We start from the raw sequence: 112,166 nt of genomic DNA on the forward strand, positions 1-112,166 counted from the left end.
GGGCGCTGAGAGCCTTGGCGAGTTTGTCCTGCTGTTGCTGGTCCAGGGCGAAGGCACTGGTGACCTCGACCTCGACCAATTTTTCCTGCTCGGCCTTGAGTTGCTCGAACATCACGAAGATGGTCGGCAGCAGGTCGAGCCGCTTGTTTTCAGCCACAGTCCGGACGAAGTTCTGGGCCGGAGCATTGAGCTTGTCGCCACACACGTCGATCAGCGCGTCAGCCTTGGCGGCTGCGGTCAGCTGAGGCTCTTTGAGCAGCTGGCGCACGGTGTCGTCCTGCGACACTGCAGCCAGCACACCCAGAGCAGCAGACCAGTCGGCCAATTGCTGATGAGCCTGGGCGTACTCGAAAGCCGCCTTCGCGTAAGGACGAGCCAATGTGGTCAGTTCTGCCATATCGCCCTCTGCTTAGATCTCGGCGGCCAGTTGATCAACCAGCTGCTTTTGCGCGTTGGCATCGATCGAAGCACCCAGGATCTTCTCGGCGCCGGAGACAGCCAGGGCACCCACTTGGGCACGCAGGGCGTCTTTGACGCTGTTGAGCTCCTGTTCGATCTGGGCTTTGGCCTGGGCGATCATGCGATCACCTTCGGCACGGGCCTGATCACGGGCTTCGTCAACGATCTGGTTAGCGCTCTTCTTCGCCTGCTCGATGATTTCGGCTGCCTGAGCCTTGGCTTCGCGCAGTTGCTGACCCGCTTTCTCGTGAGCCAGTTCCAGGTCACGAGCCGCGCGGTTGGCAGCGTCCAGGCCGTCGGCGATCTTCTTCTGACGCTCGTGCAGAGCCGCGATGACCGGAGGCCATACGAACTTCATGCAGAACAGGACGAAGATGGCGAACGCGATGGCCTGGCCGATCAGAGTTGCATTAATGTTCACGCCAATACCTCGCTCGTTCGTTGTTCAGTCACAGATTTCCGCTGTTCGGAAATTAGTGGGCAACCTGAGCAATGAACGGGTTAGCGAAGGTGAAGAACAGAGCGATACCAACGCCGATCATGGTCACGGCGTCGAGCAGGCCGGCGACGATGAACATTTTGACCTGCAGCATCGGAACCATTTCCGGCTGGCGAGCAGCGCCTTCCAGGAACTTGCCGCCCAGCAGGCCGAAGCCGATGGCGGTACCCAGAGCGCCCAGACCGATCAGCAGTGCAACGGCGATAGCAGTGAGTCCAACTACAGTTTCCATTTTTCCTCCCGACTTTTTTGTCGTGTTGGTTAAAGGTTGAAGCAAGTTAAGGTGGTGAAGCTCTTCTTACGCCCACTCCCGCAGGGGAGAGGGCGCATAGAATCTTTGGATCAGTGGCTGTCTTCGTGGGCCATCGACAGGTAGACGATGGTCAGCATCATGAAGATGAAGGCCTGCAGGGTGATGATCAGGATGTGGAACACTGCCCACGCCCAGTTCAGCACGACGCCCATGCCGCCCAGCCAGAGGATGCCGGAACCGAACATCACGGCGATCAGGATGAAGATCAGCTCGCCGGCGTACATGTTGCCGAACAGACGCAGTGCCAGGGATACCGGCTTGGCGATCAGGGTCACGAACTCCAGCAGGAAGTTCACGGGGATCAGGATGATCTGAACCACCATGTTGCTGCTGTGGAACGGGTGCAGGGTCAGTTCGCCGAGGAAGCCGCCGATGCCCTTGACCTTGATGCTGTAGAAGATGATCAGCGCGAACACTGCGATCGACATGCCGAAGGTGGCATTCGGGTCGGTAGTGGCCACGGCGCGGAAGAACAGGTGCTCGTTGCCGGTGACCGCCTGGGCCGCGAGCGGCAGGAAGTCCACGGGCACCAGGTCGATCAGGTTCATCAGGAAGATCCAGACGAACACGGTCAGCGCCAGCGGTGCGATGAGCGGGTTACGGCCGTGGAAGGTGTCCTTCACGCTGCCGTCGACGAACTCCACGAGAACTTCGACGAAGTTCTGCAGGCCGCCAGGTTGACCGCTGGTGGCCTTCTTGGCTGCCATGCGGAAGATAAGGATGAACACCAGGCCGAGGAATACGGACCAGCCCAGGGTATCAACGTGGAATGCCCAGAAGCCCATTTCCTTGGCTTGTTCGGCGGTGTGGGCGAACCCCCAGGAACCATCCGGCAGACGACCCAAGGTCAGGTTCTGCAAGTGGTGCTGGATGTAACCCGAAGCGCTTTCTGCTGCCATGTTTGCCTCAATCGCTCTAAGGTCTTGTAAATGTGTTTCGCATCAGCAGGGGTGCAAACCAGCTGACCGCGAGGGTCAGCAGGTAGAGGCCGAACAGCGCCAGCGGCGCCAGGGGCTTCACACCTGCGAACGTCAGCGCGAAGAGCACTGCCGTCAGTATCAGTTTTCCCGCCTCACCGGCATAAAAGGACCGGACTATCAGCTGGGCAGAACGCGCGCCACTGTAGCGGAACGCCTTGCGAGCAAAGTACAGATTCGGCAACCACGCAATCAGACCACCGAGCAATCCGGAATAGCCTGCGACCGATCCCTGGGCAAACCACAGGGTTGCTGCACCGATAAGCAGCACCACCAGCTGGACGAGCAACAGGCGAAAAGCCGGTTGGCGATGGAAGGGCAAACGAGTGGGCTTGCGGGGTTCCATCTTTAGCTCACAGTCCTCTGGTGTCGGCTTCACAAATCAACAACTTGGCATACTTTGTGCCGACAAAATTGCGCGCAGAGTATAGGGGGCGCCGCATACCCGTTCAACCGTCAGGTAGTGATTTCCGACGACCCCCTACATAGCCTTTCGTATCAGCGTATGTGGGCGAGCACACCCTGCAGCTCGTCGAGGGAGTTGTAGCGGATCACCAACTGGCCCTTGCCCTTCTGGCCATGGCGAATCTGCACCGGAGCGCCCAGGCGCTCGGCCAGGCGCTGTTCGAGGCGGCTGATGTCGGGATCGCTCTTGACCGCTTTGACAGGTTCCTCGGGAGCGTTGAGCCACTGGCGTACCAGTGCTTCCGTCTGACGCACAGTGAAGCCGCGTGCGACAACATGTCGCGCACCTTCAACCTGACGATTCTCGGGCAGTCCGAGCAGGGCGCGGGCATGACCCATTTCCAGATCGCCGTGGGATAGCAGCGTCTTGATCTCTTCCGGCAAGGCAATCAGGCGCAGCAGGTTGGCCACCGTCACGCGGGATTTGCCCACGGCATCGGCAACCTGTTGCTGAGTCAGCTGGAACTCCTGCTGCAGGCGCTGCAGCGCAGCAGCTTCCTCGATCGGATTGAGGTCTTCGCGCTGGATATTCTCGATCAGCGCCATGGCGATGGCAGCTTCGTCCGGCACTTCACGGACCATCGCCGGGATCTTGTCCAGGCCCGCCTGCTGGGTGGCGCGCCAGCGGCGCTCGCCGGCAATGATTTCGTAGCGGCCATTGCCGATCGGGCGCACCACGATGGGTTGCATCACGCCCTGGGCCTTGATCGACTGGGCGAGTTCCTCGAGGGCCTGCGGGTCCATGTCACGGCGAGGCTGGTACTTGCCGCGCTGGATCAGGTCCAGCGGCAGGTGTTGCAGCTCCCTGCTGTCCACCTGAACGGCTTCTTCCTGCAGCGTAGCGGCGCTGGAGCCACTGAGCAGGGCGTCCAGCCCGCGTCCGAGACCTCGTTTCTTGGCGGCCATGCGGGTTCCTTAATCTCTTAGGCGGGGGCGGTGGTGCGGGCGGCGCGCTGACGGCGCACCAGCTCGCCGGCCAGCGCCAGGTAGGCGAGGGCACCGCGGGATTGCTTGTCGTAGACCAGCGCCGGCATGCCGAAGCTGGGCGCCTCGGCCAATCGCACGTTGCGCGGAATCACGGTGGTGTAGAGCTTGTCGCCGAAGTGTTCCTGCAGTTGTGCGCTGACGTCGTTGGTCAGGCTGATGCGCGGGTCGTACATGGTGCGCAGCAGGCCTTCGATCTTCAGCGCCGGATTCAACCGCTCGGCGATGCGCTGGATGCTGTTCATCAGGTCGGTCAGCCCTTCCAGCGCGTAGTACTCGCACTGCATGGGGATGATCACGCCGTCCGCAGCGGACAGGGCGTTGACCGTCAGCATCGACAGCGACGGCGGACAGTCGATGAGGATGAAGTCGTAGTTCTCGCGGATCGGCGCCAGCGCATGGCGCAGGCGATGTTCCTTCACGTCCATTTCCAGCAGTACCACTTCCGCAGCCGTGAGGTCGCGGTTGGCGGGCAGCAGCTGGTAGCCGCCGTGCTCGGAGAACTGCATGGCCTGGGCCAGGTCGCATTCGCCGGTGAGCACATCGTAGATCGAGTGATCCAGCGCCAACTTATCCACACCGCTGCCGGTGGTGGCGTTGCCCTGTGGATCGAGGTCGATCAGCAGCACGCGTCGCTTGGTAGCGACCAGCGATGCTGCAAGGTTGATACAGGTCGTGGTCTTGCCGACGCCGCCCTTCTGGTTGGCGATCGCGAATACCTTAGCCATGGTTTTCCCCACTCCCCGTCATGCAGTGCGGCGCAGTATCAGCAGATGGCGCTGGCCTTGGCAACCCGGCACCGCCAGAGCGCGTTCGGCTTCGACCTGGAAATCTTCCGGGAGTGCCGCGAGCTCGTCGCTGGGGTGTACGCCTTTCATGGCCAGCCAGTTGGTCTGGGTGTCGCCCAGGTGACGTGTCCAGTTTGTGAAGTCTTCCAGGCTGCTGAACGCCCGGGAAACAATGCCGTTGAACGGCAGCTCGGGTTGGAAGGCTTCCACCCGACTGTGGATAACCTGCAGGTTGTCGAGCTTGAGCTCCAGCTTCACCTGGGTGAGGAAGCGGGTTTTCTTGCCGTTGCTGTCGAGCAGGGTCAGCGATTTGCCGGGGAACAGGATAGCCAGCGGAATGCCGGGCATGCCGCCGCCACTGCCGACGTCCAGCCAGCGCTCACCGCCGGCGGCGTCGAACTGCGGGACGATGCTCAGGCTGTCGAGCAGGTGGCGCGAGACCATTTCATCCACATCGCGGACGGCGGTGAGGTTGTAGGCCTTGTTCCACTTCGCCAGCAGGGCCAGGTAATCCAGCAAGCGTTGTTGGGTGGCAGCGTCGATATCCAGGCCGAGCGTCTGGATGCCGCGCGCGAGTTCTTCAGCGTGGCGGGCAGTGACCATGGACATCAGGCGCTCTGCTCCAGCTGACGGCCGGAGGAACGTTTCTTCAGATGGATCAGTAACAGCGAGATTGCTGCCGGCGTCACGCCTGGAATACGCCCGGCCTGACCGAGGGTTTCCGGTCGCGCGTTGCCCAGTTTGAGCTGGATCTCCTTGGACAGCCCGGAAATCGACTGGTAATCGATATCCACAGGCAGGCGGGTATCTTCGCTGGCCCGTAGGCGAGCGATCTCTTCCTGTTGGCGATCGATGTAGCCGGCGTACTTGGTGCGGATCTCCACCTGTTCGGCGACCTGCGGGTCTTCCGCGCCGGCGCCAGTCACCTCCGCCAGGCTGACGTAGTCGATTTCCGGACGTGCCAGCAGGTTCAGCAGGTTGTATTCGTGAGTCAGCGGAGTCCCGAAGCGCTCGGCGATGGCATCGCCCTGCGGAGTGTTCGGGCGAACCCAGGTGCTCTTCAGTCGCTGCTCTTCACGTTCGATGCCTTCGCGCTTGGCTTCAAACACCGCCCAGCGTTCGTCGTCTATCAGGCCCAGTTCGCGGCCTTTCTCGGTCAGGCGCAGGTCCGCGTTGTCCTCGCGCAGTATCAGCCGGTACTCGGCGCGCGACGTGAACATGCGGTACGGCTCCTGGGTACCCAGGGTAATCAGGTCGTCGACCAGTACGCCGATGTAGGCCTCGTCACGGCGGGGGCACCAGCTTTCGCGGCCCTGTGAACGCAACGCGGCGTTGGTTCCGGCGAGCAGGCCCTGGGCGCCGGCCTCTTCGTAGCCGGTGGTGCCGTTGATCTGGCCGGCAAAGAACAGACCGCCAATGACCTTGGTCTCCAGGCTGTACTTCAGGTCGCGCGGATCAAAGTAGTCGTACTCGATGGCGTAACCCGGGCGAATGATGTGCGCGTTTTCCATGCCGCGGATCGAGCGGACGATGTCCAGCTGCACATCGAAGGGCAGCGATGTGGAAATGCCGTTCGGGTACAGCTCATGGGTGGTGAGGCCTTCCGGCTCGAGGAACACCTGATGGCTGTCCTTGTCGGCGAAGCGATGGATCTTGTCTTCGATAGACGGGCAATAGCGCGGGCCGACACCTTCGATCACGCCGGAATACATGGGCGAGCGATCGAGGTTGGAGGCAATGATCTCGTGGGTCCGCGAGTTGGTGTGGGTGATCCAGCAACTCACCTGGCGCGGATGCATTTCCTTCGAGCCGAGGAAGGACATTACCGGGATCGGCGTATCGCCGGGCTGCTTGGTCATCACACTGAAATCGACACTGCGACCGTCGATACGCGGCGGGGTGCCGGTCTTCAGACGGCCGACTCGCAGCGGCAGTTCACGCAGGCGTCGGGCCAGGGCAATCGAAGGCGGATCACCGGCACGGCCACCGGAATAGTTCTCCAGGCCGATGTGGATAAGTCCACCGAGGAAAGTACCGGCGGTGAGCACGACGTTGTCCGCGTGGAATTTCAGGCCCATCTGGGTCACTACGCCGCGCACCTGATCGTGTTCGACGATCAGGTCATCACAGGCCTGCTGGAATATCCACAGGTTCGGCTGGTTTTCCAGGATCTCGCGGACGGCAGCCTTGTACAGAACACGGTCTGCCTGGGCGCGGGTGGCACGGACTGCCGGGCCTTTGCGGCTGTTCAGCACACGGAACTGAATGCCGCCTTTATCGGTGGCCAGTGCCATGGCGCCGCCCAGCGCATCGATTTCCTTTACCAGATGGCTTTTGCCGATCCCACCGATGGCAGGGTTACAGCTCATCTGGCCAAGAGTTTCCACATTGTGGGTGAGCAGCAGCGTCTTCACGCCCATGCGTGCGGCCGCTAGAGCGGCCTCTGTGCCGGCATGGCCGCCGCCGATCACGATCACGTCAAAACGGGAAGGGAAATCCACCACGCACCTCGTGCCTGTTGATCAAGGAGAAAGAAGAGAGCCGGACAGTATAGGGCTTAAGGGCTTTCGATTGAAGGCGCTGAACAAAAAATAGCCAATGGGTACTGTTCGCCGTTATAGAAAATAAAAGAGAGGAACTTTTTTAAATCTTTTTAGAGCTTGTGTTTATGTATGGTGAAGCGGTTTTCTGTGGATAAGATGATGCAGGCCAGGAATCATAACTGTTTCAGCCGATAACAACCCTGTGTCGATGCTGTCAGGTTGCAGGGGATCTCCCGTGTTCAGCCTGTGGATGAGTTGCCATGTTATCAACAGGCTGATTTATCAACAGGATGGCGCAGGGGTTGTCTACTTAGCTGTACGGTACTTTTCCACAAGGTTCACGAACGCCTGTGGAATTCACCTTTTATTCCCTGAAAGCCACGTACCACTAGGCATAAGCTGAATTCGTGGCTGTGGATAGTTGTTCCAGAGGGAAAACGGAGGCGGCAGGACGCGCGGCGACGGAATGGCTCTGTCACCGGTAGGGAAAGGCTGGGTTGTGGATTACTTGCCGATGCAGAAGCGGCATTTATCCCGCATGTCGTTGATTTTCAAGGAATTCATGGCGGTTACGAAACGCGCTTGGACCTATTCTTGGACCCAAATACCAAGCGTGTCCCTTGGTGGCGGCGGATGGCTCTCCTTGTACGCTCCCCGCGCTCTCGTCGCCGGTGCAGCGCGCCAGTAAGCGGTCTGATCAAGGACGGCGAACATGGCCATCGGCGTTCAGCAACGTCCAATGACCGTAGCGAAGGCTCATTTTCCCACCTCCTGATCCGGAACACCAAGGATGTTGCGCTCTGCTTCAACTCGAAAAAACGGGAGGAGCGCAGTTCGGATTGATGGCTGCGGCAGCGGTGATGCCGGGGTGAGATGACGGCTCCTTTGGCCAGTTGGCCGATACCGATAGGAGCCTCACCATGTCACACCAAACCTCGGACATCATCACCCCGAAAGCCCTGTTGCTCGATGAGCGGCTGACACCACTGGAGCGCAACGCCTGGCTGACTTTCCGTGCGCTGGCCGGCAGCGACAGCACCGTGGTTCTCAGTTACGACGCGCTGCGCGGGTACCTGCCGAGCGCGCCGGGCAGCAAGCGGGCTGCCCTTGAAACCGTCTCCAGGGCCGTGCTGTGCCTGCGGCTGTCCACGTGGATTGCGCTGGTCGAGTACCGCCGCAACCCGATGACCGGCTTCTCGATGGCCAGCCGCTACGCGGTGCGGAATCAGCCCCTCGCGTTCGACGACGCCTGCATGGAGGACGAGGACTACCTGCCCTTGCTGGAACGGGCGCTCGGCCATGCCAGTGCGACGATTCGCCAACTGGCACAGTCCATTCTCGACGAGGCTATGCGCCATCCAGACAGGTTGGGAAAGCTGCCCGCAACAATGCAAGTGCGGATCAGGCGCTTGCAACACCGGGGCGATGACCATGATCCGGGCAGTCCTGGTGGTCCTACTTCGCCTGATGCTCGCGTGCCCGAAGCCAGCAGCGACATTCCGAAACCCGTACCGGCGTCTGCGACAGCAGTACGTACTGTAAAAGAAGTATTAAAAGAAGTACGTACGTACCGCTCACCAACCGAAGAGCAGGTATCCAGGTCAGATGTGCCAGCCCGCTTCCGGCAACTGCCGCAGGATCAGCAACGGGTTCTCACCGCGCGTCTCAGGGGCTTGCCTCCGGAGCAACGCCTGGCAGTGCTGGCCGAGTGGAACGTGCGCTGCGAATCAGGTAGCGTGCACAACGCCATCGCCTACCTCTACGGGTTGATCAAGAAGGCCGTGGAAGGCGTGTTCAAGCTCTGGGCGGCGCGCAAATCCACTCCACAGCAGACACCCATGCAGGCCATCAGCAACAGCCAGCATGGCTCGCCGCCGGCCCCTTCTCCAGCGTCCAGCAACCAAGCCGCAAAACCTGCGTCGCGCGAAGTGGCGCAACGGCATCTGGAGCAGATCCGGCGCATGCTGAAGACGCCATCGCTGCCCATCGGGCAGATCATCGGATGCATGGCTGACAGCGGAACGCTGCCAACAGGCCCAGGGAACACGCATGCTGCTGCAAGGCTCGATCCGCTGGGTGCGACGTAAGGCCGATAGGGCCGTCACTGCACGCCGCAGTGACGGCCCGGCAAACTGCAGCAGCAATGCGGGTTGGCGCAGCATCGCATTGATGGCTGCGCACATGACGATGCCCCGACACACTGGCCCAGCAACGACCTGCCGGTGGGTATGAACACCGGAACCCTGGCGCAGGTTCCTGCAAGCGCCGACCCGGTTCGCCGGACGGAACCAACCAGGCACACCCAGGCTCGCTCTGTGTGCCGCCCTACCCATGGGCAGAGCTTTTCTCATTCTCGGCGTGGTTCGTCCCGCCATCGTCGCAACACACATCCCCGTTCTAGGCGCTCATCGCTGGTCGCCCGACCTTGCGCAGCCAGCCGGCACCTTTTCCACACTGCACCACAGGAGGTACCCATCCCAGCACATCGTGTTGTCGTCTCTCGCAATTCCTCCGCTCGGCCTTCCCACAGGAAGCAAGGCGGACGTCTCATTCGAGGCCACAGGTGAACTGAGCACCTGGCCCTTGCCCTTCGGGGATCTCGCCTTGGCGAGTTGGCAAAAACACTGACCCTTGTATCTCAGCCCCAAAGCCGATGGAGGTCCACACCAATGGACGACCTGACCTATACCCTGCGCCAGCTCTGCCTACGCAACCGCGACGGCAGCCACGCCACCCAGGCGGATCGGCAACGGTCGCTGACCCTGGCCGCCCGTCAACTGCGCGAAGCAGGCTTCCGCCAGATGCAAGCCACCTCGCTCAAGGGCAAGCATGTCGAAGCCTTGTTGCAGCGCTGGCAAGCCGAAGGTCTGTCGGCCGGCACGCTGAAGAATCGTATGGCGCACCTGCGCTGGTGGGCCGAAAAGGTCGGCAAGGCAGGCATCCTGCCAGCGGACAACACCAAGCTGGGTATCCCTGAACGACGCTATGTGACCGGCGAAAGCAAGGCCAAGGAACTCGATGACAGGCTGGACCGGATCACCGATCCGCACGTCCGCATGAGCCTGCGCCTGCAAGCGGCCTTCGGCCTGCGCCGCGAAGAGTCCATCAAGTTCCAACCCCGCTATGCCGACCGTAGCGACCACATCGCCATCAAGGGGTCATGGGCCAAGGGTGGACGCGACCGGACGGTGCCGATCACGACACCGGAGCAGCGTGCCGTGCTGGATGAGGCCCATCGCTTGGCAGGCCTGGGATCATTGATTCCATCACACAAGACCTACATCCAACAGCGCCATGCCTACGACGGTCAGTGCAAGGCAGCAGGGCTGAGCAACATGCACGGGCTGCGGCATCGGTATGCGCAGATGCGGTATGAGGTGCTGACGGGATGGAAGGCGCCGGCGGCGGGTGGCCCTGATAAAGCTCAGCTCAGTAGCAGTCAGAGAATGAGTGACCAACACGCCCGACAGCAGATCAGCCATGAACTCGGGCATGAAAGGCTGAAAGTGACGTCTATCTATCTGGGAACCTGAGGCTTATCCGCCATCTCTGGTGTTTGACTCACCGGCCGTCAGTTTTTTCACTGCTTTGTCGAAATCGCTTTCAAACAGGCGATCCTGCACAATTCTGTACTTCTCAAATTCGCTTTCCGCATGTGTCTGGGCAAGTTTCGCAGAAATCTTGCCGCTGCTCTGTAGCACTTCCCGTTCATCAAATTCTAGGAAGGCGTCCAGCCGCTTGGACCAGTCTTCCATACTCATGGGAATCTTGCGGCGAGCACGATCCTCGGCCAACTCCAGATAGGCGTTGACGATACGACCCAATGAATCCAACTCGTCCTTGGTCAAGTAGTTCTTGGCCACGGCTACGTCGGTTTTCAGGATCTTGCCTTCGGGCGCGCTCGCCCAGGAAGTCAGCCCCATATGTGGCTTGCTGCTATCGGCCCGTTTGCGGATCAACTCTGCCGCGGTATGGCCGTGGATGGCGTAATGCAATTTGTTCTGTACTTTGGCGAAGAATGCCTTGGTAGTTGGTGCGTCCTTGTTGTAATCCACGCTGGTGGCGTAGATGTCGGTGATCTTCTGGTAGAAGCGTCGCTCGCTGAGGCGGATCTCGCGGATTTCCGCCAGCAGCCGCTCGAAGTAGTCCTCGCCCAGGAAGCTGCCGTTTTCCATGCGCTGACGATCCAGCACATACCCCTTGATGGCGAACTCACGCAGGACGCCGGTCGCCCACTGGCGGAACTGCGTTGCGCGTAGGGAGTTGACCCGATAGCCGACGGAAATGATGGCATCGAGGTTGTAGAAGTCCACCGCGCGGGACACCTCCCGCTGGCCCTCCTGCTGAACTATCCGGAATTTCCGGATAGTTGCCTCAGGCGCGAGCTCATGACTGGCAAAGATGTTCTTCAGGTGCTCGCTGACGGTGCGCACGTCCACCCCGAACAACTCGGCCATCAGCTTCTGCGACAGCCACAGGGTTTCGTCCTCGTAGCGGGCCTCGATGCTCTGTTCGCCGGCCTGGCCAGTGAAGATCAGAAACTCGGCTGTGCTGTTGCGGATCAATTTTTTGCCATTCATACCAAGTATCTCAACGTGGTCTGTACGTCGACCAGGCACGCTTTAACGCCAGTGCGATAACTCTGGCCGGTTACACCTGCCCACCTACCCCTTTGAATTTTTCGACGAACGCGGCGATCTTCTGGAAGACGCTTTGCTTTTTTGTCAGGTACTCCGGATTGAGCGGGCTCATCTTGGGCAGCAGGGCATTGAGTTCGGTGCCGTTCTCGCTGGCGAACTCGCGTCTCAGTGAGGTGCTGATGTACCGTCTGGCCGCCTCTGCATTCAGCGTCTCGTCGTTGATCAACTCCTGAGCCTCGCGCTGCTGCTCGGCCTGGGCAAAGCTAAAGAATGCCTCGATCACGCTGGCCTTGTCGCCCAGCCCATCCAGGTCGGTCTGGTTGATGAAGTCCACCACCAGGCTTTCCTTGGCGCGATTACCCAGGCTGGCGCGGATCACCCGACGCACGTCCTCGATCAGAGCCACCTTGTCCTTGGTCTTCTTGTTCTTCTCGAAGATCAATTCCAGGATGTAGTCCAGGTTGATTTCCTGCGACTTGAGCAGATCTACCTCGAACACCACATCATCCCAGTCGATGCTGGATTTTTCTTTTTCCGCCGAGGCTTTCTCCCGGCGCAGCCAGTCGCGGATGTCGTTGTAGGTGGAGCGGTAATCCTGGATTTTCCGATCGGCGGGCATGTGTATCGCCTGCAATACGGCCAAATCTTCGTCGCTTAGGTAGTGTTTCGTCTTGAAGTCCTCCACCGCCTGCGGGTCGCTCGTCTCAATGTCCTGCAAGGCTTTCAGGCTGGCGAATTCATCGTAGTTCTGCAGCACGTTTTCCACGCGCAGGTATTCGCCGAACAGTTTGGCAAAGGCTTTCTTGTCGGATTCCTTGACGATGTTGGTGGGGTCGGGAAAGCGCTGCTCCAACTCACCCACCACATCCTTGAAGCCACGTCGCGCCTCGCCCGTGACGACATCGGTGAAGCCCTCCATGTACTCGGCGTAGCTTTTCTCCAGCACCACGTTCCGGGTGTTCTTGTCACCAAACAAGGTGATGGCAGCAACGGTCGCCTGTTCCAGATCGCGGAAGGTGACGACGTTACCGAAGGTCTTGGTGGCGTCAAAAATACGGTTGGTGCGCGAATAGGCCTGGATCAGGCCGTGGTAGCGCAGGTTCTTGTCCACGAACAAGGTGTTCAGCGTGGGCGCATCGAAGCCGGTCAGAAACATCCCGACCACGATCAGCAAATCGACATCCTGCTCTTTGACTCTCTTGGCCAAGTCGCGGTAGTAATTCTGGAAGCCCTTGCTGTCCACGCTGAAGCTGGTCTTGAACAGTGCGTTGTAATCGGCAACGGCCGCTTCCAGGAACTCCTTGGCACTGCTGTCCATGGCCGAAACTTCAAAGCCTTCGTCCGCGATGTCGCCTACTGCGTCCTGTTCCTCGTTGGCGGCGTAGGAGAAAATGGTGGCGACCCTCAAAGGCTTGTCGCTGTCCTTCTGCAGGGTCTTGAAGGCTTGGTAGTAGAGCTTGGCCGCATCCACGCTGCTCACGGCAAACATGGCATTGAAGCCCTTGGCACCCGCTTGCAGGCGGTGGGTCTTCTGCCGGAAGTTGTTCAGGATGTACTGGGTGATTTCGCGGATGCGATCCGGGTGCAGCAAGGCCTGCCGGTTTTCCGCCGCGCTGAGCTTCTTCTCGTCCTGCTCGCTTTCGATGGCCTTGAACTGCGGGCGAACGTCGTTGTAGTCCACTTTGAACTTGAGCACCTTTTCGTCGCGGATGGCATCGGTGATGACGTAGGAGTGCAGTTCCCGGCCGAACACGCTGGCGGTGGTGTCCGCGCCCAGCGCGTTTTGCGGGAAGATCGGCGTACCGGTAAAACCGAACTGGTAGAACCTCTTGAACTTCTTCTTCAGGTTCTTCTGTGCCTCTCCAAATTGGCTGCGGTGGCACTCGTCGAAGATGAAGACCACCTGCTTACCGTAGATCGGCAAGTCGTTTTCGCTCTTCATCAGGTTATTGAGCTTCTGGATAGTGGTGACAATGATCTTGTTGTCGTCTTTGTCCAGATTACGCTTTAAGCCCGCAGTGCTGTCCGAGCCGTTCACGCTGTCTGGCGAAAAGCGCTGATATTCCTTCATGGTCTGGTAGTCCAGATCCTTGCGGTCTACCACGAAGAATACTTTGTCTATGAACTCCAGTTCCGTCGCTAGGCGCGCAGCCTTGAAGCTGGTCAGGGTCTTGCCCGAACCCGTCGTGTGCCAGACATAGCCGCCGCCTTCGGTGCTGTTCCAGTGCTTGGCCTGATAGGCGCTCTTGATCTTCCACAAGATGCGCTCGGTCGCAGCAATCTGGTAGGGCCGCATCACCAACAGAGTATTGCCGACGTCGAACACCGAATAGGTCAGCAGCACATTGAGCAAGGTATGCCTCTGAAAGAAGGTCGCGGTGAAGTCCTTCAAGTCCTTGATCGGGCTGTTGTCGGCCTGCGCCCAATTCATGGTGAAGTCGAAGCTGTTCTTGTTGCGCTGCGTGGTGTTGGCGAAGTAGCGCGTGTCGGTGCCGTTGGAGATGACGAACAGCTGCAAATACCTGAACAGGGAATGCTCGCTGTTGAAGCTCTCCTTGCTGTAGCGATGCACCTGGTTGAAGGCTTCACGGATAGCCACACCGCGCTTTTTCAGCTCTACCTGCACCAGCGGCAGGCCGTTGACCAGCAAGGTCACGTCATAGCGGTTGGCATGGCTGCCGGTTTGCTCGAACTGCTTGATCACCTGCACCTTGTTGCGGGCAATGTTCTTCTTGTCGAGCAGGTAGATGTTCTGGATACGGCCATCGTCGAACACGAAGTCATGGATGTAATCGTCATGAATCTTGCGGGTTCTTTCGACGATGCCATCGCTTAGCTTGTCCAGCCAGGTTTCCACGAAGCGCGCCCATTCACCGTCCGAGAATCGGACGCCGTTCAGGGTTTGCAATTGTTCACGGACGTTGGCCAGCAAGCCTTGCTGTGTTTTCAGGTCGGGCAGATATTCATAACCCTGATTTACCAGATCTTGGATGAACTCGCGTTCCAGGTCGCCTTCGCTTTGGTAGCTTTCGGCAACCTTCCAATCCTTGACGTACCTGTCGAGCACGATGAAGTTGTTCGACTCGGCGATGGGCTTGATGTACTCAACCATTCTGCATTTCCTGTTGCTGCCAATAGCCATAGTTGTTGATCAGATTGTCCAGCAGGAATTTGACCGTTTGCTTTTCTTGCGGCGTTGGCTCGGCTACCGCTTCATTGGACAGGGTGCTATGGCTGGTGAATTGGATGATGCGATTCAAATAGGCCTGCTTGTCGTCGGGCAGGAGTTCCGACCATTGCGGGTAGCCCAGAAAGCTGGCGGTTTTCTCGTAGAGGTTGCGCAGCAGTGTGAAGTGATAACGCTCGACCTGATTGGCGGCAATCGCTTGCTCAAGGGTTTTTCTTAGATGCAGGTGATAGGAAAAACTCTTGTTGGAATCTCCCTTCTTTTCCAAGAGGGCGAAGGTGCCATCCTCGAGCCGCTCCAGTAAATAGCAGGTCTTGGCGTTGAGTTCGTTGTAGAGCACGTTGTAGAACAACGGGCTGTGGGTGGTGATGACGAATTTCAGGCCGGGCGGACTGGTCTTGATCAACCCCGCCAGATTGACGGCCAACTCGATCAGGTGGTTTTCATCCAGTGAGCTCACCGGGTCGTCGATGAATACATATTCTAGTTGGTCGAATTGCCGGGTTTCGCGATTTTCCGGTTCGGCGACATTGAGCGTGCTGATGGCTTGGTCCAGCAGTGTGTAGAAAACACTCCAAATGAAGTTGCTCTCTTCGCCTTTCGAGATTTTGAGGCTGCCGGAGCTTTCATCGTCGCCACGCTCCAGCGAGAAGGTGACTTCGGAGAAGTCTTCGCTGAAATGGGGGGTCAATTTGTCGTTGGCATAGTGCTGGAAGTATCTGACGATATTTCCATCCTGCCCCAGATCCCTGAGCAGCGTGAGCAACCAGTCCGTGAATGAATTAGGTTGAATTCGCAACTTGTACTCAACATCTTGAGTCAGATCGTTATCCCAATAAAACAGGTCCTCGGTGAAGGCGCTGTAATACAGGATTTTATTGCGCGGCGACTCGGATTGATCAGCAGCCAATCCTTCAGTGTCTCCATTCTTAGGGGCGACTAGCTGCTTGAACTCACGGGAAAGACGCGTCTTGCCCGAACCGTTGAAGGCGTAGATCAGCAGCACCTTTTTTTCGGTCTCTCCGAGTTGTTTGGCGACTTCCCCGAGCGTCTTGCCCATGTTATGCGGCTTCCTCCAACTCCACGAAATTCAATAGCTTGTCGCGGTAATGCGTGTACTGCTTGCGTCGCAGTTCGATTTCATGCGGCAAGCCTTCGCTGATGGAGTTCGTCAAGGTATTGAATTTATCGAGGATGGCGACGATGCGGTCCTGCTCTTCCCGTGGCGGCACTGGAATACGGATTTTTGAGAAACCATCAAGCAACAGTCTTTTGACCTTGGTGCGTGCCACATACTTCGCTTTTTCCGAAATGAAGGAAGTTGTCTGCATGCAGTAGGAAACGAACTTCGGATTCATATCATGGCGAAAGGCATAACAGTCGTCGTGGATGGCTACTTCTTTATCGCCAATCCATGCCGTCGCCTTTCCGACATCGTCGACGGTTTCTCCGATACCGGTAATGACGACATCGCCAGGTTGGGCATAGCGCAGGGTGCTTGCCATGTCCGACCTGACTCGCGAAATAGCCTTGTCCGTCCATACACCGTACTGCGTATAGATTTCGCCGTAGTGGATGACATTGATGCCATTTTCCACATAGTCAGCTTTGGTAAATCGACGGCCGCGGATGAATTTTCCTATTTCATTCAGCATCATCCACCTTATAATTGCTTGCTTGCTTGCTTGCTTGCTTGCTTGCTTGCTTGCTTGCTTGCTTGCTTGCTTGCTTGCTTGCGCTATCTGTGCGTTCATTGAACGCGAGAAGCGCGTCGCGGTAATACTTATATTGCCGCCGACGCGCTTCCAGCTCCGCTTCCAGCTCCGCTTCCAGCTCCGCTTCCAGCTCCGTGAAAGTGTCAAGAATTTTCACGATTTCGTACTGTACTTCGAGCGGTGGAACAGGAATGCGAATCTTCGCAAGGCTCTTCGCTGATACATCAATAACCTTCGTTCCAGTCGCGTACTTTCTCTTCTGATCGAAAAACTCCGGGGTGCAGAAGTAATATGACAGGTACTTTGGGTCTTGTTGATGTTTGATAACAGTCGCGTGACCACCCGTCACGATTTGCGAATCACCAAGCCATGCGACCGCTTTGCACACGTCCTCAATATTTTCGCTCGTGTTGGTTATTATTATGTCGCCAGTGTCAACCTTGGCGAGCGGCATGGCTGTTTCCGGAGCGACGAAGGAAATGGTTTTTGTCGCCCAAATTCCGTAGTACGTGTAAATTTGACCGTAGTGGATGCAGCCAATACCAGATTCCGCAAATACGGATTTGGGCAGGCCATTGCCTCGCACGAGTTCGGAGATATCCCCAAGTGCTTTGAACTCCACCCCATCTGGGCAGAGTTCCGAAATTAATTGTGCAATTCGACTCATGCTTTAACTTCCCCATCTTCAATCTCGGCCACGATCGCATCAATCTCCGCCCGCAGCTTGTCGATCCGGGCTACAGTGGTTTTCAGAGCGGCATTGACCTGAGCAATGTCCACCACCTCGCGGTTGTCCTTGGCTTCAACATAGCTGCTCACCGACAGGTTGTAGTCGTTGGCAGCGATCGCGTCGTAATCCACCGCTTTGGCAAAGTGCTCAATGTCGGCCTTGCTGTCGAATACCTGCATGATCTGTTCGATGTGTTTATCGGACAGTTCGTTGTTGTTGGTTTTCTTGTCGAACAGGCCACTGGCATTGATGAACTGGATTTTGGTGTCGGTCTTGTGTTTCGACAGCACTAGGATGTTTACCGCAATAGTGGTGCCGAAGAACAGGTTGGGCGCAAGCGAAATCACCGTTTCCACATAGTTGTTGTCCACCAGGTATTGGCGGATTTTTTGCTCCGCTCCGCCACGGTAGAAGATACCGGGGAAGCAGACGATGGCGGCGCGACCTTTGGCCGAAAGGTAGTGCAGCGCGTGCAGCACGAAGGCGAAGTCGGCTTTGGACTTGGGTGCCAGCACGCCGGCTGGGGCAAAGCGATCGTCGTTGATGAGGGTTGGGTCGTCGCCGCCGATCCACTTCACCGAGTACGGCGGGTTGGATACGATGGCATCAAAGGGTTTCTCGTCGCCGAAATGCGGGTTCCGCAGCGTGTCGCCCAACTGGATGTTGAATTTGTCGTAGTTGATGTTGTGCAGGAACATGTTCATCCGCGCCAGGTTGTACGTGGTGTGGTTGAGTTCCTGGCCGTAGAACCCGTCTTCGATGATATGGGCATCGAAGTGCTTTTTGGCCTGCAGCAGCAGTGAGCCGGAACCGCAGGCAGGGTCGTAGATCTTGTTGACGCTGGCCTGCTTGTGCATGGCCAGCTGCGCAATCAGCTTGGAGACGTTCTGAGGGGTGAAGAACTCGCCGCCGGACTTGCCGGCGTTGGCCGCATAGTTGGAGATAAGGAACTCGTAGGCGTCGCCGAACAGGTCTATGTGGCTGGCGTCGAAGCCGCCGAAGTCGAGTTCGGCCACACGCCTGAGCACGGCGGCAAGACGGGCGTTCTTTTCCTTGACGGTGTTGCCGAGGCGGTTGCTGGTGGTGTCGAAATCAGCGAACAGACCCTTGATGTCGAGCTCGGACGGGTAGCCGCTGGCCGAGCTTTCGATGGCGGCGAAGATGCGAGCTAGATCGGTATTCAGAGTTTCGTTGGCGTTGGCACCGGCGGCTACGTTGGCGAACAGCTGGCTGGGATAGATGAAGTAGCCTTTGGTCTTGATGGCATCATCTTTGATGTCCGCAGTGATGACGCCGTCAGGCAGTCGGGCATAGTCAATGCTGTCATCACCGCCCTCAATGTAGCTGGCGAAGTTCTCGCTAATGAAGCGGTAGAACAAGGTGCCGAGCACGTATTGCTTGAAATCCCAGCCGTCGACCGCGCCGCGTACGTCATTGGCTATCTGCCAAATCTGTCGTTGCAAGGCGGCGCGTTGTTGGGTGCTGGTCATAGGGTTGTTCCTGTTTCAATTTATCTGGTTTGGCGCAAGCACGAAGCGTGTGCCGAAAATGGGGCAGTTTCTTGTCGAGCAGTTGTTCTGCCTGGTTTATCAGCAAGCTATCCTCATGTCCGCTCCCATTAATCCAGCACCACCAGGAACTCAGTCGCCAGTGCGGTCGGCTGAACATCCCGAACATTGCGCTGCAGCGATACCAGGCCGTAATCGGCCATCATTCTCAGAGTGCGTGACAGGTTCGGTACCTTGCGGCCGCTGAGCTCGGCCAGCTCAGTCAGAGACTTGGGTTGTTGGTCATGGATCAGGCGCAGCAGGCGGCGGTTGTCGTCCGACAGCACTGCGGCCAGTGATGCCAGAGACGGAAACCAAATACTGGGCGTTTCGCTTCCCTTCGGTGGCGGACCTTCTGGCTGTCGGATACCCACAATGCAGCGCTTCATGATCGCGAATCCAATGACACGTTGATTCAAAATTGTATCAGTATCTGATAATCATCGTCGATCACAAATGCTTGCCAAAAAGGAAAAGGCAGAGGCAAGGGAATGGCAACCCAGGGGTAACGGCCCTACCCAAAAAAGGGAAAAGGCCACCAACGCCTCGGCCGGACTCACACCACCAAATTGGCCGACGGTGCCAGCCCGTCGATATAGTCCGCCCATGCCTGCAACATCTCCCGCCGCTGCTCGGCATACTCCGCCCGGTTGTAGACGCCACGCACGCCGCCGATGGTGTGGTTCAGCGCTTTTTCCACCACATCCGAAACCCAGCCCTGTTCGTGCAGCAGCGTCGATGCGGTACGTCGCAGGTCATGGATCGTGAAGGCGGGGATCTCCTGCCCCTGCAATGACACCTTCAGCGCCTGGTTCAGCGCATTGTTGGCGAAGGGCTTGGCCAGGGTGCCACGTCCCGGCAATACCCAGTCACTACTGCTGGCCAGCGGCTTGAGTTCCTTGAACAGTGTCTGCGCCTGGGTGGACAGGTAGACGATGTGCGGCTTGCCGGTCTTGGAGTTCTCAACCGGAATGTGCCATTCGCCTTCGTCCAGATGCACGTCCTTCCACTGCGCCAGCATCAGTTCGGACTTGCGCACCAGGGTCATCAGGATCAACTGGAAGGCGATCTTGAACTGGCGACGGATGTTGGAAGCCTGCATGGCGCGCAGGAACTGCCGGATTTCGTCCGGCGTCAGCGCCCGTTCGCGGGCGGCGGCGCGGTAGACGTGCCGCATCGGCAGGGCCATGACCGGGTTGGCCTGGATCAGGCCGCAGGTCAGCGCGTAATCGAACATGCGCTTGAGCAGGCCGCGCACCTGGCCGGCGGCGGCATCGAAGCCTTGTTCCTTCTTGCGCCAGATGGCGCTGCGCACATCCTCGGCGGTAATGTCCCGGACCGGCTTGCTGCCGATGTGCGGCAGGATGTCCTTCTCCAGGTAGCGGCGAGGCATGGTCACATCCTTGCGGTCGCGCGACTGGATGTCCTTGAAGAAGCGTTCGGCGAAGTCGGCCACGGTGGCATCTTCTGCGCCGGCCACTTTCTCCTGTTGCTTTTTCTGTGCTGGAGACTGGCCCAGCGCCACCAGATGTGCCGCCTCATCCCGCTTCAGGCGGGCGTTCTTCAGGGTAAGGGCGGGGTACTTGCCGAGTGTGAGCTTTTCCCGTTTGCCATCCAGCCGATAGCGGTAACGCCAGACGATGCTGCCACTCGGCAGCACTTCTACGTACAGCCCGCGATCGTCACTGACGATGTACGAGGCATCCTTCGGCTTGAGCGCCTTGAGTGCGGTGTCTGTGAGAGACATGGACCCTCCTTTGGGTCCATGAAAGTCAATAGTCAGGCTATTCGGTGAGCTTGGACCCATATATGGACCCGAATAGCGATGGCTTTGACTGTATCACCGAATCACTCAATAGACAAAAATCCCTTTATTTATGCGGCTCACAGGCACATCAGCAGACTTCGGTGGACCTCCATGGACCCCACATCACTTCCCGATGCAGAAGCTGGAGAAGATCCGGCCCAGCAGGTCGTCCGGCGTAAAGGCCCCGGTAATCTCCCCCAACGCTTGCTGCGCTTGACGCAGATCCTCGGCCAGCAGTTCGCCCGCGCCGCTCAGGGTGAGCTGTGCGCGGCCGTGCTCGAGGCTGTCTCCAGCCAGGCGCAGGGCTTCCAGATGGCGGCGGCGGGCGCTGAAGCTGCTCTCGGCAGTCTGTTCGAAGCCCATGCAGGCCTTGAGATGTTCGCGCAGCAGGTCCAGGCCACTGCCCGAGCGGGCGGACAAGGTGATGGTGACGTGGCCGTCGGCGCTCTCTTCGAGAGAGATGTTCTCTGTGGATAAATCCGCCTTGTTGCGGATCAGGGTCACGTGCGCCGGGTTTGGGCGGCGGTCGAGGAATTCAGGCCACAGGGCGAAGGGATCGCTGGCTTCCGGCGCTGTGGAGTCCACGACCAGGAGCACTCGATCTGCTTCGTTGATAGCCTTGAGCGCGCGTTCCACGCCGATCTTTTCCACATGGTCATCGGTACTGCGCAGGCCCGCGGTATCGATGATGTGCAGTGGCATGCCGTCGATGTGGATATGTTCGCGCAGAACGTCGCGGGTGGTGCCGGCGATATCGGTGACGATGGCCGCCTCGCGGCCCGCCAGGGCGTTCAGCAGGCTGGATTTGCCGGCATTGGGACGTCCGGCGATCACCACGGTCATGCCGTCGCGCAACAGCGCACCTTGGCCCGCTTCACGCAGCACTGAAGCAAGCTCGGCGCGCACCGCATCCAGTTGTGAGAGTACGTGCCCATCGGCGAGGAAGTCGATTTCCTCTTCGGGAAAGTCGATGGCGGCCTCGACGTACATGCGCAGCCTGATCAGTTGGTCGGTGAGGCTATGCACACGGCGGGAAAACTCGCCCTGCAGCGAGCGCACGGCATTGCGTGCGGCCTGGGCAGAGCTGGCCTCGATGAGGTCGGCAATAGCTTCGGCCTGGGCCAGGTCCAACTTGTCGTTGAGGAAGGCACGCTCGCTGAACTCGCCGGGGCGTGCCTGGCGTGCGCCCAGCTCCAGACAGCGCTGCAGCAGCATGTCCATCACCACCGGACCGCCGTGCCCCTGCAACTCGAGTACATCCTCGCCGGTGAAGGAATTCGGGCCGGGGAAGTACAGCAGCAGGCCTTCGTCGATGACCTCGCCGTCATCGGCGTGGAACGGCCCATAGTGGGCGTAGCGCGGCTGGGGCTCGCGGCCGCTGAGGGTGATTGCCATGGCGCGCGCGCGTGGACCGGAGACGCGGACGATGCCCACTCCGCCACGGCCCTGGGCGGTGGCAACGGCGGCGATGGTTTCACGGGCTGCATTCATCTTGGCGGTCTCGCGGTGGTTGTCATGGCTTGCCGGCAAGCAAGTTATCCACATAGCAAAACGCCCCACGAGGGGGCGTCTTGTTGATCGGCATCAGACTGCGATATCAGGCAGAAGCCTTCTTCGTTGCCGCTTCGATCCGACGGGTAATGTACCACTGCTGTGCGATGGACAGGCAGTTGTTCACAACCCAGTACAGGACCAGACCGGCCGGGAACCACAGGAAGAAGAAGGTGAAGATGATCGGCATCAGCTTCATCACCTTGGCCTGCATGGGGTCCGGCGGCGTCGGGTTGAGCATCTGCTGAACCAGCATGGTGGCGCCCATGATGATTGGCAGGATGAAGAACGGATCCTTCACCGAGAGGTCGACGATCCAGCCCAGCCACGGAGCCTGGCGCATCTCGACGCTTTCCAGAAGCACCCAGTACAGCGAGAGGAAGACTGGCATCTGCACCAGGATCGGCAGGCAGCCGCCCAGCGGATTGATCTTCTCTTTCTTGTACAGCTCCATCATCGCCTGGGACATCTTCTGGCGATCATCGCCGTGCTGTTCCTTCAGGGCAGCCAGTTTCGGCGACACGGCGCGCATGCGGGCCATGGAGCGGTAGCTGGCGGCGGACAGCGGGAAGAAGGCCAGTTTGATGACGATGGTCAGGAAGATGATCGACCAGCCCCAGTTACCCACCAGGTTGTGGATATGTTGCAGCAGCCAGAAGATCGGCTGGGCAATGAACCACAGCGGGCCGTAGTCAACGGTCAGTTCCAGGCCCGGGGAGAGTTCCTTCAGGTAAGCCTGCAGTTTCGGGCCGGCATACAGAGTCAGACTGGTTTCGCCCTTGGCACCCGGCGCAACGCTCAGGTTCGGACCGGTGTAGCCGACGATGTAGTTGCCCTGGGCATCCTTGCGGGTCATCACGCTGTGGGTATCGCCCTTGGCGGGCACCCAGGCGGTAACGAAGTAGTGCTGCAGCCAGGCTACCCAGCCACCCTGGACGGTTTCCTTGAACTGCTCCTTGTCCATGTCCTTCATGGACACTTTCACGTAGGGCTTTTCAGGGGTCCAGACAGCGGCGCCGAGGTAGGTCGATACGCCGGTCGCAGTGGTGGAGGACGGATCGACGCTGGCGTCACGCTTGAGCTGGGCGAACAGCGAGGCGTTCCACGGCTTGTCGCTCTGGTTGTCGATCAGGTAGGTCACGCCCACCTGATAGGCATTGGGGTTGATGCACTCGAGCTTCTTCTGGGCCTTTTCCTTCTCGGTGCAGTCGTTTTTCAGGCCGCGGTGGAAGGTGAAGCGCTTGATGTAGTTGACGCCATCCTGTGCATAAGTCAGGTCGACGACCATCTGGTCCTGGCCATCGGCCAGTTCATACACCGGCTTGGCCGAAGCGTAGAGCGGGCGACCGCTGGCGGCGGCATCCGGGCCATTGGCACCGGTCAGGCCGCTCTGGGCCAGGTAGGTGCGCTGGTTGTCACGCTCGAACAGCGGGAACGGCACGTCCGGGCGATCCTGGCGCAGCGGGTACTGGGTCAGGCCGAGCTTGATCACGTCGCCGCCGCGCGGGTCGATGGTCAGGTCAAGGACATCGGTCTTCACGCGGATCAGCTGTTCGCTGGCTGCCGCAGGTTTCTGCTCGTTGGGCAGGGCAGCCTGGGCGTTCTGCGTGCTGGGTACGTCGGCATTGGCCGCGTTGCCGGCTGGCACGGAAGTGTCCGGCAGGCCTTCAGTCTGGTTGAAGGTCGCGGTCTGTGCCGGCAGTTCGGGCTGGCCGTAGTCCTTGTTCCACTGGAGTACCAGCGCATAGGACACGATTGCCAGGGCGACGAATAGGATTGAACGTTTGATGTCCATGGTTACTCGGCCGTCGAGGAAGGGGCGGGCTTGGAAGGATCTGGCGGTACCGGATCGTAGCCACCGGGATGCCACGGATGGCAGCGGCCGAGGCGACGAGCGGCCAGCCAGCCACCACGCAGGAAGCCATGGGTTTCAATGGCTTCCTGCGCGTAGCAGGAACAGCTGGGGTAGAAACGACAGTGCCTGCCCATCATGGGACTGATGGCGTAGCGGTAAAACTGGATCAGTAACAGCGCCAGTCTACGCATGGGAACTGTCGGCCACTCCCGGAGATTCTGTCGAAGGTTCCGGGCTGGGTCGGTTGCGCAACAGGCGCTTCCAGAGCTTGCCGAACTGCTGGTGCAGTTCTTCATTCTCCAGATCACCAAGTCCCTTGCGCGCGATCACCACGATATCCAGGCCAGCCAGCTTCTGCTGGTTATGGCGGAAGGATTCACGGAGAAGGCGTTTGAGGCGGTTGCGCTCGACAGCGAGCTTGACGTTCTTCTTGCCGATCACCAGGCCCAGACGGGGGTGATCGAGACCGTTTTCGCGCGCCAGCAGCAGGATGTGCTTGCCGGGAACCTTGGAGGTGGGGGAGTCGAAGACTGCTGTGAATTGCCGGGCTGTCAGAAGACGTTTATCCCGACTGAAATCTCGACTCACCACCTGTGTCAGGCAAATCAGACGGTCAGACGCTTGCGGCCCTTGGCGCGACGACGCGACAGAACCTGACGACCGTTCTTGGTGGCCATGCGAGCGCGGAAGCCGTGCACGCGAGCGCGCTTGAGGGTGCTGGGTTGGAAAGTACGTTTCATGATTCGGTACCTGGGTTTGACGACATGAGGTCGCAGTGACCCCGTTTAAAGAGACCGGCGATTCTAGTGAAATCAGGCGGTCAGGTCAATTTCCAACCAGGCCCGGATACAAAATCTATAGAAAGGAAGGAAATCTCTTTTTCTAAAGATTGAAGCGATGATTATGTTTAGGCAGGCGAATGCCTGTGTATAACTAGGCTCGGCCCTTTGTATCAGCGCTCGCTGGCGAATGATAACTCTGTCTGGAAGAGGTGGGCGGCCTGTGCGGGGCCGGTTGGAAAGCTGGGTATGGAATGGCGTTTTTTCCACAGGGATTTTTTCCACAGATCGATCACCAGGCTCATCCCCTGCCTCATCAAGCTGTTATCCACAAGGTTCAAGGCGCTATTAACCGACCACCGGTAAAATCATTAACACGTTGATTTTGCTTGCATCCCAGCGCGCTTAACTGTGGATAAGTTGCCCTGGCGCAGATACAATGGCGGTCTGTTTCGCTTTGCGACTTCTTTTGGGGGATATCCGTGTCCGTGGAACTTTGGCAGCAGTGCGTGGAGCTTCTGCGCGACGAGCTGCCGTCCCAGCAATTCAACACCTGGATCCGACCTTTGCAGGTCGAGGCCGAGGGTGGTGAGCTGCGCGTCTACGCACCCAACCGCTTCGTGCTCGACTGGGTCAATGAGAAGTACATGGGGCGTCTGCTCGAATTGCTGAGCGAGCGTGGCAATGGCCAGATCCCGGCGATTTCGCTGCTGATTGGCAGCCGCCGCAGCCGTACTCCTCGCCCTGCCCTGGTACCGACGCCTCAGGTGACCGTACAGGCAGCCCCTGTTGCCGTTGCACCGGTACCCGTGGCTGCGTCGGCGCCGGTGGCGGCTCCTGTCATGGCGGAACCGCAGCCGGCCCAGGTCGCTCCAGTGCAGACCATCGCTGATCTCGACGAGTCCAGCCCGGGCATCGATCCCCTGGCAGTTGCCATGCCGGCCGCGACGGTGCGTACCGAGCGCAATGTGCAGGTAGAAGGTGCGCTCAAGCACACCAGCTATCTCAACCGCACCTTTACCTTCGAGAACTTCGTCGAAGGCAAATCCAACCAGTTGGCCCGTGCGGCGGCCTGGCAGGTAGCGGACAATCTCAAGCACGGCTACAACCCACTGTTCCTTTATGGTGGTGTCGGCCTGGGCAAGACCCACCTGATGCATGCTGTGGGTAACCATCTGCTGAAGAAGAACCCGAATGCCAAGGTGGTGTACCTGCATTCGGAGCGTTTCGTCGCGGACATGGTGAAAGCGCTGCAGCTCAATGCCATCAACGAATTCAAGCGTTTCTACCGTTCGGTGGACGCGCTGCTGATCGACGATATCCAGTTCTTCGCCCGCAAGGAGCGCTCCCAGGAAGAGTTCTTCCACACCTTCAACGCCCTTCTCGAAGGCGGCCAACAGGTCATCCTGACCAGCGACCGTTACCCGAAGGAAATCGAGGGCCTGGAAGAGCGCCTGAAGTCCCGCTTCGGCTGGGGGCTGACGGTGGCCGTCGAGCCGCCGGAGCTGGAAACCCGCGTGGCGATCCTGATGAAGAAGGCCGAGCAGGCCAAGGTCGATCTGCCCCACGACGCTGCATTCTTCATTGCCCAACGCATTCGCTCCAACGTGCGAGAGCTTGAAGGGGCGCTCAAGCGCGTGATTGCACACTCCCACTTCATGGGACGGCCGATCACCATCGAACTGATCCGCGAGTCGCTGAAGGACCTGCTGGCCCTGCAGGACAAGCTGGTCAGCATCGACAACATCCAGCGCACCGTCGCCGAGTACTACAAGATCAAGATCGCCGATCTGCTGTCCAAGCGCCGCTCGCGCTCGGTGGCACGTCCGCGTCAGGTTGCCATGGCACTTTCCAAGGAACTGACCAACCACAGCCTGCCCGAGATCGGCGTGGCCTTCGGCGGTCGGGATCACACCACGGTGTTGCACGCCTGTCGTAAGATCGCTCAACTCAAGGAATCCGACGCGGATATCCGCGAGGACTACAAGAACCTGCTGCGTACTCTGACCACCTGACGCAGCCTCACGAGGCAAGGGACTAGACCATGCATTTCACTATTCAACGCGAAGCTCTGTTGAAACCCCTGCAGCTGGTCGCTGGCGTTGTCGAGCGCCGCCAGACGCTGCCGGTTCTTTCCAACGTCCTGCTGGTAGTTGAAGGCCAGCAACTGTCGCTGACCGGCACCGACCTCGAAGTCGAGCTGGTGGGTCGCGTCACGCTGGAAGACGCCGCCGAGCCCGGTGAGATCACCGTGCCTGCGCGCAAGCTGATGGATATCTGCAAGAGCCTGCCCAGCGATGCCGTGATCGACATCCGCGTCGACGAGCAGAAGCTCCTGGTGAAGGCCGGCCGCAGCCGCTTCACGCTCTCGACCCTGCCGGCCAACGATTTCCCCACTGTAGAAGAAGGCCCGGGTTCGCTGACTTTCAGTCTGGTGCAGAGCAAGCTGCGTCGCCTGATCGATCGCACCAGCTTCGCCATGGCGCAGCAGGACGTCCGTTACTACCTGAACGGCATGCTGCTGGAAGTTGGCGGCGGTACGCTGCGCGCTGTTGCTACCGACGGTCACCGTCTGGCCATGTGCTCGCTGAGCAACGGCGTGCCGGAAGCGCAGGATCGCCACCAGGTCATCGTGCCGCGCAAAGGCATCCTTGAACTTGCCCGCCTGCTGACCGAGCAGGATGGTGAAGTTTCCATCGTTCTTGGCCAGCACCACATCCGTGCCACCACCGGCGAGTTCACCTTCACCTCCAAACTGGTCGACGGCAAATTCCCCGACTACGAGCGCGTGTTGCCCAAGGGCGGCGACAAGTTGGTGATCGGCGATCGGCAGGTGTTGCGTGAAGCCTTCAGCCGTACGGCGATTCTTTCCAACGAGAAATACCGTGGTATTCGCCTGCAACTCTCCAACGGCCTCCTGAAAATCCAGGCGAACAACCCGGAGCAGGAAGAGGCGGAAGAGGAAGTACAAGTCGACTACAACGGTGGCAGCCTGGAAATCGGTTTCAACGTCAGCTATCTGCTGGACGTCCTGGGTGTCATGGGTACCGAACAGATGCGCATGATCCTCTCTGACTCCAACAGCAGTGCGCTGCTGCAGGAAGCGGACAACGACGATTCTGCCTACGTCGTCATGCCGATGCGCCTCTGACGCGTATCGATGTCCCTTAGCCGCCTTTCGGTCACCGCGGTGCGTAACCTGCACCCGGTGACCTTCTCCCCTTCCCCCCGCATCAACATCCTCTACGGCGAAAACGGCAGCGGCAAAACCAGCGTCCTGGAAGCCATCCATCTGCTCGGCCTCGCCCGCTCCTTCCGCAGCATGCGTCTGCAACCCGTCATCCAGTACGAAGAATCGGCTTGCACGGTGTTCGGACAGGTACGTCTGGGCAATGGCTTTGACAGCAGCCTGGGAGTGTCACGTGATCGCCAGGGCGAATTCCAGATTCGCATCGACGGACAGAATGCGCGCAGTGCTGCGCAACTCGCCGAAACGTTGCCATTGCAGTTGATCAACCCGGATAGCTTCCGTCTCCTGGAAGGCGCGCCGAAGATTCGTCGGCAGTTCCTTGATTGGGGAGTGTTCCACGTGGAACAACGCTTCATGGTTGCCTGGCAAAGACTGCAGAAGGCCCTGCGGCAGCGGAACTCGTGGCTCCGACATGGTAGACTGGACGGTGCTTCACAGGCCGCATGGGACCGCGAATTATGCGCCGCGAGCGACGAAATCGACGGGTATCGGCGGTCCTACATCCAGGCTCTCAAGCCCCAGTTCGAGCGAACCTTGGCAGAGCTCATCCAGATCGATGACCTGACGCTCAGCTATTACCGGGGGTGGGACAAGGAGCGTGACCTGAGTGAAGTGCTGTCTTCCAGCCTGTTGCGTGATCAGCAGATGGGACATACCCAGGCAGGGCCGCAACGGGCGGACCTGAGGATCCGCCTGGGGGGACACAACGCCGCGGAGATTCTTTCCCGCGGCCAACAGAAATTGGTGGTCTGCGCGTTGCGGATCGCCCAGGGGCACCTCATCAATCAGGCGAAGCGCGGACAATGCGTTTACCTGGTCGACGACCTCCCCTCCGAATTGGATGAGAAGCATCGGTTGTCTTTATGCCGGCTTCTCGAAGATCTGGGTTGCCAGGTATTCATCACCTGCGTCGATCCGCACTTATTGAAAGACGGCTGGCGAACGGAAACGCCGGTGTCGATGTTCCACGTGGAACATGGGCGCGTCTCTCAGGACACTACCATCGGGAGTGAAGAATGAGCGAGAACACCTACGACTCTTCCAGTATCAAGGTACTGAAGGGGCTGGATGCCGTACGTAAGCGTCCGGGCATGTACATCGGTGATACCGACGACGGCACTGGCCTGCACCACATGGTCTTCGAGGTCGTGGATAACTCGATCGACGAAGCGCTGGCAGGCTACTGCAGCGAGATCAGCATCACCATTCACACCGATGAATCCATCACCGTGCGCGACAACGGTCGCGGCATTCCGGTGGATATCCACAAGGAAGAAGGGGTTTCCGCGGCTGAGGTCATCATGACCGTCCTGCACGCCGGCGGTAAGTTCGACGACAACAGCTACAAGGTCTCCGGCGGTCTGCACGGTGTAGGTGTGTCGGTGGTGAACGCCCTCTCCCACGAGCTGCGCCTGACCATCCGCCGTGAAGGCAAGGTCTGGGAACAGGTTTATCACCACGGCGTACCGCAGTTCCCGCTGCGTCCGGTGGGTGATACCGATGGTTCGGGTACCGAGGTGCACTTCAAACCCTCGCCGGAAACCTTCCACAACATCCACTTCAGCTGGGACATCCTGGCCAAGCGGATTCGTGAGCTGTCCTTCCTCAACTCTGGCGTCGGCATCGTCCTGCGCGATGAGCGCGCCGGCAAGGAAGAGCTGTTCAAGTACGAGGGCGGCCTGCGAGCCTTCGTCGAGTACCTGAACACCAACAAGACCGCCGTGAACCAGGTCTTCCACTTCAATTGCCAGCGTGAGGAAGACGGCGTCGGCGTGGAAGTGGCCCTGCAGTGGAACGACAGCTTCAACGAGAACATTCTCTGCTTCACCAACAACATTCCCCAGCGTGACGGTGGTACCCACCTGGCGGGCTTCCGCTCCGCCCTCACCCGCCACCTGAACAACTATATCGAGCAGGAAGGCCTGGCGAAGAAGTTCAAGATCGCCACCACCGGCGACGACGCCCGTGAAGGTCTGACCGCGATCATTTCGGTAAAGGTGCCGGATCCGAAGTTCAGCTCGCAGACCAAGGACAAGCTGGTTTCCTCGGAGGTGAAGACCGCCGTGGAACAGGAAATGGGCAAGTACTTCGCTGACTTCCTGCTGGAGAATCCGAACGAAGCCAAGGCCGTGGTCGGCAAGATGATTGACGCCGCCCGCGCCCGCGAAGCCGCGCGCAAGGCCCGTGAGATGACCCGCCGCAAGGGTGCGCTGGACATCGCCGGGCTGCCGGGCAAACTCGCCGACTGCCAGGAGAAGGACCCCGCCCTCTCCGAACTGTACATCGTGGAGGGTGACTCCGCGGGCGGTTCTGCCAAGCAGGGCCGTAACCGCAAGACCCAGGCGATCCTGCCGCTCAAGGGCAAGATCCTCAACGTCGAGAAGGCTCGCTTCGACAAGATGCTGTCCTCCCAGGAGGTCGGCACGCTGATCACCGCACTGGGCTGCGGTATCGGTCGCGAGGAGTACAACATCGACAAGCTGCGTTACCACAACATCATCATCATGACCGATGCTGACGTTGACGGTTCGCACATCCGCACCCTGCTGCTGACCTTCTTCTTCCGTCAGTTGCCGGAGCTGGTCGAGCGCGGCTACATCTACATCGCCCAGCCGCCGCTGTACAAGGTGAAGCGCGGCAAGCAGGAGCAGTACATCAAGGACGACGTGGCCATGGAAGAGTACATGACCCAGTCGGCCCTCGAAGAGGCCAGCGTGCACGTCAACGAAAGCGCCCCGGGCCTGTCCGGCGAAGCGCTGGAGAAGCTGGTCAACGAGTACCGCACCGTCATGCGTACGCTGTCCCGCCTGTCCCGTCTCTACCCGCAGGACCTGACCGAGCACTTCGTCTACCTGCCGCGAATCGAGGTGGAGCAGCTGGGTGACCAGGCTGCCATGCAGGGCTGGCTGGACCAGTACCAGGCTCGCCTGAAGGCCACCGAGAAATCCGGCCTGGTCTACAAGGTCAGCCTGCGTGAAGACCGTGAGCGTCACCTGTGGCTGCCGGAAGTCGAGATGGTTGCCCACGGCCTGTCGAGCTACGTCACCTTCAACCGCGACTTCTTCGCCAGCAATGACTACCGCTCGGTGACCGAGCTGGGCGCCAAGCTGAACAGTCTGTTGGAAGAAGGCGCCTATGTGCAGAAGGGCGAGCGCAAGAAGGTCGTCAGCAGCTTCAAGGAAGCCCTGGAGTGGCTGATGACCGAAGGCACCAAGCGTCACAGCATCCAGCGATACAAAGGCCTGGGTGAAATGAACCCGGACCAGCTGTGGGAAACCACCATGGACCCGAACGTTCGCCGCATGCTGAAGGTAACCATCGAGGACGCCATCGCTGCCGACCAGCTGTTCAACACCCTGATGGGCGATGCCGTGGAGCCGCGCCGCGACTTCATCGAGAGCAACGCCCTGGCGGTGTCCAACCTGGACGTCTGATCCGGGAAAGCTACAGGCAAAAAGAAAGGGCCCTTCGGGGCCCTTTTCTTTTGTCGGCGGGAAGCGTCAGGAAGCTTCGGCAACTGCCTGCGGCGTGGCATCGGCGGGCAGCTCGCCCATCTCACGCAGCGTCTGCGCAACCCAGTTCTCGGCGCGCTGGTTGAGCTCGGTAATGGCGCGTGCGCCCTCGCCTTCTGCATACATGGCGGGGCCGATCACCACCTGGATGGTGCCGGGGAACTTCGCCCAGCCGTTCTTCGGCCAGCAGTGCCCGGCGTTGTGCGCGATCGGCAGGACCGGCAGGTTGGCGTTGACTGCCAGTGCCGCGCCGCCGCGCGAGAACTTGCCGATCTGGCCAGTGGGAACGCGAGTGCCTTCCGGGAAGATCAGCACCCAGGCGCCCTGCTTGAGGCGCTCGTCGCCTTGCTTGGCAATCTGCTTGAGGGCCAGCTTCGGCTGGTCGCGGTTGATGGCGATGGGCTTGAGCAGTGCCATGGCCCAGCCGAAGAAGGGAACGAACAGCAGCTCGCGCTTGAGCACCTGGCTGAGTGGCTCGAAGTAGCCGGTGAGGAAGAAGGTCTCCCAGGTGCTCTGGTGCTTGGCGAGGATCACGCAGGGCTGGTCCGGGATGTTCTCCGCACCCTTGAGTTCGTAGCGCACGCCGACCATCACGCCGGCGAGCCAGACGGCGAACTTGCACCAGGCCTGGGCGACGAAGCGGTAGCGTGCGCGGAACGGCAGGAAGGGCGCGATGATCAGGCTGAGGGTTCCCCAGACGAAGGCGCTGGACGACAGCAGCAGGTAGAAGAGAACGGTTCTGATGGCCTGCACAGTCGACATGGGAGATGGGTCCTCAGGAAAGTAGATGGTCGGCAACCGCCGACAGATCGTCGAAGACCAGCGTGCCTTCGGGCAGCGGCTTGGCCAAGGTGCGTTCGCCTTTGCCGGTCTTCACCAACACTGGCTGACAATCGACGGCCAGCGCGGCGTCCAGGTCACCCCGGCTGTCACCTACGAACCAGATGCCGTGCAGCGCTACACCATAGTGTTGGGCGATCTGTTGCAGCATACCGGGTTTCGGCTTGCGGCAGTCGCAACCCTCGTCGGGACCATGGGGGCAGTAGACGATGACGCCCAGTTGACCGCCCTGCTCTGCCACCAGTTCGCGCAGGCGCGCGTGCATGCTTTCCAGCGTGGCCAGGTCGTAATAGCCCCGGGCGATGCCGGACTGGTTGGTGGCCACGGCTACGGTCCAGCCGGCTTTGCTGAGGCGCGCGATGGCGGCGATGGCGCTGGGGATCGGAATCCACTCGGCGAGGGATTTGATGTAGTCGTCGGAGTCCTGGTTGATGACGCCGTCGCGGTCGAGGATCAGTAGTTTCATGAGATGGCTTCTGACGGCAAGCCACAGGCGGCAGGCGGGGTGCATGCCTGCAGCCCACCGCCTGAAGCCTGTAGCCGTTGGGCGTTAGCCCAACAGGGAGATGTCGGCGACGCCGAGGAACAGCCCGCGCAGCTTGGCCAGCAGGGCGTAGCGGTTGGCCTTCACGGCGCTGTCGTCCGCGTTGACCAGTACTTCCTCGAAGAAGGCATCGACCGGCGCGCGCAACGCCGCCAGTTGGGCCAGGGCTGCACGATAATCGCGAGCCGCGGCCAGCGGGGCTACTTCCGCTTCGGCGCTTGCCACGGCGCTGCCAAGGGCCTTCTCGGCGGTCTCGACGAACAGGCTGGCGTTGACGGTGGCAGGAACCTCGCCTTCCGCCTTGGCCAGGATGTTCGACACGCGCTTGTTGGCGGCAGCCAGGGCTGCGGCTTCTGGCAGCTGGCGGAAGGCCTGAACGGCCTGCACGCGCTGGTCGAAGTCCAGCGGAGCGGTCGGCTTGAGGGCGCGCACGGCCTGGTACACGGCAACGTCCACGCCCTCGTCTTCGTAACGAGCACGCAGGCGGTCGAAGACGAAGTCCTGCACCTGTTCGGACAGACCCTCGGCTTTCACTTTATCGCCGTACTGGGCCACGGCGACACCGATGGCATCGACCAGATCCAGGTCCAGCTGCTTCTCGATGAGAATGCGCAGCACGCCCAGGGCGGCACGGCGCAGGGCGTACGGGTCCTTGCTGCCGGTGGGCAGCATGCCGATGCCGAAAATGCCGACCAGGGTGTCGAGTTTGTCGGCCACGGCCACCGCGGCACCGGTCAGGGTGCCCGGCAGTTCCGCGCCAGCGCCGCGCGGCATGTACTGCTCGTTCAGCGCCAGGGCGACATCCTTGGCTTCGCCACCGGCAGTGGCGTAGTAGTAACCGGCGATACCTTGCATCTCCGGGAACTCGCCGACCATCTCGGTGGCCAGGTCGCACTTGGAGAGGATGCCGGCACGGGCGGCGTTGGTCGCGTCACCACCGATGCGCTCGGCGATGTAGGCGGCCAGCTTGGACACGCGCTCGGCCTTCTCGTACACGGTGCCGAGCTGGGCCTGGAATACCACGTTCTTCAAACGGGCATTGAAGGCTTCCAGCGGCTGCTTCTGGTCCTGCTTGAAGAAGAACTCGGCGTCGGTCAGGCGCGGGCGCACCACCTTCTCGTTGCCGGAAACGATGTTCTCCGGCGCCTTGCTCTCGACGTTGGCCACGGTGATGAAGCGCGGCAGCAGCTTGCCGTTGGCGTCCAGCAGGCAGAAGTACTTCTGGTTGTCCTGCATGGTGGTGATCAGGGCTTCCTGCGGTACGGCGAGGAAGCGCTCCTCGAAGGAGCACACCAGCGGTACCGGCCACTCGACCAGCGCGGTCACTTCGTCCAGCAGGTCGGCCGGGACGATGGCGCTGCCCTTCTGCTCGGCGGCCAGTTCGGCGACGCGCTTGGCGATGATCTCGCGGCGCTCGGCGAAGTCGGCCAGCACGTGGGCGCTGCGCAGGTCTTCCAGGTAGTTGGCCGGTGCGGAGATGCGCACGTTGGCCGGATTGTGGAAGCGATGGCCGCGGGATTCGCGACCGGCTTTCTTGGTGAGGATCTCGCAGTCGACGACGTCATCGCCGAACAGCATCACCAGCCACTGGGTCGGACGCACGAACTCTTCGCGGCGAGCGGCCCAGCGCATGCGCTTGGGAATCGGCAGGTCGTTCAGCGAGGTTTCGACGATGGCCGGCAGCAGGCCTACGGCGGGTTGGCCGGCGATGGTCTGGCTGAACTTCAGCTTCGGGCCGCTCTTGTCGATCAGCTCCAGGTCCACGCCGCACTTCTTGGCGAAGCCCAGGGCGGCCTGGGTCGGGTTGCCGCTGGCGTCGAAGGCAGCCTGCAGCGGCGGGCCGTCGAGGTTCACGGTACGGTCGGGCTGCTGCACGGCAAGCTGGTCGATCTGCACGGCCAGGCGGCGCGGCGCGGCGTAGCAGCGTGCGGCGGAGTAGGTCAGGCCGGCGGCCTTCAGGCCCTTCTCGATGCCGGCCAGGAAGGCTTCACCGAGGCTCTTCAGCGCCTTGGGTGGCAGCTCTTCGGTGCCCAGTTCGACGAGGAAATCCTTCGCGCTCATTATTCGGCCTCCTTCAGCTTGGCCAGTACTTCGTCACGCAATTCGGGGGTGGCCATCGGGAAGCCGAGGCGGGCGCGGGCCTGCAGGTAGCTCTGCGCCACGGCGCGGGCCAGGGTGCGCACGCGCAGGATGTAGCGCTGACGCTCGGTCACCGAGATGGCGCGGCGAGCGTCCAGCAGGTTGAAGGTGTGCGAGGCCTTGAGGACCATTTCGTAGGTCGGCAGCGGCAGCTGCAGCTCGATCAGACGGTTGGCTTCGCTTTCGTAGAAGTCGAACAGCTCGAAGAGTTTCTCGACGTTGGCGTGCTCGAAGTTGTAGGTCGACTGCTCCACTTCGTTCTGGTGGAACACGTCGCCATAGGTGACCTTGCCGAATGGGCCATCAGCCCACACCAGGTCATACACCGAGTCGACACCCTGGATGTACATGGCCAGGCGTTCCAGGCCATAGGTGATCTCACCGGTGACCGGGTAGCACTCGATGCCGCCCACTTGCTGGAAGTAGGTGAACTGGGTGACTTCCATGCCGTTCAGCCAGATTTCCCAGCCCAGGCCCCAGGCGCCGAGGGTCGGCGATTCCCAGTTATCCTCGACGAAGCGGATGTCGTGCACCAGCGGGTCGATGCCGATGGCCTGCAGCGAGCCCAGGTAGAGCTCCTGGAAGTTTTCCGGGTTGGGCTTGAGGACCACCTGGAACTGGTAGTAGTGCTGCAGGCGGTTGGGGTTTTCACCGTAGCGGCCGTCGGTAGGGCGGCGACTGGGTTGCACGTACGCCGCGTTCCAGGTTTCCGGGCCCACGGCGCGGAGGAAGGTGGCGGTGTGGAAGGTGCCGGCGCCTACTTCCATGTCGTAGGGCTGCAGCACCACACAGCCCTGATCGGCCCAGTATTTTTGCAGGGCGAGGATCAGGTCCTGGAAGGTGGGCACGGCGGGCGTAGTCTGGCTCACGAATTTCACCTGTGCTGGATATGCGACTAAAACCCGGCAGTATACCGCAAGACGCTTGCAGCTTGGGCTTCTCAGCGATTTCCGGGCGCCCGGCGGGAGTTCACGAATCGACCGAAAAATTTGCCGAATGACTGTATTTTCATACAGTGAATTGTCTATAGTCGGGCTTTCCCTGTCAGGACGACCGCCATGCCCCGTTGCTTCTGGTGTAACGACGACCCGCTGTACATCGCCTACCACGATGCAGAATGGGGAGTGCCCCAGCGCGATCCGCGGGCGTTGTTCGAGATGCTGATCCTCGAAGGCGCCCAGGCGGGACTCTCGTGGATCACTGTGCTGAAGAAGCGCGAGCGCTACCGCGAGGTGCTGTTCGGCTTCGATCCCGAGCGCCTGGCGCGCATGAGTGACGAGGAGATCGAGGAGCGCATGCAGGACCCGGGCATCATCCGCAACTTCGCCAAGCTCAAGGCGGCGCGGCAGAACGCCCGCGCCTGGCTGGAGCTGGAAGACCCGGTGACGTTCCTCTGGTCCTTCGTCGGCGGCAAGCCGAAGGTCAATCACTTCAGCGAACGCGGCCAGGTGCCGGCGGTGACGCCCGAGGCCGAGGCCATGAGCAAGGCGCTGCGCAAGGCCGGTTTCAATTTCGTTGGCCCGACCATCTGCTACGCCTTCATGCAAGCCACCGGCATGGTGATGGACCACACCACCGACTGCGACCGCTACACCCAGCTGACCCGCGCCTAAGGCAGTGGGCTGGCGAGGGTGACCGCCAGCCACGGTCCCGTCGAACGCCCGGAGAGTGCCGACCAGTACCAGGCCGACGTATCGGAGAAGGATTGGCCGGCAGCGTCCTGGATGTAGTCGCAGACCTGCAACTTCACGCCGTCGCGCGTGACGACGAAGCAGCGCTGCAAACCTTCCGCTCCCACGCGCTTGCGCAGTTGCGTCTGCTCGACGCGGTAGCCGATGGCACGGAAGCAGTCTTCCGCCGGGTGCAGCTTGCGCGTCGGCCGCAGCACCTGGCGCAGCACGATGCTGCGTTGGCCATCGCTGAAGCGACCGAGCTGCCCGGGAAAGTCCTCGGCAAAGCGCTGCTCCACCGGGGACAGTGCCAGCGGCTGCAGCAGTCGACCTTCGAACTGGATGGGCCATTCGTGAGGCGCGCTCACTTTGTCGGAGGCGGAGCCCGGCGCCAACAGCGGCCAGATCATCGCCAGCAGCAATGCGCCCAGGAAGGCTGCCTGGACGCTTGTCGGTGGCGCGGAGCATGCCGACACGCCTAGCGCTGGGGTGTCGAATGAACGCCGCCCGATCACCCGCAGGATCATCCCGTACACCGCCGCGAACACCAGCAGGCCGACGCCTTCGTGCGCCCAGCCGGGGAACTCGCTCGCCCCGCTTTCGCCCCACACCAGTAGCGTGTTGCGCAGGATATTGCCGCCCAGCACGAGCATGCCCACCAGCGGTAACCGGCGCAGCAACAGTCGATCCGGCAGGCGCAGCCAGGCTGCCAGCGTGCAGGCGCTGAAGTAGCCGACCCAGGCCATCTGGATGCCCGAGCAGGGTGCGTCGACCATCACCCACTGACCATCGACCAACAGCGCACTGCCCTGCCGCTCCACCGACCAGGGGCCGAGGCGCAACAGCCAGGCGCTGACCTCGGCGGTGATCACCCGCAGCGGGTAGCCGACGAAGAATTGCAGCGACGACAGCAGCGGCAGCGACAGGAAACCCAGGCCGAGCCAGGCCAGCCAGGGTTGCCCTGGCGCGCGCAGGCTGAGGACCACCAGCAGCAGCGCCAACACCGAGATCAATCCGCGCAACAGTGGCGGCAGCAACGACTGGCTGAATGCCGCCACCAGCAGCAAACCCGCCGCAAGCGCCAGCCACACCGGGCGAGGCTGCGTCCGCAGGCCGGAGCGGTCGCGCCAGAGCAACAGCCCCAGCGCCGCCAGGGCGATGATTCCCAACGGATCATCCGAACCATCACCCAGCCGGCGCACCGCCCACAGCCAACTGGGCCAGGCGGCCAGTGCAGCGAGTGCCAACCAGCTCCAGCCGGGCAGGCGGCGCGTCATGCCGCCCTCCTCCGCCACCACCATGCGCCAAGGCCGGCGAGCAGCAGCATGGCCCACACACCGGGTTCGGGGGTTCCCGGTACCGTGCTGCCGATGGCGCTGTTGTTCACGCCCTGGGGCAGCGGCAGCGGTTGATCGACGGACTGGCTCGCCTGCGGATCGGCGTTGCGGACCTGCTGGTCGACGGCGATGAACGAGGTATAGGGCGTGAGCAGCTGATACTTCAGGCCGAGGTCGAGAATCTGCGAGCTGAACTCGAAGCCGCCATCGAGGGCTTCCTGGTCCATCAGGCTGGCCAACCGTTTACGCGCCCAGAGGTGGGCGAGCGCGTCGCCGTTTTCACCAAGACTGGTTGCGCTGATCGGCAGGTGTGCCTGGAACGGGCCATCCGACGCGTGGGCATCGATGCGCAGTTCACCGCGGGGCTCGCCCTTCCATTTGCCGAACAGCACCAGTGGGCGATCGGCGAAGAGGTCGGGCATTTGCTGGGGTTCGACGTCGTAGACCTCCAGCCCTTCGAAGCTCGCGTGAATACCTTGCAGCAGCGGACTATCGATCATCCGCCGCAAGCGCTCGGCCTGCTCGCCGGCCGAGCGCTGGTCGGTGACGATGAACGGCTCGCCCTGCCCCGCCCGCGCCAGGCCTTCGATCAGGCTGCGGTTCACCGAGCTGCCGATGCCGAAGGCGAACAGGTTGGCCTTGCTCAGGTTTTCGCGCACCAGCTGGTAGGCGCTGCTTTCCACGCTGACGAAGCCGTCGGTGATCACCACGAAGCTGCGCGAACGCTCCGGGTCGGTGGGCATCGCCAGCGCTTCGCGCAGGGCCGGCATCAGCTCGGTACCGCCGGCGCCCTCTTCGCCATCGAGCATGTCGGTGGCACGGCGGATGTTGGCCGGCGTGGCCGCCAGGGAGGTATCGGCGAGCTTGCGGTTGTCGCCGGAAAACAGCAGCAGGTTGAAGGTGTCGCTGGGCCGCAGGCGGCCGATCAGATCGCGCAGCAGGGCCTTGGTGGTGTCCAGTGGGAAGCCGTTCATGGAACCGGACACGTCGACGATGAACACGTAGTCGCGCGGCACGATGAGCCTGGCATTCGGCGCGCGCGGCGGCGTGACCATGGCGAGGAAGAAGTTCTCCTGGGCGCCGTGCGACAGCAGCAGGCCGCTTTGCACCTGATCGCCGCCCAGGCGGTAGTCGAGGATGAAGTCGCGGTTATTCCCGGCAGTCTCGTCGGCGGCCAGGTGGATGGCGGCGTGCGGACCGTCACGCTGGATGTCGATATGGTACGAGGGCGAAGCGATCTCGTCGATCTGCACCGGTGCGAGCAATTCCATCTGCAGGGCGAATTGCGTGGCCGAGGGTTGGCCCTGTTGCAGGTAGGGCGTCGACATCCACGGCTGGTTGCCGCTGCCGGAAGTGCCTTTGCCGTTGTAGCGCGGGCCGACCACGGTGGGGAACACGAACTGGTAGCGCCCGTCAGTGGGCACCAGCAGCTCGCTGTAGCGCAGCTCTACCTGCACCACGTCGCCGGGCAGGATGTTGGCGACCTGCATCTGGAACACATTCTCGCGTTCCTGCTCCAGCAGCGCGGCCGTCTTGCCCGCGCTCTTGGCCTGCTGGTACTCGGCCTGGGCCTTCTGCTTTTCGCGGATCTGCGCCTGGATCACCCGCTCGCCCAGGCGCACGGTCATGCCGTGGACGGCCGCGCGGGTCGAGGCGGGGAAGATGTAGCGCGCTTCCAGCGGTGTGGCGCCCTGGTTGCGGTATTCCTGGGTCACCGTCACTTCGGCGATGTTGCCCAGCACACGGGCATTCACGCGGGTGGCCTTGAGCGGCAGGGCATCGACCGACGCGTCGGCGCTCTCGACGAAGAAGTAGGGGCTGGCATTGCTTTCATTCAAGACGCTGCCGTCGTCGGCCAGCGCCGCCAGGCTGGTGCTCATCGCCAGCAGCAGGCAGCACAGCCGTGCAAGTAAGGTTCGGGTACGCATCGCGGGCCTCCGGGCCTGTGGATCGGATGGCCGCAGGTTGCGTGCGCGGTGTGGGCGCCGCGTGTTCGCTCTGTGCTGATTGTGTGGAGGCAAGGTGGAGGTGGCCGGCGATGCCCGAAATGCCGACGCGAGCGGCTACAATGGCCGCCATCTGCTTGAAGGAGTTTTCCGTGGAGAAATTCAAGGGCGCACTGGTGGTGGGCTTCCTGCGGTTGTTCGCCATGCTGCCGTGGCGCGCGGTGGGCGCATTGGGCGCGGGCATCGGCTGGCTGATGTGGAAGCTGCCCAACCGCTCCCGCGAGATCGTGCGGATCAACCTCTCGCACTGCTTCCCCGAGCTGTCCGCAGCCGAGCTGGAAAAGCTCGTCGGCCGGAGCCTGATGGACATCGGCCGCACGCTGACCGAGAGCGCCTGCGCCTGGATGTGGTCGCCGCAGAAGTCGCTGCAGTACATCCGCGAAGTGGAAGGCATGGAAGTGCTGGAAGAAGCGCTGGCCTCCGGTGACGGCCTGGTCGGCATCACCAGCCACCTGGGCAACTGGGAAGTGCTCAACCACTTCTACTGCTCCTACGCCAAGCCGATCATCTTCTACCGCCCGCCGAAGCTCAAAGCGGTGGACGATCTGCTGAAGAAGCAGCGCGTGCAGCTGGGCAACCGCGTGGCGCCTTCGACGCCCGAAGGCATCAAGAGCGTGATCAAGGAAGTGAAGAATGGCGGCTGCGTCGGCATTCCCTGCGACCCGGAACCGGACCTCGGCTCGGGGCTGTTCGTGCCCTACCTGGGCACCACCGCGCTGACCAGCAAGTTCGTGCCGTCGCTGCTTTCGCGCGGCAAGGCCCGTGGCGTGTTCTTCCATGCCGTGCGCCTGCCCGATGGCAGCGGCTACAAGGTGATCCTCGAGGCCGCGCCGGCGGACATGTACGACAAGGACATGGAAGTGTCCGTGGCAGCCCTCAGCCGCGAGCTGGCCAAGTACGTGCGCGCGTATCCGAGCCAGTACATGTGGACCATGAAGCGTTTCAAGAAGCGCCCAGAAGGCGAGGCGAAGTGGTACTGAGCCGGGATTGCCGGGACTGTGGCTGGGCGGTTCGCGAGCAAGCTCGCTCCTACGAAGAGCGTGCCGCCGTGGACCTGTAGGAGCGAGCATGCTCGCGAACCCACGCCGGTCGGCCGACCGGCGTGAAAGCTCCGCAGTGAGATACCTCCTCTCTTCAGGGAGAGGGCAACGCGCCCGCCCATAAGCCAGGAAGAACCAACATGCTCGGCCTGCCGACCACCGCTACCGCGCCGTTCTGTCCCTCGGAAGTCAAAGGCAGCATCCAGGTCGCGGCCAGCGCGCCGTTGTGGAAGCGCATCCTGCAGTTCGCCGGCCCCGGCCTGCTGGTCTCCATCGGCTACATGGACCCGGGCAACTGGGCCACCGCCATCGAAGCCGGCTCCGGCTTTGGCTACCAGTTGCTGTTCGTGGTGCTGCTCTCCAGTCTCGCCGGCATGGTCCTGCAATGCCTGGCCATGCGCCTGGGCATCGTCACCGGGCAGGACCTGGCGCAGCTGTCGCGCAGCCGCTACAGCCTGGGCGGCGCTCGCTTGCAATGGCTGCTGGCGGAGCTGTCGATCGTCGCCACGGACCTCGCCGAAGTGCTCGGCTGTGCCCTCGCCTTCCACCTGTTGCTGGGCGTCGACCTGGTCACCGGCGTCATCCTCACCGCTTTCGACACGCTGATCGTGCTCGGCCTCAAGGGCCAGCGCTTCCGCCACCTGGAAGCGATCATGCTGGGGCTGATCATCACCATCAGCGGTTGCTACCTGGTCGAGCTGCTTCTCATCAAGCCGCACTGGCCGGACGTTGCCGCCGGCTTCCTGCCCAGTTGGGACGCCATCAGCCAGCGTGAGCCGCTGTACCTGGCCATCGGCATCCTTGGCGCCACGGTGATGCCGCACAACCTCTACCTGCACTCCTCCATCGTGCAGACGCGCCAGGTCAGCGGTAGCGACGGCAAGGCCGCGGCGATCCGCCTGACGCGTATCGACACGGTGGTCTCGCTGAGCCTCGCGCTGCTGATCAACGCCGCCATCCTGATCCTCGCTGCCGCCGCCTTCCACGAGACCGGCCACACCGGCGTCACCGAAATCCAGGACGCCTACCGCCTGCTCGAACCGCTGGTGGGCACCGGGCTGGCGGCGATCCTCTTCGGCGTCGCGCTGCTCGCCTCGGGGCAGAGCTCCACCTTCACCGGCACCATTGCCGGGCAGGTGATCATGGAAGGCTTCCTGCAGATGAAGATTCCCTGCTGGCAGCGCCGCCTGATCACTCGCGCGCTGGCACTGATCCCGGCATTGATCGGCGTGCTGATGCTCGGCGACAAGGCGGTCGGCAAGCTGCTGGTGCTCAGCCAGGTGGTGCTCAGCCTGCAACTGCCCTTCGCGCTCTGGCCGCTGATCCGCTTCACCAGCGATCGCGCGCTGATGGGCGAGTTCGTCAACAGCCTGCTGACTCGCGTGCTGGCCTGGGGCTTGTTCTGCGTCATCAGCGCCGCCAATCTCTGGCTGCTCGTGCAACTGCTGGCTTGACCTGACCCATGGGTTTGAGGCCCATTAATGCGCTGACATTCAGGACGGATGCCATCCATGGCCAACCAAAGGCAGTACCCGCGGACCCCGATGAAGTGCCGGATCAAGATCAGCCACCCCGACTTCGGCGACGTGTTCGGCCATACCCGTGATTTGTCGGACGGCGGCGTCTACGTTCGCCATGAAGTGCTCGCGGCGTTGCCCGCCGGTACGCGCGTCACCGGCCAGGTGCAGGACATGCCCTTCGATGCGCCGATCCTGGAGATGGAAGTGATGCGCACCGATGCCGAGGGCGCGGGCTTCCGCTTCGTCGGTAACGCCTGATTGGCTGCATAGCGGTTATGTAAGAGCGGACTTCGTCCGCGATCGGTTGGCCCAGCTTCCTGATCGACCGGAGCGACGGTGAGTCGATCGCGGACAGAGTCCGCTCCTACGTGAAAGTTCTGCGCTCGGGTCGGCCTTCACCCTAACCCTCTCCCAGGGGGAGAGGGTTAGGGTGAAGGGGATGCATTGGTACGGACTCCCCAGGAAAAGGCAGTTGCTCCTACGAAAAATCACAGGTCGGTATTGAGCAAAAAATGCTCAGAAAAACCTGACTTTCAGGTCCGGATCGTATACAATGCGCGCCGCTCGGCATGGTGCCGGGCATGGGTTCCCTCACCCCATCGACGAAAAAGGCCCAAAGCATGTCGGCATCCCTTCCGGCGGCAAGGCGCGGCGCACTCGCCGGTCTGGTCGCGTTCCACATCCTGATCATCATCGCCAGCAACTACCTGGTGCAGCTGCCAATGACCCTCTTTGGCTGGCACACCACCTGGGGCGCGTTCAGTTTCCCGTTCATCTTCCTGGCCACCGACCTTACCGTCCGCCTGCTCGGCAAGCGCCCGGCGCGGCTGGTCATCGCACGGGTGATGATCCCGGCGCTGCTGGCTTCCTACGTGATCTCAGTGGTCTTCCAGGAGGGCGCCTTCAGGGGCTTCGCCTCCCTGGGCGAGTTCAACACCTTCGTGGCGCGGATTTCCCTGGCCAGCTTCCTGGCCTACGTGTTCGGCCAGATTCTCGATATCCAGGTCTTCGACCGTCTGCGACGGATGCGCCAGTGGTGGATCGCCCCGGTGGTCTCGACCCTGTTCGGCAACCTGCTGGACACCTTCACCTTCTTCTCCATCGCCTTCTGGCACAGCGACAACCCGTTCATGGCCGAGCACTGGGTGGAGATAGCCTGGGTCGACTACGGCGTGAAGCTCGCGGTCATGCTGATGCTCTTCGTGCCCCTCTACGGCATGCTGCTCAGCGCCATCACCCGCAACCTGCGCCGGCACCCCTCGGTGGCCTGAGGCCGCAGGAAGATGAACGAATGAGCATGAAAAAGGGCGCCTAGGCGCCCTTTGTCTTGTCCAGCTTGCGCAGGAACACACTCATCTCCTTCTCCGCCTGCTTGTCGCCATGGGCCTGCGCGGCGGCGAGGCCGTCGGTCCAGGCCGTGCGCGCGCCGTCCAGGTCACCCTCGGCCTGCAGTGCCTTGCCCAGCAGCTTCCAGGCGGCGGAGTACTTAGGGTCTTGCTCCACGCAGCGCCGCAGGTGCTCGGCGGCCCTGGTGGCATCGCCAGCATCCAGGTAGCCCTTGCCCAGGCCGAAGCGCAGCAGCGAATTGTCCACGCCCTTGGCGAGCATCTTTTCCAGCGAATCGATCATGGCGAGCCTCCGTCAGCAGGTCGCCATTCTGCCTCAAGATCAGTGCTTCAAGTACGCCAGAAGGCGGGAGTCAGCAGTATCAGCAGGGAGAACACCTCCAGCCGCCCCAGCACCATCGCCAGGCTCAGTACCAGCTTGGCGCTGCCCGGCAGGTTGCCGTAGTGCATCGATGCCTCGCCCAGCGCCGGGCCCAGGTTGTTCAGGCTGGAAGCGAGCGTCGAAAACGCGGTGAGTTGGTCCACGCCCAGTGCCAGCAATACCAGCATCAGGCTGACGAAGGTCAGCAGGTAGATCGAGAAGAACGCCCACACCGATTCCACCACGCGGTCGGGCACCGTGCGCCGGCCCAGCTTTACCAGGAACACACCGTTGGGATGCAGCAGGCGGAGGAATTCGCGCATGCCCTGGCGGTACACCAGCAGCACGCGCATCACCTTCATGCCGCCGCCTGTGGAGCCGGCGCAAGCGCCGATGAAGGTGCTGTAGAGCAGCAGGTAAGGCAGCAGGGTCGGCCAGGCGCTGAAATCGGCAAGGCCGAAACCGGTGGTGGTCGCCACCGAGATCACCATGAAGGCGGCGTAGCGGATCGACTGCAGGGGGGAGTCGTAGTGATGCTTGAGGATCAGTGTGGTGGCGGTGATCAGGAACAGCACCAGCAGGATGCCCAGGTAGGCCCGGCACTCGGTGTCGTTGAGGTAGTGCCGCAGGCTGCGCTGGCGCCAGGCGAGGAAGTGCAGGCTGAAGTTGATCCCCGAGATGACCAGGAAGGTCATGCAGATCAGCTCGATCAGCGGGCTGTCGAAGTAGCCGATGCTGGCATCGTGGGTGGAAAAGCCACCGATGGCGATGGTGGAGAAACTGTGGCCGATGGCGTCGAAGGCATTCATTCCCGCCGCCCAGTAGGCCAGGGCACAGGCGAGCGTCAGGCCGCAGTAGAGGAACCACAAGGTCTTCGCGGTATCGGCGATGCGCGGCGAGAGTTTGTGATCCTTCAGCGGCCCGGGCATTTCCGCACGGTACAGCTGCATGCCGCCGATGCCGAGCATCGGCATCACAGCCACCGCCAGTACCACGATACCCATGCCACCCAGCCATTGCAGCTGCTGGCGGTAGTAGAGGATCGCGTGGGGTAGCGTGTCCAGCCCGGTGAGTACCGTGGCGCCGGTGGTGGAGAGGCCCGAGAAGGACTCGAACAGCGAATCGATCAGGCCCATGTGCGGTGCGTCCGAGAGGGCGAAAGGCATGGCGCCGAAGGACCCCAGGACGATCCAGAACAGCGCGGTGACCAGGTAGCCATCGCGGATGCGCAGGTCCTGCTTGTGCTGGCGGCAGGGCCACCAGATGACGAAGCCGGTCAGCAGCGTGACCAGGAACGACAGCGCAAAGGGCCGCCACGAGTGCTCGGCGTAGTGGAGGTCGACGAGCAGCGGTGGCAGGTGCGTGGCACTGAACAGCATCAGCAGCACGCCGAGGATTCGACCGATGGAGGAGTAGCGCATGACCGGGGACAGGCAAGCTGGAACAGGCCGCGCAGGGTGACAGCATCGGGTTGGTGGCGCTGTAGGAGCTGTCTGAAAGCGCCCCGGATTCGACTGGCAAGGCCGCCCAGGGGCGGCCTTTGTCGCTTAGAAGAAGGTCAGGCCGGCCTGGAACAGGCGCTCGACATCGCGGATGCGCTTCTTGTCCACCACGAAGAGGATCACGTGGTCGCCGGATTCGATCTTCGTTTCGCCGTGGGCGATCAGCACGTCGTCGTCGCGGATCACCGCACCGATGGTGGTCCCCGGCGGCAGTTGCACCTCGTTGATCTTGCGGCCGATCACCTTGCTCGACTTGGCGTCGCCGTGGGCGACCACTTCGATGGCTTCGGCAGCGCCGCGGCGCAGGGAGTGCACGCTCTCGATGTCGCCCCGGCGCACGTGGGTCAGCAGGGTGCCGATGGTCGCCAGCTGCGGGCTGATGGCGATATCGATCTCGCCGCCCTGCACCAGGTCCACATAGGCGGGGTTGTTGATCAGCGTCATCACCTTGCGCGCCCCCAGGCGCTTGGCCAGCAGCGAGGACATGATGTTGGCCTCGTCGTCGTTGGTCAGCGCGAGGAACAGGTCGGTATCGCCGATGTTCTCTTCCAGTAGCAGGTCGCGGTCGGAGGCACTGCCCTGGAGCACGATGCTGCTGTCCAGGCTGTCTGACAGGTGTCGGCAGCGCGCCGGGTTCATCTCGATGATCTTCACCTGGTAGCGGCTCTCGATGGCTTCGGCCAGGCGTTCGCCGATGTTGCCGCCGCCGGCGATGATGATCCGCTTGTAACTGTCCTCGAGGCGGCGCATCTCGCCCATCACCGCGCGGATGTGGGCCTTGGCGGCGATGAAGAAGACCTCGTCGTCGGCCTCGATCACGGTGTCACCCTGGGGAATGATCGGCCGGTTGCGGCGGTAGATCGCCGCCACGCGGGTGTCGGCGTTGGGCATGTGCTCGCGCAGCTGGCGCAGCTCCTGGCCCACCAGCGGCCCGCCGTAGTAAGCGCGGATGCCCACCAACTGCGCCTTGCCCTCGGCGAAGTCGATCACCTGCAGGGCGCCGGGGTATTCCACCAGGCGCTTGATGTAGTTGGTCACCACCTGCTCGGGGCTGATCAGCACGTCGACCGGGATTGCCTCGTTGTCGAACAGCCCGGCGCGGGTCAGGTACGCCGCTTCACGCACGCGGGCGATGCGGGTGGGGGTGTTGAACAGGGTGTAGGCAACCTGGCAGGCCACCATGTTCACCTCGTCGCTGTTGGTCACCGCCACCAGCATGTCGGCATCGTCGGCACCGGCCTGGCGCAGCACAGTGGGGAACGAGGCCTTGCCGTGGACGGTGCGGATGTCCAGGCGGTCGTTGAGGTCGCGCAGGCGTTCGCCGTCGGTATCGACCACGGTGATGTCGTTGGCTTCGCTGGCGAGGTGCTCGGCCAGAGTGCCGCCGACCTGGCCGGCACCAAGGATGATGATTTTCATGAGAGCTCTTTGTTAACTCCTCGGGGGAGGGATTGCGAGCTAGAACGAGGCTAGGAAGAACGCGGTTTCGAAGCGGAGAGTAAATGAGCATTCGAAACCGTGATCTGACGACGTATCGTCGACGCGCAGCAGCCCGTTTGGCCTAGCGGGCGGAAATCTTGATCAGCTTGGCATAATAGAAGCCGTCATGCCCGCCCTGCTGCGGCAGCAGCTGGCGCCCATGGGGCTGCTTGATCCCCCACGGGCCGGGCAGGTCCAGCTCGCGAGCGCCGGGGGTGCGGCCGAGGAACGCAGCGATCTGCTCGCTGTTCTCCTGGGGCATCACCGAGCAGGTCGCGTAGACCATTACGCCGCCCACTTCGAGCGTCGCCCACAACGCATCGAGCAGCTCGCCTTGCAGTTTTGCCAGCGCCTCGATGTCTTCTGCGGTGCGGGTCAGCTTGATGTCCGGGTGACGGCGGATTACCCCGGTGGCGGAGCACGGCGCGTCCAGCAGGATGCGCTGGAAGGCTTTACCGTCCCACCATTTGGCCGTGACGCGAGCGTCGGCGGCGAACAGTTCGGCCGATAGCTGCAGGCGTGCGAGGTTTTCGCGCACCCGTACCAGGCGGCTTTCTTCCAGGTCCACGGCGACCACGCTGGCCAGCGCGGGCTCGGCTTCCATCAGGTGGCAGGTCTTGCCGCCGGGCGCGCAGCAGGCGTCCAGCACGCGCTGGCTGGGCGCCAGCTCCAGCAGGTCGGCGGCCAGCTGCGCGGCTTCGTCCTGCACGCTGACGCGGCCTTCGGCGAAGCCCGGCAGCTCGCGCACGTCACAGGGTTGCACGAGGTTGATGCCATCGCGGCTGAACTCGCAGGCTGTGGCTTCGAAGCCGACGCGGTTCAGCTCTTCCAGATAGTCGTCACGGCTGCCGTGACGGCGATTTACCCGCAGGGTCATCGGCGGGTGCGCGTTATTGGCGGCGCAGATGGCTTCGAACTGCTCCGGCCAGGACTTCTTCAGTGCCTTCTGCAGCCAGCGCGGGTGTGCCAGGCGTGCGGCCGGGTCCTTGTCGACCTCGGCCAGCAGCACCTCGCTTTCGCGCTGGGCGCGACGCAGTACGGCGTTGAGCAGGCCCTTGGCCCAGGGCTTCTTCAGCTTGTCCGCGCAGCCAACGGTCTCGCCGATGGCTGCGTGGGGGGGAATGCGGGTGTAGAGCAGTTGGTAGAGGCCCACCAGCAGCAGCGCCTCGACGTCGCGGTCGCCGGCCTTGAACGGCTTCTGCAGCAGGCGTGCGGCCAGGGTGGACAGGCGCGGCTGCCAGCGCGCGGCGCCAAAGGCCAGCTCCTGTACCAGGCCGCGGTCGCGCGGCTCGACGTGTTCCAGCTGGGTCGGCAGCGAGCTGCCCAGCGAGGCCCGGCCGGCCAGTACAGCGGCCAGCGCGCGGGCGGCCGCCAGGCGAGGATTGGTACTCATGCGCCCTGCCCTTGCAGACCAAGTGTCTGTCCGGGCGCGAACTGCTCGCGGCGGCTGTTGAACAGGTCGGCGAAGGCCAGCGGCTTGCCGCCGGGCAGTTGCAGGCGGGTCAGTAGCAGCGCGCCCTCACCGCAGGCGACCAGCAGGCCGTCGCGGCTGGCGTCGAGAATCCTGCCGGGCTCGCCCTTGCCTTGCGCGGGCTTGGCACCGAGTACCTTCAGTGCGGCCTCACCCAACGTGGTGTGGCATACCGGCCAGGGGGTGAAGGCGCGGATGCGCCGCTCCAGTTCGTCGGCCGGACGGGTCCAGTCGATGCGCGCCTCTTCCTTGTTCAGCTTGTGTGCGTAGGTGGCCAGGGCGTCGTCCTGTATCTCGCCCTTGAGCGTGCCGGTGGCGAGGCCGGCAATGGCCTCGACCACGGCTTTCGGGCCCAACTCGGCGAGGCGGTCATGCAGGCTGCCGCCGGTGTCTTCGGTGGAAATCGACGTGCTGACCTTGAGCAGCATCGGCCCGGTGTCCAGGCCCGCTTCCATCTGCATCACCGTCACGCCGCTTTCGGCGTCGCCCGCCTCCACCGCGCGCTGGATCGGCGCGGCGCCGCGCCAGCGCGGCAGCAGCGAGGCGTGGCTGTTGATGCAACCCAGGCGCGGGATATCCAGCACCGCCTGCGGCAGGATCAGCCCGTAGGCGACCACCACCATCAGGTCCGGCTTGAGCGCCGCCAGTTCGGCCTGGGCGGCGGGATCGCGCAGGGTCGGTGGCTGCAGCACCGCCAGGCCATGCTCCAGGGCGAGTTGCTTGACCGGGCTGGGCATCAGTTTCTGCCCGCGGCCTGCCGGGCGATCCGGCTGGGTGTAGACGGCAACGATCTGGTGCGGGGTATCGAGCAGGGCCTTGAGGTGCTCGGCGGCGAATTCCGGGGTGCCGGCGAAGACGATGCGCAGTGCTTGGCTCATATCGGGCTCACAAAAAAACAAAAGGCTTGCCGGGGCAAGCCTTTGGGGATGGGGTCACGCCTGTTGCCGGTGCTGTTTTTCCAGCTTCTTGCGGATGCGGTCACGCTTGAGATTGGACAGGTAGTCGACGAACAGCTTGCCGTTCAGGTGATCGCACTCGTGCTGGATGCACACGGCGAGCAGGCCTTCGGCGACTTCCTCGAACGGATTGCCGTCGCGGTCCTGGGCCTTGATCCGCACCTTCTGCGGACGGTCTACATTTTCGTAGAAGCCGGGCACCGACAGGCAGCCTTCCTGGTACTGGTCCATTTCCTCGGTGAGGTATTCGAACTCCGGGTTGATGTAGACCCGCGGTTCGGACTTGTCCTCGGAGAGGTCCATCACCACGACACGCTTGTGCACGTTGACCTGCGTTGCCGCCAGCCCGATGCCCGGGGCCTCGTACATGGTCTCGAACATGTCGTCGATCAGCGTGCGCAGGGCGTCATCGAAGACCGTGACCGGCTTGGCGATGGTCCGCAGGCGCGGATCGGGGAATTCGAGAATGTTCAGAATGGCCATATACGTTTGTGATGCACTTGTGGAATAAAGTCAAAATCGGCTGCTAATATGCTGAGCAGCATCGAAAAACGGCTGGAAAGCGCGGTAGGGGCGGCTTCCAGGCGTTTCATGTGTACACATAATAAAGGGATTCACCGCATGAGGAAAACACTACTCGCCCTGCTGCTGCTCGCTGCAGGCGGGATGGCGCAGGCTGCCGTGCAGCTCAAGGACGGCCATCCGGATCGCTATACCGTAGTGAAGGGCGACACCCTCTGGGACATCTCCGGCAAGTTCCTCAGCAAGCCGTGGAAGTGGCCGGAAATCTGGCAGGTGAATCCGCAGATTCAGAACCCGCACCTGATCTACCCGGGTGACGTGCTGAGCCTGGTGTATATCGACGGCCAGCCGCGCCTGATGCTCAACCGTGGCGAATCCCGCGGGACCATCAAGCTGTCGCCGCGGGTGCGCAGCACCCCGATCGCCGAGGCGATCCCGACCATCCCGCTGGACAAGATCAACGCCTTCCTGGTCTCCAACCGCATCGTCGACAACGCTGACGTCTTCAGCAATGCCCCCTATGTGGTTGCCGGTGCTCAGGAAAGCGTGATCAGCGGCGCTGGCGACCGTGCCTATGCCCGTGGCGAGTCGCTGTCCGAAGAGAACAGCTACGGCATCTTCCGCCAGGCCAAGGTTTACACCGACCCGGAAACCAACGAGGTTCTGGGCATCGACGCGATGGACGTCGGTGGCGCCAACGTCACTGCGAAGGAAGGCGATGTCGCCACCCTGATGCTGACCCGCACGACCCAGGAAGTCCGTTCGGGCGACCGCCTGTTCCCCACCGAGGAGCGCGCGATCACTTCGACCTTCATGCCCAGCGAGCCGAGCACCCCGATCAAGGGCACCATCATCGACGTGCCGCGCGGCGTAACGCAGATCGGCAAGTACGACGTGGTAACCATCGACAAGGGTTCCCGTGACGGCCTGGCCGAAGGCAACGTGCTGGCGATCTACAAGCTGGGCGAAACCGTGCGCGATCGCGTCACCGATGAAATGGTGAAGATCCCGGACGAGCGTTCGGGCCTGGTGATGGTCTTCCGCACCTACAACCGCCTGAGCTACGGGCTGGTGCTCACCGCTACCCGCTCGCTTGAAGTCAACGACCGCGTCCTGAACCCGTGATGCGCGCGTGACTTGAAGAAACCCCGCTTCGGCGGGGTTTTTTGTGGGCGCGATCCGGAAGGGTCCGACAGCGCGAGCGTCGCTCGGCGCGGCATAGTCCGGGCGTCAACCGCACGCCGAAGGATTGCAACATGCCCCTGGACCCGACCCTCTCCCCGGCCGAGCTGGAAGCGCGGCTGCGCCTGCATGGCCTGCCCGAACTGGGCCCGCGGCGTTTTCGCCGCTTGCTGGAAGCCTTCGGCTCGGCGTCCGCGGCTCTCAGCGCGCCGGCGGCGGCCTGGCGCTCCCTCGGTCTGCCGGCCAACTGTGCGGGCCCGCGCCGCGACAGCGCCATTCGTGAACAGGCGGCCGAGGCGATGCGCTGGCTGGAGGCGCCCGGACATCACCTGGTGATGTGGGATGCGCCGGTCTATCCCGCTCTGCTGGCGGAGTTGAGCGATGCTCCACCCGTGCTGTTCCTGGCGGGCGAGCCGAGCCTGCTGGAGCGCCCGCAACTGGCGATGGTCGGCAGCCGCCGGGCCAGCAAGCCGGGGCTGGATACGGCTCGGGCCTTTGCCCGCAGCCTGGCCGGTGGTGGCTTCGTGATCACCAGCGGGCTGGCGCTGGGCATCGATGGCGCGGCTCATGAGGGGGCCCTGGAGGCTGGTGGAAAGACCGTCGCGGTGCTGGGCACGGGCCTGGAGCAGCTCTACCCGCGACGCCACCTCGGCCTCGCACAACGCATCGTCGAGCAAGGCGGCGCGGTGGTTTCCGAGCTGCCGCTGAATAGCGCGCCGCAGGCGTCGAACTTCCCCCGGCGCAACCGGATCATCAGCGGCCTTTCCCTGGGCACCCTGGTGGTGGAGGCCAGCCCGTCCAGCGGTTCGCTGATCACCGCGCGGCTGGCCGCCGAGCAGGGGCGCGAGGTCTATGCCATCCCCGGTTCGATTCACCACCCCGGCGCGCGCGGCTGTCATGAGCTGATCCGCCAGGGTGCGACGCTGGTGGAGACGGTCGAGCACATTCTCGAAGGCCTGCAGGGCTGGACGCACCACGTAGCAGTGGCGCAGCCCGCGACTTCGTTGCCGAGCCATCCCCTGCTCGACCTGCTGCGTGCCGCCCCGCAGAGCAGCGAGCAACTGGCACTGCGCAGCGGCCTGGAGCTGCCGCAGGTACTGGTGGAACTCACCGACCTGGAGCTGGACGGGCGGGTGTCCTGCGAGGCCGGTGTCTGGGTGCATCGCGCCCCCTGAGCACGTAAACTGCCGCGCATCGCAGATCCGAGGAACTCCCCGATGTACAGCAACTGGCGTACCCAGCGCATGGCCCAGGTCGTGCGCGATGGCGGTGTGATCGCTTACCCGACCGAAGCCGTCTGGGGCCTGGGATGCGACCCGTGGAGCGCCGACGCCGTTTACCGCCTGCTGGCGATCAAGGCGCGTCCGGTGGAAAAGGGCATGATCGTGGTGGCCGGTGATATCCGCCAGTTCGACTTCCTCCTCGAGGACCTGCCCGAAGCCTGGCAGGACACGCTCGCCGCCAGTTGGCCCGGCCCGAACACCTGGCTGGTGCCGCACCAGGGTCGCCTGCCCGAGTGGGTGACTGGCGAGCACGATACCGTCGCCCTGCGCGTCACCGACCACCCGCTGGTGCGCGAACTGTGCCGCTACACCGGCCCGCTGATCTCCACCTCCGCCAACCCCGCCGGCCGCCCGTCTGCGCGCAGCCGCCTGCGGGTCGAGCAGTACTTCCGCGGCGAGCTGGATGGCGTGCTCGGCGGTGCCCTGGGTGGACGGCGCAATCCGAGCCTGATCCGCGACCTGCGTACCGGCGAGACTGTTCGCCCGTCGTAAGCCGGTCACCTCGACGCGACTCGGTTCGCGAGCAAGCTCGCTCCTACGAAAGGCGATACCGCCGCACCCTGCAGGACCGAGAGGCGCGCCTGGCCCTTGCTCGCGAAGGCAGCTCAGATCACGGCAACAGAATGGTCGAGCCGGTGGTGCGCCGCGCGGCCAGTTCGGTCTGCGCCTTGGCCGCCTCGGCCAGGGCGAAGCGCTGGTTGATCTCCACCTTCACCTTGCCGCTGGTGATCATGCCGAACAGATCGTCGGCCATGGCCTGCAGGCGCTCCGGCGTGCTGGCGTAGCCGAACAGCGTCGGGCGGGTGACGTAGAGCGAGCCCTTCTGCGAGAGGATGCCCAGGTTGACTCCATCCACCGCGCCGGAGGCGTTGCCGAAGCTCACCACCAGGCCGCGTGGCGCCGCGCAGTCCAGCGAGGTCAGCCAGGTGTCCTTGCCCACCGAGTCATAGACCACCGGGCACTTCTTGCCATCGGTCAGCGCCAGCACGCGCTCGACCACGTTCTCGTGGCTGTAGTCGATGGTTTCCCAGGCGCCGTGGGATTTCGCCAGTTCTGCCTTGGCCGCCGAACTGACGGTGCCGATCAGGTGCGCGCCGATGGCCTTGGCCCACTGGCAGGCGATCAACCCGACGCCGCCGGCGGCCGCGTGCCAGAGGATGGTCTGGCCCGGCTGCACGTTGTAGGTCTGGCGCAACAGGTACTGCACGGTCAGGCCCTTGAGCATGACAGCGGCGGCCTGCTCGAAGGTGATTGCATCCGGCAGCTTCACCACGCTGGCCGCCGGCAGCACGTGCTGCTCGCTGTAGGCGCCCAGCGGGCCGGTGGCGTAACCGACGCGATCGCCGACTTTCACATTGGTCACCGCGCTGCCGACCGCCTCCACCTCGCCGGCGCCTTCGGTGCCGACCCCGGAGGGCATGCTCGGTGCGGGGTATAGGCCGCTGCGGTAGTAGGTGTCGATGAAGTTCAGGCCGATGGCGCGGTTGCGTACCCGCACCTCGTTGGGGCCGGGTTCGGCCGGGGTGTAGTCGACGATTTCGAGGACTTCCGGGCCGCCGGTCTTGGCGAATTGAACACGCTTGGCCATGTCGCTCTCCTGATGGCGCGAGGCTTTGCCTCGCCGGGGAAAAGACTTTCATCCAAGCCGCATGGATGACGGGCGTCAAGACCAGCTTTGCCGGCGGCGATGGTATGCTTGCGCCCGTTTTCGACCCTGAACCCCGCTCCGGCCCGCGCCATGCGTGGCTTTCCCGCTCCAAGGTGATTCTCGTGACCGACCGCATCGAGGCCGTGAAGGCCTACCTGCTCGACCTGCAAGACCGCATCTGCGCCGCACTCGAAGCCGAGGACGGCAGCGCCCGCTTCGTTGAGGACGCCTGGCAGCGGCCAGCGGGTGGCGGCGGGCGGACACGGGTGATCGGCGATGGTGCGCTGATCGAGAAGGGCGGCGTGAACTTTTCCCATGTCTTCGGCGCCGGCCTGCCGCCGAGCGCCAGCGCGCACCGTCCGGAACTGGCCGGCCGCGGCTTCCAGGCACTGGGCGTGTCGCTGGTGATCCACCCGACCAACCCGCATGTGCCGACTTCCCACGCCAACGTGCGCTTCTTCATCGCCGAGAAGGAAGGCGAGGAAGCAGTCTGGTGGTTCGGTGGCGGCTTCGACCTGACGCCCTACTACGCCCATGAGGAAGACTGCGTGCTCTGGCACCAGGTCGCCCGCGACGCCTGCGCCCCCTTCGGCGCGGACGTCTACCCGCGCTACAAGGAATGGTGTGACCGCTACTTCCACATCAAGCACCGCAACGAGCCGCGCGGTGTGGGCGGCCTGTTCTTCGACGACCTGAACCAGTGGGACTTCGACACCAGCTTTGCCTTCCTGCGGGCCATCGGCGATGCCTACATCGACGCCTACCTGCCTATCGTGCGCAAGCGCAAGAACACCCCGTACACCGAGCAGCAACGCGAGTTCCAGGCCTTCCGCCGCGGCCGTTACGTCGAGTTCAACCTGGTCTACGACCGCGGCACCCTGTTCGGCCTGCAGTCGGGCGGGCGCACCGAGTCGATCCTCATGTCGCTGCCGCCGCAGGTACGCTGGGGCTATGACTGGAAGCCGGAGCCGGGCAGCGAGGAAGCGCGCCTGACCGACTATTTCCTCACCGACCGCGACTGGCTGGCGCAGGCCTGACGCCGCTCACTACACCCGGACCCTGCCAGTCGCTACGCTGTGCCGCTTTCGTTCAATGGCTTGGCAGGGAACACCATGCGCTTCGATCTTCTGATACTCCCGTGGCTCGTCGTCGCTTCGGCACAGGCGGCCGACGGCGACCTTAAGCGCCGCTGCGGCTGGTTGGAGAACCCTTCGCCGGCGAACGTCTCGCTCATCGATCGTGACGGCGAATGGTTCATTGGCACCCAGGGTGGTGCCCAGGCCGAAGGTGACTGGACGCCTCAGTTCGGCGAGGGCCAGTGGGTCCGGAGCGGCAATGCCAACTACGGGTACGGCTGCGCCTGCATCGGTATGCAGGTCGATGTGCAATCGCACCAGGTGCTGCGGGTCGCCAATCCCCAGGCCAAGCCGCTGTCGGCCTGCCGCAACGACCGCAGCCTGCAGAGCAAGCCCTACGGCGAATACCTGCGCATTCCGACCACTACCTATCAGGGCAACGGTTACCGCTTCAGCTATCCGCGCGCCTGGAAGCTGCGCCAGGTCGATCACTGCCAGCAACTGGACGCTCCCGGCAAGCTGAAGAACGAGGAGTACACCCTCAATATCTGCCCACGTCCGGCGACGCTGGAGCAGGTGGCCGATGATGCGATCTTCAGCCGCGATGAGCACGGGGTGTGGATGCGCGAGGCCGGCATGGATGCGCCCAGTCCCGTCCAGGTGCGACAGGGCGAAGGATGGCAGGGACTTTCCGCAGTGCAGACCTGTGGTGTTTCCGATGAGGAAACGGGCTTCCATGCTGCCGGTGGTTCGTGCTTCTGGGCCGCTGTCTCCGATGGACACACCGGGCTGTTGATCGACACGGTGGGTTTCTATCAGGACTTCCAGCAGATCGGTATCATCGTCGACTCCCTGCGTTTCGCATCTGCGCCCAAGGCCCAGTGAACGCCCTGACCGTTGTTATCCAGGAATCGAAATGGACCGCTACTGCGTCTTCGGCAACCCCATCGGCCACAGCAAGTCGCCGCAGATCCACCGCCTGTTCGCCGAGCAGACCGGCCAGGCGCTGAGCTATGACGCGCGGCTGGCGCCGCTGGGCGATTTCGCCGCGAACGCTCGTGAGTTCTTTGTTGAGGGCCTGGGCGGCAATGTCACCGTTCCCTTCAAGGAAGACGCCTATCGCCTCGCCACCGAGCTGAGCGAGCGTGCGCGCCGGGCCGGCGCGGTGAACACCTTGAAGAAGCTCGACGGCGGCGGACTGCTGGGTGACAACACTGACGGCGCCGGGCTGACCCGCGACCTGACGGTGAACCACGGCGCTGTCCTGCGCGGTGCGCGCATCCTGGTGCTGGGCGCCGGCGGCGCGGTGCGCGGCATTCTCGAGCCCTTCCTCGCCGAGCAGCCAGCCTGCATCGTCATCGCCAACCGTACGGCGTCCAAGGCCGAGCAGTTGGCGGAAGAGTTCAAGGACCTGGGCGCGGTCAGCGGCGGTGGATTCGACCTGCGCGACGAGCCCTTCGACCTGATCGTCAACGGCACTTCGGCCTCGCTGGCCGGAGAGTTGCCGCCCATCGATCCGGCGCTGGTCAAGCCGGGGCATACGATCTGCTACGACATGATGTACGGCAAGGACGTTACCGCCTTCAACCGCTGGGCCGCCGAACACGGCGCGGCGCGCTGCATCGACGGGCTGGGCATGCTGGTCGAACAGGCCGCGGAAGCCTTCCTGCTGTGGCGCGGCGTGCGGCCGGACTCGGCGCCGGTGCTGGAAGAGCTGAGGCGGCAGCTCAAGGGCTGACTTGCCGGCGTTGGGCGGTTGGGTAGACATCGCGGCCCAAGTCTACGCCTGTGTGAAAGTTCTGCGCTCGGGTCGGCCCTCACCCTAGCCCTCTCCCAAAGGGAGAGGGGACCGCTCGGTGCAGGATGAAACCTTTGCATCAGCCGGCTCGGACTGCACCCTCTCCCTGAGGGAGAGGGCTGGGGTGAGGGGGAAAGCGCAAACACGGAGTTATCCAGGGAACGACTGTTGCTCCTACTCCTCGACCAGCAACACCCCGCCCTTCCCCATCTGCTGCTCCAGCTCCGCGCGCACCCGCGGCCGTGCATTGCGCAGGACCAGGCTGCGGCCCTCGCTGGCCAGGCGGCGGGCTTCCTGCTGGAGCATCTGCGCGCCGGCAAAATCGATGAAGTTGACGTGGTGGGCGTCCAGTACCAGGCGTTCGCCGCGGCTGTGCTGCATCCGCTTCTGCAGGTAGTCGCAGGCGCCGAAGAAGATCGAGCCTTCGATGCGCAGTACCTCTTCGTCCTCACGTTCCCATTGCTGCACGCGCGGTTGCGAGGTGCGCTTGAGGTAGAAGAACAGCGAAGCCAGCACGCCGGCATAGATGGCGTTCTGCAGCGGCAGCAACAGGGTCGCGGCGAGGGTCAGCAGCATGACGAGCGATTCGGCGCGGCTGCCATTCCACAGGGCGCGCAGTGCTGGACGATCGACCAGATTCCAGCAGATCAGCAAGATGCCGGCGGCCATCGCCGGCAAGGGAATGTGGGTGATCAAGCCGGCACCGGCCACCGCCAGCAGCGCGACCCAGAGTGCCGAGAAGACCCCGGCCAGCGGCGTGCGGGCTCCGGCATCCTGATTCAGCCCGGAGCGGGTGAATGAGCCGGCGGACAGTGTCCCCGAGAGCCACGGGCCGATCAGGTTGGACAGCCCCTGGGCGCGCACCTCCTGGTTGGCATCCAGCGTCTGGTGCGAACGCGCGGCCAGCGCGCGGGCGATGGACAGGCTGGTGACCAGCCCGAGCATGCCGCAGGCGACGGCGGCGGGGAACAACTGGGCGATAGCGGTGAGATCGAACGACAACGGGCTCAGCGGCGGCAGTGCGCTGCGGAAGGCCGCGACCTTGGCCACGCCGGCAAATGTGGAGGGTAGCGCCCAGACCAGCGCGCTGGCGCCGAACAGGCCGATCAGCAGCGCCGGCCCGCGCTGCCACAGGCGCCTCACCAGCAGGCTCAGCGCGAGGCTGAACAGGCCGACCAGCAGCGAAGGTCCATGGAACTCCGCCAGCTTCCACCACAGCGCGGCGGCGCTGGTCAGCGCCGTGCCCTGCCCGCTGGCGGTTATCCCGAGCAGGTACGGCAACTGGCCGATCACGATCACCAGCGCGGCGCCGCAGGTGAAGCCCAGCAGCACCGAGTGCGAGACGAAGTTCACCAGTACGCCGAAACGCAGCAGGCCCAGCAGCCATTGGAACAGCCCGGCGAGGAAGGTCAGCAGGAGTGCGTACTGGATGAACTGCGGGCTGCCCGGCGGCGCCAGCGGCGCAATGGCGGTGAACAAGACCACCGAGATGGCCGCCGTCGGTCCGCCGACCATGTGTTTCGACGAACCCCACAGGCAGGCGATCAGCACCGGCAGCATCGCCGCGTACAGGCCGTACTCCGCCGGCAGCCCGGCGATCAGTGCGTAGGCCATCGATTGCGGCAGGGCCAGCACCGCGCCGGAGAGGCCGACGCCGAGGTCACGGCGCAGGTCGCGCGCCGTGACCTGTGGCAGCCAGGCGAGGAACGGCAGCAGGCGGATCAGACGTTGCATCGCAGGCCTACAGCCTGGCCTTCACGACGGCCAGCGCGTCACCGCCGTCGCGGGCCTTCACACCTTCCAGCCAGGTGTCGAGGCTCTGCGGATGGGCCTTGATCCAGGCCTTCACCGCATCGGAGGTCTTCACGTTCTTCTCCAGCACCTCGGCCATGATGGCGTTCTCCATCTTCAGGTCGAAGGACAGGTTGGCCAGCAGCTTGCCGCTGTTCGGGCACTGCTCGGCGTAGCCGTTGCGGGTGACGGTAAACACGCTGCCGGTGCTGCCGAAATACTTCTCGCCGCCGCTGAGGTACTTCATGTCGACCTTCACGTTCATCGGGTGTGGCGTCCAGCCGAGGAACACCACCCAGCGCTGGCGTTTCACCGCACGGCCGACCTCGGCGAGCATCGCCTGCTCGCTGGATTCCACCAGCTTCCAGTCACCCAGGCCGAACTCGTCGCCGCTGATCATCTTCTGGATCGACTGGTTGGCCGGCGCGCCGGAACCGATGCCGTAGACCTTCCTGTTGAACTGGTCGGCGTGCTTGTCGAGGTCGGCGAAGCTCTTCACCCCCGCGTCCCACACGTAGGTCGGCACGGCCAGGGTGAACTCGGTGCCTTCGAGGTTCTTTGCAAGCTGGGTGACCTGCTTGCTGGCGATGAACTGGTCATGGAAGCTCTGCTGCGCCGGCATCCAGTTGCCGAGGAAGGCGTCCACCTGGCCGTCGCGCAGGCCGCCGTAGGTGATCGGTACCGAGAGGGTGTCGATCTTCACCTGGTAGCCCAGACCTTCGAGCAGGAAGGCGGCGATGCCGTTGGTGACGGCGATGTCGGTCCAGCCCGGATCGGCCAGTTTCACCGTACTGCAGGCTTCATCTTCGGCCCGGGCCAGCGGGCCGCCCAGCGCAAGTGCGCCGGCCAGCAACAGCGTTGATGCTCTTCGTACGGTGGTGTTCATGCTCCCTTCCCCTTCGGCTTGTTGTGGTTGTTGTCACGGTTGCGGATAGCGGGCGCGGCGCTCCAGATCGTCGAGGTCGATGTGGTTGCGCATGTACTGCTGGCTGGCGTCGACCATGGGCTGGTGGTCCCAGCTTTTCAGCGTGCCGTGGGTCAGCGCGTCGGCCACCAGCCGGCGCCGGCGCTGGCTGGCGAGGACTTGCCGGGTGATGGCCGGCACATCCCAGCGCGCGCGGGCTTCACCCAGCAGATCGCGTACCAGGTTGGCGTGGACGGGCGAGTCGGCGAGGTTCTCCAGCTCGCGTGGGTCGTTCTTCAGGTCGAACAGCAGGCATGGGTCCTGCTCGGAGTAGATGAACTTGAAGTCGCCGCGGCGGATCATCATCAGCGGGCTGACCGTGCCTTCGGCGGTGTATTCGCCGATCACCTCGTCGTGGCCGCCGGTGCCTTGCAGATGCGGCAGCAGCGAGCGGCCATCGAGCTCGACGCCGGGTTCGACCAGCCCGCCGGCCAGTTCGACGAGGGTCGGCAGCAGGTCGACGGTGGACACCGACTGGCTGACCCGGCGCGGGGCGAAACGCTTGGGCGCGTGGACCAGCAACGGCACACGGGCGGCCATCTCGAACCAGTGCATCTTGTACCAGAGGCCACGCTCGCCCAGCATGTCGCCGTGGTCGCCGGAGAACACGATCAGCGTGTCCTCGCCCAGGCCGCAATCTTCCAGCGTGCGCAGTAGTGCGCCGATCTGCGCGTCGACATAGCTGCAGGCGCCGAAGTAGGCGCGGCGGGCGGCGCGGACTTTCTCTTCGGGCATTTCCTGGCCCCACAGGTCGATCACCTTGAGCAGACGCTGCGAGTGCGGGTCCTGCTCGCCCTGGGCGATCTGCACCGAGGGCAGCGGGATGTCCTCGTCGCGGTACAGGTCCCAGTACTCGCGCGGGATGGTGTAGGGGTCGTGCGGGTGGGTCATCGACACGGTCAGGCAGAACGGCTGCTCGGGGTGTTCGCGCACGTGGTCGTAGAGGTACTGGCGCGCCTTGAACACCACTTCCTCGTCGAAATCGAGCTGGTTGGTGCGCACGCATGGGCCGGCCTGCAGCACCGAGGACATGTTGTGGTACCAGCTCGGGCGCACGTCTGGCTCGTCCCAGTTCACCGCCCAGCCGTAGTCGGCGGGGTAGATGTCGCTGGTCAGGCGCTCTTCGTAGCCATGCAACTGGTCCGGGCCGCAGAAGTGCATCTTGCCGGAGAGTGCGGTGCGGTAGCCCAGGCGACGCAGGTAGTGGGCGTAGGTGGGGATGTCGGCGGCAAAATCCGCGGCGTTGTCCCAGGCGCCGATCTTCGTCGGCAACTGGCCGCTGACCAGGGTGAAGCGCGACGGCGCGCAGAGCGGGCTGTTGCAGTAGGCCGAGTCGAATACCACGCCTTCGTCGGCGAGGCGCGACAGGTTGGGCAGCTTGATCGGCGACTGGGCGTCGTAGAAGGGCAGGAGCGGCGCGGCCATCTGGTCGGCTATGATGAAGAGGATGTTCGGGCGCTGGCGCTTCATGGCGTTGGGCTTATCCTGTTGGCGCTGTTATGGGATGCTGTGGCGTATGAGTCTGTTTCCTGCTGACTACGGGGTAAACCGCATGGCGTGGCATGCTTCGGATAACACCTGCTTATGTGAAGTGCTGCGGTGAGCGTGCCGCTGGAATTGCTCCGCGTGTTCGAGTCCGCCGCTCGCCTGCTGAGCTTCACCGCCGCCGCCGGCGAGCTGGGCACCACCCAGCCGGCGGTCAGCCAGCAGATCAAGCGCCTGGAGAAGCGGCTGGCGGTGCGCCTGTTCGACCGCATTCACCGCGGCATCGCGCTGACTGAAAGTGGTCAGGTCCTGCAACAGCACGTTCAGGCGGGCCTGGAGAGCATCGACGCCGGCATTGCCGCGGTTACCGCGAAGCATCCCCACGAGGTGCTGCAGGTCGCCACCGACTTCGCCTTTGCCGCCTACTGGCTGATGCCGCGCCTGCCGCGCTTCCGCCAGGCACACCCGGAGCTGGACGTCGGCCTGATCAGCAGCGACCGCAGCCCGATTTCCCTGCGCAGCGACATCGACGTTGCCATCGCCTTCGGTGACGGTCGCTTCAAGCACGGCGAAGCGCTGCGCCTGTTCAGCGAGGAAGTGTTCCCGGTGTGCAGCCCGCGCCTGCTGGCCGGGCGGGACTTGCCACTGGCAACGCAGGCGCTGATCGACATACCGTTGCTCCACCTGCATCCCGAGGCCTCCAGCCGCTGGTTCGACTGGCCGGGGGTCTATCGTGCGCTGGGCATCGACGGGGCACCGGCGCCTGCCGGGCTGCGCTTCGACAACTACACCCTGCTGATCCAGGCCGCCATTGCCGGGCAGGGCGTGGCCATCGGCTGGCGGCACCTGGTCGACGAACTGCTGGAGCAGGGGTTACTGTGCCGGCCCATCGCCGAATCCGTGGAATCGCGGTTTGGCTATTACGCCGTATTGCCCGAGCGCAAACGGCGGAGGCGCCTGGTGCAGCGTTTCGTCGACTGGCTGCAGGCGGAACTGGAGCAGGACCGATGAACGACACCCCGATCAAGGATTTCCACGCCCACGTCTATTTCGACGCGAGCAGCATCGAGCGCGCCCGTGCACTGTGCGAGGAAGCGGCGCGCCGCTTCGGCGCGAAAATGGGCCGCGTCCACGAACGCCCGGTCGGCCCACACCCGGACTGGAGCTGCCAGCTGGCCTTCGACAATGCCACCTTTGCCACCCTGGTTCCGTGGCTGGCGCTGAACCGCAACGGCCTGGTGATCTTCGTCCATCCCAACACCGGCGATGACCTGCGTGACCACCGCGACCACGGCCTGTGGATGGGCGAGGTGCGGCCGCTGGACCTCTCGCAGTTCACGAGCTGACATTTTTTGCATTCGATAATAATTCTCGATTCGGTGTATGCTGCCCACCCTTCGCATCGGCCTGACAGACGTTGGTCGGTTTATCGGGGTATTTCGGCCATCATGCGGCGCTTCGCCTCCTCCTCCCTGCTGCAGAGCTTCCAGGCGCACTACGCGGACCTGATGCGCTTCCTTGCGCGGCGATTGGGCGACAACCAGCGCGCGGCGGACGTGGCCCAGGACACCTGGCTGCGCCTGGCCGACCACCCCGCCGAAGCCGAAGTGCAGGACCCGCGCGCCTACCTGTTTCGCGTCGCCGGCAACATCGCCATCGACAACCTGCGCCGCGAGGGCCGGCTGGCCGAGCTGCACGTCGATGAAAGCGCCGCCAGCGAACTGAGCGACCCGGCGTCCGGGCTGGAGCATCGTCTGCTCGCCCACGAGACGCTGGAGCACCTGGATGCCGCCCTCGACCAGTTGCCGGCAAACGCCCGCGAGGCGCTGCTGATGAACCGCCTCGACGGCCTCACCCACGCGCAGATCGCACAACGGCTGGGCGTTTCCGAGAGCATGGTGGGCAAGTACATCGTCCAGGCCATGCGCCATTGCCGCGACTGGGCACAGCGCCGGGGGGACGCGTCATGAGCCGCGTCGAACAGAATCTGCTGGGCGACGAGGCCATCGAGCGCCTGGTGCAGTTGCATTCGGGCAGTGCCGGCGCTGTCGAGCGCATGGACTTCCTGCGCTGGCGCGGGCAGAGCCCTGAACACGAACGCGCCGCCCGCGAGGCCGAGGCGCTGTGGGGCGCTCTGCCGGAAACCCGCCAGGCCGAGGCTTACCGCCGCCGCGCCCGGTGCCCGCGCCGTTGGCTGGCGCTGGCCGCTGCGGCCTGTGTCGCGGCGGTCGCCGTCACCATCGCACTGCCCGAGCCGTTGGCCGGGCTTTATTCCGACTACGCGACGCGTACCGGCGAGCGCCGCCTGCTGGAGTTGGCCGATGGCAGCCGTGTCTGGCTGAACAGCGACAGCGCACTGTCGGTGGACTTCAGCCCGCAGCAGCGGCGCCTGCGCCTGCATGGCGGCGAAGCTTTGTTCGAGGTGGCCAAGGATGCCGCCCGGCCCTTCATCGTCGAGGCCAGGGGCGGCGAAGTGCGCGCCGTGGGTACGCGCTTCGATGTCGACAGCCGCGGGCCGCAGGTGCGCGTCGATGTGACCGAGGGCGTGGTGCAGGTGAACAGTGCTGGCAGCGAGCCGGTGCGGCTGTCCGCCGGCGAGCGCCTGAGCTACCGCGACAGCGCTGCGCCCGAGCCGGTGCAGGTGCTGGACCTGTCCAGCGCCAGTGCCTGGCAGCGCGGCAAATTGATCTTCAACCAGCGCCCGCTGGGCGAGGTGCTCGACGAACTGGAGCGCTACGTGCCCGGCCGTATCGTGCTGACCGACAGCGCGCTGCGTGAGCACAAGGTCAGCGGCGTGTTCGACCTGCAGGACCCAGGCGCCTTGCTCAAGACGCTGGAGCGTCTGCAGCCGGTGACGGTCACCCATCTGCCCTGGCTGGTGCTGATCCGCCCAGCGCCCAAAGCCTGATCTGTTGCTCTTTGTAGGATGGGTGGAGCTTGCGATACCCATGCTGTGGGCGATCTGGAATTGATGGGTATCGCTGCGCTCCACACCATCCTACGACGTCACTGGCGACAGGGGATCCGGGGCAGCCTCGGAAGAAAATGAAAATATTTTTCATTCAGCACTGCAAGGTTTGCATGGCCGTTTCGTCGTAGGCATGAACGCGAAAAATTCTCAATACGCGACCCTGCCCCCACAAGAACGGATTTCACCCGCATGCATTACCGTCCTTCCCCGCTGCACCGTGCGATTCTGCTCGCTTCCCTGCTCGGCGCTGCCGCTCCTCTGGTTCATGCCGCCGGCTCCGCCGCCGTCGAACTGCACATTGCTCCGCGCAGCCTGGACAGCGCGTTGACCCAGTTCGCCGACCAGGCCGGGCTGCACCTGCTGTTCAACTCCGAGGATATCCAGGGCCTGCAGAGCGAAGGGCTGGACGGCACCTACACGACGGAAGAGGCGCTCAATCAGCTGCTTTCCGGCAGCGGCGTGAGCTGGCGCTTCACCGACGAGCGCACCGTGCTGCTCAAGCGCGAGAAGGACGATTCCGCCGCCCTGAGCCTGGCGCCGATGCAGATCAGCGTGGCGGCGCGCACGCCCACCGACATCAGCTCGATTCCCGGCACCGTCTGGGTGGTCGACCAGACCCAGCTGCGCGAGCAGCTGGATACCGGCGTCAGCCTGAAGGAGGCTGTGGGAAAGCTGGTTCCCGGTCTTGACCTGGCGCCCGAGGGCCGCACCAACTACGGCCAGAACATGCGCGGGCGCAACGTGCTGGTGATGATCGACGGCGTCAGCCAGAACAGCTCGCGCGGCCTGTCGCGCCAGTTCGACAGCATCTCGCCGTTCAACGTCGAGCGCATCGAAGTGCTCTCCGGCGCCAGCGCCATCTACGGCGGCGGCGCCACCGGCGGCATCATCAACATCATTACCAAGAAGGGCGCGGCCGGCGATGCGCGCTTCGAGACGCAGCTGGGCGCCACCAGCGGCTTCAACAACAGCGACGACCTGTCGACCCGCGCCGCGCAGTCCATCAGCGGCGGCAACGACCGCGTGGCCGGCCGCCTGGGCGTTTCGGCGGAGAAGAACGAAGCCTTCTACGATGGCGGCGGCAACCAGATCTTCATCGACAACACCCAGACCGACCTGCAGTACAACCGCACCGTCGACGTGATGGGCAACCTCACCGCGCAGTTCACCGACGAGCAGAGCCTCGACCTGCTGGCGCAGTACTACGATTCGGGCAACGACGGCAGCACCGGCATCTACTTTCCCAACCTGAAGTACCAGGGCCCGTCGAACCTGGAAGATGCGGAAATCCGCAGCGGCCTGGACACCGACCTGGAGCCGCGCTCGCGCCGCGTGCTGCTCAACGCCAATTACCACCACAGCAACCTGCTGGAGCAGGACTTCTACCTGCAGGCGTACTACCGCAAGGAAGACGACAACTTCTATCCCTTCCCCTACTACAACACCGGCAAGCCCACTGGCTCCAAGGGCGTGTACTTCGCCGGCTCGCAGCAGAACTTCGAGGTCAGCGGCCTGAAGGGCCTGTTCAGCAAGCAGTGGGATGCGTTGAAGTTCACCTACGGCGTGGACCTCGACCACGAGCGCTTCAACGCCGAGCAGAAGGTCTTCGACCAGCGCGTCTCCTCCGAGAGCGGCGGCCTCGACCTGGAGACCGCCAGCAGCGCGCCGCGCTACCCGAGCTACATCGTCGATGGCCTGTCCTTCTACGGCCAGCTGGACTGGAAGGCCACCGACAACCTGACCCTCTCCGGTGGCGCGCGCCACCAGAAGATGGACGTCGAGGTGGACGACTTCAAAGGCGTGCCCGGCGGCAGCAACGACTACCAGGTCAACCTGTTCAACCTCGGCGCGATCTACGACTTCAAGAACGGCCATCAGGTCTGGACCAACTACAGCGAAGGCTTCGACCTGCCCGACCCGGCCAAGTACTACGGCAAGCCCGGCCTGTCGGTGGACGACAACCCGCTGGCCGGCATCAAGAGCCGCCAGGTCGAGACCGGCTGGCGCTACAGCGACATGCAGTGGCAGGCCCAGGCGGCGGTCTACTACATCTGGTCGGACAAGATCATCACCACCGACGCGGCGACCCTGACCATCGATGTGCAGGACCAGAAGAGCCGTGACTTCGGCTTCGAGGGCGCGGTCACCCGTTACTTCGACAACGGCTGGCAGGGCGGCACCACGCTGCACCTGGTGCGCTCGGAAGAAGAGGATGCCGATGGTGACTGGATCAAGCGTGATGCGCGCTACGCGTCGCTGTCCAAGTCCACCGCGTTCGTCGGCTGGGGCGATGGTCAGCGCAGTGCCCGTCTGCAGGCGCAGCACGCGTTCAACCTGAAGGACGATGCGGACCACGAGATCGATGGCTACACCACCTTCGACCTGATGGGCGAGCAGAAGACCGGCTTCGGCACCTTCAGCGCCGGTATCCAGAACCTGCTGGACAAGCAGTACAGCACCGTCTGGGGCCAGCGCGCCGCGCTGTTCTATTCGCCGACCTACGGGCCGGCCTATCTCTATGACTACCAGGGCCGTGGCCGCACCTTCACCCTGGGCTGGAGCCTGGAATACTGACGGGCCTGAAAGCTCACTAGCGGAAAGTCTCTACCTGAAAAGACTCAGGCCACCTTTCCGGTGGCCTGATCGAGGGTTTCCACTATGCCGCCGCTGAGACTTCGGCAGTGGCACAAGAGCACTTCGCTGAGCAGCTGCAATGAGGGCGTGGCGAAGTAGTCCAGCAGGGCGTCTTCGTCTTTCCAGCTGCCTTGCAGCAGCCACGGCTGGCCGTTCTCACGGGCGACCAACTGGCAGCGCAGGCACCCCGGCGCGCGGCGTGCGCCGTCGACCAGGTTGTCGATCAAGGCGCCGAGTTCCGCCTCGTGCCCCGCCCGGGGGTGGATCTGCAATTCGTGTTCGATGGGGGTTTGCCAGTGCATGTCCTGTCCTCCGCGTTACGCCGAAGAAGTCCGAAGTGGCTCCTCGGACGACTGACAGCAAGAGTACGGCCCCGCCAGGCCCGCGCGTTATCCGGATGCTGTCGGCTTCTTGCCTGATCCTGCGGCAGGTTCGCCAGCCTCTGTAACAGGCCGTTTCCGCGCCATGCACCGCCGCGGTGCGCGCGTGGAGAGCGCTGCGGCTTGTCCATTCCTGCCGATTGCTTGCCTGATCCTCCAGCGCCTGCCTTACTGTCACACTGGGCGCTGCGCCGTGGGCGTAAGCTTCGAGCGCCGCCACTGGAGGTCCTGTGCATGTCCCAGTCCGTTCCCGCCTACGATCCCATTGCCGCCGGCCGCCAGGAGCTGGCCGACATCATCCAGCGCCACTGCCAGGGTGAAGGCGTCTTCGAGACCGCCATCGATTCGCTGCTGGTCGGTCGCAGCGACTGCCCCCACGAGGGCCGCATGCCGACCCTCTATCGCCCTGCCCTGTGCGTGATTGCCCAGGGCTGCAAGGAAGTGCGCCTGGGCAGCGAGGTCTATCGCTACGACGAACTCAACCTGCTGGTGGTGTCGGTGACGCTGCCGGTTTCCGGCCAGGTGATCGAGGCCTCTCCGGAGAAGCCCTACCTGTCGATCCGCCTGGACATCGACCCGGGCGAACTGACCCGGCTGATCGCCGAGGCTGGCCTTGCCGGCAGCGCGCCGCGCCCGGCCAGCCGGGGCATCTATCTGCAACGCCTGGACTGCACCGTGCTCGACGCCCTGCTGCGGCTGATGCGTCTGCTGGATACCCCGCGCGATATCGAGATGCTCGCGCCGCTGTTCGTCCGCGAAATCCTCTACCGCCTGCTGCGCGGCCCGCAGGGCCACCTGCTGCACGACCTGGCGATGACCGACAGCCAGACCCACCGCGTCACCCGCGCTATCGAGTGGCTCAACCGTAATTACGACAAGTCCCTGCGCATCGAGGACCTGGCCCGCGAGGTAAACCTCAGCGTGTCCACCCTGCACCACCGCTTCAAGGAAGTGACCGCCCTGAGCCCGCTGCAGTACCAGAAGCAGCTGCGCCTGCAGGAAGCGCGGCGGCTGCTGCTCTCCGAGGGGCTGGAAGTGGCAGTGGCCGGGCATCGCGTCGGCTACGAGAGCCCGTCGCAGTTCAGCCGCGAATACAGCCGCCTGTTCGGCGCGCCACCGCTGCGCGACCTGGCGAGCCTGCGCGGCGCCCTGGACAGCGAGGCCGTGCCGGCCTGAGTTTGCTTTTGTAGGAGCGGACGGAGTCCGCTCCTACGGGTGTTTCAGCTGGGCATTGGTGCTTCGGATTCCCCGCTCCCTCAGGAGTGGGGCGCGCAGCCAATTCGTAGGATGGGTGGAGCGCAGCGATACCCATGCTGTAGGCGAACCGAATTGAGGGGTATCGCTTCGCTCCACGCCATCCTACAAAGGCGTTGGCCGGAGGCAATCAGCGCTCGTAAAGCTCCAACGGCAGGTCATCCGGGTCGGCGAAGAAGGTGAAGCGTTTGCCGGTCAGTTCGTCCTCGCGGATCGGCTCGCAGGCCACGCCGTGGCTTTGCAGGTGGGCCACGGCGCTTTCCAGGTCGTCCACGGCAAACGCCAGGTGGCGCAATCCCTGTGCCTCGGGATAGGACGGCCGCGCTGGTGCGCCGGGGAAGGAGAACAGCTCCAGCCGTGCATCGCCCAGCTGCAGGTCGAGCTTCCAGGAGTCACGCGCCGTGCGGTAGGTTTCGGCGATCACCTTCAGCCCCAGCACTTCCACGTAGAAGTGCCTGGAGCGCGGGTAGTCCGAGCAGATCAGGGCGACGTGGTGGAGGCTGTGCAGCAGGGTCATGGCGTGGGCTTCCGGACGGTCAGAGCGCTCTATCCTGACAGCCGCACCCTGGCGGTCAATGCTGGCGCAGTGAAGTCGGTCGCCTACAGCGCTGGAGTGATGGCAGTGCGCCTGCTAGCATCCCGCCGCCACCCCCACAATCACGGTCGACAGGACGTCCCCCGTACGGCCGCACTTGAAAGGAATCAGCATGAAGAAGACCGCCCTGGCCATCGCCATTCCCGTTGCCATCGTCGGCGCCGCCGCTGCCGGCGCCTGGTACACCGGCAGCCGTGTCGAGCAGGAAGTGAACCGCGGCATCAGCGAGGCCAACGAGCTGTTCCAGCAGGAGGCCCCGGGCCTGGGCGCGCACCTGACCCTGGTGGACATCCAGCGTGGCCTGTTCTCCAGCACCGCGCGCTACAACCTGTCCTTCACCGGCAAGGACGGCGAAGCGCCGCAGATCCTGGTGTTCACCGATCGCCTCGAGCACGGCCCCTTCCCGGCCTCGCGTCTGGCGGCGGGCAAGCTCGCCCCGGTCATGGCGCAGAGCCACTTCGCCCTGGAGCAGAACGAACTCACCGCCCCGCTGTTCACCGCCGCCGGTGGCAAGGCGCCGCTGTCCGGCGAGCTGACCATCCACTACGACCAGAAGCAGGAAGGCGCCGTCGAAACCGCCGCCCTGGAGTTCGTCAAGGACAGCGACAAGCTGCGCATGTCCCCGGCCAAGGTGACCTTCAGCGTCTCCGGCGACAAGAAGGACGTGAGCGCCGTGGGCAACCTCGCCGAGATCGACCTCGACTTCACCGACGAGAACAGCGGCCAGCCGGCGCGAGTGCAACTGCGTGACCTCGGCATGCAGGGCGACAAGAAGGAAAACGCCAACGGCTTTGCCCTCGGCCCCAGCTCCGCCACCATCAAGAGCCTGAACATCAAGTCGCCGGGCGCACCGGAAGTCGAACTGCGCGACGCGGTGGTCGAGGAAGTCCTCAAGCAGGGCGGCAAGGGCCTGGACCAGAGCGTTTCCTACCGCGTCGGCAAGGTCGTGGTGCAAGGCCAGGAAATCGGCGGCGTGAAGCTCGACCTGAGCCTGCGCAACCTCGACGAGGGTGTGCTCAAGACCTTCAAGGAGTCCTACAACAAGATGGCCCTGGACAGCCTGGAAAGCACCGAGCTGACCCCGGCGCAGGAAGAGGAACTCAAGCGCCTGGGCCTGGCCCTGCTGGAAGGCTCGCCGGTGCTGTCGCTGGACGAGCTGTCGCTGCAGACCAGCCATGGCGTGGCCAAGGCGTCGCTGTCGGTCGACCTGCGCAAGCCCAACGCTGCCGCTGCCACGCCGGACGAGATGGCCCGCAGCATCCTCGCCGCGCTCAAGGCTGACCTGAAGGTGGACAAGGCGGTGATCGGCGACATCGTCGCGCTGCAGGGCTCGCTGGGCGGCGAGGCGGCCGGCAGTGTGGACCCGGTGGCGCTCAAGCAGCAGTCCGACGCCATGACCGACCTGTTCAGCGGCATGGCCCTGAACTCGCAGTGGGCGGTGCTCGATGGCAACGCCCTGTCCAGCTCGCTGGCCTACGCCAACGACCAGGTGAAGTTCAACGGCAAGGACATGAGCGTGCCGGAATTCATGGCCTTCGCCATGGGCTCCGCGCAGGGCCTGGGCCTGGGCGGCGGCGCTGCCGGTGGCGAGGAAGAGCCGCAGGAAGAAAGCGTGGAATAAGCCGCGCCTGAAACGAAAAAGCCCGGCATTCGCCGGGCTTTTTCATGCTTCCCGTAGGAGCGAGCCATCCTTAGTACGCAGGATGGGCGGAACCGAATGACAGCCCTCAGTTCGTAGGATGGGTGGAGCGCAGCGATACCCATGCTGTGTTAGCAGGGATTCGATGGGTATCGCTTCGCTCCACGCCATCCTACGCGGAGCCTTATGGCAGCCCTCAGCGAGCGCTGCGCACACCTTCGGCCAACTGGCGGCACAGACCGAGCACGCTCTGCACCGCGTCGGCGGAGCTGGTGGCTTCGGCGATCTTGTCGATCAGCGCCGAACCTACCACCACGCCATCGGCGAGGCGTGCGATGCTCGCCGCGTGTTCCGGGGTACGGATGCCGAAACCGATGGAGACTGGCAGGTCGGTATGCCGGCGCAGGCGCGCCACGGCTTCCTCGACGTGGTCCAGGGTCGCCGCGCCGGCACCGGTCACGCCGGCCACCGAGACGTAATAAACGAAACCGGAGCTGCCCTCGAGCACGGTCGGCAGGCGCTTGTCGTCGGTGGTCGGGGTGGTCAGGCGAATGAAGTCGATGCCCGCCGCTTGCGCCGGGTGGCACAGGTCTTCGTTGTGCTCCGGCGGCAGGTCGACGACGATCAGGCCGTCGACGCCGGCATCCTTCGCGTCGGCGATGAACTTGTCCACGCCGTAGTAATGGATGGGGTTGAAGTAGCCCATCAGTACCAGCGGCGTGGTGTCGTTGCCGGCGCGGAATTCGCGGACCATCTTCAACGTCTTGGCCAGGTTCTGACCGTTGCCCAGGGCGCGGATGTTGGCCAGCTGGATCGCCGGGCCGTCGGCCATCGGGTCGGTGAACGGCATGCCCAGCTCGATCACGTCGGCGCCGGCTTCGGGCAGGCCCTTGAGGATGTCCAGCGAGGTGGAGTAACCCGGGTCGCCAGCGGTGATGAAGGTCACCAGGGCGGCGCGGTTCTGCTGTTTCAGTTCGGCGAAGCGGGTCTGCAGGCGGCTCATGCTTGCGGCTCCTGTTGCATGTGGTGCATGACGGTCTGCATGTCCTTGTCGCCACGACCGGACAGGTTCACCACCATGATGTGGTCCTTGGGCAGGGTCGGCGCGCGCTTGAAGACTTCGGCCAGGGCGTGGGAAGACTCCAGCGCCGGGATGATGCCTTCCAGGCGGCAGCACTGGTGGAACGCGTCGAGGGCTTCGTGATCGGTGATCGAGGTGTACTCGACGCGGCCGATGTCATGCAGCCACGCGTGCTCCGGGCCAATGCCGGGGTAGTCCAGGCCGGCGGAAATGGAGTGCGCGTCGATGATCTGGCCGTCTTCGTCCTGCAGCAGGAAGGTGCGGTTGCCGTGCAGCACGCCCGGCACCCCACCGTTCAGGCTGGCCGCGTGCTTGCCGGTCTCGATGCCGTGACCGGCGGCTTCGACGCCGATGATCTTGACGCTGGTGTCATCGAGGAACGGGTGGAACAGGCCCATGGCGTTGGAGCCGCCGCCGATGCAGGCGACCAGCGAATCGGGCAGGCGCCCTTCCTTCTCGGCCAGTTGCTCGCGGGTTTCCTTGCCGATTACCGCCTGGAAGTCGCGGACCATCGCCGGGTACGGGTGCGGGCCGGCCACGGTGCCGATCAGGTAGAAGGTGCTGTCGACGTTGGTGACCCAGTCGCGCAGCGCTTCGTTCATCGCATCCTTCAGGGTGCCGGTGCCGGCGGTGACCGGAATCACCTCGGCGCCCAGCAGCTTCATGCGGAACACGTTGGCCTGCTGGCGATCGATGTCGGTGGTGCCCATGTAGATCACGCACTGCAGGCCGAAACGCGCGGCCACGGTGGCGGTGGCCACGCCGTGCATGCCGGCGCCGGTCTCGGCGATGATGCGCTGCTTGCCCATGCGCTTGGCCAGGAGGATCTGGCCGATGCAGTTGTTGATCTTGTGCGCGCCGGTGTGGTTCAGCTCTTCACGCTTGAGGTAGATCTTCGCGCCGCCGCAGTGCTCGGTGAGGCGTTCGGCGAAGTACAGCGGGCTCGGGCGGCCGACGTAGTCGCGCTGGAAGTAGGCCAGTTCCTTGAGGAACTCCGGATCGTCCTTGGCCTTCTCGTACTCGCGGGCCAGGTCGTGGATCAGCGGCATCAGGGTCTCGGCGACGTACTGGCCGCCGAAGCTGCCGAACAGGCCCTTGGCGTCTGGACCGGTGCGCAGTGTGGACATGGGAAGGCTCCTCTGGGGACTTGTCGGGCGGGTGCCTGGCACCCGTCGCGTGAGTTTTCGTAGGGCGCATAACGCGCCAGCGTTATCCGCCACACGGGAGCGGCGGATAACCTGTTCCAGGTTATGCGCCCTACGGTTCGATCCGTGCGGCAGGCTGTGCTGCCTCTACAAGTGGTGCTCAGGATACGGCTGTGTGATGACGGGGAAAAGCGATAAGATCGCCACAACCTGTCAGAAAAACTCACGGATTGATCGCCATGAGCCGAGACCTTCCACCGCTCAATGCCCTGCGCGCCTTCGAAGCCGCTGCGCGCCTGCGCGGCGTTGGTGCGGCGGCGGATGAGCTAAGTGTCACCCACGGGGCGATCAGCCGACAGGTGCGTCTGCTGGAGGACGAACTGGGCGTCGCGCTGTTCGTCAAGGAAGGGCGCGGCGTAAAACTCACCGATGCCGGCGTTCGCCTGAGCGAAGTGGCCAGCGAATCCTTCGAGCGCCTGCGCAGCGTCTGCGCCGAACTGCGCCGCCAGGCGGGGGGGGACGCGCCCTTCGTGCTGGGCTGTCCCGGCAGTCTGCTCGCGCGCTGGTTCATCCCGCGCCTGGATCGCCTGAACCGTGACCTGCCGGACCTGCGCCTGCAGCTCTCGGCCAGCGACGGTGACCTCGACCCGCGCCGTGGCGGCCTCGACGCCACCCTGTGCTTCGCCGCGCCGCCGTGGCCCGCGGACATGCGCGTGCTGGAACTGGCGGTGGAAAGCATCGGCCCGGTGCTCAGCCCACGTTTGCCGCGTTTCGAGCAACTGCGGGCGGCGCCGGTTGAAGCGTTGCTGGGCGAGTCGCTGCTGCACACCGTGTCGCGCCCGCAGGCCTGGCCGGAATGGGCGTCGCGCCACGGTCTGGACTCGGCGCGACTGAAGTTCGGCCAGGGCTTTGAACACCTCTACTACCTGCTGGAAGCCGCCGTGGCGGGACTGGGCGTGGCCATTGCGCCGCAGCAACTGGTGGCCGACGACCTCGCTGCCGGTCGCCTGGCCGCGCCCTGGGGGTTCGTCGAAACCACCGCGCGGCTGGCGTTGTGGGTCCCGGAGCGGCGCGCCGATCCACGTGCCGAGCGCCTGGCGCAGTGGTTGCGCCAGGAGCTGGGTTGAGGGTGCCTCAGAACTCCGGCGTGTACTTCACGCTGAACATCAGGTTGCGTGGGTCACCGAAGTTGTTGGCGCCATCGGCCGCGGCGTAACCGGGCAGGTAATAGCGCTTGTCGAACAGGTTGTTCGCGTTCACCGCGAGGTCGATTTCGCGGCTCAGGCGGTAGCCCAGGCGCGCGCTCCAGACGGTGAAACCAGGGATGTCGAACTCACGGTCGAAGCTCACGGTGTGGCTCTGGGTGACGAAGCCCAGGCCGGTGCTCACGCGGTTCCAGTCGCCCGGCAACTGGTAGTCGGCCCACATCCGCAGCATGTGCTTGGGCGTCCACTGGCTGAACACGCGGCCCTTGTTCTCCGGGTCGTCGAGGAACTTGGTGGTGTTGTAGGTGTAGCCAGCGAAGAGTTGCAGGTCGCGCAGCACCTCGCCGCTAACCTCGGCTTCGATGCCCTGGCTGCGCACCTTGCCGGAGGCGGTGGAGCAGTACCAGCCGTCGCAGGCGTAACCCGACGCCTCGTCGAGCACGGCGCGGTTCTTCTGGTCATAGCGGAATACGGCCAGCGAGGTGTTTACCCGGCCATCCAGCAGCTCGCCCTTGAGGCCCACCTCGTAGTTGCTGCCGATCACCGGCTCGAGCATTTTCTGCTGCGCATCGCGGGCGCTCTGTGGTTCGAACACGTCGGTGTAGCTGGCGTAGGCCGACCATTCCGGCGTCAGAGTGTAGATCAGGCCGAAGTACGGCGTGACTTCACCGGTCTCGGTCATGCTGTCGGTGTAGTCGTCGTCCGGCAGGTTGTAGGCGTAGTCGTACCAGCTCACCCGGCCACCGACGACGGCGGTCAGCGGCTCGGCGAGCTTCACCCGCCAGCTGCTGTACAGGCCCTTCTGGCGGATGTCGTAGTCGGCGTTGGTGGAGCGTCCGCCCGGCGAGGAGAGGATGTCGTCGAGGCTCGGTTTGGGGCGATGGTGGTCGATATCGAAGATGTTGCCGCCGGGCACGAAGCGCCGTGCGTAGAAGTCGTCCGTGGTGTACTTGGTGTAGTTGCCGCCCAGGATCAGTTCCTGCTCCAGCGAGAACGCCTCGAATTTGCCGTCGAGGTACATGTCCAGGCCGATCCGGGTGGACTCGAAGTTGGTGATCCAGTCGGCGAAGTTGAGGCCGCTGCCGTCGGGCTGCACATCTCCGTGCATGCGCTGGTGGATCGAGTCGTTGTGCTCGCGCATGCGCACGGCGGCGGCTTTGAACTTCCAATTGTCATCGAAGCGGTGGGTCAGGTCGGCGTAGACGGTGGTCTGCTCGATGTCGTTGCTGTTCCACGTCGCGCCGCTGTAGGTGGAGCGCGAAAAGCCGATGTCGCTGCCGTCCGGGTAGCGCGGCAGGCCGCGCATCATCGGACGCGAATCGAGGTCGGAATCGCTGAAGCCGATGCCGACCGTGGTGTCCGGGCTCAGGTCGAAGTCCAGCGCGCCATACAGCGAGGTGGTCTTGCTCCACACGTAGTCGGTGAAGGAGTGCGTGTCGTCCTGGTCGGCCACCATGCGCCCGCGAAGCGTGCCGCTGTCGTTCAACGGGCCGCCGACGTCGGCCTGCAGGCCGTAGTGGTCCCACGAACCGGCCTTGCCGGTGAAGGTGGCGGTGGGCGTGTTCTGCCCGCGCTTGCGCACCAGGTTGATGGCGCCGCCGGGGCTGCCCGCGCCCTGCAGCAGGCCGGAGGCGCCGCGGAGGATTTCCACGCGGTCGAAGAACACCAGGTCCTGGTTCGCCCAGTTGCCCAGCACATAGGTATTGCGCGGGACCGGCACGCCGTCGTACTGCCAGTCGTCGATCTGGAAACCGCGCGAGGAAATCACCATGCCCGGGCCGATACCGGTGGCGCCGACCAGCCCTGTGCTGTGGTTGACCGCGTCGCGCAGGTCGGTGATGTCCTGGTCGTCGAGTTGCTTGCGGGTGATCACGCTGACCGACTGGGGAATGTCCTTGAGCTTGTGCTCACCCTTGCCGATGGTGGTGGCACGCGTGGCGTAGGAGCCGCTGCCTTCGGTAGTGGCGCCCATGCCCTGGCCGGTTACCGTGGTGCTGTCCAGTTCCAGGGCGCCGTCGGTCGGGGCTGCTTCCACGCTGAAAGCGCCGCTGGCGGTGACCTTCAGGCGCAGGTTGCTGCCGGACAGGGCCTTTTTCAGCGCCTGTTCCGCGCTCAGTTCGCCCTGGACGGCGGGTGCATGCTGGTCGCGCACGAGCGCAGGGTCCAGCGAGATCACCTCGCCGCTTTGCCGGGCGATGGCGTTCAGCGTGGTAGCGAGACTCGCGGCGGGCAATTCGAAGTGCGTCCGGGCGGGTTCGGCGGCGAGCAGGCAGGGAGCGTTGGCCACCAGCACGAAGGCGGTGGCAAGGGCGGCGCGGGGCCAGGGTGAGGACACAGCAATCTCCTGAGAATTATTCGTATTCAGGAGCTAGGTGTGCCGAGACGGAAAATCCGGACAGGCGCTGCCGAAATATTTTTCCGGACCACGTCATCAAGGTTCTCGCAGGCTGATCAGGGTCAGCCAGGGGCCGAAGCGGCGGATTTCCAGCGGCAGGGTTTCGCCCAGCGCGGCGAGCGTGCGTGCGGGTTCGTCCAGCGGGAATACGCCCTGCACACGAAGTTGCCGTGCGCGTGGGTCGACGCGGACAAAACCCGGCAGGTAGGGTCGCAGCGAGTCGACCACGACTTCCAGCGGCTCGTCGCTGACGCTGAGCCGGCCGCTCAGCCAGTCCGCGCGGTAGGCCTGCTGGCTGAGCGGATGGATGCCGTCGGCGGCCAGCAGCGCCGCCTCGCCTTCGCCCAGTTCACGCCACTGGGCCTGCCCGGCGAGGCTGGCGCGGACACGGTGCTCCAGCACCACCAGACGGGTGGCGTGAGCCTCCTGGCTGACCAGGAAGCGCGTGCCCAGCGCCCGGGCTTCGCCCTGGGCCGTCCGGACGATCAGCGGGCGTTGCGCATCGGGTGCGACCTGGATCACCAGCTCGCCGTGGCGCAGCAGGATCAGGCGCTGGTTCGAGTCGAAGGCCAGGTCCACCGAACTGCCGGCGTTCAGGCTGAGACGACTGCCGTCTTCGAGGGTGAAGCTGCGTCGTTCGCCGGTGCCGGTTCGCAGGTCGGCGATCAGGTCACGCACCGGCGTGCTGCTGGCGGTCAGCCAGAGCCCGCCACCGAGCAGGCCGAGGCCGGCCAGCCCGCGCAACAACTGGCGACGCGAACCGTGCTGGTGCAGCAGCAGGTCGGCGGCGCCGGGCATGCGTCGGAGATCGTCATAGGGCGCACCCAGGCCGCGTTGCAGGCGAGCCCAGGCGTCGGCGTGGGCCGGGTCGCTGTTCAGCCAGGCCTGCAACTGGCGCTGCATCCGCAGATCGGCGTGGCCTGAGCGCAGCCGCACCATCCAGTCGATGGCCTGCTCGCCGGCCGTGTCCAGCGGTACTTCGCTCATGGCACCAGCTCGCCGAGGTAGATCTGCCGCAGCGCCTGTTTCATGTAGCGGCCCACGGTGCGTTCGCTGACGCCCAGGCGGCGGCCGATCTCGGCGTAGCCCAGGCCGTCGAGCTGGCTGAACAGGAAGGCGCGGCGGACCACCTGGGGCAGGCCGTCCAGGGTGCAGTCCACCAGCAGCAATGCTTCGAGCAGCAGCGCGCGGTCTTCCGGCGAAGGCTCCAGCGCTTCGGGCTGCAGGGCGAGGTAATCCTGGTAGGCGCGCTCCAGCCGGCGGCGCCGGTGGCGGTCGTAGATCAGCCGGCGGGCGATGGTGGAGAGGTAGGCCCGAGGTTGCTCGATGGTTTGCGGATCGACCCTGGCGCAGAGGATCTGGCAGAAGGTCTCGGCTGCCGTGTCTTCACTGTCGGCGCGGTTATCCAGGTAGCGCTGCACGTGCTGTAGCAGCCAGCGATGGTGGTCGCTGAAGAAGAACCCCAGCTTGCTGGAGAGTGAGCCGGCCACGCGGACCATCCCTGGAAAATTAAATAAGAATGCTTCGCATTATACATTTTCGCTAAGAGACGGCAATTCGCCGCTACCGGCAATTTGCTGCACTTGTAGCCATCGACTAGGGTCCAACAGGGACACTCACTCACCGCGCGCCGCGAAGCGCGCCAGGGAGCACGCGATGTCGAATCACCACACCTACAAGAAGATCGAGCTGGTCGGCTCCTCGCGCACCAGCATCGAGGATGCGATCAACAACGCCCTGGCCGAGGCGGCCAAGAGCATCGACTTCCTGGAGTGGTTCGAGGTGGTGGATACCCGCGGGCATATCGAGAACGGCGCGGTGGGGCATTACCAGGTGACCATCAAGGTCGGTTTCAGGATTGCCAACAGCTAGGTCTTTTTTGTCACGCGGCTTTTTTGTCACGCGCCTGGGCCATGCTGGTGCGGCGCGTGGATGTGCGCACCGGGGTATCCCGGTTTTCCGGCCCGTTCGGGCCTTTTCCTGTGAACGACGAGGGAGCGTTACCGATGAAGAAGTTCCTGTTGGCTGTGGGGATCTTCGCCCTGGCGGGCCATGCGATGGCTGCCGGCAAGCCGTGCGAAGAGCTGAAATCGGAGATCGAGGCGAAGATCAAGGCCAAAGGCGTCGCCTCGTTCAACCTGGAGGTCGTCGACAAGGGCAGCGCAGGCGGCAAGCAAGTCGTCGGCTCCTGCGAAGGCGGCACCAAGGAAATCGTCTATTCGAAGTGATTCCCGGCAAACGCCGGCAGGCCGGGTACCCGCGAGGGCCCCGGCCTTTTTCATGCAACGGCGCCGTGTAGGAGCGAGCTTGCTCGCGAACAGTGCTCACTGGCGGTGTCGAGGCTGGGCGGGTTCGCGAGCGAGCTCGCTCCTACAAGGTCCTTGACGACTGCGCCGTGCGCGAAAAGCTGAACCCTCTGTGCCTGCACGGCCTCGAAAGTCCTGACTGCAATCAACGCGGAGGACGCGACATGAAGAAATCGGCATCGGCCCACTGGCAGGGCGGCCTGAAGGATGGCAAGGGCACGATCTCCACCGAAAGCGGCGCGCTGAAATCGCAACCCTACGGCTTCAACACGCGCTTCGAAGACAAGCCGGGTACCAACCCTGAGGAGCTGATCGGCGCGGCCCATGCCGGCTGCTTCTCCATGGCCCTGTCGATGATGCTCGGCGAGGCCGGCCTGACCGCGGAAAGCATCGACACCCGGGCCGAGGTCAGCCTGGAAAAACTCACCGATGGCTTCACCATCACCGCCGTGCACCTGACCCTGAAGGCCAAGGTGCCGGGCGCCGATGCGCAGACCTTCCAGGCTATCGCCGACAAGGCCAAGGCCGGTTGCCCGGTATCGCGCCTGCTCAACGCGCGCATCACCCTCGACGCCAGCCTCGCATGAGCCTGCCGGGCACTCTGTCCGGCGGCGGTGGTCCACCGTTAGGATAGGGTGCCCCGCCGTGGGGCTTTGACGAGGGAATGTGATGACGACGATGAAGTGGGCGCTGGCGAGTGGTGCGGCGCTGCTACTGGCAAGCGGCGCGAGCTGGGCGGCGGTGAAGCCCTGCGAGGAACTCAAGGCCGAGATCGAGACCAAGATCCAGGCCGCCGGGGTGACCTCCTACACCCTGGAAATCGTGGACAAGGCCGAGGTGAAAGACCCGAACATGGTGGTCGGCACCTGCGACAACGGGCAGCGGCGGATTATCTACCAGAAGAACGACAGCTGAATGTTTCCCGCACCGAAATGGGCAATCGCGTAGGAGCGGACTCTGTCCGCGATCGGCCACCGGCGCCAGGCGAAATCATCGCGGACAGAGTCCGCTCCTACGAAAGCGCCCGCCAAGGGTATTGCTCTTAGAACGGCCCGCAGCGCACCGCGCCCTGGAAATCCGTCTTCGCCACCAGTTGGCCATTGGCGTCGGTCAGCAAGGCCAGGGCGCTGCGCAATTGCGGGCGCAGTTCCAGGTGGTAGCGCTGGCCGGCGGCGAAGTGGTCGTAAGTCACCGTGACCCGGCAGGTCAGCTCCGAAGGGTCGCTCATCGCGCCCATGCCGCCACCGCTGGGGATTTCGTACTGGAAGCGCACCAGCAGCTCATGGCGCCCCGGCGTGACCTGGTAGAAGCGGCCGTCGTTCACCGACTGGCCGTCCAGCCGTTCGGCCATCAGCGTCCTCCCCGCCGCGGTGTAGAGGTCGACCCAGGCCATTTGCGGGTCATGGGCCGGCAGCGGGCTGGCGCAGCCGGCGAGCAGGGCGAAACTCAGGGAAATGAGGCCGGGCAGGTAGTGCGGGCGCATGAAGATTCACCATGGGATGGGCTCATCCCACAGCATACCCCGCTCAGGCTTTGGCGCAGCCCCGCTCGCGGCCGCGGGCGATCTCGCCGCCCTGGGCGTCGTAGAGCTTGGCCCAGGGGCGGAAGCCGATGCTGCCGGTCTCCAGGCGGTAACGCTGGCCGGCGCCGAATTCCTTGTACTGCACCGTCATCTCGCAATCGCGCCACAGCGCCTCGTCCACCGGGCCGATGTCCACCGGCTCGACCTGGAACTGGAAGCGCACGCGCAATTCATGGGAGCCCGGGTCGACCTCGAAGTAGCGCGTGCTCGACCACTCCTTGTTGTCCACTTCCATGGCTGCCAGGTCGCTCTGGCTGTTGGTGTCCAGATCGACCCAGGCGCGGTTCGGGTCCGGCTGGGGCATCAGCAGCGAACAGCCGCTCAGGGCGAGCAGGCCGGCAGGAATAAGGAGGGCGCGCATCGGGGAAACTCCTGGTCGAAGGGGGCAGCGGCGAGCGGACCAGGCGCTGTGCTATGTTCCGCGCATGCCCTTCCGCCTTCTTGTCCCGACACTCGACCGCCGCCTGTGCCGCTGGGTTCCCTGCCTGGCGATCTGGGCGCTGAGCGGTTGCTCCACTGTGAGTTACTACGGCCAGTTGGCCGATGGCCAGTTGCGCCTGCTCGCCGCCCGCGAACCGGTGGCCGAGGTGCTCGCCGACCCGACCCGCGACCCGGCCTTGCGCCAGCGCCTGGAGCTGTCCCAGGAGGCCCGCGCCTTCGCCAGCGCCGAGCTGGGCCTGCCGGACAACCAGAGCTACCGCCTCTATGCGGATATCCACCGGCCCAACGTGGTGTGGAACGTGTTCGCCACGCCGGAGCTGTCGTTGCAGCCGCTGACCCATTGCTTCCCCATTGCCGGCTGCGTGGCCTATCGCGGCTATTACGGCGACAAGGGCGCACAGGCCGAGGCGAAGCGTTTGCAGGAGCAGGGGCTGGATGTCTACGTGGGTGGCGTGGAGGCCTATTCGACGCTGGGCTGGTTCGACGATCCGATCCTCAGCAGCATGATGCGCTGGGGCGACCAGCGCCTGGCCGAGACGATCTTCCACGAGCTGGCGCACCAGAAGTTCTACCTGCCTGGCGACACGGCCTTCAATGAGTCCTACGCCTCCTTTGTCGAGGCCGAGGGCGGCCGCCGCTGGCGCGCTGCGCGCCATCTGCCGGACGAGTCGGCGCTGCTGGCCGAACAACGCAAGCGCTTCACCCAGCTTGTACTGGACACCCGTGAGCGCCTGCAGGCGCTCTATGCCAGCCCGCGCAGCGATGTGCAGAAGCGCGCCGGCAAGGCCGCCGAGTTCGAGCGCCTGCGCCACGACTATGCACAGATGCGTGATCAGGACTGGGGCGGCAAGGCGCCGTTCGATGCCTGGGTCAACGGCCCGCTGAATAACGCGAAGCTGCTGCCCTTTGGCCTCTACGACCAGTGGGTGCCAGCCTTCGCCGCGCTGTTCGGCCAGGTGGGTGGTAACTGGCCGGCATTCTATGCGCGGGTGGAAAGGCTTGGCGCGCTGCCGCCGGCGCAGCGCAAGGCGGCGCTGGAGCAACTGATGGCGGGGCGGCACCTGGCGTTCTGACGGCGCCATCGTTGTTCGCAGGACCGAGAGGGACACCTGGTTCCTTGCTCGCGAACCGGCCAATACCGGAGCGGCCAATACCGGAGCTGCCGGGAAATTCGTTCGCGAGCAAGCTCGCTCCTACAGGCTACCGTCGGCATCGATGCCGGTCAGGCTTTCCACGCAATCACTCCGCCCGATCCGGGCTATGCAACGGCAAGTCCAGCTGCACCCGGCGGCGCAGCCAGGGGCTGGGCCGGTAGCGTGCTTCGCCGTAGCAAGCCTGCAGGCCCTGAAGGATGGTGAGGATGCGTGCCGCGCCATAGTGCTCGCCGAACGCCAGCGGGCCGAACGGATAACCCAGCGCCAGTTGCACCGCGCGGTCCAGCGTTACCGGCGTGGCGATGCCGCGCTGGGCGATCTCGCAGCCCAGGTTGACGATGCCGGCGACCACTCGCTGGCAGATGAAGCCGGGTGAGTCGTTGATCACCTCCACCGGCACGCCGTCGCTGCCCAGCGCCTGGCGGGCCTGGGCCTCCAGCGCCGGATCGAGCGCCGGCTGGCGCATCAGCACGCGGCGGCGGTCGAGTTCGCTGAAGGTTTCCAGCGCCAGGCTGCGATCAGGCGGCAGGCCGAGCGCGTCGATGCGGGTGCTGGCGTCCACGCCCAGCGGGGTGACCAGGCAGATGGCACGGGACGATGGGGCTTCGCTGGTCTCCAGCACCACGCCGCCAAGGGTCAGGATGGCGGCCACGCGGTGGCGCAGCTCCGGGTCCTGGCTATCGAGCCAGTACGGACGATTGAGCAGCACGGCTTCGTGCTGTTCCTCGGGCTCACGCACCGGCTGGCCGTCGTGATAGCGGTAGAAGCCTTCGCCGTTCTTGCGCCCGAGCAGGCCACCGGCGACACGTTGCGCGGCCAGCGGCGACGGGGTGTAGCGCGGGTCCTGGTAGAACTGCTGGTAGAGCGACTCCATCACCGCGTGGGAGACGTCCAGGCCAGTCAGGTCGAGCAGTTCGAAGGGCCCCATGCGGAAGCCCACGCCGTCCCGCAGGATGCGGTCGATCTGTGCCGGCGTGGCTATGCCTTCGCCGAGTATGCGCAGCGCCTCGGTGCTGAAGGCGCGGCCGGCGTGGTTGACGATGAAGCCGGGGCTGTCCGGTGACACCGCCGGGAAGTGCCCGGCCTGCTCCGCCAGCCGACTCAGGCGCCGCACCACCGACTCGTCGGTGCGCTGGCCGCGCACCACTTCGACGATGCGCATCAGCGTCACCGGGTTGAAGAAATGGAAGCCAGCGACCCGCTCCGGATGCCGGCAGCGCGCGGCGATGCGAGTGACCGACAGCGATGAGGTGTTGCTGGCGAGCACGGCGTCCGGTGCCACGCGCTTTTCCAGCTCCGCGAGCAGCGCCTGCTTGGCGCCGAGGTCCTCGATGATGGCCTCGATCAGCAGGTCGCAATCGGCCAGCTCATCGAGGCTGTGGGTGGGTAACAGGCGCTGTATCGTCGCCACCAGCGCCTCGGGGCTGAGCTTGCCCTTGGCCACTGCGCGCTCCAGCAGCTCGCGGTTGAAGGCCAGCGCCTGCTCCACGCTCTGCGGGTTGCTGTCGTACAGGCGCACCGGCAGGCCGGCGCCGGCGAACAACTGGGCGATGCCACGGCCCATGGCGCCGGCGCCGATGACGCCGATACGGTTGAAGGACTCGGTCATGCGGCGGGTCTCGTCGTGCGAACCTGCTTCAACCATAGACGCTGGGCTCACGCGGTGGTCCTTTTCGCCAGCTCGAGGTCGCGCAGCTGACGGCGCAGCAACTTGCCGACGCTGGTCTTGGGTAGTTCGTCGAGCACCTCGACGAAGCTCGGCACCTTGTAGCCGGTGAGGTGCTCGCGGCAGTGGGCGATGATCTGCGCCGGCGCCAGCGATTCGTCCTTGAGGCTGACGAACAGCTTCACCGACTCGCCCTTGCGTTCGTCCGGCACACCGATGGCCACGCATTCGCGCACGCCGGGGTGGCGCATCACCACGTCTTCCACTTCGTTGGGGAACACGTTGAAGCCGGAGACCAGGATCATGTCCTTCTTGCGGTCGACGATCTTCAGCATGCCGTTGGCGTCCAGTTCGGCGATGTCGCCGGTCTTCAGCCAGCCATCGCCGGTCAGTACCTGGGCGCTCTCCTCCGGACGCTGCCAGTAGCCCTGCATCACCTGCGGGCCGCGCAGCCACAGCTCGCCGGGCTGGTCCGGGCCGGTATCGTTGCCCTCCTCGTCCACGGTGCGCAGTTCGGTATCCACCAGCGCCTGGCCGACGTAACCCTCGCGGTAGGGGCTGTGCAGCGTACCGGTGGAAACCACCGGCGACGCCTCGGTGAGGCCGAAGCCCTCGCGCACCGGCGCGCCGGTCGCGGCCTCCCAGCGCCGGCCCACTTCGCGGTTCAGCGGTGCGCCGCCGGAGGTCACCCACTTCAAGTGGCTGAAGTCGACGGCGGCGAAATCCGGGTGGTTCATCAGGCCGACGAACAGGGTGTTGATCCCGCTCATCAGGGTGAAGGGATAGCGGCGCATCGCGCCGATGATCTCGTCGAGGTTGCGGCCGTCGCGGATGAACACCGTGTGCAGGCCCATGCCCACCGAAGACAGCAGGTTCGTCGAGAACGCCATGATGTGGTAGAGCGGCAGCGGCGCGATGCGCACGTCGCTGGCGGGCTCCAGCAGGCCGGGGCGCAGGAACAGTTCCAGGGTCTGCACGACGTTGGCGATCAGGCTGCGGTGGCTGAGCATCGCGCCCTTGGAGACGCCGGTTGTGCCGCCGGTGTATTGCAGCAGCGCGAGGCGATCCAGCCCCGGCTCGATGGCCACCGGTGGCGCCTCGGCGCCCAGGCGCAGGGCCTGCTGGAAGCGCGTGCAATCGGCTTCGTCGCTGTCGAGCTGCGGGCGCTCCAGGTCGTCGATCGAGGTCAGCAGGATCTGCCGCACCTCGCTGTGCGCCTGTACGCCGCGCAACAGCGGCAGCAGGCGGTCGAGCAGCAATACGGCGCTGGCGCCGGAGTCGGCCAGTTGGTGACGCAGCTCGCTGGCGGTGTATTGCGGGTTGGTGTTTACCAGCACCACGCCGGCCTTCAGCGCGCCGAAAGTGGCGATGGGGTACTGCAGGGAATTGGGCAGCATCAGCGCCAGGCGGTCGCCGGGTTGCAGGCCAGCGTGGTGGCGCAGGTAGCGGGCGAAGGCGTCGGCCTGGCGCTCCAGTTCGGCGAAGCTGAGATGGCTGTCGCCACAGGAGAACGCGTGGCGTTCGGGGAATTCGCGGGAGGCACGTTGCAGCAGGTCGTACAGGTTCTCGTAGGCGTGGCGGGCGATCTCGCTGGCCACGTATCCGGTCGCAATGGCAGGCATCGACTTCTCCGTACTTTTTCTCTGAGCTTCGAATTGTTGTTCTGCACAGTGAAACAGCGTGTCGAAATTGATGGTATGCGATAGGCTTGGCTGGCGCAACGAGCAGGCCCGGAGCGCTGCGGGGAATGCGCTCGATCTGCTATCGTTCGCCCGCGCCGCGCGCGGCGCACGTCCACCCGAATACCCCGCCGAGGCCCCATGAGCGACGACGTCGAAGACAGCAGCAACCCCAAGGACCGCAAGTACGTCGAGGCGCTGGCCCGCGGACTGGACGTGCTGCGCGCCTTCACCCACGGCTCGGTGGTGCTCGGCAACCAGGAAATCTCGCGGATCACCGGCCTGCCCAAGGCTACGGTGTCGCGCATGACCTATACCCTGACCCAGCTGGGCTACCTCTGCTACTCGCAGCAGCACGAGAAGTACCAGCTCGATTCCGGCGTGCTGGCGCTGGGTTACGCGTACGTTTCCAACCTGCGCGTGCGCCAGCTGGCCAAGCCGTACATGGACGCCTTCGCCCGCCGCACCAACACCACGGTGGGCCTGACCTGCCGCGACTGGCTATCGATGATCTACGTGGAAAACTGCCGCCCGCCGGAAGCCACGTCCCTGCGCATGGACGCCGGCGTACGCCTGCCGCTGGCCACCACCGCTGCTGGCCGCGCCTATCTCGCCGCGACCCCGCAACAGGAGCGCGAGCACTTGCTGTCGGCGTTGCAGGAGCGTCACGAAGGCGATTGGTCGGTGATGCGTGCTTCGCTCGATGCCTCCTTCGAGGAGTACTACGAGCATGGCTTCTGCCTGTCGCTGGGCGACTGGGACCGCAACGTGCGCGCTGCCGGTGTGCCGCTGCGCCTGGCCGATGGCGGGCTGATGGCGCTGACCTGCGGGGCGCCGTCGTTCCAGCTCAGCGAAGAAACGCTGCGCGGGTCGCTGGCCCATGAGCTGGAGATTCTGGCGCGGGATATCGAGAGCCTCGGGGCCTGAGTTTCTCCGCGATGCTTTATTGTTGGGTGTTTCTGCGCCGCTTCGGCGTGTGCTGATGGATTTGGTTTCGCCTCTCGGCGAGTTCCTTTTGTCAAACGCCACAAAAGGAACCAAAAAGTCTTGCCCCTCCATCCGGTTTTTCGCCTAGGCGAAAAATTCCCTCGTCGAAGCGAAGTTTCAGGGGCCCGCCACGGCGGGCCATCCCTGGCCCGTCGTGGCTCTCGCGACATCCATGTCGCTCAACCCCTGAAACTCCGCTTCAACGAGGCCTGCTGAAAGGGGCGGTTCGGTGTGTGCGGACGCTTCTCTGGAAGCCTTCGAAAGTAAAAGCCCGAGCCCGACTCAGGACGCGGGGCAGGCTTTTCCTGTAGGAGCGAGCTTGCTCGCGAAGAGACTTGCCGGCAGCTCCGATGCCGGGCGGTTCGCGAGCAAGCTCGCTCCTACAAGGGCTGGCGTTTTAGTTACGCCACCTCCATCAACCCCGCATAAACCTTCAGGTGATGATCGTCATCGCCCAGCTGGTGGCTGAGCATCACCAGCCGCTTGGCGTGGTGTGCGAGGACGTATTCCCAGGTCATACCGATGCCGCCGTGCAGCTGGATCGCCTGCTCGGCCACGTAGCGTGCCGCGCGGGTGACGATGAACTTGGCCGCCGCCAGGGTGCGGCTGCGCTCGGCGCTGTCGGGTTGGTCGGCGACGCAGGCGGCGAGGATCGCCATGCTGGTGGCCTGTTCCAGCTCGCTGCGCATGTCCACCATGCGGTGCTGCAGCACCTGGAACTTGCCGATGGGGATGCCGAACTGCTTGCGCGTCTTCAGGTAGTCCAGGGTCAGAGCGCAGGCTTCCTGCAGGCTGCCGAGGGCTTCGGCGCATTGCGCGGCGCTGGCGCGGCCCTGCTGGTAACGCAACGCCGGAAGCGCGTCACCCGGCGTGCCGAGGGCTTCGCCGAGGGCGCCGTCGAGGAACAGCTCGCAGGCGCGCTGGCCGTCCACGGTCGGATACTCGCGGCGGCTGACGCCGGCCTGCTGCGGGTCGATGAGAAACAGGCCGATGCCCTCCTCGTCCCGCCCATTGCCGGACACCCGCGCCGAGACGAGGATCGCCGTGGCGCTCTGCCCGCAGATCACCACCGCCTTGCGGCCGCTGAGTTGCCAGCCGCCTCCGGCCTGTTCCGCGCGGGTCTGCACATCGTGCAATTGGTAATGGCTTTGCGGCTCTTCCAGCGCGACGGCCAATTGCGCCTCGGCGCTGGCGATGCGCGGCAACCAATGATCCTTCTGCGCATCGCTGCCCAACTGGGCGATCAGGCCGCCGGCGTGCACCACCGATTGCAGGTACGGCTCCAGGCACAGGCCGCGGCCCAGTTCGGTGAGCACCAGCATGCTCTCGACGCCGCCGCCGAAGCCGCCGTGGCCTTCCGGCAACGACACCGAAGTCAGCCCCAGCTCGCCGAGCTGGCGCCAGAACTCGACGCTGTAGCCGCGCTCGCTCTGGCTGAAGCCCTCGCGCTTGTCGAACGGATAGGCGTCGCGCACCAGGCGCGCCGCGGTGTCCTGCAGCATCTGCTGCTCTTCGCTCAGTTTGAAGTCCATGCTCAGCCCCTCACAGTTCGAGAATCATCTTCGAGACGATGTTCTTCTGGATTTCGTTGGAGCCGCCGAAGATCGACAGCTTGCGCAGGTTGAAGTACTGGCTGGCGGGCGCCGCCGCGTAGTCCGCGTGCAGCGGTTCGGCGCCCAGCTCGAATTCGTCTTCGATGAAGGGCAGCGCGTAGGGGCCGAGTACCTTGCGCAGCAGGTGGCTGATAGCCTGGCGGATCTCCGTACCCTTCACCTTCAGGATCGAGCTTTCCGCGCCCGGCACACCGCCTTCGCGGGCAGCAGCGAGGATGCGCAGGGTGCTCATCTCGATGGCCATCAGCTGCATCTCCACCTCCGCCACCTGGGCGCGGAACAGTGGGTCTTCGAGCATCGGCTTGCCGTCGCAGAGCTCACGGCTGGCCACGCGCTTGAGGTGCGCGAGCACCGCCTTGGACGCTCCGATGCCGGCCAGGCCGGTGCGCTCGTAGGTGAGCAGGTACTTGGCGCAGGTCCAGCCTTCGTTCTCGCGACCGACGAGGTTTTCCACCGGCACGCGCACGTTGTCGAAGAAGACTTCGTTGACCTCGTGCTCGCCGTCCAGGGTGATGATCGGGCGCACGGTGATGCCCGGCGTCTGCATGTCGATCAGCAGGAAGCTGATGCCGCGCTGCTGCTGCGCCTCGGGGTCGGTGCGCACCAGGCAGAAGATCCAGTCGGCGTGCTGGCCGAGGGTGGTCCAGGTCTTCTGGCCGTTCACCACGTAGTGATCGCCGTCGCGCACCGCGCGGGTCTTCAGCGAGGCGAGGTCGGAGCCGGCGCCCGGTTCGGAGTAGCCCTGGCACCACCAGTCGCTGCCGTCGAGGATGCGCGGCAGGTAGTGCGCCTGCTGCTCGGGCGTGCCGAACCTGATGATCACCGGGGCGACCATGTTGACGCCGAAGGGGATGGTGCGCGGGGCGCCGAAGGCGGCGCATTCCTCTTCGAAGATGTGCTTCTGCACGGCGTTCCAGCCGGTGCCGCCGAACTCCTCGGGCCAGTGCGTGGCGTACCAGCCCTGCTCGGTCAGCACGCGCTGCCAGCGCTGGTGGTCGCCCTTGTTCAGGTGCTTGCCCAGGCGCACCTTGGTGGCGATGTCCTTGGGCAATCTGGCTTCGAGGAAGGCGCGGACTTCATCGCGGAAGGCCAGTTCGTCGGGGGTGAAATGGATGTCCATGGCGGGTCCTCAGAGATCGGCGAAGCGGCGGCCTTCGGCCACCAGGCGTTCGAGTAGCGGCGCGGGCTGCCACCAGGCGCCGAGGCGCTGGTGGAACTCGCGGATTCGTTCGAGCACGTGGGCAAGGCCGACGCTGTCGGCATGGAACAGCGGGCCGCCACGCCAGGCGGGGAAGCCGTAGCCGTTGAGGAAGATCACATCGACGTCGCTGGCGCGCTGGGCGATGCCTTCGTCGAGGATATTGGCGGCCTCGTTGATCAGCGCGTAGATGCAGCGCTCGACGATCTCTTCATCCCCGACCGGCGCGCGAGTGATGCCGCGTTCGGCGGCAGCCTGCTCGAGCATGGCCGGCAGCGCCGGGTTGTCCTGCGGGGCGGTGCGGCCTTCGCCGTAGTGGTAGAAGCCGGTGCCGGTCTTCTGCCCGAGCATGCCGGCGGCGATCAGGTGGTCGAGTACGGTGGGCAGGGTCTGGCCGGGTTTCAGGTTCGGTCGCTGGCGCGAGCGGATCGCGTGGCTGATGTCCAGGCCCGACAGATCACGCACCGCCAGCGGCCCCATGGCCATGCCGAAGGTGCGCAGCGCGCGGTCCACCTGTGCGGGTGTGGCGCCCTCCTCCAGCAGGAACTCGGCCTGGCGGCCGTACTGGAAGATCATGCGGTTGCCGACGAAACCGTCGCACACGCCGACCACCACCGAGACTTTCTTCAGGCGCTTGCCCAGCTGCATGGCGGTGGCCAGCACGGCGTCCGCTGTGGCCCTGCCGCGCACCACTTCCAGCAGGCGCATGACGTTGGCCGGGCTGAAGAAGTGCAGGCCGACCACGTCCTGCGGACGCTTCGTGAAGGCGGCGATTTCGTCGAGGTCCAGCGAGGAGGTGTTGCTGGCGAGGATCGCGCCGGGTTTGCACACAGCGTCCAGTTGCTCGAAGACCTGGCGCTTCACGTCCAGGCTTTCGAACACCGCTTCGACCACCACGTCCACGTCGCCCAGCGCGGCGTAATCGAGCACGCCACTGATCAGGCCCATGCGCCGCTCCATCTCCTCGGCGCCCAGGCTGCCGCGCGCCACGCTGGCGGCGTACAGGCTGCGGGCGCGGTCGAGGCCGCGTTGCAGGGCTTCGTCGTTCACCTCCAGCAGCTGCACCGGGATTCCCGCATTGGCAAAGCACAGGACGATGCCGACGCCCATGGTGCCGCCGCCAATCACCGCGGCGCTGCGTACCTCACGCGGCTGCGTCGCGGGCGCGAGGCCTTCGACCTTGGCTGCGTCGCGCTCGGCGAAGAAGGCGTGAATCTGCGCGGCGCGCTGTGGCGACTCCATGCATTGCTGGAACAGTGCGCGCTCACGGGCGAGCCCCTCGCGCAATGGCAGTTGGGTGGCGGCTTCTACCGCGTCGATGCAGCGCAGCGGAGAGAACTGGCCGGGCAGGCGCTTCTGCACCTCGCCGCGCTTGTGCGCGATCGCCTCGGCGAGGCCGCTTTCCTGCACGCGCTCGTTACGCTCGCCGGTGCGGCGCGGGCCCTTGCCGTCCGCCAGCAGGCGCTGGGCGAAGGTGAGGCCGGCCTCGACCAGGTCGCCGTCGAACAGTTCGTCGACGACATTGAATTCGAGGGCTTCCGGCGCGCGGATCGGCGCGCCGCTGACGATCATGTCGAGGGCCTTTCCCACACCGGCCAGGCGCGGCAGACGTTGGGTGCCGCCGGCACCGGGGAGCAGGCCAAGCTTCACTTCCGGCAGGCCGACCTGGGCATCGCGGCGGGCGATGCGGTAATGGCAGGCCAGCGCCACTTCCAGGCCGCCGCCCAGGGCAGTGCCGTGGATCACCGCGACGCTCGGCTTGGTCGCACCTTCGATGATCTCGACCACTTCCGGCAGTGACGGCGCCTGCGGCGGTTTGCCGAACTCACGGATATCGGCGCCGGCCATGAAGGTGCGCCCGGAACACACCAGTACCACCGCGCGCACCTGCGGATCGGCCTCGGCCTGCTGGAAGGCGGCGAGCAGCCCGGCGCGGACGGCGTGTCCGAGGGCGTTCACCGGTGGGTTGTCGACCGTCACCAGGGCAATCTCACCCCGGCGTTCGAGCTGTACCGCTTCTGACATGCTGTGCTCCGTCTTTATCTTGTTTTACGGAATCATGTTTCGCTGTGCAGAATACGATGCTGTTTTTTATCGACAGATTGCAAGGCTTTTCGTAGGCCTGTGGTCAGGGGCGTTGCGTGCTGCCCGCGACCAGCAGGTCGCCGTGCAATTCGCAGTAGCATTCGTCGTTCCAGCCGTAGTGCGGATCGCGGCAGATCGAGTGGCGAACGGGGCCTGAGTCACCCGGCGCGCGGGTTTTCAGGCTGTCCCGCAGGGCCGCGTAGATCGACCCGGGCTGCGGCCAGTCGGTGCGCACAGGGCCTTCGCCGAGCTGGTTGCCGGCGCGAAGTTCGGCCCGCAGGATGGCATCGAGTTCCGCGCAGAGCTGAGCAGAGGGCTGGCGTTTCACGAGGTTTCTTCCTTGCTGGTGTCGTTGGCGGCGCCGGGGATTATCCAGCCTTGCCTGCGCCGTTGCGCCGGCTGGAAGGTCTGCTCATTCGCCTGGTGAATAGGGTTCGACCGAGGCGCCGGGCTTGGCATAGTGAAGCTCACACTTCGCGGGAGCGCGTGCCATGAACGACTTCGAACACCAGTTGCTGGCAGTCAACGGCATCCAGCTCAGCCTTTACAGCTGCGGCCCGGCGGACGGCAAACCGGTGTGGATGCTGCACGGTTTTCCCGAGTGCTGGCATTCCTGGCAGCACCAGATGCGCGCCCTCGCCGCTGCCGGCTACCGCGTGTTCGTCCCGGAGATGCGTGGTTACGGCCAGAGCAGCGCGCCGCAGGAGGTGGACGCCTACGACGTGCTGACGCTCTGCGCGGACATCCAGGGCGCCATGGACGCGCTGGGGCATGAGCGCGTGGCGATGCTTGGCCATGACTGGGGGGCGCCGGTGGCGTGGCACCTGGCGCTGCTGGAGCCGCAGCGCGTGGAGGTCCTGGCGACGCTCTCGGTGCCCTTCGCCGGCCGGGCGAAACGCCCGCCGGTGGAAATCATGCGCGAGGTGTTCGCCGGCAGGTTCTTCTACATCCTCTACTTCCAGCAGCCCGGCCGCGCAGAGGCCGAGCTGGATGCGGACGTGGCGCTGAGCCTGCGCCACTTCCTCGGCGACAACGTGCGCCTGGCTCCCGAGCAGTCCCCCGATGACCGCCTGTTCGACGGCCTGCCACCGCCGCCGGCGCACCCGAGCTGGTGCAGCGCCGAAGACTTCCAGTGGTATGTGCGGACCTTCGAGGGTCGTGGTTTCCATGGCGCGCTCAACTGGTACCGCAACTTCGAGCGCAGTTGGCAGCGCACCGAGCCGCTGGCCGGGCGCAAGGTCGAGCAGCCGACGCTGTTCCTGATCGGCGACCGCGACCCGGTGGGCCGTTTCGAGGCGTACACCGTACAGCGCATGCCCGAGCACGTGCCCAACCTCGAACAGCATGTGCTGGAGAACTGCGGCCACTGGATTCAGAGCCAGCAGCCGGAGCGGGTCAACGCCCTGCTGGGCGACTTCCTTGGCCGGCATTACCCGGCTTGATTCAGGCGACGCGACGCATCCCGATATGCGGGATGTCGTCTTCCAGGTAGACCTCGGTCACCGGCGTGAAGCCATAGCGACCGTAGTAGCCCTGCAGATGCGCCTGGGCCGAGAGGTATACCGGCAGCCCAGGCCAGCGCTTGGCGATGGCCTGTAGCGCCTGTTCCATCAGCTGGTGGCCAAGGCCGGTGCCGCGGCCCTGCGGGGCGATCACCACGCGGCCGATCACTACGTCGCCGTCGTGCTGCTGCGGGTCGAGCAGGCGCAGGTAGCCGATCAGCTGACCGCCCTGCTCCACCATCAGATGGCAGGTGTCGCCGATCAGGTCCAGGCCATCGACTTCCTGGTAAGGACATTTCTGTTCCACCACGAAGACTTCGGTGCGCAGTTGCAGGACGGCGTAGAGCTCTTCCTTGGTCAGGTCGCGGTGGTGCTTGCAGGTCCAGTTCAGGGCCATGTCGTGTTCACTCCGGGCATCAAGAGGGCCATGGTAGCGCGCCTCATACCGGCGCGTGGAAGCGCAGCGTGGTCGAGCCGCCGAGATGCCGGCGCAGTGCCTCGATGGCGACTTTCACCTTGGCCGGCTGCGCATCGCGGCGCGGGGTGACGGCGTAGATGCCGAACGGTGGCAGCGACCACTCCGGCAGCAGGCGCACCAGCCTGCCCTCCTCCAGTGCCTCGCGCACCTCCGGCTCCGGCTGGGCGGAAACGCCGAGGCCGTCGAGGGTGAACTGGCGCAGGGCAATCATGCTGTTGGCGGCCACGCGCGCCTCGAGCCGCAGCTTGCAGCTCTCCCCGCCCGGCCCGCTGAAGTTCAGGTAGGCCTGGTGTGCCACGGTGTTCAGCGCCAGCCAGTCGACGCCCTGCAGCTGCTGCGGATGGTCGATGGCCGGCATCCGGCGCAGATAGGCAGGGGCGGCACAGATGACGTTGTTCCACTCGGCCAGGTGCCGGGCCACCAGGCTGGAGTCGGACAGGCTGCCAACCCGAATCGCCAGGTCGATGCGCTGCTCGATCAGGTCGATCTGCTCGTCGTGGAAGAACAGTTGCAGGCGCAACTGGCGATGGTTCTCCAGCAGCGGGCGCAGCGCCTCGGTGATCAGCTTGCCGGAGAAGCCCACCGGTGCGGCCAGGCGCAGCTCACCCACCGGCGCCTCGCGCCATTCGCCCAGGCGCTGCTCGGCCTCTTCGGCAATCGCCAGCATCTGCGCGCAACTGCGGTAGAAGGCTTCGCCCGCCTCGGTGAGGGTCAGCTTGCGGGTGGTTCGGTGCAGCAACGTGACCTGCGCGTGGGCTTCGAGCTTGCGGATCTGCTGGCTGACCGCCGAGGGCGTCATGCCCAGCGCTTCCGCTGCGGCGGCCATGGAGCCGCGCGCGACCACGGTGGCAAATACCGCCATGCCGCGAAGATTGTCCATTGTGAAGCTCCGCTAAAGAGTGAAAGGCAAAATAGCGGGTTTTTCCCTTGATTGCCGGCGCCTAGGATGTCATCTCCCAAAATGGAGAAGAGAAAAGATGCCTTCGAGCCGTGCCACCGTTGCTACCCCCGATGCCGCGCGCTACCTCAAGCGCCTGTGCAACCACTTCGCCCACAAGTTGCCGGTCGAACTGACTGAAGACCGCGGCGTGCTGACCTTCGATTTCGGCACCTGCCGCCTGCAGGCAACGCCTGAAGCCCTGCTGATGGAGGCAGAGTCCGCCGATGCGGAAGGCCTCGAGCGCCTGCAGAACGTGGTGGTCAGCCACCTCGATCGCTTTGCCTGGAAAGAAGGCCAACTGCCGGTGAACTGGCAAGCCGCCTGATAGCACTGGCGAAAGCGCCAAAAACGAAAAAACCCGGCCAAGGCCGGGTTTTTTGTTGCCTGGAAAAAGCCAGGCGTCGCTCAGCCTGGATGACTGCACGTGAGGTTTGCGGTCACAGAATATCCATATGACCAGGACTGGTTGATAGAAAGACTGCTGTACCTGCTTGCGTTCATTTGGATGCTTTTTGAGCAAATGACAAAGTCAATACTTTGAAACATCTTGTAACCATGCGGCCACTTTTACCCCGAGTTATCCACACGGTCGATGCGCAAAATCTGTACAGAACGGCCTTTTACCCGAAATGCGGCCTGGTATGGCCAGCGCTCGACCGCCAATTCGCGCACGCCCGGAACCTCGCTGGGCGCGCCGCTGCTGCTTTGCTCCAGGTTCGCCAGCGGGCTCACCTGCTCGACGATGTCCTGGATGGCTCGCAGCGCCTTCTCCGGGCCGATCAGTACGACGTAGTGGTCGTAGATGGCGTCCAGGTCGGCCGCCGCCTTGTGCGTCCACTGCAGGCTCATGCCAGGCCCCACTTGGCTTCGATGGCGGCGTGCGCGAGCAGGTGGCCGGCATCGGCATCCGCCACGCCTTCATCGATGGCCGCCACGTGCCAGCTCTGGCGCTCGAGGTACTGCGCCAGGGCCTGGCGCAGGTGATAAGGCCGATCCCGGTGAGTGGCGCGGGCCAGTTGGTCCAGCGCTGCCACCAGGGCGTCATCGGCGCGGAACGAAACAACGGTGGTCACTTTTTGAACAGCTCCGTTTACGCTGTATACACAGTATACAACGATAACATACGTATACGAATCAAGCACTTGGGGAGGCAGAAGTTTTTCGCGAGAGGTGCCTGGAAGAGCGCCTGATGGCCTGTGGATGGAGGCTGTAGCAGCACTTTCGCGGCAGCGAAAGTTGGCTTCCGGCTTCGGGGATTTGCCGGCGGGGCGAGGCGCATCAGGCTGCTGGGGCGAAGGCCTGATTCCCACACAACAACAACAGGAGCCCCCCGCGATGCTGCTCGATTACCTGATCATGCTGGTCTACGCCCTGGGCATGCTTGCCCTGGGCTGGTACGGAATGCGCAAGGCGCGCAACCAGAACGACTTCCTCGTGGCCGGGCGCCGCCTCGGCCCGGGGCTCTACCTGGGCACCATGGCGGCGGTGGTGCTCGGCGGTGCTTCCACCATCGGCACCGTGAAACTCGGCTACCTCTACGGGCTGTCCGGCTTGTGGCTGGTGTTCATGCTGGGCCTGGGGATCATCGTCCTCAGCCTGGTGTTCTCGCGGCAGATCGCCAGGCTGAAGGTCTATACCGTCACGCAGATCCTCGAGCAGCGCTACCAGGCGTCCTCGCGGTTGATCGGTGGCATCGTGATGGTCGCGTACGACCTGATGGTGGCGGTCACCGCGACCATCGCCATCGGCTCGGTGACCGAGGTGGTCTTCGAGATTCCGCGCATTCCGGCAATCCTCTGCGGCGGCGGCATCGTCATTGTCTATTCGGTGATCGGCGGCATGTGGTCGCTGACCCTCACCGACATCATCCAGTTCGTGATCAAGACGCTGGGCATCTTCGCCGTGCTGCTGCCGCTGTCGATCCAGCAGGCGGGCGGACTGTCGCGTATGCAGGAAGTACTGCCGGCGGGCTTCTTCGATCTTGGCCACATCGGCCTGGACACCATCCTCACCTACTTCCTGCTGTACTTCTTCGGCGCCCTGATCGGCCAGGACATCTGGCAGCGCGTGTTCACCGCGCGCAGCGAGAAGGTGGTGCGCTACGCCGGCCTTGGCGCGGGCGTCTACTGCATGCTCTACGGCCTGGCCTGTGCACTGATCGGCGCAGCCGCGCATGTGCTGCTGCCCAACCTGGCGGTGCCGGAGAACGCCTATGCGGAAGTCACCCGCCAGGTGCTCCAGCCGGGCCTGCGTGGGCTGGTCGTGGCAGCGGCGCTGTCAGCCATCATGTCCACCGCCTCGGGTTGCCTGCTGGCGGCCGCCACGGTGTTCCAGGAGGACATCTATGCGCGCTTCCTGCGCCCCGGCGCGCCCAACGGCCTGCGCGAGAGCCGCTTGTTCACGCTGCTGATGGGCGTGGTGATGCTGGCCCTGGCGTGCCTGGTGAACGACGTCATCGGTGCCCTGAGCATTGCCTACAACCTGCTGGTTGGCGGCCTGCTGGTGCCGATCCTCGGCGCCCTGCTGTGGCGCCGCGCCTCCGCTCGCGGAGCCATGGCCAGCATCGTCGTGGGCTGCCTGGTGGTGGTCGCCTTCATGGCCATCGACGGCGTGCTCGCCAATACCCCCATCGCCTACGGCCTGCTCGCCAGCCTGGTCACCTTCGTGGTGGTCAGCCTCGCCGGCGCGCCGGCTGCCAGCCTGCAGGCGCAGGCCGATTGAACCCCAATCCGACAGGAGACGCCCCATGCCCCACGACTTCCCGCAACCCCTGGATGCCGCGCAGGTCCCCCGCTTTGCCGGCATCCCCAGTTTCATGCGCCTGCCGATCTTCGAAGACCCGGCGCAGGTCGATATCGCCCTGCTCGGCGTGCCCTGGGACGGCGGCACCACCAACCGCGCCGGCGCCCGTCACGGCCCGCGCGAGGTGCGCAACCAGTCGAGCCTGATGCGCAAGGTGCACCACGTCAGCCGCATCGCGCCCTATGACCTGCTGCGCATCGGTGATATCGGCGACGCCCCGGTGAATCCCATCGACCTGCTCGATTCGCTCAAGCAGATCGAGGGCTTCTACCGGCGCATCCATGCCGCCGGCACCATCCCGCTGTCGGTGGGTGGCGATCACCTGGTGACCCTGCCGATCTTCCGCGCGCTGGCCGCCGAGCGGCCCGTCGGCATGGTGCATTTCGACGCCCACTCCGACACCAACGACCGCTACTTCGGCGACAACCCATACACCCACGGCACGCCGTTCCGCCGGGCCATCGAGGAAGGCCTGCTGGACCCGAAGCGCACGGTACAGATCGGCATTCGCGGTTCGATCTACGACGCCGACGACGAAGCCTTCGCCCTTGAGCAAGGCATCCGCGTGATCCACATGGAAGAGTTCGCCGACCTGGGAGTGGAGGCCACGCTCGCCGAAGTCCGCCGCGTGGTGGGGCAGGAGCCGACCTACGTCACCTTCGACGTCGATGTGCTCGACCCGGCCTACGCGCCCGGTACCGGAACGCCGGAGATCGGCGGCATGACCACCCTGGAGGCGCAGCACATGATTCGCGGCCTGCAGGGGCTGAACCTGATTGGCGCCGACGTGGTGGAAGTTTCGCCGCCGTTCGACCAGGGCGGAGCGACCGCGCTGGTGGGCGCCACCATGATGTTCGAACTGCTCTGCGTCCTGGCCGATTCGGTCGCTGCGCGCCGGTGACCGCCCTGGGGGTTCACGGGGCGGCGCGCTCGGCGCTATAACGGAAGGCCTGCGCCCGCCGCCACGAGAACTCCCATGCTGGGCAATCTGTCCGATATCGACCTGCGCCTGCTGCGCACCTTCTGCACCATTGTCGAGGCGGGCGGCTTCACCGCCGCCCAGGTGCGCCTGAATACCAGCCTGTCGCGGCTGAGCGTGCTGGTTCGCGATCTCGAATTGCGCCTGGGATATTCGCTCTGCCGGCGTGGCAGCAGCGGTTTCCAGCTCACCGAGGAAGGGCAGCAACTGTATGAAGCGGCGCTCGGCCTGTTCGTCGATATCGAGCGCTTCCGCGAGCAGGTGACAGGGCTGGGCGGCCGCGACCGCGAGGTGCTGCACCTGGGCTGCGTCGATGGCGTGCTCGGCCAGCACTGCTGGCCGCTGCCGCTGGCCATCCGGCTATTCCGCGGCGGCAACCCGCGGGTGCGCCTGAACCTGCATACCCAGCGTCCGGACGAACTGGAGAACGCCGTACTGGAGGAGCGCCTGCAACTGGCCATCGGCGCGTTCCACCATCGCTTGTCCGGCCTGCGCTACCAGTTGCTGTTCCGCGAGGAGCAGAACCTTTACTGCGCCCCTGGGCACCCGTTCTTCGAGCGAGCGGCGGACGAGCCTTCGCTGGAGCAGATCTGCGCCGCCGAATACGTCGGGCGTGGCTACATGACCGAGAGCCGACGGCCCCACGGGCTGGTCTTCAGCCGTGCCACCAATGCCTACAGCATGGAAGCCATCGCCAACCTGGTGTTCAGCGCTACCTTCATTGGCTACCTGCCGACGCACTACGCGGCGGAGTGGGTCGCCGAGGATCGCCTGCGGGCGATCCGACCGGCGCAGCTGGCCTATGTTTCGGAGTTCCATTGCGTGACGCGGCAAGGCGCCGAGCCGGGAGAAGTGCTGGGAGCCTTCCTCGATGCCCTGGAGCGCGCCCAGGCCCTGCTGGGTAGCGGGGAGTCGGCGTGAGCGACACCCTGCAGGCCTTGCGCGAGGACGGTTTCGTTCTGCTGCGCGGCTTGCTGGACTCCGAGCAGATTGTCGAAGTGCGCTCGCTGATCGATGGCCTGCGGCCCTGCCACTGGGATTACGAAGGGCTGGTGGATCACTACAAGTGCGTGTTCAACCGTTCCCCCCGATGGTTGCCCTATCTCGATCCGCCGGGGTTGATCGAGGTGGCGGAAGCCGCCCTGGGCTCGGACTGCCACGTGATCGGTCAGACGGCCTGGCGTTGCCATCCCGGCTTCATCGGCGCCGATATGCACCAGGACTACTTGCCGGTTGCACTGCCAGGGGCGGACATCGATCTGCCGATGTTCATCTGCACGGCGCAAATCTACCTCGATGACATCGACGAGGCGCTGTGCCCCACCTGGGTGATTCCCGGCAGCCATCGCGCAGGCCGCACGCCGGCGCCGGACGAGCGCGAGTGGGCGGGCAGGGTGGCCGAGCCGGTGCTGTGTGCAGCAGGCGATTGCCTGTTGTTTCGCAGCGATCTGTGGCACGCCGGCAGCCGTAACACCAGCCAGCGCACGCGCTACCTGCTGCAGGTGCACTATGGCCGGCGGATGGTCGCGCAGAAGTTCTCGCCTTACCTGCAATGGGCTTTCAACCCGCAAGTGCTTGCCGCCTGCACGGCGCGACAACGCCGGCTGCTGGGCGACCATGAAGCGGCCGAATACGACTGACTGGGAGGATCACCGATGAGTACAGTACATGCCGGTGGCTGCCATTGCGGCCAACTGCGTTACGAGTGCGATGCCGAGCTGACGGACGTTGCGCACTGTCACTGCTCGATCTGCCGGCGCACCACCGGCGGCATAGTCACGACCTGGGTCACGGTGCCGTTGCAGAGCTTTCGCTGGACCCACGGCAAGCCTGCCGAGTACCGCTCTTCGCCGCCCTGCGTGCGCTACTTCTGTCGCAACTGTGGCGCTCAGTTGGCACTGTTCACCGACCACGCGTCGCAAACCATGGATGTAACCACGGCGACTCTGGAAGAGGTCGCCACGGTGCTGCCCAACCGGCATATCTGGGTGAACAGCCGGCTGCCGTGGATTCACCTGGACGAGCAGTTGGAAGAGGAGTGGGAGGAGAAGCTTTAGTGCTCCGAGAGGGCGGCAGGGTGAAGCCTTCGTAGGATGGCGTGGAGCGTAGCGATACCCATCGCTAGCGGCTCAGCGGCAGCATGGGTATCGCTGCGCTCCACCCATCCTACAAGAGCAGTGGCGGAGTATCAGGGCAGCTCCAGCCCGCCCGATGCCTTGTGCAGCTCGCGCAGATGCGCGCCGATCTGCTTGGTGTTGGCTTCCAGCGCCGCCAGCTCGTCGCGGCGTTCCGGGGTGAGCAGGGCGCGCACTTCGCGGTCGAGATTGTCGCTGAGCTGGCGCAGACGTTGCTGGCGCTGCTGCGTCTGCTTCTCCAGGGTCGTGGTCTCCGCTGCCTGCGGCAGGCCGTAGCCGCCGTCGAGCAGCTCCGCCGGGCGGCTGAGGAAGCCGCTGTCGTCGAGGATCTGCTGCAGCGTCTTGCCGGCCGCGGCGAGGTCCGGCTTGCTCTGCATGGCGTCCGGATTGCTCAGGTACAGGCGCTTGAGCTCGTCCTGGGCGAGCAGCAGCTGACGCCGCAGCGAGGCCTGTTCGAGCAGCAGCAAGGCGGCGCTGGAGCGCAGGTCGGCCTTGTCGAACCAGGGGCGGCGCTCGGTGGCGGGCAGCGCGAGCCAGTCCTCCACCTTGTCCTGCGGGACATTCATGCGCTTTTTCAGCACATCGAACATGGCCTGGTAGCGGTCGCGGAAAGAGTCGAAGCGATAGCCCAGGCGCAAGGCTTCCTTGGGGTTGTCCAGCACACTGGCATCGGCAATGCCCTTGTTCTCCAGCAGGCCGAGCACACCGTAAGGAGTGATGCTGTCCATGGCCTGCAGACTCTGGCGCTGGATGCCGCTGCGCAGCAGCTTGAGCGTTTCCACGGCGCAGTTGTTGGACAGGAAGTAGTAGTTGCCGTCGTAGCTCCAGTGGCTCTGCGCCGAGCGTTCGACCAGGCTGGCAACTTCATCGCGGCTGAGCCTGAGCGGAATCGAGGCAAGGCTGCGCAGCTCGACCTTGGTGTATTCCTCGATCACCTGGGACAGCGGCAATACGAACAGGCGCGACGGATAGGCGCCGGTCAGGCCATCCCAGCTGGATAGCTGCAGGTCACCGACGAAGGCGCGGTAGGACAGCACCAGGTGCTGGTCCAGGTCCAGGCGGCAGGCCGGGCCACGCGGGCGTCCCGGCGCGCAGACCACCAGGCGCAGCATGGTGTGGCCCCAGCGGCTGGCGATCTCGTTGTTGGCCTCGGCGATCAGGTAATCGACCTCGTAGACCCGTTCGGGGTCGAGATAGCCCAGCGGCTGGCGGCCGAAGTCACGCCCGGCGTTGAGGTAGGCGTACTGGTTCGAGCATTGGTCATGCGGGCGCTCGCCGAAGCGCGCTGCGTAGTACCGGTACAGTGTCGGGCGGCGGCAGGCGAAGCTGCGGTCGAGGAGGAAGTACTCCATGTTCACCGCGACGTACTCGCGCGGGTTGGTCAGCTCGTACTTGTCCGGGCTGCGCAGCAGAAAGCGATTGTGCTGCTCGCGCTCGCCGTGCTTGCCGGCGTACTGCGGCCAGCCGGCAAGGTCGAGCAGGCGCGGGTCGTCCGAGAGGGTGAAGCGACGGCCGGTCTGGCCACGGCACTCATCCGGCGCACCGACGCGGCCGAGGCTCTTGTCGCGCATCGTGCAGCGACGGATGTTACGGGCCTCGGCGGCGTCCCAAAGGCGAGCGCGGTCATAGAGGTGGGTCAGTTCGTGGAGCAGGGTGGCCAGCAGTTCGCGGCGCAAGGTGCCATGGGTGCGGCCGGTCTGCTCGGTGGCGGCGCTACCGTCGGTGAGTGGGCCCAGATAGCGGCTGTTCAGGGCGATGGCACCGGGACGCAAGGTGCGGCCCATGCCATTGCTGGGCAGGTCGTCGCGCCACTGTACCTGGACGCTGCGGTCCAGGCGCTCGACGAAGCTGGTCGGCAATGTCTGCAGGGCTTCGTCCAGCAGTTGCTGGCTGGCCTGGCGCTGGGCAGCGCCCAGGCCGTCGGTGTCGAGCTCCAGACGGAGCGCGGCGTGGCTGCTGGCGGCGACAGTCAGTGCCAGGGCCGCCAGCCAGCGGCCAGCCCGGAGTCTCACAGAGCGAGGATGGCTTCGGCCAGGTCCTGATCGGAGGCTTCGCGTGCCTGCGGCACCTGCTCGCGCAGCACCTTGAACGCGGCTTCGAGCTGCGCGCCACGAATCGCACCGTCGCTGCCGACGTAGCTGGCGGCATCGTCACGGGCCTCGCGGACGACCTTCATGTCACGCACGGAGGTGGTGGTGTCCGAGGTGAAGTCGATGCTGCGGGCGAAGGCGTTGGTGGTGATGTTGAACACGCGGACTACCGATTGGGCCTGGGCGGTGGACGCGCAGGCGGCGAGCAGCAGGCCGAGGATCAGGGGGCTCTTGGAAAGCGAGCTGAGGCGCATGGATGTCTCCGAAAGGGCAGCTGGGGCTGCTCACAACTTATTTGGCAAGAATTGCTTCGGCCAGTTCCCGATCGTTCGCTGCCAGCCCCGGATGTTCCTGGCGCAGCCAGTGCAGTGCTGCTTCCAGGCGTGCGCCGCGCAAGGCGCCGTCGGTGGCAACGAACTGCGCCGCGTCGTCGCGTGCGCCACGCAGCAGTTTGTTGTCGAAGGGGCCGCTGGTGACCTGGCTGGTGGCGTAGCTGGTCCCCACCGGGAACTGGGTCGTCTGGTCGAATGCCTCGGCGGGCAGGGAACAGGCAATCAGCGGCAGTAGGAACAGCAGAGTACGCATGGGCTCGGACGATCGGAAAAGTACGACCGCCAAGGCTAACGGAATGCGCTGGAGAGAGCCAGCGCAGAGCGCCGGGCGGAGCGCCCGGCGCGGCAGGATACAGCGATCAGATGGTCAGGATCGCCTGGGCCAGTTGTTGATCGTTGGCGGCCAGGGTCGGCAGCTTGCTGCGGATGTGGGCGAGAGCGGCTTCCAGGTGCGCGCCGCGGATCTGGCCCTGGCTGGCGACGAAGGTGGCTGCGTCGTCACGGGCTTCAAGGACGATCTTGTCGTCCTTGAAGGAGTTGCTGATATCCGAGGTGCCGTCGGAGGTAGCCCCGGTGGCGCGCACCGACAGGTCGGTGGTGTAGACGAAGCTGGTGGCGTAGGCGCCGGTGGCGCAGCCGATCAGGGCAGCGGCGGCGATCAGGCGAAGACTGTTCTTCATGGAGTGGCTCCGGATAAGACCAAACAAAAGGTGGCCGGGGCGGCCACTCTAACTGTGGTCAGACTAGCCAAGACTGATCGGCGTCACCAGCATTCAGCGCCAGAACGGTTTCGAGATTTCTCTCACGCGTTCGCTGGGGCTGATACCGATATCGGCCAACTGCTGGCTGGTCAGCTCGGCAAGTTGGCGACGGGTTCGGGCGTTGCGAAGCCATTCGCCGAATACCGCGAACAGACGACGCAGCTGCAAAGCTGGGCGCGGAGTGGGCAGGTCGGATGACAGTGCGCGTTCCATGGCGGGGCCTCCTGGTGACCGTGGTGGACGGTCGATACAGGCTCGCACTGGTCGAGAGTGCGCGTCAGAGGCAGCGATGGGTTATTGCGGGAGTACAGCGAGGCAAAAAACAGAACTGTACCGCCACCGTTGCAGCTGGTTGTTCTGTGATCAGGGCGGGGCGGTAATGCGAGAGAAAAGCGGACTTCCGGAATGCCAAGGGCCGCTCCAGATGAGCGGCCTCAGGCAATCTACCAGTACAGTTAAAGCGAGCCTGGAGAGTGTGGCTCAGTTGTACTGTTGAATCAGCGCCAGAACGGCTTGTTCAGTTCGGCGTAACGCTGCGCTTCGCTGATGCCGGCGTCAGCCAGCAGGCGGGAATCCAGGCGGGCCAGCTGGCGGCGGCTTTCCATGCGGCGCTGCCACAGGCGAACGGTGCCGACGAGGCCACGATGGGCGCTGGAGGTGCTACGGGTGGTGCTCAGAGCTGCGGAACCGAGGGTACGTTCCATGGTGGTCATCCTTCTCGCTTGTGGCGAGTAGTCAGTTGCTGAATGGATTGAGCATATGATCTGACTTTTTGGTCAGGGATGACAGGTACAGTTGTACTGTATTGCGGTTGGTCAGCCGATTGTAATTTTGAACTGTAATGGTCTTTTTCGGGGCGAACTGTACCGCTGCGCTCCATTCTGGTGCGCAATTGGCGGATGTCTGAGGTCTTTCGAGGGTGCCGGCCAAGGAGTCGGCGAGGGAAGCTGAACAGTTGGAGCGGGATAAAAATCTGTTCAGGAGTGTTTTTACGTGGTTTTTTTCCGGCTGTAAACCCTTGCGGGCCATTCATTGCTGAATGACCCGCAAGGTGTCTGGAATCAGCTTGCCGCCAGCATGTGGCCGCGTTCTTCCAGATTGATATGCCACTCCAGGGCCTCGCGCAGGATGTGCGGGGTATGGCCGCCGCGCTCGCAGGCGGCATCGAAGTAACTGTTCAGGGCGTCGCGGTAGGACGGGTGTACACAGTTGTCGATGATCACCCGGGCGCGCTCGCGCGGCGCCAGGCCACGCAGATCGGCCAGGCCTTCCTCGGTGACGAGGATGTCCACGTCGTGCTCGGTGTGGTCAACGTGGCTGACCATCGGCACCACGCTGGAGATGTTGCCGCCCTTGGCGATGGACTTGGTGACAAAAATGGCCAGGTGCGCGTTGCGGGCGAAGTCTCCCGAGCCGCCGATACCGTTCATCATCTTCGTGCCGCCGACGTGGGTGGAGTTCACGTTGCCGTAGATGTCGAATTCCAGCGCCGTGTTGATGCCGATGATACCCAGGCGACGGACCACTTCGGGATGGTTGGAGATTTCCTGAGGGCGCAGTACCAGCTTGTCCTTGTAGCGCTCCAGGTTGCCGAACACCTCGGCGTTGCGGCGCGCAGACAGGGTGATGGAGCTGCCCGAGGCGAAGCGCAGCTTGCCCGCATCCATCAGGTCAAAGGTCGAGTCCTGCAGTACTTCGGAGTACATGGTCAGGTTCTCGAACGGCGACTGGATCAGACCGCACATCACCGCGTTGGCGATGGTGCCGACGCCAGCCTGCAGCGGGCCGAGGCTGTTGCTCATGCGGCCGGCATCCACTTCGCGCTTGAAGAAGTCGATCAGGTGGTTGGCGATGGCCTGGGTTTCGCCGTCCGGCGGCAGCACGGTGGACGGGGAGTCCGGCTGGTCGTTGACGACGATGGCGACGATCTTTTCCGCCGGGATCGGGATCGCGGTGCTGCCGATACGGTCGTCGACCTTGGTCAGCGGGATCGGCGTGCGGGTCGGGCGGTAGGTCGGGATATAGATGTCGTGCAGGCCCTCGAGGTTGGCGTTGTGCGCGACGTTGATCTCGACGATGACCTGCTTGGCGAAGATCGCGAAGCTGGCCGAGTTGCCTACCGACGTAGTCGGCACGATGTGGCCTTCCTCGGTGATGGCAACGGCTTCAATGACGGCGATATCCGGCAGCTTGAGCTGGTGGTTGCGCAGCTGCTCGACGGTTTCCGAGAGGTGCTGGTCGATGAACATCACCTCGCCGGCGTTGATCGCCTTGCGCAGGGTGCTGTCGACCTGGAAGGGCATGCGGCGGGCCAGGACACCGGCTTCGGTGAGCTGCTTGTCGAGGTCATTGCCCAGGCTGGCACCGGTCATCAGGCTGATACGCAGCGGCTCCTGCTTGGCGCGCTCGGCGAGGGCCTTGGGTACGGCCTTGGCTTCGCCGGCGCGGGTGAAACCGCTCATGCCGACGGTCATGCCGTCCTTGATAAGGGCCGCGGCCTGGTCGGCAGTCATCACCTTGTCCAACAGGGAGGACATACGCACGCGATCACGGAACATGGGAAAACCTCGGGCAGTAGGAAGTGCGAGGCCGCCAGTCTAGGGACTCGGCGATTTTTGGCTCTTATACCAAGGTCGAAAAATCGCCCGGCCGGGGCCTTCTTACTACCAATGTCCAGCGCTTTTCGCGTTGCCCGAAAGCAAGACACCGGCGCAAGGCCGGTGTCTTGTGGATCGACGGTCGTCTTATTCGACGGCCTTGACCATGTCTTCGATGACTTTCTTGGCATCGCCGAAGACCATCATGGTCTTGTCCAGGTAGAACAGTTCGTTGTCCAGGCCGGCGTAGCCGCTGGCCATCGAGCGCTTGTTGACGATCACGGTCTTGGCCTTGTAGGCCTCGAGGATCGGCATGCCGGCGATCGGCGACTTCGGATCGTTCTTCGCTGCCGGGTTCACCACGTCGTTGGCGCCCAGTACCAGCACCACGTCGGTCTGGCCGAACTCGGAGTTGATGTCTTCCATCTCGAACACCTGCTCGTAAGGCACTTCGGCCTCGGCCAGCAGGACGTTCATGTGGCCCGGCATACGGCCGGCAACCGGGTGGATGGCGAACTTCACGTTGACGCCGCGATGGGTCAGCTTCTCGGCCAGTTCCATCAGCGCGTGCTGGGCACGGGCCACCGCCAGGCCGTAGCCGGGGACGATGATCACGCTGTCGGCGTTGGTCAGCAGGAACGAGGCGTCGTCGGCCGAACCGGATTTCACCGGGCGGGCTTCCTTGGCGCCGGCCGGGCCGCCAGCGTCCGCTTCGGCGCCAAAGCCGCCGAGGATGACGTTGAAGAACGAGCGGTTCATCGCCTTGCACATGATGTAGGAGAGGATCGCGCCCGAGGAACCCACCAGGGAGCCGGCGATGATCAGCATCGAGTTGTTCAGCGAGAAGCCGATACCTGCCGCGGCCCAGCCGGAGTAGGAGTTCAGCATCGACACCACGACCGGCATGTCGGCGCCGCCGATCGGGATGATGATCAGCACGCCGAGGATGAAGGCCAGCGCCAGCATCACCACGAAGGCGGTCAGGTTACCGGTGAACATGAACAGCAGGCCCAGGCCCAGGGTGGTCAGGCCCAGCACCAGGTTGAGCATGTGCTGGCCGGCGAACTGCACCGGGGCGCCCTGGAACAGGCGGAACTTGTACTTGCCCGACAGCTTGCCGAAGGCGATCACCGAACCGGAGAAGGTGATGGCGCCGATGGCCGCGCCGAGGAACAGTTCCAGGCGGTTGCCGGTGGGGATGGTATCGCCCAGGTTCTGCACGATGCCCAGCGACTGCGGCTCGACCACGGCGGCGATGGCGATGAACACGGCGGCCAGGCCGATCATGCTGTGCATGAAGGCGACCAGTTCCGGCATCTTGGTCATTTCGACGCGCTTGGCCATGATCGAACCGGCGGTGCCGCCGACCAGCAGGCCGATGATCACGTAGACGATGCCGGTGGTGGCGATTTCGCTGCTGATCTTGAACACCAGTGCAACGGTGGTCAGTGCGGCGATGGCCATGCCGATCATGCCGAACAGGTTGCCGCGGCGCGAGGTGGTCGGGTGCGACAGGCCTTTGAGGGCCTGGATGAAGCAGACCGAGGCGATGAGGTAGAGGAGGGTGACGAGGTTCATGCTCATGTCAGTGCTTCTCCGCCTTCGGCGCTTTCTTCTTGAACATTTCCAGCATGCGGCGGGTGACCAGGAAGCCACCGAACACATTCACGGCAGCCAGGGCCACGGCCAGGGTGCCCATGGCCTTGCCCAGCGGGGTGACGGTCAGGGCGGCAGCCAGCATGGCGCCGACGATCACGATTGCGGAAATGGCGTTGGTCACTGCCATCAGCGGGGTGTGCAGCGCAGGGGTGACGTTCCAGACCACGTGGTAGCCGACGTAGATCGCCAGCACGAAGATGATCAGGTTGTAGATGCCGTGGGAGATCAGCATGTCTTCCATAGTTTCTCACCGGTCTTCAGGGCCGGACGCGGGGTCCGGCGCGTTCTTATATAAGAAGGGCTCAGCCGTTCTTGCGCACGATCTGGCCGTCGCGGCACATCAGGCAGGCGGCGACGATGTCGTCTTCCATGTTCACCGTGAAGCCTTCGGCGGTCAGGGTGAGCTTGAGGAAGTCGAGCAGGTTGCGTGCGTAGAGTGCGGAGGCGTCTGCCGGCACCAGCGCGGCCAGGTTGCTCAGGCCGACGATGGTCACGCCGTTCTTGACCACCACCTGGTCGGCTTCGGTCAGCGGGCAGTTGCCGCCTTGCGATGCCGCGAGGTCGATGACCACCGAGCCTGGCTTCATTTCGGCGACGGTCGCCTCGTGCAGCAGGGTCGGTGCCTTGCGGCCCGGAATCAGTGCGGTGGTGATGACGATGTCCGACTGCTTGGCGCGTTCGTGCACGGCCTTGGCCTGGCGTTCCATCCACGAGGCCGGCATCGGGCGGGCGTAACCGCCAACGCCTTCGGCGCACTCGCGCTCTTCATCAGTCTCGTAGGGCACGTCGACGAACTTGGCACCCAGGGACTCGATCTGCTCCTTCACCGCCGGACGAACGTCCGAGGCCTCGATCACCGCACCCAGGCGCTTGGCCGTGGCGATGGCCTGCAGGCCGGCTACGCCGGCGCCGAGGATCAGCACGCGGGCGGCCTTAACGGTGCCGGCGGCGGTCATCAGCATGGGCATGAAGCGCGGGTAATGGTGGGCGGCGAGCAGCACGGCCTTGTAGCCGGCGATGTTGGCCTGGGAGGAGAGCACGTCCAGGCTCTGCGCGCGGGAAGTACGCGGCGCGGCTTCCAGGGCGAAGGCGGTGATACCGCGTTCGGCCATGCGGGCGATGTTCTCGTTGTTGAACGGATTGAGCATGCCAAGCAGCACGGCGCCGGACTTCATCTGCGCCAGCTCGCTTTCGCTGGGCGCGACAACCTTCAGCACCAGTTCCGCGCCGAGCGCATCGGCGGCAGTGCCGATCTTCGCGCCGACAGCTTCGTAGGCGGCATCCGGCTGGCTGGCGCTGACGCCCGCACCGCTCTGGATGACCACCTGATGGCCTTGCCCGATCAGTTTCTTGACCGTCTCCGGCGTTGCTGCGACCCGCGTCTCACCGGCTTGGGTCTCGAGGGGTACACCGATCTGCACTCGCAAATCTCCTGCGTGATCCTGGGATTGTCCGGGCTACTACGTTGGCGACCCGGGTTATCGAACTGGCAACGGTCTAGTTCTTATTCTCTGACCGGGCTGTGACCCGGTGGCCGCGGCATTGTGCAATCGAACCTGGAGGGCATCAAGAAGTTCTGGAGTGGTACGAAGCGATAACTACAAGTCACGTTCGGACCCGTAGTTTTCCAGTCACCACCGAGGCCGCGTGGACCCTGGTGTTTAGCCTAATTGCCTATTGTGACCGGACGGACATGTCATCCTCGCCGTGAATGACCACCCATCAGAGGCTCCCCACACCCACCGAAAGGCCCGGTAATCCTGCAACAGGCTCAGGCATAGGTGTTAATTAATGTTTCTAATATGGAGTATGAGTCATTACTGATGCCTGATTTCCTGTAGCAGATTTTTTACATTGACTACGGGGTCAGGAAAATCGCCCGGGAGCTTCAAGGCCGCGTATTACACCGCGTCAGAGCCATGGGAAGAGGTTTAGCAGAAAGTTCGTATTTGTCCGCTATCGGGGCGAATGGCGCAGAAAAAACAACGGCCACCGTTATCGGGTGGCCGTTGGGGGTGAGACACGGTGTCGCGGAGTCAGTTGCTGGCGCTGACCACGCTGGGCAACTGGGCGACCAGCTTGTCGTTATGCAGCGGGGCGCGGATGAAGCCGTGCTGGGTGCCGTCCGGGCCGATCAGCACGAGGTTGCCGCTGTGGTCGACGGTGTAGTTGGGCTTGCTGGTGTCCGCCGGGATGTACGGGATGCTCATGGCGTTGGCCAGTTTCTGCACGTTCTCTTCCGAGCCGGTGATGCCCTTGAAGCCGGCGTTGAAGAAGCCGAGGTATTCCTTGATGCGTGGCGCAGTATCGCGGTGCGGGTCGACGCTGACGAACACCACCTGCAGGTTCTTCGCCACTTCCGGCGGCAGCTTGGTCTGCAGCTCGCGCAGTTGCGCCAGGGTGGTGGGGCAGACGTCCGGGCAGAAGGTGTAGCCGAAGAACAGCAGGGACCACTTGTCCTTCAGGCTGGAGGTCTGGAACGGCTGGCTGTCCTGGTCGGTGAAGGCGAGGTCGGGCACGCTGCGCGTTTGCGGCAGGATCACGATGCCGGCGTCGAGCAGCACGGTCGGGTCGAGCTGGTGGCGCTGGTTGAGCACCTTCTGGACGGTGAGGCCGAGGATCACGGCGACGATGGCGACGAGGATGAAGACGGTCTTGTTGACTCGGGTCATGGGGTACTCGTGGGTCGGGACGTCTGGGCTTTGTGCTGCTGTTAGTGCCGTTGGCAGGGGCGGTGATGTTCGCGAGCAAGCTCGCTCCTACAAACGGAGTTCCCCTGTAGGAGCGAGCTTGCTCGCGAATCCTCAGTAGTTCAGGTGCAGCGGCAGGTAATGGTCCACCAGCAGCGCGATGAACAGCAGGAACAGGTAGGCGATAGAGTACTTGAAGGTCTTGATCGCTGCATGGGGTCGGCTGCCGCAGTAGAGCGCCCAGGCCCAGTCGAGGAAGCGTGCGCCCAGGGCCAGCGCGGCGAGCAGGTAGACCAGCCCGGCCATGTGGATGGCGAAGGGCATCAGCGTCACGGCGAACAGCACCAGGGTGTAGAGCAGGATGTGCAGCTTGGTGTAGTGCTCGCCATGGGTCACCGGCAACATCGGGATGTCGGCCTTGGCGTATTCGTCCTTGCGGTGCAGGCACAGGGCCCAGAAGTGCGGCGGGGTCCAGGCGAAGATGATCAGCACCAGCAGCAGCGGTTCGGCGGAGACCTGCCCGGTTACCGCGACCCAGCCCAGCAGCGGCGGGGCGGCGCCGGCGAGGCCGCCGATGACGATGTTCTGCGGCGTGGCGCGCTTGAGGAAGCCGGTGTAGAGCGCCGCGTAGCCCAGCAGCGAAGCCAGGGTCAGCCAGGCCGTCAACGGGTTGGTGAACACCAGCAGCACCGCCATCCCGGCCATCGACAGCAACATGGCAAAGCCCAGCGCGATGGGCGGCGAGACGCGTCCTTCGGCCAGCGGGCGCTTGTGGGTGCGCGCCATGATCGAGTCGATGCGCCGGTCCACCACGTGGTTCACCGCCGCCGCGCCGCCGGCGCACAGGCCGATGCCGAGATTGCCGAAGACCAGCACCTGCCAGGGTACGCCGGCCTTGGTAGCGAGCAGCATGCCGATCAGCGAGGTGATCAGCATGAGCAGCACGACCTTGGGCTTGGTCAGTTCGAGCAGGTCGCGCCAGCTGGCTTGGCTGGAAGTGCTGATGACGCTGGCCATGGGCATTTCTCCGTCTTTGTGCTGACTGCTTGGCTTGGATAGGGACCGGCGCGCCTCGGCACCGGCCATCGTACTCAACTGTGCAATCTCAACCTTGGGAGGGATAGGCCACCGGGCGCTCCAGGGCGTCCAGGGCAATCGGGCTGCTGGCGGGCAGCTCGACGCGTTTCGTTGCGGGCGCGCGCACCCGGTAGTTCACCAGCACCAGCATCAGCAGCAGGAAGGCGCCGCCGCCGTTGTGCGCCACCGCCACCGGCAGCGGCAGGTGCAGCAGGACGTTGCTGATGCCCAGGCCGATCTGCAGGGACAGCCCCAGCAGCATCAGCGCGGTGATGCCGATCAGGCCGTGGCGCTGGAGGTTCCAGGCCAGCAGCAGGATCACCGCGGTCACGCAGAGCGCGCCCATGCGGTGGGTCATGTGGATGGCCGTGCGGGCGTCGCTGTCGAGCTGGCCGCCGAGGTAGTTGGGGCCGATGTGCTGGGTGAGGTGGAAGCCGTTGGCGAAGTCCATGTTCGGCCACCATTCGCCATGGCACATCGGCAGGTCGATGCAGGCCACCGCCGCGTAGTTGCTGCTGACCCAGCCGCCGAGGGCGATCTGCCCGATCACCAT

At 64.2% G+C, this 112,166-nt stretch carries 108 protein-coding genes and 1 pseudogene (2 of these 109 running past the window's edge); 38 read left to right on the forward strand and 71 right to left on the reverse strand.

The features are described 5' to 3' along the window. The 9 genes from L6D89_RS27790 to mnmG all read right to left on the reverse strand — a co-directional run. Positions 1-397: the 5' portion of a F0F1 ATP synthase subunit delta gene (locus L6D89_RS27790; RefSeq protein WP_024765001.1), read on the reverse strand. 140 nt of this gene lie to the left of the window's left edge; the window shows 397 of its 537 coding nt (coding positions 1-397); its start codon is at positions 395-397; its stop codon lies off the left edge, out of view. A 12-nt stretch (positions 398-409) separates the two neighbouring features. After that, positions 410-880, reverse strand: a complete 471-nt coding sequence (locus L6D89_RS27795) for a F0F1 ATP synthase subunit B (protein ID WP_017518842.1) — start codon at positions 878-880, stop codon at positions 410-412. Positions 881-932: 52 nt separating this feature from the next. Further along, complete coding sequence (gene atpE, locus L6D89_RS27800) at positions 933-1,190, reverse strand: F0F1 ATP synthase subunit C (RefSeq protein ID WP_043256731.1); 258 nt, start codon at positions 1,188-1,190, stop codon at positions 933-935. A 110-nt stretch (positions 1,191-1,300) separates the two neighbouring features. Next, positions 1,301-2,170, reverse strand: a complete 870-nt coding sequence (atpB, locus tag L6D89_RS27805) for a F0F1 ATP synthase subunit A (RefSeq protein ID WP_017518843.1) — start codon at positions 2,168-2,170, stop codon at positions 1,301-1,303. A 16-nt stretch (positions 2,171-2,186) separates the two neighbouring features. After that, entirely contained in the window at positions 2,187-2,594 is a 408-nt protein-coding gene (locus tag L6D89_RS27810; protein ID WP_236172341.1) for a F0F1 ATP synthase subunit I, read from the reverse strand. A gap of 152 nt (positions 2,595-2,746) precedes the next feature. Then, a complete protein-coding gene (locus L6D89_RS27815) occupies positions 2,747-3,619 on the reverse strand; it encodes a ParB/RepB/Spo0J family partition protein (RefSeq protein ID WP_236172340.1) in 873 nt (290 codons plus the stop codon). Positions 3,620-3,636: 17 nt separating this feature from the next. Beyond that, positions 3,637-4,425: a ParA family protein gene (locus tag L6D89_RS27820; RefSeq protein ID WP_236172339.1), complete on the reverse strand. Its 789-nt coding sequence runs from the start codon at positions 4,423-4,425 to the stop codon at positions 3,637-3,639. 18 nt (positions 4,426-4,443) lie between these two features. Then, the gene (rsmG, locus tag L6D89_RS27825; protein WP_236172338.1) at positions 4,444-5,094 is read right to left on the reverse strand and encodes a 16S rRNA (guanine(527)-N(7))-methyltransferase RsmG; all 651 of its coding nucleotides are present in this window, start codon (positions 5,092-5,094) and stop codon (positions 4,444-4,446) included. Further along, positions 5,094-6,986, reverse strand: a complete 1,893-nt coding sequence (gene mnmG / locus L6D89_RS27830; protein ID WP_236201789.1) for a tRNA uridine-5-carboxymethylaminomethyl(34) synthesis enzyme MnmG — start codon at positions 6,984-6,986, stop codon at positions 5,094-5,096. The genes rsmG and mnmG overlap by 1 nt, the downstream gene beginning before the upstream one ends. Positions 6,987-7,948: 962 nt before the next feature. On the opposite strand from mnmG, the gene L6D89_RS27835 reads away from it, so the two are divergent. Both L6D89_RS27835 and L6D89_RS27840 read left to right on the forward strand, forming a co-directional pair. Then, entirely contained in the window at positions 7,949-9,115 is a 1,167-nt protein-coding gene (locus L6D89_RS27835; RefSeq protein ID WP_019727086.1) for an STY4528 family pathogenicity island replication protein, read from the forward strand. 582 nt (positions 9,116-9,697) lie between these two features. Further along, on the forward strand, positions 9,698-10,561 hold the full coding sequence (locus L6D89_RS27840) for a phage integrase N-terminal domain-containing protein (protein ID WP_019727087.1): 864 nt from the start codon (positions 9,698-9,700) through the stop codon (positions 10,559-10,561). Between the two features lie 3 nt (positions 10,562-10,564). Here the strand turns inward: L6D89_RS27840 and L6D89_RS27845 are convergent, their stop codons facing one another. The 14 genes from L6D89_RS27845 to L6D89_RS32665 form a co-directional block, all read right to left on the reverse strand. Continuing rightward, the gene (locus tag L6D89_RS27845) at positions 10,565-11,608 is read right to left on the reverse strand and encodes a virulence RhuM family protein (RefSeq protein WP_019727088.1); all 1,044 of its coding nucleotides are present in this window, start codon (positions 11,606-11,608) and stop codon (positions 10,565-10,567) included. 70 nt (positions 11,609-11,678) lie between these two features. Continuing rightward, entirely contained in the window at positions 11,679-14,780 is a 3,102-nt protein-coding gene (locus L6D89_RS27850) for an HsdR family type I site-specific deoxyribonuclease (protein ID WP_236201790.1), read from the reverse strand. Further along, the gene (locus L6D89_RS27855) at positions 14,773-15,915 is read right to left on the reverse strand and encodes an ATP-binding protein (RefSeq protein ID WP_019727090.1); all 1,143 of its coding nucleotides are present in this window, start codon (positions 15,913-15,915) and stop codon (positions 14,773-14,775) included. Before L6D89_RS27855 ends, L6D89_RS27850 begins: the two co-directional genes overlap by 8 nt. 1 nt (position 15,916) lies before the next feature. Continuing rightward, the gene (locus tag L6D89_RS27860) at positions 15,917-16,510 is read right to left on the reverse strand and encodes a restriction endonuclease subunit S (protein ID WP_236201842.1); all 594 of its coding nucleotides are present in this window, start codon (positions 16,508-16,510) and stop codon (positions 15,917-15,919) included. Beyond that, on the reverse strand, positions 16,500-17,237 hold the full coding sequence (locus L6D89_RS27865; protein ID WP_143478502.1) for a restriction endonuclease subunit S: 738 nt from the start codon (positions 17,235-17,237) through the stop codon (positions 16,500-16,502). Before L6D89_RS27865 ends, L6D89_RS27860 begins: the two co-directional genes overlap by 11 nt. Then, complete coding sequence (locus tag L6D89_RS27870; protein WP_033978286.1) at positions 17,234-18,790, reverse strand: type I restriction-modification system subunit M; 1,557 nt, start codon at positions 18,788-18,790, stop codon at positions 17,234-17,236. Before L6D89_RS27870 ends, L6D89_RS27865 begins: the two co-directional genes overlap by 4 nt. Before the next feature lie 128 nt (positions 18,791-18,918). After that, positions 18,919-19,236: an HVO_A0114 family putative DNA-binding protein gene (locus tag L6D89_RS27875; protein ID WP_025981589.1), complete on the reverse strand. Its 318-nt coding sequence runs from the start codon at positions 19,234-19,236 to the stop codon at positions 18,919-18,921. Between the two features lie 167 nt (positions 19,237-19,403). Then, positions 19,404-20,594 carry a tyrosine-type recombinase/integrase gene (locus tag L6D89_RS27880; RefSeq protein WP_033936968.1) on the reverse strand — a complete coding sequence of 397 codons (1,191 nt, stop codon included), beginning with the start codon at positions 20,592-20,594 and terminating at the stop codon, positions 19,404-19,406. Between the two features lie 183 nt (positions 20,595-20,777). Further along, the gene (gene mnmE / locus L6D89_RS27885) at positions 20,778-22,145 is read right to left on the reverse strand and encodes a tRNA uridine-5-carboxymethylaminomethyl(34) synthesis GTPase MnmE (protein ID WP_236201791.1); all 1,368 of its coding nucleotides are present in this window, start codon (positions 22,143-22,145) and stop codon (positions 20,778-20,780) included. Between the two features lie 106 nt (positions 22,146-22,251). Then, positions 22,252-24,000 carry a membrane protein insertase YidC gene (gene yidC / locus L6D89_RS27890; RefSeq protein ID WP_236172334.1) on the reverse strand — a complete coding sequence of 583 codons (1,749 nt, stop codon included), beginning with the start codon at positions 23,998-24,000 and terminating at the stop codon, positions 22,252-22,254. A gap of 2 nt (positions 24,001-24,002) precedes the next feature. Beyond that, entirely contained in the window at positions 24,003-24,251 is a 249-nt protein-coding gene (yidD, locus tag L6D89_RS27895; protein WP_015479779.1) for a membrane protein insertion efficiency factor YidD, read from the reverse strand. Next, a complete protein-coding gene (rnpA, locus tag L6D89_RS27900; protein ID WP_026079029.1) occupies positions 24,244-24,651 on the reverse strand; it encodes a ribonuclease P protein component in 408 nt (135 codons plus the stop codon). Before rnpA ends, yidD begins: the two co-directional genes overlap by 8 nt. 14 nt (positions 24,652-24,665) lie before the next feature. After that, positions 24,666-24,800 carry a 50S ribosomal protein L34 gene (rpmH, locus tag L6D89_RS27905; RefSeq protein ID WP_003100258.1) on the reverse strand — a complete coding sequence of 45 codons (135 nt, stop codon included), beginning with the start codon at positions 24,798-24,800 and terminating at the stop codon, positions 24,666-24,668. 212 nt (positions 24,801-25,012) lie between these two features. After that, entirely contained in the window at positions 25,013-25,144 is a 132-nt protein-coding gene (locus L6D89_RS32665) for a hypothetical protein (RefSeq protein WP_276574847.1), read from the reverse strand. A gap of 177 nt (positions 25,145-25,321) precedes the next feature. Here L6D89_RS32665 and dnaA point away from each other — a divergent pair, with 177 nt between their 5' ends. The 4 genes and pseudogenes from dnaA (at position 25,322) to gyrB (ending at position 31,523) form a co-directional block, all read left to right on the forward strand. Beyond that, positions 25,322-26,854, forward strand: coding sequence for a chromosomal replication initiator protein DnaA (gene dnaA / locus L6D89_RS27910; protein WP_236172333.1), 1,533 nt, complete (start codon positions 25,322-25,324; stop codon positions 26,852-26,854). A gap of 29 nt (positions 26,855-26,883) precedes the next feature. Continuing rightward, on the forward strand, positions 26,884-27,990 hold the full coding sequence (gene dnaN / locus L6D89_RS27915) for a DNA polymerase III subunit beta (RefSeq protein WP_236172332.1): 1,107 nt from the start codon (positions 26,884-26,886) through the stop codon (positions 27,988-27,990). Positions 27,991-27,999: 9 nt separating this feature from the next. After that, positions 28,000-29,102 (forward strand): annotated as a pseudogene (gene recF / locus L6D89_RS27920) (DNA replication/repair protein RecF). Positions 29,103-29,105: 3 nt separating this feature from the next. Beyond that, the gene (gene gyrB / locus L6D89_RS27925) at positions 29,106-31,523 is read left to right on the forward strand and encodes a DNA topoisomerase (ATP-hydrolyzing) subunit B (protein ID WP_236172330.1); all 2,418 of its coding nucleotides are present in this window, start codon (positions 29,106-29,108) and stop codon (positions 31,521-31,523) included. Positions 31,524-31,589: 66 nt separating this feature from the next. On the opposite strand, the gene L6D89_RS27930 is transcribed toward gyrB, so the two are convergent. The 4 genes from L6D89_RS27930 to glyQ form a co-directional block, all read right to left on the reverse strand. Then, positions 31,590-32,363, reverse strand: coding sequence for a lysophospholipid acyltransferase family protein (locus tag L6D89_RS27930; RefSeq protein WP_236201792.1), 774 nt, complete (start codon positions 32,361-32,363; stop codon positions 31,590-31,592). A 13-nt stretch (positions 32,364-32,376) separates the two neighbouring features. After that, the gene (gene gmhB / locus L6D89_RS27935; RefSeq protein WP_236172328.1) at positions 32,377-32,907 is read right to left on the reverse strand and encodes a D-glycero-beta-D-manno-heptose 1,7-bisphosphate 7-phosphatase; all 531 of its coding nucleotides are present in this window, start codon (positions 32,905-32,907) and stop codon (positions 32,377-32,379) included. A gap of 84 nt (positions 32,908-32,991) precedes the next feature. Beyond that, complete coding sequence (gene glyS / locus L6D89_RS27940; protein WP_236201793.1) at positions 32,992-35,046, reverse strand: glycine--tRNA ligase subunit beta; 2,055 nt, start codon at positions 35,044-35,046, stop codon at positions 32,992-32,994. Then, positions 35,046-35,993, reverse strand: a complete 948-nt coding sequence (gene glyQ / locus L6D89_RS27945; protein WP_015474809.1) for a glycine--tRNA ligase subunit alpha — start codon at positions 35,991-35,993, stop codon at positions 35,046-35,048. The genes glyS and glyQ overlap by 1 nt, the downstream gene beginning before the upstream one ends. A 189-nt stretch (positions 35,994-36,182) precedes the next feature. Here glyQ and L6D89_RS27950 point away from each other — a divergent pair, with 189 nt between their 5' ends. Beyond that, positions 36,183-36,737 (forward strand): DNA-3-methyladenine glycosylase I, encoded by a 555-nt coding sequence (locus L6D89_RS27950; RefSeq protein WP_205338345.1) that lies wholly within the window; start codon positions 36,183-36,185, stop codon positions 36,735-36,737. Here the strand turns inward: L6D89_RS27950 and xrtQ are convergent. Next, entirely contained in the window at positions 36,734-38,071 is a 1,338-nt protein-coding gene (gene xrtQ / locus L6D89_RS27955) for an exosortase Q (protein ID WP_236201794.1), read from the reverse strand. The two genes, L6D89_RS27950 and xrtQ, sit on opposite strands and share 4 nt — an antisense overlap. Next, entirely contained in the window at positions 38,068-40,059 is a 1,992-nt protein-coding gene (locus L6D89_RS27960; RefSeq protein ID WP_236201795.1) for a VIT domain-containing protein, read from the reverse strand. The genes xrtQ and L6D89_RS27960 overlap by 4 nt, the downstream gene beginning before the upstream one ends. A gap of 170 nt (positions 40,060-40,229) precedes the next feature. Between L6D89_RS27960 and L6D89_RS27965 the strand changes: the two genes are divergently transcribed. The 4 genes from L6D89_RS27965 to L6D89_RS27980 all read left to right on the forward strand — a co-directional run bounded on the left by L6D89_RS27965 (position 40,230) and on the right by L6D89_RS27980 (position 43,968). Further along, entirely contained in the window at positions 40,230-41,117 is an 888-nt protein-coding gene (locus tag L6D89_RS27965; protein WP_236201796.1) for a lysophospholipid acyltransferase, read from the forward strand. 200 nt (positions 41,118-41,317) lie between these two features. After that, entirely contained in the window at positions 41,318-42,631 is a 1,314-nt protein-coding gene (locus L6D89_RS27970) for an Nramp family divalent metal transporter (protein ID WP_236201797.1), read from the forward strand. 57 nt (positions 42,632-42,688) lie between these two features. Further along, positions 42,689-42,955, forward strand: a complete 267-nt coding sequence (locus L6D89_RS27975; RefSeq protein WP_169935315.1) for a PilZ domain-containing protein — start codon at positions 42,689-42,691, stop codon at positions 42,953-42,955. 362 nt (positions 42,956-43,317) lie between these two features. Next, entirely contained in the window at positions 43,318-43,968 is a 651-nt protein-coding gene (locus L6D89_RS27980; RefSeq protein WP_236172322.1) for a 7-cyano-7-deazaguanine/7-aminomethyl-7-deazaguanine transporter, read from the forward strand. Positions 43,969-44,008: 40 nt separating this feature from the next. Here the strand turns inward: L6D89_RS27980 and L6D89_RS27985 are convergent, their stop codons facing one another. The 6 genes from L6D89_RS27985 to def form a co-directional block, all read right to left on the reverse strand. Next, positions 44,009-44,326: a tetratricopeptide repeat protein gene (locus tag L6D89_RS27985; RefSeq protein WP_236201798.1), complete on the reverse strand. Its 318-nt coding sequence runs from the start codon at positions 44,324-44,326 to the stop codon at positions 44,009-44,011. Between the two features lie 47 nt (positions 44,327-44,373). After that, the gene (locus L6D89_RS27990; RefSeq protein WP_236172320.1) at positions 44,374-45,825 is read right to left on the reverse strand and encodes a TrkH family potassium uptake protein; all 1,452 of its coding nucleotides are present in this window, start codon (positions 45,823-45,825) and stop codon (positions 44,374-44,376) included. A 126-nt stretch (positions 45,826-45,951) separates the two neighbouring features. Next, positions 45,952-47,325, reverse strand: a complete 1,374-nt coding sequence (trkA, locus tag L6D89_RS27995) for a Trk system potassium transporter TrkA (protein WP_017518880.1) — start codon at positions 47,323-47,325, stop codon at positions 45,952-45,954. A gap of 142 nt (positions 47,326-47,467) precedes the next feature. After that, positions 47,468-48,778 carry a 16S rRNA (cytosine(967)-C(5))-methyltransferase RsmB gene (gene rsmB, locus L6D89_RS28000; RefSeq protein WP_236201799.1) on the reverse strand — a complete coding sequence of 437 codons (1,311 nt, stop codon included), beginning with the start codon at positions 48,776-48,778 and terminating at the stop codon, positions 47,468-47,470. Beyond that, positions 48,775-49,734, reverse strand: a complete 960-nt coding sequence (gene fmt / locus L6D89_RS28005; protein ID WP_236201800.1) for a methionyl-tRNA formyltransferase — start codon at positions 49,732-49,734, stop codon at positions 48,775-48,777. The genes rsmB and fmt overlap by 4 nt, the downstream gene beginning before the upstream one ends. Positions 49,735-49,788: 54 nt before the next feature. Next, complete coding sequence (gene def, locus L6D89_RS28010) at positions 49,789-50,295, reverse strand: peptide deformylase (protein ID WP_236172317.1); 507 nt, start codon at positions 50,293-50,295, stop codon at positions 49,789-49,791. 138 nt (positions 50,296-50,433) lie between these two features. Between def and L6D89_RS28015 the strand changes: the two genes are divergently transcribed. The 3 genes from L6D89_RS28015 to tsaC all read left to right on the forward strand — a co-directional run bounded on the left by L6D89_RS28015 (position 50,434) and on the right by tsaC (position 53,291). Then, positions 50,434-51,459 carry a LysM peptidoglycan-binding domain-containing protein gene (locus L6D89_RS28015; RefSeq protein WP_236172316.1) on the forward strand — a complete coding sequence of 342 codons (1,026 nt, stop codon included), beginning with the start codon at positions 50,434-50,436 and terminating at the stop codon, positions 51,457-51,459. A 131-nt stretch (positions 51,460-51,590) separates the two neighbouring features. Beyond that, positions 51,591-52,691 (forward strand): DNA-processing protein DprA, encoded by a 1,101-nt coding sequence (gene dprA, locus L6D89_RS28020; RefSeq protein ID WP_236201801.1) that lies wholly within the window; start codon positions 51,591-51,593, stop codon positions 52,689-52,691. A gap of 42 nt (positions 52,692-52,733) precedes the next feature. Beyond that, entirely contained in the window at positions 52,734-53,291 is a 558-nt protein-coding gene (gene tsaC / locus L6D89_RS28025; RefSeq protein ID WP_236172314.1) for an L-threonylcarbamoyladenylate synthase type 1 TsaC, read from the forward strand. Between the two features lie 118 nt (positions 53,292-53,409). Here the strand turns inward: tsaC and L6D89_RS28030 are convergent, their stop codons facing one another. After that, the gene (locus L6D89_RS28030; RefSeq protein WP_236201802.1) at positions 53,410-54,387 is read right to left on the reverse strand and encodes an NADPH:quinone reductase; all 978 of its coding nucleotides are present in this window, start codon (positions 54,385-54,387) and stop codon (positions 53,410-53,412) included. A 182-nt stretch (positions 54,388-54,569) separates the two neighbouring features. Between L6D89_RS28030 and hemF the strand changes: the two genes are divergently transcribed. The 3 genes from hemF to aroE all read left to right on the forward strand — a co-directional run bounded on the left by hemF (position 54,570) and on the right by aroE (position 57,261). Next, positions 54,570-55,484, forward strand: a complete 915-nt coding sequence (gene hemF, locus L6D89_RS28035; RefSeq protein WP_236172363.1) for an oxygen-dependent coproporphyrinogen oxidase — start codon at positions 54,570-54,572, stop codon at positions 55,482-55,484. Positions 55,485-55,559: 75 nt separating this feature from the next. After that, positions 55,560-56,408, forward strand: coding sequence for a DUF4087 domain-containing protein (locus L6D89_RS28040; RefSeq protein ID WP_236201803.1), 849 nt, complete (start codon positions 55,560-55,562; stop codon positions 56,406-56,408). Positions 56,409-56,439: 31 nt separating this feature from the next. Beyond that, a complete protein-coding gene (gene aroE, locus L6D89_RS28045; protein ID WP_236201804.1) occupies positions 56,440-57,261 on the forward strand; it encodes a shikimate dehydrogenase in 822 nt (273 codons plus the stop codon). Positions 57,262-57,495: 234 nt separating this feature from the next. Here aroE and L6D89_RS28050 read toward each other — a convergent pair whose 3' ends face one another. From L6D89_RS28050 to betC, 3 genes are read right to left on the reverse strand one after another with little or no spacing between them, the layout of a single operon-like run. Next, positions 57,496-59,055 (reverse strand): SulP family inorganic anion transporter, encoded by a 1,560-nt coding sequence (locus L6D89_RS28050; protein WP_236201805.1) that lies wholly within the window; start codon positions 59,053-59,055, stop codon positions 57,496-57,498. A 7-nt stretch (positions 59,056-59,062) separates the two neighbouring features. Further along, on the reverse strand, positions 59,063-59,998 hold the full coding sequence (locus L6D89_RS28055; RefSeq protein ID WP_236201806.1) for a choline ABC transporter substrate-binding protein: 936 nt from the start codon (positions 59,996-59,998) through the stop codon (positions 59,063-59,065). Positions 59,999-60,031: 33 nt separating this feature from the next. After that, positions 60,032-61,546, reverse strand: a complete 1,515-nt coding sequence (betC, locus tag L6D89_RS28060; protein WP_236201807.1) for a choline-sulfatase — start codon at positions 61,544-61,546, stop codon at positions 60,032-60,034. Between the two features lie 129 nt (positions 61,547-61,675). Here betC and L6D89_RS28065 point away from each other — a divergent pair, with 129 nt between their 5' ends. The 5 genes from L6D89_RS28065 (at position 61,676) to L6D89_RS28085 (ending at position 67,106) form a co-directional block, all read left to right on the forward strand. Continuing rightward, on the forward strand, positions 61,676-62,572 hold the full coding sequence (locus L6D89_RS28065; protein WP_236201808.1) for a choline sulfate utilization transcriptional regulator: 897 nt from the start codon (positions 61,676-61,678) through the stop codon (positions 62,570-62,572). Then, complete coding sequence (locus L6D89_RS28070; protein WP_236172306.1) at positions 62,569-62,907, forward strand: DOPA 4,5-dioxygenase family protein; 339 nt, start codon at positions 62,569-62,571, stop codon at positions 62,905-62,907. The genes L6D89_RS28065 and L6D89_RS28070 overlap by 4 nt, the downstream gene beginning before the upstream one ends. Positions 62,908-63,009: 102 nt before the next feature. After that, the gene (locus tag L6D89_RS28075; RefSeq protein WP_236201809.1) at positions 63,010-63,531 is read left to right on the forward strand and encodes a sigma-70 family RNA polymerase sigma factor; all 522 of its coding nucleotides are present in this window, start codon (positions 63,010-63,012) and stop codon (positions 63,529-63,531) included. Then, positions 63,528-64,469: a FecR family protein gene (locus L6D89_RS28080; RefSeq protein ID WP_236201810.1), complete on the forward strand. Its 942-nt coding sequence runs from the start codon at positions 63,528-63,530 to the stop codon at positions 64,467-64,469. The genes L6D89_RS28075 and L6D89_RS28080 overlap by 4 nt, the downstream gene beginning before the upstream one ends. 252 nt (positions 64,470-64,721) lie before the next feature. Beyond that, positions 64,722-67,106 (forward strand): TonB-dependent receptor, encoded by a 2,385-nt coding sequence (locus tag L6D89_RS28085; protein WP_236201811.1) that lies wholly within the window; start codon positions 64,722-64,724, stop codon positions 67,104-67,106. Between the two features lie 44 nt (positions 67,107-67,150). On the opposite strand, the gene L6D89_RS28090 is transcribed toward L6D89_RS28085, so the two are convergent. Continuing rightward, positions 67,151-67,468 carry an antibiotic biosynthesis monooxygenase family protein gene (locus tag L6D89_RS28090; RefSeq protein ID WP_236201812.1) on the reverse strand — a complete coding sequence of 106 codons (318 nt, stop codon included), beginning with the start codon at positions 67,466-67,468 and terminating at the stop codon, positions 67,151-67,153. A 312-nt stretch (positions 67,469-67,780) separates the two neighbouring features. On the opposite strand from L6D89_RS28090, the gene L6D89_RS28095 reads away from it, so the two are divergent. Continuing rightward, positions 67,781-68,722, forward strand: coding sequence for an AraC family transcriptional regulator (locus L6D89_RS28095; RefSeq protein WP_024763669.1), 942 nt, complete (start codon positions 67,781-67,783; stop codon positions 68,720-68,722). A 208-nt stretch (positions 68,723-68,930) separates the two neighbouring features. Here the strand turns inward: L6D89_RS28095 and gloA2 are convergent, their stop codons facing one another. After that, positions 68,931-69,317, reverse strand: a complete 387-nt coding sequence (gloA2, locus tag L6D89_RS28100; RefSeq protein ID WP_236172301.1) for an SMU1112c/YaeR family gloxylase I-like metalloprotein — start codon at positions 69,315-69,317, stop codon at positions 68,931-68,933. A gap of 190 nt (positions 69,318-69,507) precedes the next feature. Between gloA2 and L6D89_RS28105 the strand changes: the two genes are divergently transcribed. Next, on the forward strand, positions 69,508-71,016 hold the full coding sequence (locus tag L6D89_RS28105) for a YdgA family protein (RefSeq protein WP_236201813.1): 1,509 nt from the start codon (positions 69,508-69,510) through the stop codon (positions 71,014-71,016). Between the two features lie 214 nt (positions 71,017-71,230). On the opposite strand, the gene trpA is transcribed toward L6D89_RS28105, so the two are convergent. Further along, the gene (gene trpA / locus L6D89_RS28110; protein WP_236172299.1) at positions 71,231-72,037 is read right to left on the reverse strand and encodes a tryptophan synthase subunit alpha; all 807 of its coding nucleotides are present in this window, start codon (positions 72,035-72,037) and stop codon (positions 71,231-71,233) included. Next, a complete protein-coding gene (trpB, locus tag L6D89_RS28115; protein ID WP_236172298.1) occupies positions 72,034-73,242 on the reverse strand; it encodes a tryptophan synthase subunit beta in 1,209 nt (402 codons plus the stop codon). Before trpB ends, trpA begins: the two co-directional genes overlap by 4 nt. 257 nt (positions 73,243-73,499) lie before the next feature. On the opposite strand from trpB, the gene L6D89_RS28120 reads away from it, so the two are divergent. Further along, positions 73,500-74,387 (forward strand): LysR family transcriptional regulator, encoded by an 888-nt coding sequence (locus L6D89_RS28120; RefSeq protein WP_236201814.1) that lies wholly within the window; start codon positions 73,500-73,502, stop codon positions 74,385-74,387. Between the two features lie 7 nt (positions 74,388-74,394). Here the strand turns inward: L6D89_RS28120 and L6D89_RS28125 are convergent, their stop codons facing one another. The 3 genes from L6D89_RS28125 to L6D89_RS28135 form a co-directional block, all read right to left on the reverse strand. Continuing rightward, positions 74,395-76,800, reverse strand: coding sequence for a TonB-dependent siderophore receptor (locus L6D89_RS28125; protein ID WP_373874994.1), 2,406 nt, complete (start codon positions 76,798-76,800; stop codon positions 74,395-74,397). A gap of 96 nt (positions 76,801-76,896) precedes the next feature. Then, on the reverse strand, positions 76,897-77,847 hold the full coding sequence (locus tag L6D89_RS28130) for a FecR family protein (protein ID WP_236201815.1): 951 nt from the start codon (positions 77,845-77,847) through the stop codon (positions 76,897-76,899). After that, on the reverse strand, positions 77,844-78,350 hold the full coding sequence (locus L6D89_RS28135; protein ID WP_236201816.1) for a sigma-70 family RNA polymerase sigma factor: 507 nt from the start codon (positions 78,348-78,350) through the stop codon (positions 77,844-77,846). Before L6D89_RS28135 ends, L6D89_RS28130 begins: the two co-directional genes overlap by 4 nt. Positions 78,351-78,516: 166 nt before the next feature. Here L6D89_RS28135 and L6D89_RS28140 point away from each other — a divergent pair, with 166 nt between their 5' ends. The 4 genes from L6D89_RS28140 (at position 78,517) to L6D89_RS28155 (ending at position 80,081) form a co-directional block, all read left to right on the forward strand. Continuing rightward, positions 78,517-78,732, forward strand: a complete 216-nt coding sequence (locus L6D89_RS28140; protein ID WP_017518905.1) for a dodecin — start codon at positions 78,517-78,519, stop codon at positions 78,730-78,732. A gap of 134 nt (positions 78,733-78,866) precedes the next feature. Next, the gene (locus tag L6D89_RS28145) at positions 78,867-79,088 is read left to right on the forward strand and encodes a DUF1161 domain-containing protein (RefSeq protein WP_024763675.1); all 222 of its coding nucleotides are present in this window, start codon (positions 78,867-78,869) and stop codon (positions 79,086-79,088) included. A gap of 242 nt (positions 79,089-79,330) precedes the next feature. Next, positions 79,331-79,753, forward strand: coding sequence for an OsmC family protein (locus L6D89_RS28150; RefSeq protein WP_236201817.1), 423 nt, complete (start codon positions 79,331-79,333; stop codon positions 79,751-79,753). A gap of 82 nt (positions 79,754-79,835) precedes the next feature. Next, positions 79,836-80,081 (forward strand): DUF1161 domain-containing protein, encoded by a 246-nt coding sequence (locus L6D89_RS28155; RefSeq protein WP_373874995.1) that lies wholly within the window; start codon positions 79,836-79,838, stop codon positions 80,079-80,081. A gap of 127 nt (positions 80,082-80,208) precedes the next feature. Here L6D89_RS28155 and L6D89_RS28160 read toward each other — a convergent pair whose 3' ends face one another. Beyond that, positions 80,209-80,649, reverse strand: a complete 441-nt coding sequence (locus L6D89_RS28160; RefSeq protein ID WP_236172294.1) for a PA0061/PA0062 family lipoprotein — start codon at positions 80,647-80,649, stop codon at positions 80,209-80,211. A 43-nt stretch (positions 80,650-80,692) separates the two neighbouring features. Further along, positions 80,693-81,109 (reverse strand): PA0061/PA0062 family lipoprotein, encoded by a 417-nt coding sequence (locus tag L6D89_RS28165; protein WP_236172293.1) that lies wholly within the window; start codon positions 81,107-81,109, stop codon positions 80,693-80,695. A gap of 64 nt (positions 81,110-81,173) precedes the next feature. Between L6D89_RS28165 and L6D89_RS28170 the strand changes: the two genes are divergently transcribed. Continuing rightward, a complete protein-coding gene (locus L6D89_RS28170) occupies positions 81,174-82,262 on the forward strand; it encodes an aminopeptidase (protein ID WP_236201818.1) in 1,089 nt (362 codons plus the stop codon). Between the two features lie 166 nt (positions 82,263-82,428). Here the strand turns inward: L6D89_RS28170 and L6D89_RS28175 are convergent, their stop codons facing one another. Continuing rightward, positions 82,429-83,952, reverse strand: a complete 1,524-nt coding sequence (locus L6D89_RS28175; RefSeq protein ID WP_236201819.1) for a 3-hydroxyacyl-CoA dehydrogenase — start codon at positions 83,950-83,952, stop codon at positions 82,429-82,431. Between the two features lie 47 nt (positions 83,953-83,999). Continuing rightward, positions 84,000-85,631: an AMP-binding protein gene (locus tag L6D89_RS28180; RefSeq protein WP_236201820.1), complete on the reverse strand. Its 1,632-nt coding sequence runs from the start codon at positions 85,629-85,631 to the stop codon at positions 84,000-84,002. A 198-nt stretch (positions 85,632-85,829) separates the two neighbouring features. On the opposite strand from L6D89_RS28180, the gene L6D89_RS28185 reads away from it, so the two are divergent. Further along, a complete protein-coding gene (locus tag L6D89_RS28185; RefSeq protein ID WP_024763684.1) occupies positions 85,830-86,615 on the forward strand; it encodes an IclR family transcriptional regulator in 786 nt (261 codons plus the stop codon). Positions 86,616-87,076: 461 nt separating this feature from the next. On the opposite strand, the gene L6D89_RS28190 is transcribed toward L6D89_RS28185, so the two are convergent. From L6D89_RS28190 to L6D89_RS28205, 4 genes are all read right to left on the reverse strand, one after another. Continuing rightward, positions 87,077-88,207, reverse strand: a complete 1,131-nt coding sequence (locus L6D89_RS28190; protein ID WP_236201821.1) for an acyl-CoA dehydrogenase family protein — start codon at positions 88,205-88,207, stop codon at positions 87,077-87,079. 10 nt (positions 88,208-88,217) lie between these two features. Then, positions 88,218-89,408 (reverse strand): acyl-CoA dehydrogenase family protein, encoded by a 1,191-nt coding sequence (locus tag L6D89_RS28195; RefSeq protein ID WP_236201822.1) that lies wholly within the window; start codon positions 89,406-89,408, stop codon positions 88,218-88,220. A gap of 9 nt (positions 89,409-89,417) precedes the next feature. Next, positions 89,418-91,511 carry a 3-hydroxyacyl-CoA dehydrogenase NAD-binding domain-containing protein gene (locus tag L6D89_RS28200; RefSeq protein ID WP_236201823.1) on the reverse strand — a complete coding sequence of 698 codons (2,094 nt, stop codon included), beginning with the start codon at positions 91,509-91,511 and terminating at the stop codon, positions 89,418-89,420. A gap of 103 nt (positions 91,512-91,614) precedes the next feature. Beyond that, positions 91,615-91,899, reverse strand: coding sequence for a hypothetical protein (locus L6D89_RS28205; RefSeq protein ID WP_236201824.1), 285 nt, complete (start codon positions 91,897-91,899; stop codon positions 91,615-91,617). Between the two features lie 163 nt (positions 91,900-92,062). Between L6D89_RS28205 and L6D89_RS28210 the strand changes: the two genes are divergently transcribed. Continuing rightward, a complete protein-coding gene (locus tag L6D89_RS28210) occupies positions 92,063-93,013 on the forward strand; it encodes an alpha/beta fold hydrolase (RefSeq protein WP_236201825.1) in 951 nt (316 codons plus the stop codon). A gap of 1 nt (position 93,014) precedes the next feature. On the opposite strand, the gene L6D89_RS28215 is transcribed toward L6D89_RS28210, so the two are convergent. Together L6D89_RS28215 and L6D89_RS28220 are read right to left on the reverse strand one after the other, a co-directional pair. Then, a complete protein-coding gene (locus L6D89_RS28215; protein ID WP_236201826.1) occupies positions 93,015-93,470 on the reverse strand; it encodes a GNAT family N-acetyltransferase in 456 nt (151 codons plus the stop codon). 43 nt (positions 93,471-93,513) lie between these two features. Beyond that, positions 93,514-94,431: a LysR family transcriptional regulator gene (locus L6D89_RS28220; RefSeq protein WP_236201827.1), complete on the reverse strand. Its 918-nt coding sequence runs from the start codon at positions 94,429-94,431 to the stop codon at positions 93,514-93,516. A gap of 97 nt (positions 94,432-94,528) precedes the next feature. Here L6D89_RS28220 and L6D89_RS28225 point away from each other — a divergent pair, with 97 nt between their 5' ends. Further along, positions 94,529-94,816, forward strand: a complete 288-nt coding sequence (locus tag L6D89_RS28225) for a DUF2218 domain-containing protein (protein ID WP_236201828.1) — start codon at positions 94,529-94,531, stop codon at positions 94,814-94,816. Between the two features lie 242 nt (positions 94,817-95,058). Here the strand turns inward: L6D89_RS28225 and L6D89_RS28230 are convergent, their stop codons facing one another. Then, positions 95,059-95,340 (reverse strand): type II toxin-antitoxin system RelE/ParE family toxin, encoded by a 282-nt coding sequence (locus L6D89_RS28230; protein WP_236172280.1) that lies wholly within the window; start codon positions 95,338-95,340, stop codon positions 95,059-95,061. Then, entirely contained in the window at positions 95,337-95,564 is a 228-nt protein-coding gene (locus L6D89_RS28235; RefSeq protein WP_236201829.1) for a CopG family ribbon-helix-helix protein, read from the reverse strand. Before L6D89_RS28235 ends, L6D89_RS28230 begins: the two co-directional genes overlap by 4 nt. Before the next feature lie 262 nt (positions 95,565-95,826). On the opposite strand from L6D89_RS28235, the gene L6D89_RS28240 reads away from it, so the two are divergent. The 5 genes from L6D89_RS28240 (at position 95,827) to L6D89_RS28260 (ending at position 100,329) form a co-directional block, all read left to right on the forward strand. Beyond that, on the forward strand, positions 95,827-97,212 hold the full coding sequence (locus L6D89_RS28240; protein WP_236201830.1) for a sodium:solute symporter family protein: 1,386 nt from the start codon (positions 95,827-95,829) through the stop codon (positions 97,210-97,212). Positions 97,213-97,237: 25 nt separating this feature from the next. Further along, positions 97,238-98,194 (forward strand): agmatinase, encoded by a 957-nt coding sequence (speB, locus tag L6D89_RS28245; RefSeq protein ID WP_236201831.1) that lies wholly within the window; start codon positions 97,238-97,240, stop codon positions 98,192-98,194. Between the two features lie 75 nt (positions 98,195-98,269). Beyond that, a complete protein-coding gene (locus tag L6D89_RS28250; RefSeq protein WP_236201832.1) occupies positions 98,270-99,193 on the forward strand; it encodes a LysR family transcriptional regulator in 924 nt (307 codons plus the stop codon). Continuing rightward, the gene (locus tag L6D89_RS28255; RefSeq protein WP_236201833.1) at positions 99,190-99,912 is read left to right on the forward strand and encodes a phytanoyl-CoA dioxygenase family protein; all 723 of its coding nucleotides are present in this window, start codon (positions 99,190-99,192) and stop codon (positions 99,910-99,912) included. The genes L6D89_RS28250 and L6D89_RS28255 overlap by 4 nt, the downstream gene beginning before the upstream one ends. 15 nt (positions 99,913-99,927) lie before the next feature. Further along, positions 99,928-100,329 (forward strand): GFA family protein, encoded by a 402-nt coding sequence (locus L6D89_RS28260; protein WP_236201834.1) that lies wholly within the window; start codon positions 99,928-99,930, stop codon positions 100,327-100,329. 131 nt (positions 100,330-100,460) lie between these two features. On the opposite strand, the gene L6D89_RS28265 is transcribed toward L6D89_RS28260, so the two are convergent. From L6D89_RS28265 to L6D89_RS28325, 13 genes are all read right to left on the reverse strand, one after another. Next, entirely contained in the window at positions 100,461-102,419 is a 1,959-nt protein-coding gene (locus tag L6D89_RS28265) for a DUF7844 domain-containing protein (RefSeq protein WP_236201835.1), read from the reverse strand. Further along, positions 102,416-102,751, reverse strand: a complete 336-nt coding sequence (locus tag L6D89_RS28270) for a DUF2388 domain-containing protein (protein WP_017517696.1) — start codon at positions 102,749-102,751, stop codon at positions 102,416-102,418. Before L6D89_RS28270 ends, L6D89_RS28265 begins: the two co-directional genes overlap by 4 nt. Positions 102,752-102,788: 37 nt before the next feature. Then, positions 102,789-103,082, reverse strand: coding sequence for a DUF2388 domain-containing protein (locus L6D89_RS28275; RefSeq protein ID WP_236172272.1), 294 nt, complete (start codon positions 103,080-103,082; stop codon positions 102,789-102,791). 106 nt (positions 103,083-103,188) lie between these two features. Then, on the reverse strand, positions 103,189-103,509 hold the full coding sequence (locus L6D89_RS28280; RefSeq protein WP_236172271.1) for a DUF2388 domain-containing protein: 321 nt from the start codon (positions 103,507-103,509) through the stop codon (positions 103,189-103,191). Between the two features lie 93 nt (positions 103,510-103,602). Next, entirely contained in the window at positions 103,603-103,803 is a 201-nt protein-coding gene (locus L6D89_RS28285; protein ID WP_236172270.1) for a DUF1127 domain-containing protein, read from the reverse strand. 284 nt (positions 103,804-104,087) lie between these two features. Further along, positions 104,088-104,294 carry a DUF1127 domain-containing protein gene (locus L6D89_RS28290; RefSeq protein ID WP_015474893.1) on the reverse strand — a complete coding sequence of 69 codons (207 nt, stop codon included), beginning with the start codon at positions 104,292-104,294 and terminating at the stop codon, positions 104,088-104,090. A gap of 357 nt (positions 104,295-104,651) precedes the next feature. Further along, positions 104,652-106,148 carry an acetyl-CoA hydrolase/transferase family protein gene (locus L6D89_RS28295; RefSeq protein WP_236172269.1) on the reverse strand — a complete coding sequence of 499 codons (1,497 nt, stop codon included), beginning with the start codon at positions 106,146-106,148 and terminating at the stop codon, positions 104,652-104,654. 186 nt (positions 106,149-106,334) lie between these two features. Beyond that, positions 106,335-107,771 (reverse strand): NAD(P)(+) transhydrogenase (Re/Si-specific) subunit beta, encoded by a 1,437-nt coding sequence (locus L6D89_RS28300; RefSeq protein WP_045213558.1) that lies wholly within the window; start codon positions 107,769-107,771, stop codon positions 106,335-106,337. A gap of 1 nt (position 107,772) precedes the next feature. After that, positions 107,773-108,087: an NAD(P) transhydrogenase subunit alpha part 2 gene (locus tag L6D89_RS28305; protein WP_015474896.1), complete on the reverse strand. Its 315-nt coding sequence runs from the start codon at positions 108,085-108,087 to the stop codon at positions 107,773-107,775. A gap of 61 nt (positions 108,088-108,148) precedes the next feature. Continuing rightward, positions 108,149-109,267 carry a Re/Si-specific NAD(P)(+) transhydrogenase subunit alpha gene (locus L6D89_RS28310; protein WP_054907497.1) on the reverse strand — a complete coding sequence of 373 codons (1,119 nt, stop codon included), beginning with the start codon at positions 109,265-109,267 and terminating at the stop codon, positions 108,149-108,151. A gap of 615 nt (positions 109,268-109,882) precedes the next feature. Next, positions 109,883-110,518, reverse strand: coding sequence for an SCO family protein (locus L6D89_RS28315; protein WP_236172266.1), 636 nt, complete (start codon positions 110,516-110,518; stop codon positions 109,883-109,885). Positions 110,519-110,650: 132 nt separating this feature from the next. Beyond that, entirely contained in the window at positions 110,651-111,553 is a 903-nt protein-coding gene (cyoE, locus tag L6D89_RS28320) for a heme o synthase (RefSeq protein ID WP_236201836.1), read from the reverse strand. A gap of 88 nt (positions 111,554-111,641) precedes the next feature. Further along, positions 111,642-112,166: the 3' portion of a COX15/CtaA family protein gene (locus tag L6D89_RS28325; protein ID WP_236201837.1), read on the reverse strand. It continues 549 nt past the right edge of the window; 525 of the gene's 1,074 nt are visible here — the last part of the coding sequence; the start codon falls outside the window, past its right edge — the gene reads right to left on this strand; its stop codon occupies positions 111,642-111,644.

This window comes from Pseudomonas pseudonitroreducens, assembly GCF_021603645.1.
Classification (GTDB): domain Bacteria; phylum Pseudomonadota; class Gammaproteobacteria; order Pseudomonadales; family Pseudomonadaceae; genus Pseudomonas; species Pseudomonas pseudonitroreducens.

Bases quoted from the DNA above. Each gene is read 5' to 3' on its own strand.
- atpE (WP_043256731.1), bottom strand. From the start codon at position 1,190: ATGGAAACTGTAGTTGGACTCACTGCTATCGCCGTTGCACTGCTGATC.
- atpB (WP_017518843.1), bottom strand. From the start codon at position 2,170: ATGGCAGCAGAAAGCGCTTCGGGTTACATCCAGCACCACTTGCAGAAC.
- L6D89_RS27810 (WP_236172341.1), bottom strand. From the start codon at position 2,594: ATGGAACCCCGCAAGCCCACTCGTTTGCCCTTCCATCGCCAACCGGCT.
- L6D89_RS27815 (WP_236172340.1), bottom strand. From the start codon at position 3,619: ATGGCCGCCAAGAAACGAGGTCTCGGACGCGGGCTGGACGCCCTGCTC.
- L6D89_RS27820 (WP_236172339.1), bottom strand. From the start codon at position 4,425: ATGGCTAAGGTATTCGCGATCGCCAACCAGAAGGGCGGCGTCGGCAAG.
- rsmG (WP_236172338.1), bottom strand. From the start codon at position 5,094: ATGTCCATGGTCACTGCCCGCCACGCTGAAGAACTCGCGCGCGGCATC.
- L6D89_RS27835 (WP_019727086.1), top strand. From the start codon at position 7,949: ATGTCACACCAAACCTCGGACATCATCACCCCGAAAGCCCTGTTGCTC.
- L6D89_RS27840 (WP_019727087.1), top strand. From the start codon at position 9,698: ATGGACGACCTGACCTATACCCTGCGCCAGCTCTGCCTACGCAACCGC.
- L6D89_RS27845 (WP_019727088.1), bottom strand. From the start codon at position 11,608: ATGAATGGCAAAAAATTGATCCGCAACAGCACAGCCGAGTTTCTGATC.
- L6D89_RS27850 (WP_236201790.1), bottom strand. From the start codon at position 14,780: ATGGTTGAGTACATCAAGCCCATCGCCGAGTCGAACAACTTCATCGTG.
- L6D89_RS27855 (WP_019727090.1), bottom strand. From the start codon at position 15,915: ATGGGCAAGACGCTCGGGGAAGTCGCCAAACAACTCGGAGAGACCGAA.
- L6D89_RS27860 (WP_236201842.1), bottom strand. From the start codon at position 16,510: ATGCTGAATGAAATAGGAAAATTCATCCGCGGCCGTCGATTTACCAAA.
- L6D89_RS27865 (WP_143478502.1), bottom strand. From the start codon at position 17,237: ATGAGTCGAATTGCACAATTAATTTCGGAACTCTGCCCAGATGGGGTG.
- L6D89_RS27870 (WP_033978286.1), bottom strand. From the start codon at position 18,790: ATGACCAGCACCCAACAACGCGCCGCCTTGCAACGACAGATTTGGCAG.
- L6D89_RS27875 (WP_025981589.1), bottom strand. From the start codon at position 19,236: ATGAAGCGCTGCATTGTGGGTATCCGACAGCCAGAAGGTCCGCCACCG.
- L6D89_RS27880 (WP_033936968.1), bottom strand. From the start codon at position 20,594: ATGTCTCTCACAGACACCGCACTCAAGGCGCTCAAGCCGAAGGATGCC.
- mnmE (WP_236201791.1), bottom strand. From the start codon at position 22,145: ATGAATGCAGCCCGTGAAACCATCGCCGCCGTTGCCACCGCCCAGGGC.
- yidC (WP_236172334.1), bottom strand. From the start codon at position 24,000: ATGGACATCAAACGTTCAATCCTATTCGTCGCCCTGGCAATCGTGTCC.
- yidD (WP_015479779.1), bottom strand. From the start codon at position 24,251: ATGCGTAGACTGGCGCTGTTACTGATCCAGTTTTACCGCTACGCCATC.
- rpmH (WP_003100258.1), bottom strand. From the start codon at position 24,800: ATGAAACGTACTTTCCAACCCAGCACCCTCAAGCGCGCTCGCGTGCAC.
- L6D89_RS32665 (WP_276574847.1), bottom strand. From the start codon at position 25,144: ATGAGCCTGGTGATCGATCTGTGGAAAAAATCCCTGTGGAAAAAACGC.
- dnaN (WP_236172332.1), top strand. From the start codon at position 26,884: ATGCATTTCACTATTCAACGCGAAGCTCTGTTGAAACCCCTGCAGCTG.
- gyrB (WP_236172330.1), top strand. From the start codon at position 29,106: ATGAGCGAGAACACCTACGACTCTTCCAGTATCAAGGTACTGAAGGGG.
- L6D89_RS27930 (WP_236201792.1), bottom strand. From the start codon at position 32,363: ATGTCGACTGTGCAGGCCATCAGAACCGTTCTCTTCTACCTGCTGCTG.
- gmhB (WP_236172328.1), bottom strand. From the start codon at position 32,907: ATGAAACTACTGATCCTCGACCGCGACGGCGTCATCAACCAGGACTCC.
- glyS (WP_236201793.1), bottom strand. From the start codon at position 35,046: ATGAGCGCGAAGGATTTCCTCGTCGAACTGGGCACCGAAGAGCTGCCA.
- L6D89_RS27950 (WP_205338345.1), top strand. From the start codon at position 36,183: ATGCCCCGTTGCTTCTGGTGTAACGACGACCCGCTGTACATCGCCTAC.
- xrtQ (WP_236201794.1), bottom strand. From the start codon at position 38,071: ATGACGCGCCGCCTGCCCGGCTGGAGCTGGTTGGCACTCGCTGCACTG.
- L6D89_RS27960 (WP_236201795.1), bottom strand. From the start codon at position 40,059: ATGCGTACCCGAACCTTACTTGCACGGCTGTGCTGCCTGCTGCTGGCG.
- L6D89_RS27970 (WP_236201797.1), top strand. From the start codon at position 41,318: ATGCTCGGCCTGCCGACCACCGCTACCGCGCCGTTCTGTCCCTCGGAA.
- L6D89_RS27975 (WP_169935315.1), top strand. From the start codon at position 42,689: ATGGCCAACCAAAGGCAGTACCCGCGGACCCCGATGAAGTGCCGGATC.
- L6D89_RS27980 (WP_236172322.1), top strand. From the start codon at position 43,318: ATGTCGGCATCCCTTCCGGCGGCAAGGCGCGGCGCACTCGCCGGTCTG.
- L6D89_RS27985 (WP_236201798.1), bottom strand. From the start codon at position 44,326: ATGATCGATTCGCTGGAAAAGATGCTCGCCAAGGGCGTGGACAATTCG.
- L6D89_RS27990 (WP_236172320.1), bottom strand. From the start codon at position 45,825: ATGCGCTACTCCTCCATCGGTCGAATCCTCGGCGTGCTGCTGATGCTG.
- trkA (WP_017518880.1), bottom strand. From the start codon at position 47,325: ATGAAAATCATCATCCTTGGTGCCGGCCAGGTCGGCGGCACTCTGGCC.
- rsmB (WP_236201799.1), bottom strand. From the start codon at position 48,778: ATGAGTACCAATCCTCGCCTGGCGGCCGCCCGCGCGCTGGCCGCTGTA.
- fmt (WP_236201800.1), bottom strand. From the start codon at position 49,734: ATGAGCCAAGCACTGCGCATCGTCTTCGCCGGCACCCCGGAATTCGCC.
- def (WP_236172317.1), bottom strand. From the start codon at position 50,295: ATGGCCATTCTGAACATTCTCGAATTCCCCGATCCGCGCCTGCGGACC.
- L6D89_RS28015 (WP_236172316.1), top strand. From the start codon at position 50,434: ATGAGGAAAACACTACTCGCCCTGCTGCTGCTCGCTGCAGGCGGGATG.
- dprA (WP_236201801.1), top strand. From the start codon at position 51,591: ATGCCCCTGGACCCGACCCTCTCCCCGGCCGAGCTGGAAGCGCGGCTG.
- tsaC (WP_236172314.1), top strand. From the start codon at position 52,734: ATGTACAGCAACTGGCGTACCCAGCGCATGGCCCAGGTCGTGCGCGAT.
- L6D89_RS28030 (WP_236201802.1), bottom strand. From the start codon at position 54,387: ATGGCCAAGCGTGTTCAATTCGCCAAGACCGGCGGCCCGGAAGTCCTC.
- L6D89_RS28040 (WP_236201803.1), top strand. From the start codon at position 55,560: ATGCGCTTCGATCTTCTGATACTCCCGTGGCTCGTCGTCGCTTCGGCA.
- aroE (WP_236201804.1), top strand. From the start codon at position 56,440: ATGGACCGCTACTGCGTCTTCGGCAACCCCATCGGCCACAGCAAGTCG.
- L6D89_RS28050 (WP_236201805.1), bottom strand. From the start codon at position 59,055: ATGCAACGTCTGATCCGCCTGCTGCCGTTCCTCGCCTGGCTGCCACAG.
- L6D89_RS28055 (WP_236201806.1), bottom strand. From the start codon at position 59,998: ATGAACACCACCGTACGAAGAGCATCAACGCTGTTGCTGGCCGGCGCA.
- betC (WP_236201807.1), bottom strand. From the start codon at position 61,546: ATGAAGCGCCAGCGCCCGAACATCCTCTTCATCATAGCCGACCAGATG.
- L6D89_RS28070 (WP_236172306.1), top strand. From the start codon at position 62,569: ATGAACGACACCCCGATCAAGGATTTCCACGCCCACGTCTATTTCGAC.
- L6D89_RS28075 (WP_236201809.1), top strand. From the start codon at position 63,010: ATGCGGCGCTTCGCCTCCTCCTCCCTGCTGCAGAGCTTCCAGGCGCAC.
- L6D89_RS28080 (WP_236201810.1), top strand. From the start codon at position 63,528: ATGAGCCGCGTCGAACAGAATCTGCTGGGCGACGAGGCCATCGAGCGC.
- L6D89_RS28085 (WP_236201811.1), top strand. From the start codon at position 64,722: ATGCATTACCGTCCTTCCCCGCTGCACCGTGCGATTCTGCTCGCTTCC.
- L6D89_RS28090 (WP_236201812.1), bottom strand. From the start codon at position 67,468: ATGCACTGGCAAACCCCCATCGAACACGAATTGCAGATCCACCCCCGG.
- L6D89_RS28095 (WP_024763669.1), top strand. From the start codon at position 67,781: ATGTCCCAGTCCGTTCCCGCCTACGATCCCATTGCCGCCGGCCGCCAG.
- gloA2 (WP_236172301.1), bottom strand. From the start codon at position 69,317: ATGACCCTGCTGCACAGCCTCCACCACGTCGCCCTGATCTGCTCGGAC.
- L6D89_RS28105 (WP_236201813.1), top strand. From the start codon at position 69,508: ATGAAGAAGACCGCCCTGGCCATCGCCATTCCCGTTGCCATCGTCGGC.
- trpA (WP_236172299.1), bottom strand. From the start codon at position 72,037: ATGAGCCGCCTGCAGACCCGCTTCGCCGAACTGAAACAGCAGAACCGC.
- trpB (WP_236172298.1), bottom strand. From the start codon at position 73,242: ATGTCCACACTGCGCACCGGTCCAGACGCCAAGGGCCTGTTCGGCAGC.
- L6D89_RS28120 (WP_236201814.1), top strand. From the start codon at position 73,500: ATGAGCCGAGACCTTCCACCGCTCAATGCCCTGCGCGCCTTCGAAGCC.
- L6D89_RS28130 (WP_236201815.1), bottom strand. From the start codon at position 77,847: ATGAGCGAAGTACCGCTGGACACGGCCGGCGAGCAGGCCATCGACTGG.
- L6D89_RS28140 (WP_017518905.1), top strand. From the start codon at position 78,517: ATGTCGAATCACCACACCTACAAGAAGATCGAGCTGGTCGGCTCCTCG.
- L6D89_RS28145 (WP_024763675.1), top strand. From the start codon at position 78,867: ATGAAGAAGTTCCTGTTGGCTGTGGGGATCTTCGCCCTGGCGGGCCAT.
- L6D89_RS28150 (WP_236201817.1), top strand. From the start codon at position 79,331: ATGAAGAAATCGGCATCGGCCCACTGGCAGGGCGGCCTGAAGGATGGC.
- L6D89_RS28155 (WP_373874995.1), top strand. From the start codon at position 79,836: ATGACGACGATGAAGTGGGCGCTGGCGAGTGGTGCGGCGCTGCTACTG.
- L6D89_RS28160 (WP_236172294.1), bottom strand. From the start codon at position 80,649: ATGCGCCCGCACTACCTGCCCGGCCTCATTTCCCTGAGTTTCGCCCTG.
- L6D89_RS28165 (WP_236172293.1), bottom strand. From the start codon at position 81,109: ATGCGCGCCCTCCTTATTCCTGCCGGCCTGCTCGCCCTGAGCGGCTGT.
- L6D89_RS28170 (WP_236201818.1), top strand. From the start codon at position 81,174: ATGCCCTTCCGCCTTCTTGTCCCGACACTCGACCGCCGCCTGTGCCGC.
- L6D89_RS28175 (WP_236201819.1), bottom strand. From the start codon at position 83,952: ATGACCGAGTCCTTCAACCGTATCGGCGTCATCGGCGCCGGCGCCATG.
- L6D89_RS28180 (WP_236201820.1), bottom strand. From the start codon at position 85,631: ATGCCTGCCATTGCGACCGGATACGTGGCCAGCGAGATCGCCCGCCAC.
- L6D89_RS28185 (WP_024763684.1), top strand. From the start codon at position 85,830: ATGAGCGACGACGTCGAAGACAGCAGCAACCCCAAGGACCGCAAGTAC.
- L6D89_RS28190 (WP_236201821.1), bottom strand. From the start codon at position 88,207: ATGGACTTCAAACTGAGCGAAGAGCAGCAGATGCTGCAGGACACCGCG.
- L6D89_RS28195 (WP_236201822.1), bottom strand. From the start codon at position 89,408: ATGGACATCCATTTCACCCCCGACGAACTGGCCTTCCGCGATGAAGTC.
- L6D89_RS28200 (WP_236201823.1), bottom strand. From the start codon at position 91,511: ATGTCAGAAGCGGTACAGCTCGAACGCCGGGGTGAGATTGCCCTGGTG.
- L6D89_RS28210 (WP_236201825.1), top strand. From the start codon at position 92,063: ATGAACGACTTCGAACACCAGTTGCTGGCAGTCAACGGCATCCAGCTC.
- L6D89_RS28215 (WP_236201826.1), bottom strand. From the start codon at position 93,470: ATGGCCCTGAACTGGACCTGCAAGCACCACCGCGACCTGACCAAGGAA.
- L6D89_RS28220 (WP_236201827.1), bottom strand. From the start codon at position 94,431: ATGGACAATCTTCGCGGCATGGCGGTATTTGCCACCGTGGTCGCGCGC.
- L6D89_RS28225 (WP_236201828.1), top strand. From the start codon at position 94,529: ATGCCTTCGAGCCGTGCCACCGTTGCTACCCCCGATGCCGCGCGCTAC.
- L6D89_RS28230 (WP_236172280.1), bottom strand. From the start codon at position 95,340: ATGAGCCTGCAGTGGACGCACAAGGCGGCGGCCGACCTGGACGCCATC.
- L6D89_RS28240 (WP_236201830.1), top strand. From the start codon at position 95,827: ATGCTGCTCGATTACCTGATCATGCTGGTCTACGCCCTGGGCATGCTT.
- speB (WP_236201831.1), top strand. From the start codon at position 97,238: ATGCCCCACGACTTCCCGCAACCCCTGGATGCCGCGCAGGTCCCCCGC.
- L6D89_RS28250 (WP_236201832.1), top strand. From the start codon at position 98,270: ATGCTGGGCAATCTGTCCGATATCGACCTGCGCCTGCTGCGCACCTTC.
- L6D89_RS28260 (WP_236201834.1), top strand. From the start codon at position 99,928: ATGAGTACAGTACATGCCGGTGGCTGCCATTGCGGCCAACTGCGTTAC.
- L6D89_RS28270 (WP_017517696.1), bottom strand. From the start codon at position 102,751: ATGCGCCTCAGCTCGCTTTCCAAGAGCCCCCTGATCCTCGGCCTGCTG.
- L6D89_RS28275 (WP_236172272.1), bottom strand. From the start codon at position 103,082: ATGCGTACTCTGCTGTTCCTACTGCCGCTGATTGCCTGTTCCCTGCCC.
- L6D89_RS28280 (WP_236172271.1), bottom strand. From the start codon at position 103,509: ATGAAGAACAGTCTTCGCCTGATCGCCGCCGCTGCCCTGATCGGCTGC.
- L6D89_RS28285 (WP_236172270.1), bottom strand. From the start codon at position 103,803: ATGGAACGCGCACTGTCATCCGACCTGCCCACTCCGCGCCCAGCTTTG.
- L6D89_RS28290 (WP_015474893.1), bottom strand. From the start codon at position 104,294: ATGGAACGTACCCTCGGTTCCGCAGCTCTGAGCACCACCCGTAGCACC.
- L6D89_RS28295 (WP_236172269.1), bottom strand. From the start codon at position 106,148: ATGTTCCGTGATCGCGTGCGTATGTCCTCCCTGTTGGACAAGGTGATG.
- L6D89_RS28300 (WP_045213558.1), bottom strand. From the start codon at position 107,771: ATGAGCATGAACCTCGTCACCCTCCTCTACCTCATCGCCTCGGTCTGC.
- L6D89_RS28305 (WP_015474896.1), bottom strand. From the start codon at position 108,087: ATGGAAGACATGCTGATCTCCCACGGCATCTACAACCTGATCATCTTC.
- L6D89_RS28315 (WP_236172266.1), bottom strand. From the start codon at position 110,518: ATGACCCGAGTCAACAAGACCGTCTTCATCCTCGTCGCCATCGTCGCC.
- cyoE (WP_236201836.1), bottom strand. From the start codon at position 111,553: ATGGCCAGCGTCATCAGCACTTCCAGCCAAGCCAGCTGGCGCGACCTG.